General features: G+C 47.2%; 104 protein-coding genes, 1 tRNA gene, 6 rRNA genes and 2 riboswitches (1 of these 113 running past the window's edge). Of the genes, 95 read left to right on the plus strand and 16 right to left on the minus strand.

Annotated features, from left to right (window positions below):
* The 6 genes from dnaA to gyrB all read left to right on the plus strand — a co-directional run bounded on the left by dnaA (position 1) and on the right by gyrB (position 6,431).
* Entirely contained in the window at positions 1 to 1,347 is a 1,347-nt protein-coding gene (dnaA, locus tag MKY92_RS00005; protein ID WP_036611990.1) for a chromosomal replication initiator protein DnaA, read from the plus strand.
* 220 nt (positions 1,348 to 1,567) lie between these two features.
* Positions 1,568 to 2,710, plus strand: coding sequence for a DNA polymerase III subunit beta (dnaN, locus tag MKY92_RS00010; RefSeq protein ID WP_017691408.1), 1,143 nt, complete (start codon positions 1,568 to 1,570; stop codon positions 2,708 to 2,710).
* A gap of 16 nt (positions 2,711 to 2,726) precedes the next feature.
* Entirely contained in the window at positions 2,727 to 2,942 is a 216-nt protein-coding gene (gene yaaA / locus MKY92_RS00015; protein WP_036611994.1) for a S4 domain-containing protein YaaA, read from the plus strand.
* 57 nt (positions 2,943 to 2,999) lie between these two features.
* The gene (recF, locus tag MKY92_RS00020; protein WP_017691406.1) at positions 3,000 to 4,112 is read left to right on the plus strand and encodes a DNA replication/repair protein RecF; all 1,113 of its coding nucleotides are present in this window, start codon (positions 3,000 to 3,002) and stop codon (positions 4,110 to 4,112) included.
* 14 nt (positions 4,113 to 4,126) lie between these two features.
* Positions 4,127 to 4,375, plus strand: a complete 249-nt coding sequence (locus MKY92_RS00025) for an extracellular matrix/biofilm biosynthesis regulator RemA family protein (protein WP_017691405.1) — start codon at positions 4,127 to 4,129, stop codon at positions 4,373 to 4,375.
* A gap of 145 nt (positions 4,376 to 4,520) precedes the next feature.
* Complete coding sequence (gene gyrB / locus MKY92_RS00030) at positions 4,521 to 6,431, plus strand: DNA topoisomerase (ATP-hydrolyzing) subunit B (protein ID WP_036611997.1); 1,911 nt, start codon at positions 4,521 to 4,523, stop codon at positions 6,429 to 6,431.
* A 94-nt stretch (positions 6,432 to 6,525) separates the two neighbouring features.
* Here gyrB and MKY92_RS00035 read toward each other — a convergent pair whose 3' ends face one another.
* Positions 6,526 to 7,473, minus strand: a complete 948-nt coding sequence (locus MKY92_RS00035; protein WP_339298708.1) for a YheC/YheD family protein — start codon at positions 7,471 to 7,473, stop codon at positions 6,526 to 6,528.
* A 426-nt stretch (positions 7,474 to 7,899) separates the two neighbouring features.
* On the opposite strand from MKY92_RS00035, the gene gyrA reads away from it, so the two are divergent.
* The 7 genes from gyrA to MKY92_RS00070 all read left to right on the plus strand — a co-directional run bounded on the left by gyrA (position 7,900) and on the right by MKY92_RS00070 (position 19,313).
* Complete coding sequence (gene gyrA / locus MKY92_RS00040) at positions 7,900 to 10,464, plus strand: DNA gyrase subunit A (protein WP_036671890.1); 2,565 nt, start codon at positions 7,900 to 7,902, stop codon at positions 10,462 to 10,464.
* 220 nt (positions 10,465 to 10,684) lie between these two features.
* On the plus strand, positions 10,685 to 11,803 hold the full coding sequence (locus tag MKY92_RS00045; RefSeq protein ID WP_339298709.1) for an HD-GYP domain-containing protein: 1,119 nt from the start codon (positions 10,685 to 10,687) through the stop codon (positions 11,801 to 11,803).
* A gap of 465 nt (positions 11,804 to 12,268) precedes the next feature.
* Positions 12,269 to 13,821: ribosomal RNA gene (locus tag MKY92_RS00050) — 16S ribosomal RNA — on the plus strand.
* A gap of 310 nt (positions 13,822 to 14,131) precedes the next feature.
* Positions 14,132 to 17,059: ribosomal RNA gene (locus tag MKY92_RS00055) — 23S ribosomal RNA — on the plus strand.
* 73 nt (positions 17,060 to 17,132) lie between these two features.
* Positions 17,133 to 17,249 (plus strand): 5S ribosomal RNA (gene rrf, locus MKY92_RS00060).
* The 16S, 23S and 5S rRNA genes sit together here, the layout of an rRNA operon.
* Before the next feature lie 212 nt (positions 17,250 to 17,461).
* Entirely contained in the window at positions 17,462 to 17,902 is a 441-nt protein-coding gene (locus tag MKY92_RS00065) for a hypothetical protein (RefSeq protein WP_339298710.1), read from the plus strand.
* A 290-nt stretch (positions 17,903 to 18,192) separates the two neighbouring features.
* Positions 18,193 to 19,313 (plus strand): IS3 family transposase gene (locus tag MKY92_RS00070; RefSeq protein WP_339298711.1). Its coding sequence is split into 2 segments (ribosomal slippage): positions 18,193 to 18,442 and positions 18,442 to 19,313, totalling 1,122 coding nucleotides; the frame shifts between segments, so codons are not numbered across the junction.
* Between the two features lie 466 nt (positions 19,314 to 19,779).
* Here the strand turns inward: MKY92_RS00070 and MKY92_RS00075 are convergent.
* Positions 19,780 to 20,304 carry a hypothetical protein gene (locus MKY92_RS00075; RefSeq protein ID WP_076216777.1) on the minus strand — a complete coding sequence of 175 codons (525 nt, stop codon included), beginning with the start codon at positions 20,302 to 20,304 and terminating at the stop codon, positions 19,780 to 19,782.
* A gap of 494 nt (positions 20,305 to 20,798) precedes the next feature.
* On the opposite strand from MKY92_RS00075, the gene MKY92_RS00080 reads away from it, so the two are divergent.
* The 12 genes from MKY92_RS00080 (at position 20,799) to rsmI (ending at position 30,417) form a co-directional block, all read left to right on the plus strand.
* A complete protein-coding gene (locus MKY92_RS00080; protein ID WP_017691396.1) occupies positions 20,799 to 20,984 on the plus strand; it encodes a sigma factor G inhibitor Gin in 186 nt (61 codons plus the stop codon).
* Positions 20,985 to 21,241: 257 nt separating this feature from the next.
* A complete protein-coding gene (locus tag MKY92_RS00085) occupies positions 21,242 to 23,068 on the plus strand; it encodes an aminotransferase class I/II-fold pyridoxal phosphate-dependent enzyme (protein ID WP_339298712.1) in 1,827 nt (608 codons plus the stop codon).
* A 209-nt stretch (positions 23,069 to 23,277) separates the two neighbouring features.
* The gene (locus MKY92_RS00090; RefSeq protein WP_339298713.1) at positions 23,278 to 23,655 is read left to right on the plus strand and encodes a CidA/LrgA family protein; all 378 of its coding nucleotides are present in this window, start codon (positions 23,278 to 23,280) and stop codon (positions 23,653 to 23,655) included.
* On the plus strand, positions 23,625 to 24,317 hold the full coding sequence (locus MKY92_RS00095) for an LrgB family protein (protein ID WP_339298714.1): 693 nt from the start codon (positions 23,625 to 23,627) through the stop codon (positions 24,315 to 24,317). Before MKY92_RS00090 ends, MKY92_RS00095 begins: the two co-directional genes overlap by 31 nt.
* A 217-nt stretch (positions 24,318 to 24,534) precedes the next feature.
* On the plus strand, positions 24,535 to 25,182 hold the full coding sequence (gene tmk, locus MKY92_RS00100; RefSeq protein WP_221825861.1) for a dTMP kinase: 648 nt from the start codon (positions 24,535 to 24,537) through the stop codon (positions 25,180 to 25,182).
* A gap of 61 nt (positions 25,183 to 25,243) precedes the next feature.
* Positions 25,244 to 25,573: a cyclic-di-AMP receptor gene (locus MKY92_RS00105; protein ID WP_017691391.1), complete on the plus strand. Its 330-nt coding sequence runs from the start codon at positions 25,244 to 25,246 to the stop codon at positions 25,571 to 25,573.
* Between the two features lie 342 nt (positions 25,574 to 25,915).
* Complete coding sequence (locus MKY92_RS00110) at positions 25,916 to 26,359, plus strand: YaaR family protein (RefSeq protein WP_076216772.1); 444 nt, start codon at positions 25,916 to 25,918, stop codon at positions 26,357 to 26,359.
* A gap of 9 nt (positions 26,360 to 26,368) precedes the next feature.
* Positions 26,369 to 27,340, plus strand: a complete 972-nt coding sequence (gene holB, locus MKY92_RS00115; protein ID WP_076216771.1) for a DNA polymerase III subunit delta' — start codon at positions 26,369 to 26,371, stop codon at positions 27,338 to 27,340.
* A 117-nt stretch (positions 27,341 to 27,457) separates the two neighbouring features.
* On the plus strand, positions 27,458 to 28,258 hold the full coding sequence (locus tag MKY92_RS00120) for a stage 0 sporulation family protein (protein ID WP_053778939.1): 801 nt from the start codon (positions 27,458 to 27,460) through the stop codon (positions 28,256 to 28,258).
* 28 nt (positions 28,259 to 28,286) lie between these two features.
* Entirely contained in the window at positions 28,287 to 28,655 is a 369-nt protein-coding gene (yabA, locus tag MKY92_RS00125; RefSeq protein ID WP_017691386.1) for a DNA replication initiation control protein YabA, read from the plus strand.
* Positions 28,656 to 28,749: 94 nt separating this feature from the next.
* A complete protein-coding gene (locus MKY92_RS00130) occupies positions 28,750 to 29,529 on the plus strand; it encodes a tRNA1(Val) (adenine(37)-N6)-methyltransferase (RefSeq protein WP_339298715.1) in 780 nt (259 codons plus the stop codon).
* On the plus strand, positions 29,530 to 30,417 hold the full coding sequence (rsmI, locus tag MKY92_RS00135; protein WP_339298716.1) for a 16S rRNA (cytidine(1402)-2'-O)-methyltransferase: 888 nt from the start codon (positions 29,530 to 29,532) through the stop codon (positions 30,415 to 30,417). It begins immediately after the preceding gene.
* Between the two features lie 279 nt (positions 30,418 to 30,696).
* Here rsmI and MKY92_RS00140 read toward each other — a convergent pair whose 3' ends face one another.
* Positions 30,697 to 30,951, minus strand: coding sequence for an AbrB/MazE/SpoVT family DNA-binding domain-containing protein (locus MKY92_RS00140; protein WP_017691383.1), 255 nt, complete (start codon positions 30,949 to 30,951; stop codon positions 30,697 to 30,699).
* Between the two features lie 317 nt (positions 30,952 to 31,268).
* On the opposite strand from MKY92_RS00140, the gene MKY92_RS00145 reads away from it, so the two are divergent.
* The 14 genes from MKY92_RS00145 (at position 31,269) to MKY92_RS00210 (ending at position 44,225) form a co-directional block, all read left to right on the plus strand.
* Positions 31,269 to 32,546 (plus strand): HD domain-containing protein, encoded by a 1,278-nt coding sequence (locus MKY92_RS00145; RefSeq protein WP_339298717.1) that lies wholly within the window; start codon positions 31,269 to 31,271, stop codon positions 32,544 to 32,546.
* Positions 32,547 to 32,878: 332 nt separating this feature from the next.
* A complete protein-coding gene (locus tag MKY92_RS00150; RefSeq protein WP_339301629.1) occupies positions 32,879 to 33,649 on the plus strand; it encodes a TatD family hydrolase in 771 nt (256 codons plus the stop codon).
* A gap of 241 nt (positions 33,650 to 33,890) precedes the next feature.
* Positions 33,891 to 34,144: riboswitch (cyclic di-AMP (ydaO/yuaA leader) on the plus strand.
* A 272-nt stretch (positions 34,145 to 34,416) separates the two neighbouring features.
* The gene (locus tag MKY92_RS00155; RefSeq protein ID WP_339298718.1) at positions 34,417 to 35,601 is read left to right on the plus strand and encodes a ubiquitin-like domain-containing protein; all 1,185 of its coding nucleotides are present in this window, start codon (positions 34,417 to 34,419) and stop codon (positions 35,599 to 35,601) included.
* Between the two features lie 155 nt (positions 35,602 to 35,756).
* Complete coding sequence (gene rnmV / locus MKY92_RS00160) at positions 35,757 to 36,302, plus strand: ribonuclease M5 (protein WP_339298719.1); 546 nt, start codon at positions 35,757 to 35,759, stop codon at positions 36,300 to 36,302.
* 4 nt (positions 36,303 to 36,306) lie between these two features.
* Positions 36,307 to 37,209 carry a 16S rRNA (adenine(1518)-N(6)/adenine(1519)-N(6))-dimethyltransferase RsmA gene (rsmA, locus tag MKY92_RS00165; RefSeq protein WP_272907837.1) on the plus strand — a complete coding sequence of 301 codons (903 nt, stop codon included), beginning with the start codon at positions 36,307 to 36,309 and terminating at the stop codon, positions 37,207 to 37,209.
* A gap of 59 nt (positions 37,210 to 37,268) precedes the next feature.
* On the plus strand, positions 37,269 to 38,165 hold the full coding sequence (gene yabG / locus MKY92_RS00170) for a sporulation peptidase YabG (protein WP_017691377.1): 897 nt from the start codon (positions 37,269 to 37,271) through the stop codon (positions 38,163 to 38,165).
* 153 nt (positions 38,166 to 38,318) lie between these two features.
* Entirely contained in the window at positions 38,319 to 38,594 is a 276-nt protein-coding gene (locus MKY92_RS00175) for a Veg family protein (protein ID WP_017691376.1), read from the plus strand.
* Positions 38,595 to 38,843: 249 nt separating this feature from the next.
* Positions 38,844 to 39,020, plus strand: a complete 177-nt coding sequence (locus tag MKY92_RS00180; RefSeq protein WP_017691375.1) for a small, acid-soluble spore protein, alpha/beta type — start codon at positions 38,844 to 38,846, stop codon at positions 39,018 to 39,020.
* 150 nt (positions 39,021 to 39,170) lie between these two features.
* Complete coding sequence (ispE, locus tag MKY92_RS00185) at positions 39,171 to 40,025, plus strand: 4-(cytidine 5'-diphospho)-2-C-methyl-D-erythritol kinase (RefSeq protein WP_339298720.1); 855 nt, start codon at positions 39,171 to 39,173, stop codon at positions 40,023 to 40,025.
* Positions 40,026 to 40,122: 97 nt separating this feature from the next.
* On the plus strand, positions 40,123 to 40,950 hold the full coding sequence (gene purR, locus MKY92_RS00190; protein WP_076216765.1) for a pur operon repressor: 828 nt from the start codon (positions 40,123 to 40,125) through the stop codon (positions 40,948 to 40,950).
* Positions 40,951 to 41,138: 188 nt separating this feature from the next.
* Positions 41,139 to 41,423, plus strand: a complete 285-nt coding sequence (gene spoVG / locus MKY92_RS00195) for a septation regulator SpoVG (RefSeq protein WP_017691372.1) — start codon at positions 41,139 to 41,141, stop codon at positions 41,421 to 41,423.
* A gap of 83 nt (positions 41,424 to 41,506) precedes the next feature.
* Positions 41,507 to 41,701 carry a hypothetical protein gene (locus MKY92_RS00200; RefSeq protein WP_124118801.1) on the plus strand — a complete coding sequence of 65 codons (195 nt, stop codon included), beginning with the start codon at positions 41,507 to 41,509 and terminating at the stop codon, positions 41,699 to 41,701.
* Between the two features lie 68 nt (positions 41,702 to 41,769).
* Entirely contained in the window at positions 41,770 to 43,170 is a 1,401-nt protein-coding gene (gene glmU / locus MKY92_RS00205) for a bifunctional UDP-N-acetylglucosamine diphosphorylase/glucosamine-1-phosphate N-acetyltransferase GlmU (RefSeq protein ID WP_036606127.1), read from the plus strand.
* Between the two features lie 101 nt (positions 43,171 to 43,271).
* Positions 43,272 to 44,225, plus strand: a complete 954-nt coding sequence (locus MKY92_RS00210; RefSeq protein WP_017691370.1) for a ribose-phosphate diphosphokinase — start codon at positions 43,272 to 43,274, stop codon at positions 44,223 to 44,225.
* A 288-nt stretch (positions 44,226 to 44,513) separates the two neighbouring features.
* Here MKY92_RS00210 and MKY92_RS00215 read toward each other — a convergent pair whose 3' ends face one another.
* Positions 44,514 to 44,714, minus strand: coding sequence for a hypothetical protein (locus tag MKY92_RS00215; protein ID WP_076216763.1), 201 nt, complete (start codon positions 44,712 to 44,714; stop codon positions 44,514 to 44,516).
* Positions 44,715 to 44,853: 139 nt separating this feature from the next.
* Between MKY92_RS00215 and pth the strand changes: the two genes are divergently transcribed.
* Both pth and MKY92_RS00225 read left to right on the plus strand, forming a co-directional pair.
* A complete protein-coding gene (gene pth, locus MKY92_RS00220; RefSeq protein ID WP_036606126.1) occupies positions 44,854 to 45,414 on the plus strand; it encodes an aminoacyl-tRNA hydrolase in 561 nt (186 codons plus the stop codon).
* Between the two features lie 99 nt (positions 45,415 to 45,513).
* Entirely contained in the window at positions 45,514 to 45,744 is a 231-nt protein-coding gene (locus MKY92_RS00225; RefSeq protein ID WP_210110415.1) for an anti-sigma-F factor Fin family protein, read from the plus strand.
* Here MKY92_RS00225 and MKY92_RS00230 read toward each other — a convergent pair.
* On the minus strand, positions 45,738 to 45,992 hold the full coding sequence (locus tag MKY92_RS00230; RefSeq protein WP_339298721.1) for a hypothetical protein: 255 nt from the start codon (positions 45,990 to 45,992) through the stop codon (positions 45,738 to 45,740). The genes MKY92_RS00225 and MKY92_RS00230 overlap by 7 nt on opposite strands.
* A gap of 25 nt (positions 45,993 to 46,017) precedes the next feature.
* On the opposite strand from MKY92_RS00230, the gene mfd reads away from it, so the two are divergent.
* The 35 genes from mfd (at position 46,018) to MKY92_RS00405 (ending at position 85,178) form a co-directional block, all read left to right on the plus strand.
* Positions 46,018 to 49,545, plus strand: a complete 3,528-nt coding sequence (gene mfd / locus MKY92_RS00235) for a transcription-repair coupling factor (RefSeq protein ID WP_339298722.1) — start codon at positions 46,018 to 46,020, stop codon at positions 49,543 to 49,545.
* Positions 49,529 to 50,689 carry a peptidylprolyl isomerase gene (locus MKY92_RS00240; protein ID WP_221825827.1) on the plus strand — a complete coding sequence of 387 codons (1,161 nt, stop codon included), beginning with the start codon at positions 49,529 to 49,531 and terminating at the stop codon, positions 50,687 to 50,689. Before mfd ends, MKY92_RS00240 begins: the two co-directional genes overlap by 17 nt.
* A gap of 331 nt (positions 50,690 to 51,020) precedes the next feature.
* Positions 51,021 to 51,563 carry a stage V sporulation protein T gene (spoVT, locus tag MKY92_RS00245; RefSeq protein WP_036606123.1) on the plus strand — a complete coding sequence of 181 codons (543 nt, stop codon included), beginning with the start codon at positions 51,021 to 51,023 and terminating at the stop codon, positions 51,561 to 51,563.
* 167 nt (positions 51,564 to 51,730) lie between these two features.
* The gene (locus MKY92_RS00250) at positions 51,731 to 53,479 is read left to right on the plus strand and encodes a polysaccharide biosynthesis protein (protein ID WP_339298723.1); all 1,749 of its coding nucleotides are present in this window, start codon (positions 51,731 to 51,733) and stop codon (positions 53,477 to 53,479) included.
* 149 nt (positions 53,480 to 53,628) lie between these two features.
* The gene (gene mazG, locus MKY92_RS00255) at positions 53,629 to 55,122 is read left to right on the plus strand and encodes a nucleoside triphosphate pyrophosphohydrolase (protein WP_339298724.1); all 1,494 of its coding nucleotides are present in this window, start codon (positions 53,629 to 53,631) and stop codon (positions 55,120 to 55,122) included.
* 308 nt (positions 55,123 to 55,430) lie between these two features.
* Positions 55,431 to 55,703, plus strand: a complete 273-nt coding sequence (locus MKY92_RS00260) for an HU family DNA-binding protein (RefSeq protein WP_017691362.1) — start codon at positions 55,431 to 55,433, stop codon at positions 55,701 to 55,703.
* Complete coding sequence (locus MKY92_RS00265; RefSeq protein WP_017691361.1) at positions 55,703 to 55,981, plus strand: RNA-binding S4 domain-containing protein; 279 nt, start codon at positions 55,703 to 55,705, stop codon at positions 55,979 to 55,981. The genes MKY92_RS00260 and MKY92_RS00265 overlap by 1 nt, the downstream gene beginning before the upstream one ends.
* A gap of 173 nt (positions 55,982 to 56,154) precedes the next feature.
* Entirely contained in the window at positions 56,155 to 56,439 is a 285-nt protein-coding gene (gene yabP, locus MKY92_RS00270; protein ID WP_076216757.1) for a sporulation protein YabP, read from the plus strand.
* The gene (gene yabQ / locus MKY92_RS00275; RefSeq protein WP_237178573.1) at positions 56,436 to 57,005 is read left to right on the plus strand and encodes a spore cortex biosynthesis protein YabQ; all 570 of its coding nucleotides are present in this window, start codon (positions 56,436 to 56,438) and stop codon (positions 57,003 to 57,005) included. Before yabP ends, yabQ begins: the two co-directional genes overlap by 4 nt.
* 11 nt (positions 57,006 to 57,016) lie before the next feature.
* On the plus strand, positions 57,017 to 57,352 hold the full coding sequence (locus tag MKY92_RS00280) for a septum formation initiator family protein (protein WP_339298725.1): 336 nt from the start codon (positions 57,017 to 57,019) through the stop codon (positions 57,350 to 57,352).
* Between the two features lie 198 nt (positions 57,353 to 57,550).
* Positions 57,551 to 58,081: a S1 domain-containing RNA-binding protein gene (locus MKY92_RS00285; RefSeq protein WP_017691357.1), complete on the plus strand. Its 531-nt coding sequence runs from the start codon at positions 57,551 to 57,553 to the stop codon at positions 58,079 to 58,081.
* Positions 58,082 to 58,554: 473 nt separating this feature from the next.
* On the plus strand, positions 58,555 to 61,062 hold the full coding sequence (spoIIE, locus tag MKY92_RS00290) for a stage II sporulation protein E (RefSeq protein WP_339298726.1): 2,508 nt from the start codon (positions 58,555 to 58,557) through the stop codon (positions 61,060 to 61,062).
* 85 nt (positions 61,063 to 61,147) lie between these two features.
* The gene (locus tag MKY92_RS00295; RefSeq protein WP_076216755.1) at positions 61,148 to 61,900 is read left to right on the plus strand and encodes a VWA domain-containing protein; all 753 of its coding nucleotides are present in this window, start codon (positions 61,148 to 61,150) and stop codon (positions 61,898 to 61,900) included.
* Positions 61,884 to 62,831 carry a serine/threonine protein kinase gene (locus tag MKY92_RS00300; RefSeq protein ID WP_211085371.1) on the plus strand — a complete coding sequence of 316 codons (948 nt, stop codon included), beginning with the start codon at positions 61,884 to 61,886 and terminating at the stop codon, positions 62,829 to 62,831. Before MKY92_RS00295 ends, MKY92_RS00300 begins: the two co-directional genes overlap by 17 nt.
* 44 nt (positions 62,832 to 62,875) lie before the next feature.
* Positions 62,876 to 64,315, plus strand: a complete 1,440-nt coding sequence (gene tilS / locus MKY92_RS00305; protein ID WP_339298727.1) for a tRNA lysidine(34) synthetase TilS — start codon at positions 62,876 to 62,878, stop codon at positions 64,313 to 64,315.
* A gap of 52 nt (positions 64,316 to 64,367) precedes the next feature.
* A complete protein-coding gene (hpt, locus tag MKY92_RS00310) occupies positions 64,368 to 64,907 on the plus strand; it encodes a hypoxanthine phosphoribosyltransferase (protein ID WP_017691352.1) in 540 nt (179 codons plus the stop codon).
* A 100-nt stretch (positions 64,908 to 65,007) separates the two neighbouring features.
* Positions 65,008 to 67,053 (plus strand): ATP-dependent zinc metalloprotease FtsH, encoded by a 2,046-nt coding sequence (gene ftsH / locus MKY92_RS00315; protein ID WP_036606115.1) that lies wholly within the window; start codon positions 65,008 to 65,010, stop codon positions 67,051 to 67,053.
* 300 nt (positions 67,054 to 67,353) lie between these two features.
* Entirely contained in the window at positions 67,354 to 68,292 is a 939-nt protein-coding gene (gene nadA / locus MKY92_RS00320) for a quinolinate synthase NadA (RefSeq protein ID WP_036606114.1), read from the plus strand.
* A 35-nt stretch (positions 68,293 to 68,327) separates the two neighbouring features.
* Positions 68,328 to 69,962: an L-aspartate oxidase gene (gene nadB / locus MKY92_RS00325; RefSeq protein WP_339298728.1), complete on the plus strand. Its 1,635-nt coding sequence runs from the start codon at positions 68,328 to 68,330 to the stop codon at positions 69,960 to 69,962.
* Positions 69,959 to 70,825 (plus strand): carboxylating nicotinate-nucleotide diphosphorylase, encoded by an 867-nt coding sequence (nadC, locus tag MKY92_RS00330; protein ID WP_339298729.1) that lies wholly within the window; start codon positions 69,959 to 69,961, stop codon positions 70,823 to 70,825. Before nadB ends, nadC begins: the two co-directional genes overlap by 4 nt.
* Before the next feature lie 6 nt (positions 70,826 to 70,831).
* A complete protein-coding gene (locus tag MKY92_RS00335; RefSeq protein ID WP_339298730.1) occupies positions 70,832 to 71,602 on the plus strand; it encodes a type III pantothenate kinase in 771 nt (256 codons plus the stop codon).
* 72 nt (positions 71,603 to 71,674) lie between these two features.
* Positions 71,675 to 72,595 (plus strand): Hsp33 family molecular chaperone HslO, encoded by a 921-nt coding sequence (gene hslO, locus MKY92_RS00340; protein WP_047844508.1) that lies wholly within the window; start codon positions 71,675 to 71,677, stop codon positions 72,593 to 72,595.
* Positions 72,596 to 72,618: 23 nt separating this feature from the next.
* Complete coding sequence (locus MKY92_RS00345; RefSeq protein ID WP_339298731.1) at positions 72,619 to 73,569, plus strand: peptidyl-prolyl cis-trans isomerase; 951 nt, start codon at positions 72,619 to 72,621, stop codon at positions 73,567 to 73,569.
* Positions 73,570 to 73,912: 343 nt separating this feature from the next.
* Positions 73,913 to 74,851: a cysteine synthase A gene (cysK, locus tag MKY92_RS00350; protein ID WP_339298732.1), complete on the plus strand. Its 939-nt coding sequence runs from the start codon at positions 73,913 to 73,915 to the stop codon at positions 74,849 to 74,851.
* Positions 74,852 to 74,991: 140 nt separating this feature from the next.
* Positions 74,992 to 76,605, plus strand: coding sequence for an anthranilate synthase component I family protein (locus tag MKY92_RS00355; protein WP_339298733.1), 1,614 nt, complete (start codon positions 74,992 to 74,994; stop codon positions 76,603 to 76,605).
* Positions 76,606 to 76,655: 50 nt separating this feature from the next.
* Positions 76,656 to 77,231, plus strand: a complete 576-nt coding sequence (pabA, locus tag MKY92_RS00360) for an aminodeoxychorismate/anthranilate synthase component II (protein ID WP_339298734.1) — start codon at positions 76,656 to 76,658, stop codon at positions 77,229 to 77,231.
* A gap of 1 nt (position 77,232) precedes the next feature.
* On the plus strand, positions 77,233 to 78,117 hold the full coding sequence (locus MKY92_RS00365) for an aminotransferase class IV (RefSeq protein ID WP_339298735.1): 885 nt from the start codon (positions 77,233 to 77,235) through the stop codon (positions 78,115 to 78,117).
* Positions 78,114 to 78,977 carry a dihydropteroate synthase gene (folP, locus tag MKY92_RS00370; protein ID WP_339298736.1) on the plus strand — a complete coding sequence of 288 codons (864 nt, stop codon included), beginning with the start codon at positions 78,114 to 78,116 and terminating at the stop codon, positions 78,975 to 78,977. Before MKY92_RS00365 ends, folP begins: the two co-directional genes overlap by 4 nt.
* Positions 78,978 to 79,094: 117 nt before the next feature.
* Positions 79,095 to 79,457, plus strand: a complete 363-nt coding sequence (gene folB, locus MKY92_RS00375) for a dihydroneopterin aldolase (RefSeq protein ID WP_062838071.1) — start codon at positions 79,095 to 79,097, stop codon at positions 79,455 to 79,457.
* Positions 79,458 to 79,466: 9 nt separating this feature from the next.
* Complete coding sequence (gene folK / locus MKY92_RS00380) at positions 79,467 to 80,015, plus strand: 2-amino-4-hydroxy-6-hydroxymethyldihydropteridine diphosphokinase (RefSeq protein WP_339298737.1); 549 nt, start codon at positions 79,467 to 79,469, stop codon at positions 80,013 to 80,015.
* Entirely contained in the window at positions 79,967 to 80,170 is a 204-nt protein-coding gene (locus MKY92_RS00385) for a helix-turn-helix transcriptional regulator (RefSeq protein WP_047844502.1), read from the plus strand. Before folK ends, MKY92_RS00385 begins: the two co-directional genes overlap by 49 nt.
* A 96-nt stretch (positions 80,171 to 80,266) precedes the next feature.
* Positions 80,267 to 81,286 (plus strand): tRNA dihydrouridine synthase DusB, encoded by a 1,020-nt coding sequence (gene dusB / locus MKY92_RS00390; RefSeq protein WP_339298738.1) that lies wholly within the window; start codon positions 80,267 to 80,269, stop codon positions 81,284 to 81,286.
* A 246-nt stretch (positions 81,287 to 81,532) separates the two neighbouring features.
* Positions 81,533 to 82,012: a transcription elongation factor GreA gene (gene greA / locus MKY92_RS00395; RefSeq protein ID WP_076216743.1), complete on the plus strand. Its 480-nt coding sequence runs from the start codon at positions 81,533 to 81,535 to the stop codon at positions 82,010 to 82,012.
* Between the two features lie 116 nt (positions 82,013 to 82,128).
* Positions 82,129 to 83,640: a lysine--tRNA ligase gene (gene lysS / locus MKY92_RS00400; protein WP_339298739.1), complete on the plus strand. Its 1,512-nt coding sequence runs from the start codon at positions 82,129 to 82,131 to the stop codon at positions 83,638 to 83,640.
* Between the two features lie 200 nt (positions 83,641 to 83,840).
* Entirely contained in the window at positions 83,841 to 85,178 is a 1,338-nt protein-coding gene (locus MKY92_RS00405; protein ID WP_339298740.1) for a TrkH family potassium uptake protein, read from the plus strand.
* An 86-nt stretch (positions 85,179 to 85,264) separates the two neighbouring features.
* Here MKY92_RS00405 and MKY92_RS00410 read toward each other — a convergent pair whose 3' ends face one another.
* Complete coding sequence (locus tag MKY92_RS00410; protein WP_339298741.1) at positions 85,265 to 85,855, minus strand: TetR/AcrR family transcriptional regulator; 591 nt, start codon at positions 85,853 to 85,855, stop codon at positions 85,265 to 85,267.
* Positions 85,856 to 85,941: 86 nt separating this feature from the next.
* Between MKY92_RS00410 and MKY92_RS00415 the strand changes: the two genes are divergently transcribed.
* The 13 genes from MKY92_RS00415 (at position 85,942) to MKY92_RS00475 (ending at position 100,364) form a co-directional block, all read left to right on the plus strand.
* Positions 85,942 to 86,493 (plus strand): hypothetical protein, encoded by a 552-nt coding sequence (locus MKY92_RS00415; RefSeq protein ID WP_339298742.1) that lies wholly within the window; start codon positions 85,942 to 85,944, stop codon positions 86,491 to 86,493.
* A gap of 441 nt (positions 86,494 to 86,934) precedes the next feature.
* A 16S ribosomal RNA gene (locus MKY92_RS00420) occupies positions 86,935 to 88,487 on the plus strand.
* Between the two features lie 309 nt (positions 88,488 to 88,796).
* Positions 88,797 to 91,724 (plus strand): 23S ribosomal RNA (locus tag MKY92_RS00425).
* A 75-nt stretch (positions 91,725 to 91,799) separates the two neighbouring features.
* Positions 91,800 to 91,916, plus strand: a 5S ribosomal RNA gene (gene rrf / locus MKY92_RS00430).
* 367 nt (positions 91,917 to 92,283) lie between these two features.
* A complete protein-coding gene (gene guaB / locus MKY92_RS00435) occupies positions 92,284 to 93,741 on the plus strand; it encodes an IMP dehydrogenase (RefSeq protein WP_237178627.1) in 1,458 nt (485 codons plus the stop codon).
* 417 nt (positions 93,742 to 94,158) lie between these two features.
* Positions 94,159 to 95,547, plus strand: coding sequence for a D-alanyl-D-alanine carboxypeptidase family protein (locus tag MKY92_RS00440; RefSeq protein ID WP_339298743.1), 1,389 nt, complete (start codon positions 94,159 to 94,161; stop codon positions 95,545 to 95,547).
* A 145-nt stretch (positions 95,548 to 95,692) separates the two neighbouring features.
* Entirely contained in the window at positions 95,693 to 96,283 is a 591-nt protein-coding gene (pdxT, locus tag MKY92_RS00445) for a pyridoxal 5'-phosphate synthase glutaminase subunit PdxT (RefSeq protein WP_036671585.1), read from the plus strand.
* 273 nt (positions 96,284 to 96,556) lie between these two features.
* Positions 96,557 to 97,840: a serine--tRNA ligase gene (serS, locus tag MKY92_RS00450; RefSeq protein ID WP_339298744.1), complete on the plus strand. Its 1,284-nt coding sequence runs from the start codon at positions 96,557 to 96,559 to the stop codon at positions 97,838 to 97,840.
* A gap of 194 nt (positions 97,841 to 98,034) precedes the next feature.
* Positions 98,035 to 98,123, plus strand: a tRNA-Ser gene (locus MKY92_RS00455).
* A 192-nt stretch (positions 98,124 to 98,315) separates the two neighbouring features.
* Complete coding sequence (locus MKY92_RS00460; RefSeq protein ID WP_339298745.1) at positions 98,316 to 98,654, plus strand: hypothetical protein; 339 nt, start codon at positions 98,316 to 98,318, stop codon at positions 98,652 to 98,654.
* Positions 98,655 to 98,683: 29 nt separating this feature from the next.
* Positions 98,684 to 98,860, plus strand: coding sequence for a hypothetical protein (locus MKY92_RS00465; protein WP_017691325.1), 177 nt, complete (start codon positions 98,684 to 98,686; stop codon positions 98,858 to 98,860).
* A 21-nt stretch (positions 98,861 to 98,881) separates the two neighbouring features.
* The gene (locus tag MKY92_RS00470) at positions 98,882 to 99,034 is read left to right on the plus strand and encodes a small acid-soluble spore protein P (RefSeq protein WP_036607296.1); all 153 of its coding nucleotides are present in this window, start codon (positions 98,882 to 98,884) and stop codon (positions 99,032 to 99,034) included.
* Between the two features lie 235 nt (positions 99,035 to 99,269).
* Positions 99,270 to 100,364, plus strand: a complete 1,095-nt coding sequence (locus MKY92_RS00475) for a hypothetical protein (RefSeq protein ID WP_339298746.1) — start codon at positions 99,270 to 99,272, stop codon at positions 100,362 to 100,364.
* 260 nt (positions 100,365 to 100,624) lie between these two features.
* Here MKY92_RS00475 and MKY92_RS00480 read toward each other — a convergent pair whose 3' ends face one another.
* Complete coding sequence (locus MKY92_RS00480) at positions 100,625 to 101,194, minus strand: GNAT family protein (protein WP_339298747.1); 570 nt, start codon at positions 101,192 to 101,194, stop codon at positions 100,625 to 100,627.
* A 49-nt stretch (positions 101,195 to 101,243) separates the two neighbouring features.
* Positions 101,244 to 101,744, minus strand: coding sequence for a tRNA adenosine(34) deaminase TadA (gene tadA, locus MKY92_RS00485; RefSeq protein ID WP_339298748.1), 501 nt, complete (start codon positions 101,742 to 101,744; stop codon positions 101,244 to 101,246).
* Between the two features lie 332 nt (positions 101,745 to 102,076).
* Between tadA and MKY92_RS00490 the strand changes: the two genes are divergently transcribed.
* A complete protein-coding gene (locus MKY92_RS00490; protein WP_339298749.1) occupies positions 102,077 to 104,416 on the plus strand; it encodes an ATP-binding protein in 2,340 nt (779 codons plus the stop codon).
* A gap of 18 nt (positions 104,417 to 104,434) precedes the next feature.
* The gene (locus MKY92_RS00495) at positions 104,435 to 105,136 is read left to right on the plus strand and encodes a pseudouridine synthase (protein WP_124118853.1); all 702 of its coding nucleotides are present in this window, start codon (positions 104,435 to 104,437) and stop codon (positions 105,134 to 105,136) included.
* A gap of 214 nt (positions 105,137 to 105,350) precedes the next feature.
* Here the strand turns inward: MKY92_RS00495 and motB are convergent, their stop codons facing one another.
* Both motB and motA read right to left on the minus strand, forming a co-directional pair.
* The gene (gene motB, locus MKY92_RS00500; RefSeq protein ID WP_062838139.1) at positions 105,351 to 106,169 is read right to left on the minus strand and encodes a flagellar motor protein MotB; all 819 of its coding nucleotides are present in this window, start codon (positions 106,167 to 106,169) and stop codon (positions 105,351 to 105,353) included.
* Positions 106,156 to 106,956: a flagellar motor stator protein MotA gene (gene motA / locus MKY92_RS00505; RefSeq protein ID WP_211085594.1), complete on the minus strand. Its 801-nt coding sequence runs from the start codon at positions 106,954 to 106,956 to the stop codon at positions 106,156 to 106,158. The genes motB and motA overlap by 14 nt, the downstream gene beginning before the upstream one ends.
* A gap of 233 nt (positions 106,957 to 107,189) precedes the next feature.
* Between motA and MKY92_RS00510 the strand changes: the two genes are divergently transcribed.
* The 3 genes from MKY92_RS00510 (at position 107,190) to rbsK (ending at position 109,057) form a co-directional block, all read left to right on the plus strand.
* Complete coding sequence (locus MKY92_RS00510; RefSeq protein WP_076216998.1) at positions 107,190 to 107,483, plus strand: hypothetical protein; 294 nt, start codon at positions 107,190 to 107,192, stop codon at positions 107,481 to 107,483.
* A 249-nt stretch (positions 107,484 to 107,732) separates the two neighbouring features.
* Positions 107,733 to 108,029: a 4a-hydroxytetrahydrobiopterin dehydratase gene (locus MKY92_RS00515; protein ID WP_062838136.1), complete on the plus strand. Its 297-nt coding sequence runs from the start codon at positions 107,733 to 107,735 to the stop codon at positions 108,027 to 108,029.
* A gap of 44 nt (positions 108,030 to 108,073) precedes the next feature.
* Positions 108,074 to 109,057, plus strand: a complete 984-nt coding sequence (gene rbsK / locus MKY92_RS00520) for a ribokinase (RefSeq protein ID WP_339301631.1) — start codon at positions 108,074 to 108,076, stop codon at positions 109,055 to 109,057.
* A gap of 77 nt (positions 109,058 to 109,134) precedes the next feature.
* Here the strand turns inward: rbsK and MKY92_RS00525 are convergent, their stop codons facing one another.
* The 5 genes from MKY92_RS00525 to MKY92_RS00545 all read right to left on the minus strand — a co-directional run bounded on the left by MKY92_RS00525 (position 109,135) and on the right by MKY92_RS00545 (position 114,201).
* A complete protein-coding gene (locus MKY92_RS00525) occupies positions 109,135 to 109,491 on the minus strand; it encodes a cytochrome c (RefSeq protein ID WP_036607288.1) in 357 nt (118 codons plus the stop codon).
* A gap of 150 nt (positions 109,492 to 109,641) precedes the next feature.
* Positions 109,642 to 110,136, minus strand: a complete 495-nt coding sequence (locus MKY92_RS00530) for a GNAT family protein (protein WP_339298750.1) — start codon at positions 110,134 to 110,136, stop codon at positions 109,642 to 109,644.
* A 354-nt stretch (positions 110,137 to 110,490) separates the two neighbouring features.
* A complete protein-coding gene (locus MKY92_RS00535; protein ID WP_223199955.1) occupies positions 110,491 to 110,925 on the minus strand; it encodes a C40 family peptidase in 435 nt (144 codons plus the stop codon).
* Positions 110,926 to 110,964: 39 nt separating this feature from the next.
* A riboswitch (cyclic di-AMP (ydaO/yuaA leader) is annotated at positions 110,965 to 111,102 on the minus strand.
* A gap of 245 nt (positions 111,103 to 111,347) precedes the next feature.
* Entirely contained in the window at positions 111,348 to 112,199 is an 852-nt protein-coding gene (locus MKY92_RS00540) for a hypothetical protein (RefSeq protein WP_221824812.1), read from the minus strand.
* A gap of 10 nt (positions 112,200 to 112,209) precedes the next feature.
* Entirely contained in the window at positions 112,210 to 114,201 is a 1,992-nt protein-coding gene (locus MKY92_RS00545; protein ID WP_339298751.1) for a M1 family metallopeptidase, read from the minus strand.
* Between the two features lie 101 nt (positions 114,202 to 114,302).
* Between MKY92_RS00545 and MKY92_RS00550 the strand changes: the two genes are divergently transcribed.
* A complete protein-coding gene (locus tag MKY92_RS00550; RefSeq protein ID WP_221824814.1) occupies positions 114,303 to 114,806 on the plus strand; it encodes a YwhD family protein in 504 nt (167 codons plus the stop codon).
* A 202-nt stretch (positions 114,807 to 115,008) separates the two neighbouring features.
* On the opposite strand, the gene MKY92_RS00555 is transcribed toward MKY92_RS00550, so the two are convergent.
* On the minus strand, positions 115,009 to 115,343 hold the 3' end of the coding sequence (locus MKY92_RS00555; protein WP_339298752.1) for a PBP1A family penicillin-binding protein. 1,744 nt of this gene lie beyond the right edge of the window; 335 of the gene's 2,079 nt are visible here — the last part of the coding sequence; the start codon falls outside the window, past its right edge — the gene reads right to left on this strand; the stop codon is at positions 115,009 to 115,011.

Below are 115,343 nucleotides of genomic sequence, written 5' to 3' on the forward strand. Positions count from 1 at the left end.
GTGGACAGCCATACTTCTGATTTATGGCAGCAAATTTTATCAATCATACAAAATAAACTCAGCAAACCCAGCTTTGACACCTGGTTCAAAGCCACCAAAGCCACCAAGCTGAATGATCGTTCAATCGTCATTTCCGCTCCAACCACGTTTGCCGTCGAATGGCTGGAGAGCCGTTACACCAAATTGGTTGGCTCGACGGTATACGAGCTGCTTGGCAAGCAAGTCGATGTGAAATTTGTCATCGAAGAGAACAAGCCTGCTGAACCGGACCCGCAACTGCCGGCGCCAACGCCTACAGTTGTACAGGAAGAAGCCGTACTCAGCATGCTGAATCCGAAATATACGTTCGATACATTTGTCATCGGGCCGGGCAACCGTTTTGCCCATGCCGCATCGCTGGCGGTCGCTGAAGCGCCCGCCAAAGCTTACAATCCTCTCTTTCTGTATGGAGGAGTAGGTCTCGGTAAAACTCACTTGATGCATGCGATCGGACATTATGTTCTGGAGCATGATCCGGGCAGCAAAGTCGTTTATTTGTCGTCTGAGAAATTCACGAACGAATTCATTAACTCAATCCGTGACAACCGCGGGGAGAGCTTCCGTAACAAATACCGGAGCGTCGACATTTTGCTCATTGATGATATTCAGTTCTTGGCGGGAAAAGAATCAACACAAGAGGAATTTTTCCATACGTTTAATGCGCTGCATGAGGAACGGAAGCAGATTATCATCTCCAGCGACAGACCACCGAAGGAAATTCCGACACTGGAAGAACGGCTTCGTTCTCGCTTTGAGTGGGGGTTAATTACGGATATCCAGCCTCCAGATTTGGAGACGAGGATTGCAATTTTGCGTAAAAAGGCACGTGCGGAAAACTTGGATATTCCGAATGAAGCGATGATGTACATTGCCAACCAGATTGACACCAACATCCGTGAACTGGAAGGCGCCCTGATTCGGGTCGTTGCTTATTCTTCACTGACTAACCAAGATGTAACCACTCATCTGGCAGCTGAAGCACTGAAGGATATTATTCCGTCCAGTCGTCCCAAAATGATCACTATTCATGACATCCAACAAAAGGTCGGCGAGTATTATAGCCTTAAGCTTGAAGATTTCAAAGCACGGAAACGGACCAAGGCAGTTGCTTTTCCAAGACAGATTGCCATGTATCTCTCTCGTGAACTGACAGACTTTTCTCTGCCCAAAATTGGGGAAGCATTCGGAGGACGAGATCACACCACTGTCATACATGCTCACGAAAAGATCTCCCAAGCGATTAAAAACGATCAGGATCTCTATAAAGTTATCAACAACTTAACCGAAAAAATTAAGAATCCAACCTGAACAAGTCCCAAGCCTATGCACAACGTATACACATGTGGATAGGCTTGGGTGTACGGGTTTATACCCACTTATCCACATATTCAGTGCCCCTATTACTATTATTACTAAAAAGATCTTAAAGATATCATCTCCAAAATAGCCATTTCGGAGCTTAGCCTTCGGCCTTTGAAAAACACCTTTAAACACCCCAACACCCAAAAAATCAGCTAGGAGTGAAACCATGAAAATCAGCATAATGAAAAACTACTTAAACGATTCCATACAGCAAGTATCCAAAGCGATCTCAAGCCGTACAACGATTCCGATTCTGAGCGGTATCAAATTCGACGTGAATCATCAAGGTGTAACGTTGACAGCAAGTGACACCGATATATCCATTCAATCCTTCATCCCGCTTGAAGATGGAGATAAAAGCGTAGTTCAGGTAGATCAACCCGGCAGTGTGGTTTTGCCAGCCAAGTTTTTTGTGGAGATCATCAAGAAGCTGCCATCACAGGAAGTACACATGGAAGTCAAAGAGAACTTCAACACCTTTATCTCCGCAGGTGCTACCGAAATTCAACTGGTAGGTCTGGATCCGGAAGAATTCCCGGTACTGCCAAGCATCGAAGAAAACCAAACGGTCTCCATTCCAGGAGATTTGCTGAAAAATATGATCAAACAAACGGTCTTCTCCATTTCCACACATGAGACTACTCCAATCCTGACAGGTGTACTCTGGAGTTTGGGTGACAACGAATTGAAATTTGTGGCAACAGACCGTCACCGTCTTGCTACTCGATCAGCAATGCTGGATAATGCAGAAGGTATCCGCTTCAACAACGTGGTCATTTCCGGTAAAACGCTGAACGAGCTCAGCAAAATTGTTCCGGATCAAAATACCCTTGTGGATATCGTTGTTGCAGATAACCAGGTCCTGTTCAAAATCGACCGTGTATTGTTCTACTCCCGTATTTTGGACGGGACATATCCGGATACTTCTAGAATTATTCCAACGTCATACAAAACAGAACTTGTTTTAGATACAAAAAAATTAAGTGAATCCATTGACCGGGCTTATTTGCTGTCGCGTGAAGAGAAAACAAACATCGTGCGTATGCAAACGATGGATTCGGGATCCGTTGAAATTTCTTCAAGCTCTTCCGAGCTAGGTAAAGTAAGAGAAGAAATCGAACCTGCCGAGTTTACAGGAGATCCGTTAAAAATCTCGTTCAACTCCAAATACATGCTGGATGTGCTGAAAGTTGTTGAAAGTGAGCAGCTGATGATCGCTTTTACAGGAGTCATGAGTCCAATTATCTTGAAACCGCTGGATGACAGTCACAGCCTTTACGTGATATTGCCATATCGGACGACCAACTAACGAAAGGAAGATCACAGTGAACCAAGTTACGATTCGTACGGAATATATTAAGCTTGATCAATTTCTGAAACTGGCTGATTGCATCCCAACTGGAGGTATGGCCAAAGCTCTTCTTCAGGAAGGACTTGTACGTGTGAATAAAGAGCCTGAGGAACGACGGGGACGTAAGTTATACCCTGGGGATATCGTTGAAGTGGACGGAGAAGGCACATTCGAAGTTGCTGCAGAATAAGAAGACCAGTTCGATCCTGCTGCCTCCTGACGGACGGGATAAAAGGGAGGTTACCGCGTGTTTGTGAACAGCATTGATCTGCAGAATTTCCGCAATTATGAACATCTGAGACTGGATTCCTTTGGTCCCGTAAACTTGTTGATCGGGCAAAATGCCCAAGGCAAGACCAATCTTGCAGAGGCGATTTTTGTACTTGCACTCACCAAGAGCCACCGTACATCCCGTGACAAGGAGTTAATCCGTTTCGGTGAGGAACGTGCCAGACTTGCAGCAGAGGTCGACAAAAAGTACGGATCGGTCAAGCTTGAACTATCTTTGTCGCAACAAGGCAAAAAAGCAAAGATTAACGGCCTGGAGCAGCGCAAGTTAAGTGATTTTGTCGGAGCGCTCAATGTTGTGATGTTTGCACCGGAGGATCTGGAGATTGTAAAAGGCACACCGGGGGTCCGCCGCCGGTTTCTTGACATGGAGATTGGACAGGTTGCACCAGGTTACCTGTATCACCTGCAGCAATACCAAAAAGTGCTCGTACAACGAAACAATTTGCTTAAGCAGTTATGGGGAAAAGGGGCATCGGCCCAGACCATGCTTGAGGTGTGGAACGAACAACTGGTCGAGCATGGTGTTAAAATCGTCAAAAAAAGGAAACAATTCATAAAGAAACTGCAAAAGTGGGCAGAAACGATTCATCAGGGGATCACCGGAGGCGGAGAAGTCTTGCGGCTGGCCTACCTTCCTTCCTTCAGCGAAGCCGCTGAGGAAGATGAAGCTGTCTTAATGGACCAATTTATGATAAAATTATCACAAATGAAAGAGCAGGAGATTCGCCGAGGCACAACCCTTAGTGGGCCGCATCGGGATGACCTGTCCTTTTTCATTAACGATCGGGAAGTACAAACATATGGCTCGCAGGGGCAGCAGCGCACAACGGCGTTGTCCCTTAAACTTGCGGAAATTGAACTGATTCATGAAGAAATCGGAGAATATCCAGTTCTGTTGCTGGATGATGTTCTGTCCGAGCTGGACCCTTTTCGCCAGACGCAGCTGATCGAAACGTTCCAGAGCAAGGTGCAAACCTTTATTACGGCTACGGGGATCGAGAGTCTGAACGTTGACAAGCTCAAAGATGCCAGTATTTATCACGTTCATGCCGGACAGGTTGAACGCTAAGGAGTGAGGGGCTTATGTACATTCATCTGGGCGGTGAGAAGATCATCCGTTCTTCCGAATTGGTCGCTATTTTTGATATATCGATTGAAAAATCCTCAAAGATCTCCAAGCAGTATGTCACGCATGCCGAGCAGGAAAAAACAGTGGAACACATCGGCGAAGAGGAAGCCAAGTCCATTGTGGTGACCAAAAACATTGTGTACTACTCGCCTATTTCCTCAGCCACGCTGAAGAAGCGGGCTCACATTTTTCCGGATCTCTAGCGTTGTGTGGCATAAAAGAAGTCTCTTTTGCTGCTTGTCTTTAAATTTGAATAGCTGGCTGAAATGAAGGACGTTGCCTATTTCAGCAAACATTATTAGTTAACGCATATTTACGATATTGAATCTATAGAAGTAGGTGAAAGGCATGTCTATGAATCAACCGTCATATGATGCGAATGAAATTCAGGTCCTTGAAGGATTGGAAGCCGTACGGAAGCGTCCGGGCATGTATATCGGTTCCACCAGTTCCAAGGGCCTGCATCATCTGGTCTGGGAAGTAGTGGACAACAGTATTGACGAAGCGCTTGCAGGTTACTGCGACCACATTGAGGTCAGTATCCATGAAGACAATAGCGTGACTGTAGTCGATAACGGACGGGGTATTCCTGTCGGCGAACATACCAAAATGAAACGTCCTGCACTTGAGGTAGTTATGACTGTCCTCCATGCAGGGGGAAAATTTGGCGGCGGCGGATATAAAGTATCCGGTGGTTTGCATGGTGTTGGTGTGTCCGTTGTGAATGCACTCTCTGAAAAAGTGGTTGTAACGGTTAAACGTGAGGGACATATCTATCAACAGGAATATCGCCGTGGAGCTCCACAGTACGACCTGAAAGTGATCGGTACAACCGACGAAACAGGAACAACGGTTAGATTCCATCCGGACCCTGAAATTTTCACGGAAACAAGAGTGTTCGAATATGACATCTTGCTTGCCCGGATTCGTGAGCTGGCATTCCTGAACAAGGGCATCGGTCTTACATTGACGGATGAGCGTACCGGTGCAACCAACTCGTTCATGTACGAAGGCGGCATTATCGAATACGTCTCCTACCTGAACCAGAAGCGCGAAGTCCTGCATGAGAATCCAATTTACGTCGAAGGTTCCAGAGATAACATTCAGGTGGAAGTTGCCCTGCAATACAATGACAACTACACCGAGAATATCTATTCCTTCGCGAACAATATCAACACGCATGAGGGTGGAACGCACGAATCAGGTTTCAAGAGTGCCCTTACACGGATCATCAATGACTATGCTCGTAAGGCGGGTGTAATCAAGGACAGCACGGGGAACCTTTCCGGAGATGACGTGCGTGAAGGTTTGACGGCCATTATTTCGGTCAAGATTCCGGAACCGCAATTTGAAGGACAGACAAAGACCAAGCTGGGAAACAGCGAAGTGCGTGGGATTGTCGAATCCTTGTTTGCCGAGAAGCTGCAGGAATTTCTGGAAGAGAATCCTTCCGTATCCCGTCGCATTTTGGAAAAAGGGCTGCAAGCAGCACGTGCGCGTGAAGCTGCCCGCAAGGCCCGTGAACTGACACGTCGTAAAGGTGCACTCGAAGTAAGCTCACTTCCAGGTAAACTGGCAGACTGTTCATCCAAGGATGCTTCAATCAGCGAATTGTACATCGTCGAAGGTGACTCTGCAGGCGGATCAGCGAAACAAGGCCGGGATCGTCATTTCCAAGCGATTTTGCCGTTGCGTGGTAAGATTTTGAACGTGGAAAAAGCTCGTCTTGACCGGATCTTGGGTAATGCCGAGATTAGAGCAATTATTACGGCGATGGGTACAGGTATTGGTGATGACTTCGATATCGCCAAAGCCCGTTATCACAAAATCATTTTGATGACCGATGCCGATGTCGATGGTGCTCATATCCGAACACTGTTGCTGACATTCCTGTATCGGTACATGCGTAAAATCATTGAGGCAGGTTATGTATATATTGCACAACCGCCATTGTTCAAGATTGAGCGTAACAAAGTGATTCGTTATGCCGGTTCCGAGAGAGAGCGCGATGAAATTATTGCAACGCTCGGCGAAAATGCGAAATTCAACGTTCAGCGTTACAAAGGTCTTGGTGAGATGAATGCCGGACAATTGTGGGAAACGACCATGGATCCGGAGAGCCGGACCATGATGCAAGTATCGATCAATGATGCCATACTTGCTGATACCATGTTTGACACCCTGATGGGGGATAACGTTGAACCGCGTCGTGACTTTATCCAGGAAAATGCAAAATACGTGAAAAACCTCGACATTTAACATATTCGAAGAGGCGCCTGAGAGGGCGCCTTTTTTTATATTAGGGAAGGTAAAGAACAGGGAAGGCGTATACTTAGATCTCCGTAACCCTTTGTTATCTGCGTACACGTTTTTTGGCAGATGAAGCCTGTGCTTTAGGGGATGTACGGGAGCTCTTACCCTTTTTGGAGGGCAAACGACCGTATGCAATCGCATAACGTTTGATCTTCCGGTAAGCCCCCTTGTCCGGTAATAAGCCAAAGGCATAAATGCCTGGCAGTGTGTTGACTTCAAGAATCCAGGGACGCCCTGCTTCGTCTAGCGCAATATCAATACCGATCTCTTTGAGCCTTGGAAATGATGTTTGCAACTGCACAGCGGTATGAATACCTAAGTGGTACAGCTCAGTACGAAGTTTTTTGAAGCCATCCTGGTGAAGATGGGGGAGTGCGAGTTCTTCAAACGTGGCCAATCGTCCGCCACCATGAATGTTGGTGATGATTTTGCCCGGGGCAGCAACACGTCCCAGAATACCTGTTGTTTCCCAGTTGTGTTGCAGATTTTTCTGAGTTAACACACGCAAGTCAAAAGGTAAATCTCCATGCTTCATCAGCGAGATTCCCTGTTGAATGATATAATCACGTTCCTGAATGCGATCATTCAGTGCTCGTTCGAGTTCGTCCAGGGAATGAAATGATCTCTCCTCTGTACCGTATTGGAGATGATATGTTGTTGTGAGATAGGTAGCTCTGGAGATAACAGCACTTGCTTCGGGTTCATCAGGCAGGCTCCGATCATTGGTTTCTTCCGGAACCTCTGCATCTGTGGTGGAATCCTCTGAATGAACAACAGGTTCGTATAGACGGGTTGTTTTCACCCGCATGACCCCATTACCGTAAGTACCACGGTCCGGTTTGATATAGTTGGACTCAAATAACTCAGTCATTCGTTCCAGAGTTTGACGGCTATATTTTCGGGTCACTGGGATATATTCATTCACAATGCGACTGCGTTGTAACACAGCTGTTTTGGCCCATTTGCTGGAGACGCGTTGGATACCCAAGATTCATCAGTCCTTTCATGTTTTGTTCAGTTCTAAAGAGGGACAGACACGGAGAAATCAAAGGACAAGAGACGATTTCAGTGGTATAATAGAGAAATATGGCGTTTTGTGCGATGAGCTGCACAATTTGCAGTTTGATCGCAGGACGGGAATGGCTTTAGCCTCGGTAGGCACAGTACATATGCCGTTTTTCTAGCATTGTATGTGCAATTGGGGAGGAAGGCAGGGCGTATCCCCAGACACGCAGAAGTTCCCGGAAGAAAGGCTATTGCCCAGCGGACGTTTAATTGTGTAACTTTTGTGAAAGTAATATAATAAAGAGTAGCGTTCTTGCGCGGTTTTAGCCTTGTTAGGCTTTTCACATATAATCAATTTTTTTGCATGACGGAATGGAACGTTTGTTGAAGGACAAGAAGGAGGTCCAGCATGGCGGAAGAAATGAACTCTCAGATTACAGATCGGGATATAGGCGTCGAGATGCGTGAATCGTTTATGGATTATGCGATGAGTATCATCGTTAGCCGTGCCTTACCTGACGTGCGTGATGGATTGAAGCCGGTTCACCGGCGTATTCTGTACGCGATGTCAGAGCTCGGCATGACACCCGATAAACCACATAAAAAATCAGCCAGAATCGTCGGCGAAGTTATCGGTAAGTATCACCCACACGGTGACTCTGCTGTTTACGAGACAATGGTACGGATGGCACAGGATTTCTCCCTGCGTTATATGCATGTAGATGGACATGGTAACTTTGGATCGGTCGATGGTGATATGGCCGCAGCCATGCGTTACACCGAAGCACGTTTGTCCAAGATTGCTATGGAAATGCTCAGAGACATCAACAAGGATACAATTGATTTCCAGCCGAACTATGACGGTGAAGAACATGAGCCAATCGTTCTGCCTGCTCGTTTTCCTAACTTGCTTGTCAACGGGGTCGGCGGGATCGCGGTAGGTATGGCCACTAATATTCCTCCTCATAATCTGGGCGAGGTCATTGATGGTGTACAGGCCATGATTCAAAATCCGGACATTACATCCATGGAACTCATGGATTACATTCAAGGACCAGACTTCCCTACGTCCGGCTACATTTTGGGCCGCTCAGGCATTCGCCAGGCGTATCAGACCGGGCGTGGTTCAGTAACGATGCGGGCCAAAACCAACATCGAAGAGAACAACAACAAGGCGCGAATTATCGTTACGGAGCTACCTTATCAGGTAAACAAGGCGAGACTCGTTGAGAAAATCGCCGAATTGGTACGTGATAAGAAGATTGATGGCATTACTGACCTTCGTGATGAGTCTGACCGTAATGGTATGCGGGTTGTAATTGAGCTTCGCAGAGACGTGAATCCAGGGGTTGTCCTGAACAACCTGTACAAACATACATCGATGCAATCCACTTTCGGGATTAACATGCTTGCGATTGTTAATAAAGAACCTAAAATTCTGAACTTGCGCGAAGTGTTGTATCACTACCTGCAGCATCAGATTGAGGTTATTCGCAGACGTACGCAGTTTGAACTGAAAAAGGCTGAAGCTCGTGCACACATTCTAGAAGGTTTGCGTATTGCGCTGGATCATATCGACGAGATTATTACGTTGATTCGTTCATCCAGTAATGCGGATGCAGCCAGAGAAGGTTTGATTGAGCGCTTCTCACTCAGTCATGATCAGGCTCAAGCTATTCTCGATATGCGTTTGCAACGCCTCACAGGTCTGGAACGCGAACGTATTGAAAATGAATATAACGAACTGATGGTCAAAATCAGAGAGTATCGCGAAATTCTGGCCAATGAGCATCTGGTGCTTGAGATTATCAGTACGGAGTTGCAAGAGATCCGCGACCGCTTCAGCGATGATCGTCGTACGGAAATCACTGTAGGTGAAGAGAGTATTCTGGATGAGGACCTGATTCCACGTGAAGAGGTTATCATTACGATTACTCATACAGGCTACGTGAAACGTCTGCCGGTATCCACATACCGCAGCCAAAAACGTGGTGGACGTGGGGTCGTGGGAATGGATACGAAAGATACCGACTTTGTCGAGCATCTGTTTGTGACCAACTCTCACAACTACCTCATGTTCTTCACTGACAAAGGTAAAGTGTATCGTCTCAAAGCTTACGAGATTCCAGAGCTTGGACGTACCGCACGGGGAACGCCGATTATCAACCTGATCCAGATCGAGCAGGGCGAATCGGTCAATGCCGTAATTCCGGTTCAGGAATTCGAAAGTGACAGATACTTATTCTTTGCTACCCGCCAAGGGGTTGTGAAGAAGACGCCACTTGAGGATTACACCAATATTCGCAAAGGCGGCTTGATCGGTATTTCCTTACGTGATGATGACGTTCTGATCGATGTTAAGCTGACCGATGGATTGCAAGAGATCATCATGGGTACAGCTCACGGAATGTCTATTCGATTCTCGGAAGGTAATGTACGTTCCATGGGACGTAGCGCAACCGGGGTCAAAGGGATTACATTGGATGAACAGGATGCTGTTATTGGCATGGATGTAGTTGATAAAGAGCTTGATGTTCTGATCGTTACAGCCAAAGGTTACGGTAAACGTACACCTGTCAGTGATTATCGGATGCAGACTCGTGGCGGTAAAGGGATCAAGACTATTAATGTCACAGAGAAGAACGGCTCAGTAGTCAGCCTCAAAATGGTTAAAACAGAAGAGGATCTGATGATTATCACGTCTAGCGGTACGTTGATCCGGATGAGCATGGAAGGCATATCCACTATGGGTCGATACACGCAGGGTGTGAAGCTGATTCATATTCGTGACGAGGATTCAGTAGCTACAGTCAGCCGAATTGACAAAAATGAAGAGGAACCAGACGATGAGTCGCTTGAAGGCTTGGAAGGCGAGGAGTCCCAAGCTCCGGTAGTAAGCTTGGAAGAAGGCACCGTTTCTGACGCTGAGGTTAATGAAGTTGAGGGCGACGACGATTCCGGTTCGGAAGCATAAAATAGAATTTTATAAAGACTGATCTCTTTGAGATTGGAAGAAGATTGCGAGGGCTCCCACGGGGAGCCCTTTTGTTTGTATAAAGGAATCTTCTTTTATTCTTCCGAATCTGGGATGTACAGCCTGATTCCTGAGTAATATAATGGGAAATATCATGAAAAACCGGGACTATGGTCTTGTTTGTATTAACATAGAAGAACGATGAGTGAGGGGAATACACATGGGATTAATCACCCTGTCAGAAGTCAAACCAGGACTCAAACTTGGGAGTGATGTGCAAACACTTCGCGGCAACGTTCTGCTTCAGAAGGGAAAAGTCATTTTACCCAAGGATATGGAAGTGCTCAAAGCTTTTATGATTCAACAGGTAGATATTGAACAAGAAAGAACGGTGTCGAGTAGTACAGGAACCAAAGGTGCATCTGTGTCCGCAGGAAGTTCTGCCAATGACAACAATGGTGAACGGGCAGGGAAGACAGGGAACGTCACCACAGCTCCTGTAGTAACGTCTTTGCAGGATGAGTATGAGAAGATGGTCGGACTAACCAAAAATTCTTTCCTGTCCTCTCTGGCGGCTGAATTACCGGTCTATGAGTTACGTACACAGTTGGAGTCTGTGTTTGCACATCTCAAACAATATAATGTGCTTACCTTCAGTCCACGAGTAATGCAAGAACATGATTATGTATATCACCATGCCGTACTGAGTGCGATTACATCCTATCAACTGGCTCAATGGATCGATCTCCCCTCCAAGGATTGGATGCAAGTGGCTTTTGCAGGTTTGTTCCATGATATTGGTAACAACAAGGTAGATCCGCAGATTCTCCATAAACCATCCACGTTGACGGCTGCAGAGCAGGAAGAGATTCGTCAGCATACGAAATATGGTTATCAGATCCTTAAACAGGCAAGGGCCATTAATGAGGGAGCCAGACTTGCAGCTTTGCAGCATCATGAAAAAGTGGATGGATCAGGCTACCCGTTGCAGCTTAGTGGGACGCAGATTCATATTTATGCGAAGATTGTAGCTATCGCTGATATTTTCCACGCCATGACGCTGGAGAAGATCTACCGCAAGGCACAATCACCATACCTAGTCCTAGAACAGATCCAAAGTGAGGCATTTGGGAAATTGGACCCTGCAATCGTAAGTGTATTTGTTCAACGGTCGACCCAGATCCATAATGGCATCCGAGTAAAACTCAGCAATAACCAAATTGGAGAGATCGTATTCTCTGATCGAGATCATCCTACACGGCCTATGGTGTCAGTAGAAGGAACCATCATTAATCTGATGCAGCAACGGCAGCTTCACATCCAAGAGGTTATCGGATAACAATAGATATTAAAGTAACTTGATGAGAGAGCCTTTCTTTTATAGAGAGGCCTTTTACGTGAGATAAATGTGGAAATGTAGAAAAACCAGAAAGATTATAGAGTTATATATAATTACTCAAAAAAAGACTTGCATTCAATATCTGTACATGGTATATTCTAATTCCGGCCAAGAAAACACGGTTTACACGGTGCGGCAAGCAAATGAAATAAGCTTCGAAAGAAACTTAAAAAAGAGCTTGCTAAGTTGGTTCGGAAGTGTTATGATATAAAAGTTGCTGAGGAGAACAACGCTTGGTAACAAAACAAGTTTGATCTTTGAAAACTGAACAACGAGTGAGTAAACATTCTGCTTGCAGAATGAACGCGAAAGTTTGAAACAAGCCTTGGCTTGAATCGACTGGAGCACAAATGAGATTTTTAATCTCGTCAGATTCAAAATGAGCTTATCGCTCTTTTCAATACTTTATTGGAGAGTTTGATCCTGGCTCAGGACGAACGCTGGCGGCATGCCTAATACATGCAAGTCGAGCGGACTTGAAGAGAAGCTTGCTTCTCTGATGGTTAGCGGCGGACGGGTGAGTAACACGTAGGCAACCTGCCCTCAAGTTTGGGACAACTACCGGAAACGGTAGCTAATACCGAATAATTGTTTTCTTCGCCTGAAGGAAACTGGAAAGACGGAGCAATCTGTCACTTGGGGATGGGCCTGCGGCGCATTAGCTAGTTGGTGGGGTAACGGCTCACCAAGGCGACGATGCGTAGCCGACCTGAGAGGGTGATCGGCCACACTGGGACTGAGACACGGCCCAGACTCCTACGGGAGGCAGCAGTAGGGAATCTTCCGCAATGGGCGAAAGCCTGACGGAGCAATGCCGCGTGAGTGATGAAGGTTTTCGGATCGTAAAGCTCTGTTGCCAGGGAAGAACGCTTGGGAGAGTAACTGCTCTCAAGGTGACGGTACCTGAGAAGAAAGCCCCGGCTAACTACGTGCCAGCAGCCGCGGTAATACGTAGGGGGCAAGCGTTGTCCGGAATTATTGGGCGTAAAGCGCGCGCAGGCGGTCATTTAAGTCTGGTGTTTAATCCCGGGGCTCAACCCCGGATCGCACTGGAAACTGGGTGACTTGAGTGCAGAAGAGGAGAGTGGAATTCCACGTGTAGCGGTGAAATGCGTAGATATGTGGAGGAACACCAGTGGCGAAGGCGACTCTCTGGGCTGTAACTGACGCTGAGGCGCGAAAGCGTGGGGAGCAAACAGGATTAGATACCCTGGTAGTCCACGCCGTAAACGATGAGTGCTAGGTGTTAGGGGTTTCGATACCCTTGGTGCCGAAGTTAACACATTAAGCACTCCGCCTGGGGAGTACGGTCGCAAGACTGAAACTCAAAGGAATTGACGGGGACCCGCACAAGCAGTGGAGTATGTGGTTTAATTCGAAGCAACGCGAAGAACCTTACCAGGTCTTGACATCCCTCTGACCGGTACAGAGATGTACCTTTCCTTCGGGACAGAGGAGACAGGTGGTGCATGGTTGTCGTCAGCTCGTGTCGTGAGATGTTGGGTTAAGTCCCGCAACGAGCGCAACCCTTATATTTAGTTGCCAGCACTTCGGGTGGGCACTCTAGATAGACTGCCGGTGACAAACCGGAGGAAGGTGGGGATGACGTCAAATCATCATGCCCCTTATGACCTGGGCTACACACGTACTACAATGGCCGGTACAACGGGCTGCGAAATCGCGAGATGGAGCCAATCCCAACAAAGCCGGTCTCAGTTCGGATTGCAGGCTGCAACTCGCCTGCATGAAGTCGGAATTGCTAGTAATCGCGGATCAGCATGCCGCGGTGAATACGTTCCCGGGTCTTGTACACACCGCCCGTCACACCACGAGAGTTTATAACACCCGAAGTCGGTGGGGTAACCGCAAGGAGCCAGCCGCCGAAGGTGGGATAGATGATTGGGGTGAAGTCGTAACAAGGTAGCCGTATCGGAAGGTGCGGCTGGATCACCTCCTTTCTATGGAGAATCGTTTCCTGCAACGGAAACATTCAAATATGCAGCTTAGCTGCAAAACACTCACTCGTTGCTCAGTTTTGAGAGCTCAAACTCTCAAACAGCTTGCTTTTGCATGGAGCTTGTTCTTTGAAAACTAGATATCGAAACGAAACAAACGCGAATTAGAACATTCCTTTTTAGCTGAACTTGTGCAAACAAGTCAAGTGTATAAAGGTAGTTAAATTGCTTTTGTGATGGTATCGGGTGAGAGCGACTTTTGGCTTTGCGCAAGCAAAACAAGGGAAGCGAGCGACCGAAACCGGAACAAAATGGTTAAGCTACTAAGAGCACACGGAGGATGCCTAGGCGCTAGGAGCCGATGAAGGACGTGGCGAACAACGAAACTGCCTCGGGGAGCTGTAAGCAAGCTTTGATCCGGGGGTGTCCGAATGGGGAAACCCAGCTGGGGTAATTTCCAGTTACTCATAACTGAATACATAGGTTATGTAGAGGCATACCAGGGGAACTGAAACATCTAAGTACCCTGAGGAAGAGAAAACAATAGTGATTCCGTCAGTAGCGGCGAGCGAACGCGGAGAAGCCCAAACCAGAGAGCTTGCTCTTTGGGGTTGTGGGACGTCTCACATGGAGTTACAAAGGAACCGGTTAAGCGAAGAGGTCTGGAAAGGCCCGCCAAAGAAGGTAAAAGCCCTGTAGTTGAAAGTCTGTTCCCTCCGAGACGGATCCCGAGTAGTGCGGGGCACGTGAAACCCCGTATGAATCCGGCAGGACCATCTGCCAAGGCTAAATACTTCCTAGCGACCGATAGTGAAGCAGTACCGTGAGGGAAAGGTGAAAAGCACCCCGGAAGGGGAGTGAAATAGAACCTGAAACCGTGTGCTTACAAAAAGTCAGAGCCCGTTTTAGGGGTGATGGCGTGCCTTTTGTAGAATGAACCGGCGAGTTACGTTCCCGTGCAAGGTTAAGGTGAAGAGCCGGAGCCGCAGCGAAAGCGAGTCTGAATAGGGCGACATAGTACGTGGACGTAGACCCGAAACCGGGTGATCTACCCCTGTCCAGGGTGAAGGTGCGGTAACACGCACTGGAGGCCCGAACCCACGCATGTTGAAAAATGCGGGGATGAGGTGGGGGTAGCGGAGAAATTCCAATCGAACTCGGAGATAGCTGGTTCTCCCCGAAATAGCTTTAGGGCTAGCCTCGGAAAACAGAGTCGTGGAGGTAGAGCACTGATTGGGTGCGGGGCCCGCAAGGGTTACCAAGCTCAGTCAAACTCCGAATGCCATAGACTTACTTCCGGGAGTCAGACAGTGAGTGCTAAGATCCATTGTCAAAAGGGAAACAGCCCAGACCATCAGCTAAGGTCCCCAAGTGTGTGTTAAGTGGGAAAGGATGTGGAGTTGCACAGACAACCAGGATGTTGGCTTAGAAGCAGCCACCATTGAAAGAGTGCGTAATAGCTCACTGGTCGAGTGACTCTGCGCCGAAAATGTAACGGGGCTAAACACACCACCGAAGCTATGGCTTGATGCTTTGCATCAGGGGTAGGGGAGCGTTGTATAAGGGTTGAAGGTGTACCGTAAGGAGCGCTGGACATTATACAAGTGAGAATGCCGGTATGAGTAACGAAAAGATCAGTGAGAATCTGATCCGCCGAAAGCCTAAGGGTTCCTGAGGAAGGCTCGTCCGCTCAGGGTAAGTCGGGACCTAAGGCGAGGCCGAAAGGCGTAGTCGAAGGACAACAGGTCGAAATTCCTGTACCACCGTAAGCCGTTATGAGCAATGGGGGGACGCAGTAGGGTAGTGACGCGGACTGATGGATGTCCGTCTAAGCAGTGAGGCTGATGTGTAGGCAAATCCGCACATTGTAAGGCTGAGCTGTGATGGGGAGCGAAAATTATAGTAGCGAAGGTCATGATCTCACACTGCCAAGAAAAGCCTCTAGCCAGGTGATGGTGCCCGTACCGCAAACCGACACAGGTAGGCGAGAAGAGTATTCTAAGGCGCGCGGAAGAACTCTCGTTAAGGAACTCGGCAAAATGACCCCGTAACTTCGGGAGAAGGGGTGCCCCGGTAGTGTGAATAGCACGAGGGGGCCGCAGTGAAAAGGCCCAAGCGACTGTTTAGCAAAAACACAGGTCTGTGCGAAGCCGTAAGGCGAAGTATACGGGCTGACGCCTGCCCGGTGCTGGAAGGTTAAGGGGAGTGGTTAGGGAGTAATCCCGAAGCTGTGAACCGAAGCCCCAGTAAACGGCGGCCGTAACTATAACGGTCCTAAGGTAGCGAAATTCCTTGTCAGGTAAATTCTGACCCGCACGAATGGCGTAACGACTTGGGCGCTGTCTCAACGAGAGATCCGGTGAAATTTTAATACCTGTGAAGATGCAGGTTACCCGCGACAAGACGGAAAGACCCCATGGAGCTTTACTGCAGCTTGATATTGAATTTGGGTACGATCTGTACAGGATAGGTGGGAGCCTTTGAAGCATGAGCGCCAGCTTGTGTGGAGGCAACGTTGGGATACCACCCTGATCGTATCTAGGTTCTAACCTGGTACCGTAATCCGGTGCGGGGACAGTGTCAGGTGGGCAGTTTGACTGGGGCGGTCGCCTCCTAAAGAGTAACGGAGGCGCCCAAAGGTTCCCTCAGAATGGTTGGAAATCATTCGAAGAGTGCAAAGGCATAAGGGAGCTTGACTGCGAGACCTACAAGTCGAGCAGGGACGAAAGTCGGGCTTAGTGATCCGGTGGTACCGCATGGAAGGGCCATCGCTCAACGGATAAAAGCTACCCTGGGGATAACAGGCTTATCTCCCCCAAGAGTCCACATCGACGGGGAGGTTTGGCACCTCGATGTCGGCTCATCGCATCCTGGGGCTGAAGTAGGTCCCAAGGGTTGGGCTGTTCGCCCATTAAAGCGGTACGCGAGCTGGGTTCAGAACGTCGTGAGACAGTTCGGTCCCTATCTGTCGTGGGCGTAGGAAATTTGAGAGGAGCTGTCCTTAGTACGAGAGGACCGGGATGGACGTACCGCTGGTGTACCAGTTGTTCCGCCAGGAGCACCGCTGGGTAGCTATGTACGGACGGGATAAACGCTGAAAGCATCTAAGCGTGAAGCCCCCCTCAAGATGAGATTTCCCAGTATGTAAGACCCCTTGAAGACGACGAGGTAGATAGGCTGGGGGTGGAAGTGCAGCAATGCATGGAGCTGACCAGTACTAATCGGTCGAGGGCTTATCCAATAGCAAGTGATAATTCGCATGTTTCGTTTCGAATCTAGTTTTCAGAGAATAACTCTGAAATGTAAGCTACGCGTTTGGTGGCGATGGCGGAGGGGTTCCACACGTACCCATCCCGAACACGACCGTTAAGCCCTCTAGCGCCGATGGTACTTGGACCGCAGGGTCCTGGGAGAGTAGGACGCCGCCAAGCAAAGAACCACTGCCGATGTTATTCGGTGGTGGTTTTTATTTGTTTACAAGGATTAAATATGATAAGTGGAAGCTCTGACATGATCGATACGGGAAGGTAACATTTTTGTTACGGATAACAGCGGCAAAACCAGTATAATAGGACTATGTTAAATATGCTAAAAGTACCTGACCACAGAGCTGGAATGTGCAGCTGTGAAAAGGAGGGTGTGTGTGTTAAGTTGGCGGAGACTTGGACTACAATCATTTCTGTTGCTTTGTTTGACCGTTGTTCTGGCTGGATGCGGTGAAGCTACAGGATCTGTATGGACTTCATATGAAGGTGCGGTGAACGAGAAGAGTTTTCCGGTGCCTAAAGTAGCGAATAAATCTGACCAGTCTGAAAATAATTCGGATATGGATTATGTTCGATATACGCTGTCTGGTATTAGTGAGAGTACTAGCTTGCCTGAAGTATATCTAGACGAGATTAAAAGCTGGGGTTGGACAGAGAGGCAAGCCAAGGGTACATCCAATGAATCCAGTACCTTGCGTGTATTTGCAAAGGAAGGACATACTGTGCATTTAGCAGTACATGATGGTTCCTTTACACTAATGGTTCCTAGAAATGATGCTACTCAAGCGACAGTTAAATCATTGGCTGAAGACGATTGAGCTGCTATGTGTAAGGTTGGATATGAAAATTAACGCTGTGATGTTCCTTATAATATAGTAAAGCTCCCGTGTACTTGATCGGGGGCTTTTTGTTATTTGGCGAAGTAGGCTTTAGTAATGATGGGAGAACCTATGACGTATGGTGGATCAGAGGTCATAAAGGTACAGAAGGGATGGAGTAGTTTCTTTTGTACATGTATAGGTGGTATGTGGATCGGCTACACTTAGTTGGACAGAAAAAATAAGGGCTTGTAGAATAAAACTATCATGTTAAGGAGCGGATCTCTACAATGCCTAAACAACAACGACGCACATTCACAACCGAGTTCAAAAAACAAATGGTGCAACTCTTTGAAAACGGCAAATCCAGAGCTGCAATTGTGGAGGAATACGACCTCACTGCTTCGGCTCTAGACCGCTGGATCAAGCAATCGCAGGCAACGGGCTCTTTCAAAGAGAAAGACAACCGTTCACCTGAAGAAAACGAATTAATGGCTATGCGTAAAGAGCTAGAGCGTCTACGGATGGAGAACGACATTTTAAAGCAAGCCGCGCTGATCATGGGACGAAAGTAGCTATCATCCAGAATAACCGTGATAAATACTCAGTATCAGCAATGTGTAACGTCCTCGAAATCGCCAAAAGCACCTTCTATCATGAAGCGAAGGAAAAGCCAAATGAAGATGAGCTCACGGAAGCTATTGTGGAGATATTCCACAAAAATCGAAAAGTCTATGGTACACGAAAGATAAAAGCCAAGCTTCAGGAACGAGGACTCATCGTATCTAGACGTCGCATTGGTCGAATCATGCAAGAGCAGAGTCTCGTCTCCACGTACACCGTTGCGCAATTTAAGCCTCATAAAACGGCCTATAATGAGGAGGAAACAGTGAATGAACTGGGTCGGGAGTTTAATCAGACGGAAGCAAAGCGCTTCGTGGTCAGCGATCTCACGTATGTGAAGGTCGGTCATCGGTGGCATTACATTTGTGTGCTCATGGACCTGTTCAATCGAGAAATTATTGGCCACAGTGCAGGTCCACATAAGGACGCTGCTCTGGTTTCGCGTGCCTTTGCAACGGTAGAAGGCGACTTGAGCCAAATCCAGTGGTTTCATACGGATCGTGGGAGTGAGTTTAAGAACCACGCGATGGACCAGCTTCTAGGCACGTTTGGTATTGGTCGATCACTCAGCAAGAAAGGATGTCCCTACGATAACGCTGTGGCCGAAGCCACCTACAAGGTCATGAAAACGGAGTTTATTTACCAAATGGAATTCCGAAACCTCCGTCATTTGGAATTGGAATTATACGACTACGTTAACTGGTTTAACAGGCACAGAGTTCATGGATCACTGGGGTATTTGACGCCTGTTCAGTATCGCCAAGAAGCCCTTAAAAAAGTTGTCTGATTTAATGTTGACAATCCAATGTGTGCTTTAAGCATAGGGGAGGGGATAGATCTCTAAAAATAGAGGTGGAGAGAGATATAAGTTGTATAAAGGAAATGAAGTAATGAACGCTGATGGAAAGCAGCTAGAATGCATATAGAGCTTAGAGTGAGCAATAGATCGCTCAAAGGTGCAAGATCTACGAGATATCTGGGGCATGAGGTTATGGAGCAGCGGGAGGAAAAGAGGAGAAGAACGGAGCTTCGATGGGGATAACTCATTTTACTATACCCATACTGTGGATAAGGGATAAGAAGGGGACGACAAATAAAGGTTATCCACAGTGGATAACCTTTATTTGAGCATATGAGGCTGAGTCAACTGAAAGATACACGATCATGATTTTGCACCAGATTATTCGAAGGACTCAGCGATTATGTATTGCAGGTTAATGAAGTACATTTAGTATTGCATAAAAGAGGGAGTGTTATTGCAGATAGTATGAGACATCTTGTTCATTCAATTTGATGAGTCCATCTTTACGCTCGCGGGAGAGTACCATTACAACATACAAGCGAGGACCCAGCAACCACAAATGCCAGAAGATCAGCGAGAGGGTGAAGGACAATGGGGACCATATCAAACATACTGTAATGATACATAGTCCAATCCAGCTCATATTAAGGTGTACCCGGACAAACATACGGAAGCTGAAATGCTGATCAGGGATATAACCTAACCAGGGCATACGCAGATTCCAGCGCCAGCGTTTGGCGTAAGAGGTACGAACCAGCAGTAATATCGTTCTGGCGATGACATAATGAATCCAGATGGTGATTGGACCTGCCAGTACAAAAAAGAAGAGGCCAGTCCAGGAGAAGGCGAGTAGATTGAATAAGAGCATGATGACCGGCAGACACAGATAGCTGTAAATGACACTGCGGGCGATAGCCTTTTTTTTCAGAAGCCGGTATTGATAAAATGTTGCTTTATTCTCCGGTTCGGCGATCATACGATTATATATCCTCCTTCGGATTCACGTTTGTGTGGGTATTCGTTTTTTTACACGAGTAAAAGGAAATGAATCATGCATGTATGTATATATGAACCTTGTATCTCACGCCATGACGATTGTACAAGATATTGAGATTCGACGGAACTTATCTCAGTATACTCCCGAATACACGGACTGTCAGGCATTGATATCGTTATCATGTATTATATATCGGCTGGGATTCCAAGTTTTTTTAAGGAAATTGAATATAAGTTTGAGTCAGGTCAAGGGATACGTGATGTAGAGGTAAATGGCGATGGCTTGTAGGATAACTGTATATACATAAGCAGGTGATGTTCTTGTAGGGAGAATGAACGTATTTTTCGGTACAGACACCCAAGAGGGGGTGGGCGAATATATATATTTTATAGAAAGAAAGCACTATGAAAATGTTTAAAATAATAGAAACTGTGCAATACTGATAGTAAACGTAAAACAAGGTGGGATGGTTCATGGAAGAACATGCCGAACACACATGTATTATCTGCGAGCAAAGAAAAAGAGAAGGCATTTTTATTGTATCTGAATTCATATGTGACACTTGTGAAGCAGAAATGGTTCATACCGACGCGCAGGATGCCAAGTACAATTATTTTATTCATCAAATGAAGCAAATTTGGGTACAAAAAAACGCATAATGAATGTTGCTAATAGAAGTAGAAGCGAAACATCACATTGTAACGATGCTGATGTGTATAGAGGCCCAATGGGCCTTTTTCTGTTTGTAAGAGGAGAGATTGTCTTGTTTGCCATCTTGGGAAGGCGTATGCTGATATAATGGTATAGATCATTTGTAGTAGAGCGTGTGGAGATGGGGAAGAAGGGCGTTCCTTGGATTAGAAAGCATTTTGGAGCGCATAGGGTGCACATTATATATGTACAGGATGGTTATTTCATGGATCATAAAAATAAATCAAGTAGAGCCCCTTTATATGAAGCGTTGCTTGCGTATCGTGATTCGAAGCAGCGTTCTTTTCATGTGCCTGGGCATAAGAATGGACAAGCTTACCGACATTTGCTGGAACAAGCAGAAGCAGGGCAATTTCCCTCTAAATATATCGTCAATGAGGAACATCAACACAACGGAGAGATTCAGAGCGATGCAGGGGGGAACGTTAACCGAAGGATAGAGCAATTCAGCTCGATGGATGAACATGGGACTGATTTGGAGAGCGGGAAACGTTTTGATGGCGAAGGGAATCTGTCGGAAATAGGATTGGTGCCGGATCGTTCATTTCTGGAGATGATGGAGATGGATGTTACGGAGATTACGGGCACCGACGATTTGCATCATCCTGAAGGTGTGATCCAGGAAGCACAGGAGCTTGCGGCAGATTGTTTTGGTGCGGAGGAGAGTTTCTTCCTTGTGGGAGGTAGTACTGCAGGTAATCTCTCTTTATTGCTAACTGTGTGTGATGAGCCGAATAGTATTGTACTGGTGCAACGGAATGTGCACAAATCCGTTATTCACGGGTTAATGCTGGCAGGCGCAAGAGCTGTATTTCTGGAGCCGTGGGTCGATCCTGTGTCTGGACTTGCAGTCATGCCGTCGGTGGAGACGGTGCAGGCTGCTGTCCAGGCCTATCCTGAGGCAAAGGGCGTGTTAGTCACGTTGCCCAATTATTACGGCATGGGCGCAGATCTGACGCCCATAGCCGAGGTGTGCCACGCTGCTGGCATGCCTTTGCTCGTGGATGAAGCGCATGGCGCGCATTATGGGCAGCATCCGGAGCTGCCTGTCTCTGCACTGTCGTGCGGAGCAGACGGTGTCGTGCAGTCGACACATAAGATGCTGACGGCTTTCACCATGGGTGCCATGCTGCACATTCAGGGACCGCGGTTAAACCGGTCCCTGTTAAGGCAGCGCCTGGCCATGGTGCAAAGCTCAAGCCCATCATACCCGGTGATGGCTTCGCTTGATCTTGCGCGCCGCCTGCTGCATGTGCAGGGCACGAACACATTCACGGCGGGGCTCGCCGCCGTGAATGCCTTTAAGCGCGGCCTCGCGGAGCTGCCGCGCTTTCAGTTGCTGCAGCCTGCACAGCCGCTGCAGCCAGAACCGCCAGCCGGAACAGCGAAGCCGGCTGGCCTATCCGTGTCCGCTGCGCAGCAGACACGGGAGGGCCTAACCGCGGCGGCGATGCCATCTGCCGCGGGGTATACCGCTCAGGACCCATTCAAGGCCGTCATCTATGACGGCACAGGGGTGCTGAGCGGTTATGGGCTACAGCAGCAGCTGGAAGCATGCGGCTGTGTGCCCGAGATGAGCGACGAACGGTACGTCGTCTTGCTCTTCAGCCCGGGTTCAACGGTGCAAGATGCTCAGCACCTGTTGCAGGCTTTACACCATATCAGCTCTGCCAATGGGCATGAGCAGGTTCAATCAAGTACAGAGCCATCTCATCAGCTTGCGAAAGGTTCGGCGTATTATATTTCCACGTGGAACAATTTACAAGAAAAGACTCGTTACTCGGAACCAATCTCCTTTACACTGCAACCGATTGTGGAGACAGATATGATCAATGTCCCGATAGAAGAAAGCGCGGGTTGTCGATCAGCCGAGATGGTTATTCCATACCCTCCAGGGATTCCGCTTGTATATCCGGGTGAGCGTATTAGTACATCGATGGTGGCTCGTATACAACTCCTGCGGGATGAGGGTGCAAAGTTTCATGGGGTATCAGATGCATCTCTACAGTCATTGAAGGTTATGAAGGAATGAAGGGAACACATGAGGATCTGAATTGCATTCACCAATAGGTAGGCAATATGATCAATACGGATAGCGATACCGGACCCTACACATGTGAGGGTCTCTTGGTCATTAATCTAGTTGCTAGGTCAACTTATAGAGATAGACATAAGAAAGAAGGGAACACTTTGGGTATTCCGCTAAAAAAATATACAGGAATAGTCCTGCAAGTTTTGTTGATGTACGGTTTTTATTGGATTGGAAACTTGATTCAAGCTGTATTACATCTGCCGTTAACAGGCAGTATTGTGGGCATGCTGGTATTGTTTATCACCATTCAACTGGGATGGATCAAAATGAGCTGGGGAGAAGAAGGGTCGACGTGGCTTCAATCTCATCTGCAATTGTTGTTCATCCCACCAACTGTGGGCATTATTAACCATTTTGATTTTTTTCGAGCTAACACATTATTACTGGTCCTGGGGTTGATCGTTAGCACATTAATCACATGTCTGATATCTGCCAAATTAAGTGAGTGGCTTATGACATGGAGATCGTCTCATTCAGGCAAAAAGGAGGCGATTACTTGTCAACATTCATCCTCGGAATTGGAATGATCGCGCTAACCATCGCTGTATATATTCCAGCCACTCGTCTATATAAAAGGTTAAAATGGCCGATACTGATGCCTGTACTCACAACGACTGCCATACTGATCCTGATCTTGGTGATCTCCAATATAAAGCTGGATACATACATGTTGGGAGGCAAATGGATACAGGAGCTCTTGGGCCCAGCAGTTGTATCTCTCGCTTTTCCCTTGTCCAGACATCTGAATGTGCTGAAGCAAAATATCATTCCAATTGTGGGTGGAACAATCGGAGGCAGTATTACAGGTGTCTCCACAGGTGCTTTAATCGCCATTCTGCTTGGCTATCCGCAAGAGATGGTCATCGCTTTATTGCCAAAATCAGTGACAACTCCTGTGGCTATTCAACTCGCTAATCATGTTGGGGGGAATGCCTCATTCACATCGCTGTTTGTGATGATTGCAGGATTCTCAGGGATATTATTAGGGCCGATGCTCTTGAAATGGGCCAAGGTCCGCAGTAAACATGCCTATGGAATTGGATTGGGTTCAGCATCTCATGCCCTCGGTATGGCAAGGTCTTTTGAATATGGAGAGAATGCGGTAGCCCTCAGTTCAGTTTCCATGATTGTCAGTGCCATTGCCGGATCAATTATGCTTCCATTATGGGTATGGATCATCTACGGTTGAACGCTTTACTTTGTTGTTCATGTTGGAGTAACTGCTGACCTATAGTATTATAGAAAGAAACAAGCTTGTATGATCTTGGTGTTATTAATACGTACCGATATAGTTGTAGCTATACACCTCTGGGCGGGGGATATCATATCTTGTAGCAAGAGGGTCTAAGCATATTCCATTACAGCAGCAATAGATGCAATTATCGACATAGAAAGCAGGGAAGCATATGCAGGGCAGAGGTAAATTCATTACGCTGGAAGGGGGAGAGGGTTCCGGTAAAACAACGATGATCGGTAGAATAGGTTCTTATTTTGAAGAACGGGGTATACCTTACGTAGTTACGCGAGAGCCTGGCGGAATTGAGATTGCGGAGAAAATACGTTCAATTATACTGGACCCTCTTCATACGGCAATGGATGCTCGAACCGAAGCGCTATTGTATGCAGCTGCACGTAGCCAGCATCTGGCGGAGAAAGTAGAGCCTGCGCTGAGAGCTGGAAAAGCAGTCATCTGTGACCGATTTGTCGATAGCAGTCTGGTCTATCAAGGCTACGCCCGTGGACTCGGGATAGAGAATGTATGGGCCATTAATCGTTTTGCAATTGGTGATCTCATGCCGGATGTGACCTTATATTTGGACATTGAGCCTGAAGTGGGGCTTGGCCGGATTGATGCTCATGATGGCCGGGAAGTGAACCGTCTGGATCTGGAAAATCTGGAGTTTCATCGTAAAGTCCGAGAGGGTTACTTCCTATTAAAAGAGCAGTTCCCGGAACGGATCAGGGTTATCGATGCTTCCATGAAGCAGGAGGATGTCTTGGCAGCAATGATTTTGTCGCTGGAAACAGGGATTTTGAAGGATTTTGACGAGTAATTGTCTAATATGTAGACAGGGCATTTGATAAAGGTGCTTATTCTAAAGGAGGTTATGCAGGATGAAACTGATTGTTGCGATTATACAGGATAAAGACAGCAACCGATTATCCAGCGCATTGGTCAAAGCAAACTTTCGGGCAACGAAGCTTGCCAGTACGGGTGGATTTTTGAAGGCAGGCAACACGACGTTTATGATCGGTGTTGATGATGGTCAAGTCGAATCCGTAATGAACGTCATTCGCAGCAGCTGTAAGGTTCGTGAACAGCTCGTGACTCCGGTCACACCGATGAGTGGAACAACCGACTCTTACCTGCCGCTACCTGTTGAAGTTCAAGTAGGTGGAGCTACTGTATTTGTTCTCCCAGTAGACCGCTTCGAACATTTCTAATTAAACCTATTGCATGGATCCCATGAGGGTCCTTCATGATCGATAGCATGTAGGAAACGATGGATGCAAGAAGAGTTAACAGAGTTCGTGCGTGCCACTTACGGAACGCCTTTCTTGATGAGAAGAATCAGCATACTCTTTCCGGATGAGCATTACCCAGCTGGGGAATGGTTCATTTCGGGAAGGGTTGAATACAAAGAACAAGTCCTTGATGGTGATGTGTATCTACCATTATATATAGAGTGTGATCAGCATATATAAAAGCCTCATTCTCACGCACAGGCGCAACGCGCACTGTGCTGATGGGCGATTGGCTAACTATGATAGAAAGCGGGCGTATCCATGAAAATCAATCCTGGATTCAGACCGATTCAGAGCGGGATCAGTACTACTGATTCAGGTTCCAAACCGGTTCAATCCAAAAATTTCTCTGATATGATGAATCACCAGGGGGAACGGGCCTCACAAGCTGAACTGAATCGCCGGTTTAGTGAAATCCAGCTTCAGGGCGATCGCTTGGCACGTTCCATGACGATTCGTGAACTGAAGGCGTATAAGCAACTTGTTAAAAGGTTCCTGGAAGAGACCGTTCGTCGCGGTGTATCCATGAAAGAGACAAGGGGTTGGGATCGTCGTGGCAGAGGCAAGCGGTATAAGCTGATTGATGAAATTGACTCCGCTCTGTTATCCATGGCTGATGAATTGCTGGATACAGAAGAAGGAAAAATCTCTCTATTACAACAAGTAGGCGAAATTCGGGGGATGCTTATTAATTTAAGCTTCTGAGGAGGAAGTATGTCCTTTCAACAGATTATGGGTCAACAAGCGGCCAAGCAAATGTTACAAAGCAGTTTAAGACGTCATGCAATAAGCCATGCGTATTTGTTTAGCGGTCCAGCTGGTAGCGGGCAACGGAAGACGGCAATTACCTTTGCCAAGGCAATATTCTGTACAGAGCTTGAAGATGACGCTTGTGGGCAGTGTCTTGAATGTCGTAAGGTGGATCATGGTAACCATCCGGATCTAACCATGCTTGCGCCAGATGGAAACAACATTAAAATAGATCAAATCCGGGATCTGCAGCGTATCTTTTCATACCGATCAGAGGCAGGTCATCCCAAAGTATATATTATAGAACAAGCCGAGAAAATGACGGTGCAGGCAGCAAACAGTTTGCTCAAATTTCTGGAGGAACCGCAGGTACCAGCAGTCGGCATCCTGATTACAGATAATGGACAGGCCATGTTGCCAACGATCCGCTCACGCTCCCAATTGGTGCCGTTCAGCGCACTGAATCCGGAAGAGATGCTGCAATCTCTGATCGAGGAAGGGCACCCTGCCAATCTGGCTCGCTCTGCCGTCCATTTAGCGTCAGGATTGGAAGCATGTAGAGAAATTCTCCAGCAGAATTGGTTTGCAGAAATTAGAAACGTAATGTTACAATTAGGGAAGGAGTCCCTGGGTAGAGGAAGTACATCATTGATCTCTGCACAGCAGAAGCTTTTTAAAACCGGACTCTCTGAACATCTGGACATGTTGCTTAGTTTGTTCCATCTATGGTTTAGGGACATGCTGTATGTTCAGTACGATAGGCATGAACATATCGTTTTTATAGATCAGTTAGACATGTTATCTCAGTTGGCACATACCCGCAGCACAGAGCAGTGGGTCTCCTATATGGATATGGCCGCAGCATGCAGAAAAAAATTGCGTTTCAACGTCAATGGCCAGCTTTGTCTGGAGCAATTTTTGATCGGTTTGGCATAAGACTGGGAGAGGGTAAAGTTAGCTCCAATCATATGCAAACGGTTATAACTTCGGCCGGTTCCCTAAGAAGACGGGGCTTCAGACGAAGTGGGGTTGGCTTACAAGGGGGTTAATTTTTTGTACAGTGTAGTGGGTGTCCGTTTCAAAAAAGCGGGCAAAATTTATTACTTCGATCCCCTGGACCTTCCCATTGAGAAAGAAAACTGCGTTATCGTGGAGACAGCGCGGGGGGTTGAGTACGGTAAGGTTGTCGTAGGTAAGAAGGAAGTGGGCGAGTCCGATGTAGTGTTGCCGCTGAAGAAAGTCATCCGCGTTGCGGGCGAGACAGATGCTCGTGTGGTTGATGAGAACAAGCGTGCAGCCAAAGAAGCATTCGGTACTTGTTTAAATAAAATCAAAGACCATGGCCTCAAAATGAAGCTGGTCGATGTGGAATTTACGTTTGATCGCAATAAAATTATATTTTATTTTACAGCTGAAGGAAGAGTTGATTTCCGGGAGCTGGTCAAGGATCTGGCAAGCATATTCCGGACACGAATCGAGCTGAGACAGATTGGTGTACGTGATGAAGCGAAGATGCTTGGCGGAATCGGACCTTGCGGCCGTGTGTTGTGTTGTTCTTCCTGGCTGGGAGACTTTGAGCCGGTATCAATCAAGATGGCTAAAGATCAGAGCCTGTCACTGAATCCGACGAAAATTTCAGGGTTGTGCGGAAGACTCATGTGCTGTCTGAAATTTGAGCATGATAACTATGAAAGTGTGAGAGAAGAACTGCCAGCTGTAGGCAAATTGGTCGTCACCTCATTGGGTGAAGGAAAAGTTGTCGGAATTAATGCCGGTAGCCGCACAGTCCATGTTCAACTGTTCGACATCAGTAAAGTCAAAGAACTTCCGCTGGATGACGTCGTTATCAAGTAAACCATAAAGGTTGCTTCGGGGTGGAAACTTGGAAAAGAAAAATCTGTTTACGCACATTCATGAAATGGAAACCCAACTGGGTCAGTTGCACGGTGATTTAGGAGAGTTAAAAATGATTGTGAAGGAGCTGCTTGAGGATAATCAGCGGCTTACCATCGAGAATGAGCAGTTACGCAAACTGCTCAAACGTGAGGCTCCGGCAGATCTGCCGATCTCCTCAGCACTCGCTCCTGTAGCAAGGCCAGCAGGTCCGGCTACAGGCGAGGATGTTGTGGGGGAAGGGTATGATAATCTGGCTCGGTTGTATCACGAAGGCTTCCATATCTGCAACGTCTATTATGGACATTTGCGGACGGAAGGCGATTGTCTGTTCTGCCTGTCTTTTTTGAATAAATGAAGTGACCGTAGGGATCCCCTACGGTTTTTTTTCAAGGTTATAAACCTAAACTAAACGAACATGAGATATAGAGTACGGAGGATGAGCGTAACATATGAAAGCAAATGAAGTTGTGTTAGATGAGTCAGAGCGGATTGATGATCTGCTCTCTCATGATCTGAGAATCATTCAAAGTGATGAAGTGTTTAGTTTTTCGATGGATGCCGTATTATTAGCCCGGTTTGCTTCCGTACCTAAACGGGGGCGTGTACTTGATTTGTGTACGGGTAACGGGGTGGTTCCCATTCTGCTTACAACGCGTACGCAGGCTAGTCTGGAAGGGATCGAGATTCAGCCACGTTTGGCTGATATGGCGCGTCGAAGTGTGCAATTGAATGAACTGGACGAGTCGATTATGATTCGTGAAGGTGATTTGCGAGAATTGGTGAAAGAAACAGGACATGCTGTATACGATGCAATAACAGTTAATCCTCCATACATGCCTTTGAATGGCAGTGATCTTAAAATGAACACACATCAGGCCATGGCACGTCATGAGATCGGATGTACGCTGGAAGAAGTGATTCAGGCTTGCAGTCGACTTGTTCGTAATGGCGGCAAAGTATCGATGGTTCATCGTCCACAGCGCCTTGCAGAGATTATCTCGCTCATGCGTGAATATAAACTGGAACCAAAACGGATTCGGATGGTACATCCCCGTGCTCATCTGGAAGCCAACATGGTATTAATTGAAGGAATGAAAGATGGTAAACCCGAAGTGAGGATGCTTCCTCCACTCATTGTCTACAATGAAGAGGGGACATACTGCGAAGAGATTATGGATATTTACTATGGTCAGCAACATGCTGAGCGTACTACGAAAGGAGGTCTTTAGATGACTTTGCATATTCAGAAAAGCTATGCGGAGCAGCCTGAAGGGTCAGGCAAGCTATATCTGGTTGGAACACCCATTGGTAATCTGGAGGATATGACCTTCCGGGCGATCAAGACATTGCAGAGTTGCGACATCATTGCAGCAGAAGATACACGCCAGACCCGAAAGCTGCTTACACATTTTGAAATTACACCTTCGATGCTGTTTAGTTATCATGAGCATAATAAGGGGGCGAGTGGACCTGAACTGATACGCTATATAATAGAAGGAAAAAATTTGGCACTCGTCAGCGATGCCGGTTTGCCAGCCATTTCGGACCCTGGTTCTGACCTTGTACAGCTTGCACTGGAGGCCGGAATAACGGTCATTCCCATCCCTGGACCCAACGCTGCGTTGTCTGCTCTGATCGTGTCCGGATTACCGACGGAGCGTTTTACATTCGGCGGTTTTTTGCCGCGGGAGAAAAAGGACATGCGAAAAGTGCTGGAGGCTTTTGACGAATCCAACGGGACTTTGTTATTTTATGAATCGCCTCACCGTATTCGGAAAACATTAGTCCACCTCGAAGAGATTTTGGGTGATCGTTCGATTGTCCTGGCTCGTGAACTAACCAAGCGTCATGAGGAATTCGCAAGGGGCACCGTGAATGAATGTATAGACTGGCTTGAAGAACATCCGCCTCTTGGCGAGTACTGTTTGCTGGTAGAAGGCATTAAGGAAGAGGAGCGTAAGGCTGAGCGCGAAGCATGGTGGCAGCTCATGTCACTCGCGGATCATGTCAGCCATTATGAGGGTGAAGGACATAACCGCAAAGATGCAATGAAAAAAACGGCTACGGATCGCGGTCTGACGAAGCGTGATGTATATAATGCATTAATTGAGCAGTAATCTAACCAAATATCTTCTGTTGTGGGAACATAACCTGAAAAGAAGCTTATAACCAACCTTAGTGGGATATTAAAATGAGCAGAGTGGCTCAAAAAAATTACAAACAAATTTCGATCGTTCTCTTCCGGTTCACGTTTGACAGAATTATTTTGGGTAATGGAACCCATAACAAGGCAAAAAAATACCTTCCGCGGTGGGGTTCACACCGGGAAGGTCATTAAGGAATATTAAAAAGGTTAGAAATAACAATTTAGATAAGTCCAGTATACCTGTAATTTTTTATTTTGCTACAGGTGCAGGGATTTCGGAAATACATTCGTTACAAACAATTTTACCTTTGAAGTAAGTAACGTTCTCTGCATTACCACAGAAGATACAAGCAGGCTCGTATTTTTTCAACATGATGCGCTCGCCGTCAACGTAGATTTCCAGAGCATCTTTTTCACCAATACCGAGCGTACGGCGCAATTCAATTGGAATAACTACCCGTCCCAGTTCGTCCACTTTTCTTACAATACCTGTTGATTTCATCATTATAATCAGTGCTCCTCTCAGCTAACTATCATTGTCATTATTCGACATTATTTTATGTTTTATGATACTCATCATACCAACGATTCCCAAATCAGTCAACCTTAAAATTAGCTTAAAATTAAGGCTGTTTTTCACAAGGTTACGGATGGTAAGGGATTGGAAGCTGTTTTTCGCATTTAAACCTCAATGTCAGCTTTGTCGATTTGGAAAACGACAAAACTACTCCATTCGACAAAGTTCGTCATGTCGTGTCGAATCCTAGGTGAATCGTAGAGCTCAAAGCGTTAATATAAAAGAAATTAAAGGAGTGAGTCGACATGGAACAACGTTTAACGGAAGAGAAAGTATTCAAAGATCCGGTACATAATTATATCCACGTGCAAGATCCGGTTATATGGCAGTTAATTAACACCCCGGAATTTCAGCGTTTACGCCGGATTCGTCAGCTAGGTACTTCTTACCTTACCTTTCACGGAGCAGAGCATAGTCGGTTCTCACATTCGCTAGGTGTTTATGAGATCACACGCAAGATCATCTCTCAATTTGAAAGAAGTCATTATTCGGATTGGCCGAAGGAAGAAAAAATTGTAGCTCTGTGTGCAGCTCTACTTCATGATCTCGGGCATGGGCCATTCTCTCACTCCATCGAGGAAGCTTTTGACATGAATCACGAAGATTGGACTTGTCGCATTATTACAGGTGATACCGAAGTAGGGGCGATCTTAAGACGGTATGCTCCTGATTTTCCTGAGAAAGTAGCGTCTGTCATTCAAAAAACGTATGAAAAGCCGATTGTTGTGAACTTGGTGACCAGTCCGCTTGATGCAGACCGAATGGATTATTTGCTCAGGGATGCTTATTTTACAGGTGTAAATTACGGCACGATTGACCTTGATCGTATCCTTCGGATGCTGCGTCCTTATCATGGGCGGATTGTAGTCAAGGAGTCAGGCATGCATGCTGTGGAGGATTACCTAATGTCTCGGTATCAGATGTATTGGCAGATTTACTTCCATCCGGTAACTCGTAGTTCTGAAATTATATTGCGGCAAATATTCAAGCGAGCGAAAACACTCATACAACATGATTTTCAATTCCGCTTCATGATTGATCCACTCCCTCAACTATTTGAAGGGGAATTATCCGTAGATGAATATTTGCAGTTGGATGAAGCATTAATTCAGACGGCATTTACGCAGTGGCGCAAGGAGGACGATACTGTTCTGAGTGAGTTATGCGAACGTTTTATGGATCGCAAGTTATATAAGTATGTAGAGCTTGAACAGGTCGACTTGACAATGATGGAAGAGATTCGGGAAGCTTTTGTACAGGCTGGCCTCGATCCCGAATATGATCTTGAAATTGATTTTCCTTCGGATAATCCGTATGATGTGTTTCGTCCGGATGAATCCACAGATAAGCAGATTCTTCTTCTGGATCGACAGGACAATTTACGTGAGTTGTCAGAAGTATCTGACATTGTCCGTTCCATCAGTGGGCTTCACCGAGGGAAACATCATTTGTATTACCCGCAAAACAAGGTGGATGCGATTATTCACGAATTACCGTCACATATACGCCCCTATTTCTTGTAATCGTGTGGGTATAATCCGATGAAGAATTTTGATATCAAAACACTTTCCAAAAGAGCTATTTTTCATGATACAGTAATCTGCTTTAATGGGGAGTATATGTAGATCGACATAATTTTGTAAATGCAAGCAGGCAGAATGATTGCAATTAGCAATATATAGATCAGAATATCTGTATATCTTCTATATATTGTAGTTGTGAAGAAACAAACGTGATGATGTAATACACAGATTACCCAAAATGTTTTATGTACGAGTCATTAAATTATTGGAATTTACAAATTGAATTTTCAAAAGAAGATAGTCGTTATTTCGACATGAAGGGAGATACAGACATGATGCTGTTCGACACACATACACATCTGGATGCACCACAATTCGACGAGGACCGCGAGGAAATGATTCAGCGTGCTGTGGATGCAGGAGTTGGTCGCATGATCAACATTGGCTTTAACCGGGAGACGATTCCAACCACAATGAAACTCGCTGAAACATATGATTTTATATATGCAGCTGTAGGGTGGCATCCCGTAGATGCGATCACAATGCAGGAGGGCGATTTGGAGTGGATTGCATCTTTATGCAAGCATGAAAAAGTGGTTGCGATCGGTGAGATTGGGTTGGATTATCACTGGGACACTTCACCAAAGGAAATACAGCATCGCGTATTACGACAACAAATTGCTTTGGCGCGTGAAGTGAAGATGCCGATTGTCATCCATAATCGGGATGCGCATGAAGATATCATAAGAATTTTGCGTGAAGAGAAAGCGGGTGAGGTTGGTGGTGTGATGCACTCCTTCTCAGGCAGCTGGGAAACAGCGAAAAGTTGTCTCGATATGGGCTTCCATCTCTCCTTCGGAGGACCAATCACATTCAAAAATGCAAAGCAGCCCAAAGAGGTGCTGGAGAAGGTTCCTATGGACCGGTTTTTCATTGAAACAGATGCTCCATATTTGACACCTCATCCATATCGTGGGAAGCGAAATGAGACAGCGCATGTACGTCTCGTTGCAGAGGCAGCTGCGGAAATTAAAGGCATTTCGGTGGAGGAAATTGCTGCAATAACAACCAAAAATGCCATGGAACGATTTGGAATTCGTTAAAAAAACGAGTAAATGAGGTGAAAAAGGCAGGTAAGCGGAGTTAATTTGCCCTTTGATCCAAATAAATCAAGAATATTACAATATTTTAACCAAATATTCAGAAAAACGTACTTGATCAACGCTTTACAACATGCATCAAAACAGGATATCATCTTTTCAGTGAATTGTTGTGCGGAAAATTGGACAGATGTTCGGGGGATGAACAAAGGGACACTTTCCGATGAAACAACATTACTTTCATGAATCAGTCTCGCTGAGTCTCCGTTAACGGAGAGCGGGGGAACCAATAGGGCTTAAACATCGGTGTATTTGGCCGATGCGCAACGTTCGCTGACCCAAAAGCAGCGAAGGGAACTGCGAAGCCGTATTTGATTTCTTCTTTGGGTCTCGGGGTGAATTCAAGGGCGTCCGCCATGAGCGGGTGACCCAAGATAGGGCGGCTCTCTTTCGCCCGAACCCGACAGCTAACCTCGCAAGCGGAAAAAGAGAGGCAACCTCGTGCATGAATTTCCGATATTCAAATCATTCGGAAGCCACGAAAGAGTTCCTCTTACACTCTTTCTTTGGCTTTTTTGTTTTTGAATAAAAGAAATATTGTCATCATACGGTAGGTATTCAGGAGGATGACATCATGTTGCGAAGATTGATTCATGGTGCAGAACCGGATTATGTTGGTCCAATCTGTGTTCTGTAGAAAATTTGGTATAGTCACGTCAAAGACATCATGCATTACTTTAGACGGCGAGGCTATGAAGGAGGACGGAGAAGTGGGCACATTCCAACCAGAAGAGACCCATGAGTCACGATCATCCAGTAAGTCTTTCGCGTTGCGGTGGAAGCATGAGAACATGCGTCAAATGGCATTGATCGCGATTTTCTCAATTGCGCTTACAATCATGATCTTGTTAGTCGTTTACGGTCAGGCCGGGAAACAAATTTCGCTGGTTATTGATGGCAAAGCTCAGGTGGTAGAGACTCGTACAGGAATGCTTCAGGAAATGCTGGAGGAGCAGTCGATCACAGTCAGCCCTCACGATAAGGTATCCATGTCCATGAATGGGGCGATTACAGATGGAGACCGAATCGTTATTGAGCGGGCCGTTCCAGTTAACATTACGGCAGACGGAGACACCAAGACTCTGTATACAACCGATTCATCGGTAGAAGATGCAATTCAAAAATCAGGTATTCAAGTTGAAAGTAATGATAAAGTGTATCCGGCGCTTGGAACTGCGATCAAAGCAGAGATGAAGATCCGTGTAGTGCGCGTAACAAAGCGTACAGTGGATGTAGAGCAACCGATCGCTTACAAAGTTATTAAAACGGCTGACCCTAGCTTGTACAAAGGGGATAACCGTGTCGTTGTAAACGGCAAAGAAGGCACACTTGTACAGCACATCGAAAAGGTATTTCAGGATGGAGAATTGGTCTCCAAAAAAATGGTCGGCAAATCTGTCGCGAATAATCGTGTAGATAAAGTGATTGCTGTCGGCACCAAAGCAAAACCGGTCGTGAAAGAACCAGAGATTCAGACCGTATCGGCTCAAACTTCAACAACCAAAAAGGCTACAACAACGAACTCGAAGAAAACATCTGCCTTGGGCAGCAAAGTAATTACCGTATCCGGGACTTCTTTTAAATACTCCAAAGTACTTAAAAATGTATCCATGACTGCCTACTCTTCCGAAGAGCCTGGCATTGGAACTAAAACAGCTTCCGGTACTCGTGTAACGGAAGGACGCACCATTGCGGTTGATCCCAAAGTCATTCCAATTGGCTGGTGGGTATATATCGAAGGTCTGGGATTCCGTCGTGCGGAAGATACAGGCGGTGCCATTAAAGGCAACAAAATTGATGTGTATTATGACAGTGTGAAGCATGCCCTGAATTTTGGACGTAAGAAAGGCAAGACGGTCTACGTGATCGGTCCGGTGAAGCCGGAAGCGAACTAAAATCGTTTTACTTTGAAATGGGAATGCTATAAAATAGTTGCATGAATGATTCATGCGGAATATGCGGCGGAGGAGTCTGAATTCAGTCTCCCCCGCCGTTTGGCAGAGAAGAGGATATTCCTCTTCTTTTTGCGTTAGAAAGGAAGAAATGGAACATGATAAAAGAAGTCATTGTGGTGGAAGGCCGTGACGATACGGTAGCTATCCGTCGGGCCGTTGAAGCCGATACAATAGAAACAGGTGGATCAGCAATCAACCAACGCATTCTGAAGCGGATTGCGCTTGCTCAGGAGAGACGGGGAGTCATTGTACTGACAGATCCGGATCATGCTGGCGAACGCATTCGTAAAATTATTGCGAATAAGGTGCCTGGCTGCAAACATGCCTTCATTCCGGAAGCCGATGCAACGCGTAAAGGGGACATTGGGGTGGAGAATGCCTCACCTGAGGCGATCCGTCATGCTCTGGCGCGCGTACATACTTCATACGAAGGTGCTCCGAGCCTGATCGATTGGGAGGACCTGATCGCGGCAGGACTTATCGTGCATCCGCAGGCTGCTGCACGTCGCATGGAGATGGGCAATCTGCTGGGCATCGGTTATTGTAACGGTAAGCAGTTCCACAAACGTCTCAGTGTATTTCAGATTACACGGGAAGAGTTCTCTACAGCATTAGCGCAAATTGAAGGTGAAGGATTGTGAGCATATGAAGGACATGGAAGAGACGATAGAAATTGCAACGCCCAAGCGAACCAAAGAGATTATTCAAAGACACGGATTCTCATTTAAGAAAAGTCTGGGTCAGAACTTTTTGATTGATCAAAATATACTGAACAAAATTGTTAATGCAGCCGATTTGGACGAGTCCAAGGGCGCGTTAGAGATCGGACCGGGTATTGGAGCCCTTACGGAGCGACTGGCTCGGGTAGCCGGTCCTGTCACAGCCGTAGAGATTGATCAGCGCTTGATCCCAATCCTGGGAGAAGTGATGCAGCCTTATTCGAATGTACGTGTTCATCATGGGGATGTGTTGAAGCTTGATCTGGCTGAATTGTTTAATACGGATTTTGCATCCGTGGACAAAGTCAGTGTCGTGGCTAACCTGCCTTATTATGTAACGACTCCAATCATGATGAAACTGTTGGAAGAGAAGCTGCCGGTAGACAGCATTGTTGTCATGATCCAAAAAGAAGTGGCTGAACGCATGGCTGCTGCACCAGGATCAAAAGACTACGGCAGTCTGAGCATCGCAGTTCAGTACTACAGTATGCCGGAGCTTGTGTGTATTGTGCCTCCTACAGTCTTCATTCCGCAACCTAATGTGGAATCGGCTGTCATTAAGCTGAAAGTGCGCGAGCAACCACCAGTGGAGATTCCGGATGAAGCACACTACTTCGAAGTGGTACAGGCTTCTTTTGCCCAGCGGAGAAAAACAATCTCAAACAACTTGAAGGCACGTTTCTTCACAAAGGAGAACCGGGAACAGGCAGACATTCTGCTGGAGCAGGCAGGTATTCAACCGTCCCGACGCGGAGAGACGTTGAGTCTGCAAGAGTATGCCACACTCAGCACCGTAATGTGGGAAGCAGGGGTACGTGCAGCGCTGTAAAATTTGAATGAACCAAACCGGGTCTTTGCCCATACGATGGGGTAGAGGTGATTACGTTGATGAATATCGGAGACTTGGTCGTTCGGAAGTCATACGGCGGCGATGTGACTTTTCGGGTGGAAGGCCTCCAGTTGGATGCTGCGGTCATTAAAGGGACTGAGTTCCGGCTGATTGCCGATTCCCCGGTGGACGATTTGATACAGGTTCCTTACGAACCACAAAGCGCCAAGACTAGACAGGCGCATATTAAAGCACATCAGACCCTGTCCCGTCTGCAGCAGAATCGTATGGAACAGGCTGAGCGGAATCGGGAAGGTCTGGTACAGGATTGGTCTGCTCAGCAGGAACCGGCTTATTTTGAAATGCCTGGAAAGGTGCTTCATCTGGATGGAGATCCGAACTATTTGAAAAAAAGTATGGATCTCTATGAGCAACTTCGCGTGCCCGCAGAGGGACAATATGTCCATGAATCGGCAATGGCAGATACCCTATACCGTTTATTACCCAAAGTACGTCCGGATATCGTAGTCATTACGGGTCATGATGGGGTCCTAAAGACACGTCAGCCCTATGACTTATATAGTCTTGGTAGCTACAAGAACTCGCAAAATTTTGTGTCGGCCATTCAGGTGGCCAGACAATATGAACGCCATCTGGACGCACTCACTATTGTGGCAGGGGCCTGTCAGTCCCATTTTGAGGCACTGTTGCGCGCTGGAGCGAACTTTGCCAGTTCCCCAGGCAGAATTCTCATTCATGCACTTGATCCGGTCTATGTGGCAGCCAAGGCCTCCTTTACCTCTGTGCGGGATACGGTCAACATGAGTGATGTTCTGCACAATACCATCAGTGGCAGCCAGGGTGTGGGTGGTGTCGAGACACGGGGGAGTTATCGAGTAGGTCTGCCTGGACTGAATGATTTATCTACGTTAAAAGTGAACCCCTCGGCAGTCTGATGTAGGCCATTTAAAGTCCCAATTTGGGGCTTTTTTTGTTTGAAAAAAAATTCATTGACAACAACTTTTTGATGCTGATATAATAATTAGTTTTGATTTGACAATGACTGTAAAAACCGGTATAATGGACAAGAAAAGAGGTGGTCGTCGACAATGGCTAAAAACACGCTGTTGGATATCAAACGCAATCTCGATGCACATATTGGTCAGAAAATTATGTTGCGGGCTAATGGTGGCCGCCGTAAGACCATTGAGCGTACGGGTGTATTGGAAGAAACGTACCCTTCTGTTTTTATTGTTAAGCTTGATGAGGAGCAAGAAACCTTCAAGCGAGTTTCTTATAGTTATGCGGATATACTTACGGAGTCGGTGGAAGTCATGGTTTATGACCCGGGCAGCCAGACGCATAGCTCCTATATGGAGACGTAAGTATCGATTTACAGGCGATTCGCCCCACAAGGCGGATCGCTTTTTTGTTTTTTTAAAATCAATTCGCCCTCTAACGTAACCCATACATACTCAGGAATGAGCAAGGAACGGTCGCGGCATACTATATAGACAGGTAAAGAGTCAGTTTCTGAAGCAATGCAGGAAACTGAATTTGGCCTGATGACAAGATGTCCAAAACGTGAACGAACTCATCACATTATGAATGATACTTTGGAGGAGGATGGTTTCATGAGTCGCAGAAGAAGAAGTGTCATGTCAGAGGATCTGAAGAATGAGCTTGCGAAAGACCTAGGCTTCTACGATACGGTCCAACAGGAAGGCTGGGGTGGAATCAAAGCCAAGGATGCAGGAAACATGGTGAAAAGAGCCATTCAACTCGCTGAGCAGGCTGCCCGCAAATCTTAATCAGGTTCAAGCTGACAGAAAAGCGGGGGAAATCCATCAGGAACTACCCCGCTTTTTCCCCTTAGATGCGGAATAGAAATGACTTGACAGCCCCATTTTGATATAATATGTTAAGTTGTCTTAGGGAAAAGGTGAGGACGGGTGAACGCCTTGAAAATTTACGAAAAAGCGCCTGCTAAAATTAATTTGATGCTGGACGTTTTACATAAAAGAAGCGATGGTTTCCATGAAGTTGAAATGATCATGACCATGGTCGATCTGGCTGATCGGCTGGAAATGTCGGAGCTGCCGCGAGATACTATTTTCATCTCCAGTCAGGCGGGGTATATCCCGCTCGACGAGAAGAATCTGGCTTTCCAGGCAGCCAGACTCATTAAGGAGCGCTATAACGTGCGTACGGGCGTCCATATTCATCTGGATAAAAAGATTCCAGTTGCAGCCGGACTTGCCGGGGGCAGCAGTGATGCAGCAGCTGCGCTGCGTGGATTGAACCGTCTGTGGCGGTTGAATATACCGGATCACGAACTGCAGGAGCTTGGAGCTGAACTCGGGTCGGATGTTCCATTTTGTATCACAGGAGGGACTGCACTGGCTACAGGCCGTGGTGAGAAGTTAACTCCCATTCCTAATCCGCCGCAATGCTGGGTAATTTTGGCCAAACCTCCGATCAATGTGTCTACAGCCGACGTGTATGGACGGTTCCGCAGTGACAAGATTGTACGTCATCCGAGTGCGGCTAAAATGGAGCAGGCTATACGCAACCAATCATTTACGGATGTCTGTAACCAGATGGGCAATGTACTTGAAGATGTAACGTTGAAGCTGTATCCGGAAGTTCAGCATCTGAAGGATGCCATGATTCGATTGGGTGCAGACGGCGTGTTAATGTCCGGTAGCGGTCCAACGGTATTTGGGCTGGTCTCCAAAGAATCCAAGGTTGCCCGGATATACAATGGTCTGCGTGGGTTCTGTAAAGAAGTGTACGCTGTGCGTATGTTGACGTAAAATTCGCTTTTATAATGTACAAACACGTATAAAGGTGGTATATTCTTAAATAATTATTCGGATTTAGATGTTTCCGTGATCGTGAGGATGGATCTCTGTGAAGAAGTTAAAACGAAGCGCAAGGCTGGTTGAAATGACGCAATACTTATTGTCCAGACCGCATACGGTTATTCCGTTGACCACATTTGCCGAACGTTATGGAGCCGCGAAATCTTCGATTAGTGAAGATTTGGCGATTATCAAGGAAGTGTTCGAAGAAGGTGGGTCAGGAGAACTGAATACACTGGCTGGAGCAGCTGGGGGAGTTAGATGGATTCCGAAGGTGTCCCGAGAGCTGGCACTGGCTTTTGCAGAGCGACTCTCGACCCAGCTCGCGCAGCCTGATCGGATCTTGCCTGGAGAATACCTGTACATGTCTGACCTGCTCGGACAGCCCGCATTGATGAATGAAGCCGGCAAGATCTTTGCAACGGCCTTTGGCAACATGAATATTGATGTGGTTATGACGGTAGAAACCAAAGGAATTCCACTGGCTTATGCGACCGGAGCCCAGCTCAACCTGCCTGTCGTGCTCGTTCGCAGGGACCATCAGGCTACAGAAGGATCGGCCGTAAGTATCAATTATGTATCTGGGTCCCATAAAAGTCTGCATACCATGTCCCTCTCTCGTAGGGCGATGCGTGAGCATTCCAGAGTACTTATTGTGGATGACTTCATGAAGGCCGGGGGTACGGTGCAAGGAATGATCGATCTTTTGGCCGAGTTTAATGCTACAGTTGCCGGGGTAGGGGTACTGGTGGAATCTGGTTCTGTAGATTCAGAAGAACGTCTGCTAACAGATTACGTATCTCTGGCGAAACTGACAGCGGTTGATGCCAAGAGCAGACAGATTTCCGTCAAGCCGGGCAACTATTTTGACCTGTAGAAAGATGACGAATGTTATGTCGTTAAAAGGTCTTTTCCATCGACCTGGCACTAACGTTGTCGAATTGTGTATTAAATAAAAAAATTCCTGAAATTAGGAAATTTTTGTGGTTATAAAAAGAAGGAGTTCGTATATGCTGTGTGGAATTATACACCAAGTTCTGATGGAAAAAGGTGGTGAACACACACATGCAAATTACGGATGTCAGACTCCGCCGTGTTAACTCGGAGGGGAGAATGAAGGCTATCGCATCCATTACCATCGATAACGAATTCGTCGTTCATGACATTCGTGTCATTGATGGTAACAACGGAATGTTTGTTGCTATGCCGAGCAAACGTACTCCTGATGGAGAGTTCCGTGATATCGCCCACCCGATCTCTTCCGGTACGCGTGAGAAGATTCAGGCAGCAGTTTTGACTGAATACGATCGTGCAGCAACTGAGGAAGAAGTCATTGAAGAAGGTGCCTGAGAACATTATTGGGGTTCGAAGGAAAAGAGAGCCATGTCTTATGGCTCTCTTTTCTTTTTGACCGGAATAAGATATATTCAGTATTGAGTTTATTAGCAGAGAACAAAAAGCGCATCGTGCGCTTGGTGGCAGGGCGGCATCTTAGGAATCATTGGGATTCGGTTAAGCTCGCAGGTACACGGCGTATACATATAGGTCACGATTCGTTGGTGTCCGCGTTGTTACGTGTGATTACAGAGACAGCAGGCGATGAACAGGACCGGCTTGAAGCCGGCTGAACGATACTCATTGGATATGGATCAGCAATGCATTTCAATGGGATTTTCAGAACAGGAGGTCGTTAATTTTGAAACGAATGGCAATCGTTCTTGCCGCAGGGCAAGGGAAACGAATGAAATCAAAATTGTACAAAGTACTGCATCCCGTATGCGGTAAACCTATGGTTGGACATGTGCTGGATGCAGCACTCAGCGCAGGCGTTGAACGCAGTGTAGTTGTAGTCGGTCATGGTGCCGAAGCGGTGCAGTCATTTTTGGGTTCCAGAGCAGAGTATGCACTCCAGGCAGAACAACTGGGTACAGGTCATGCAGTGAAGCAGGTTAAATCTTTGCTTGGCGGCGAAACAGGCTCTACAATTGTGGTCTGTGGAGATACACCTCTTGTGACCAGTGAGACGTTGGAAGGTCTGATGAAGCTCCATGAGAGTAGCGGAGCAGCAGCGACAGTTCTTACGGCTCAGTTGGACAATCCCAAAGGTTACGGCCGCGTTATTCGCGGAGAAGATGGATCTGTACAACGGATTGTGGAACAGAAGGATTGCACGGAGCAGGAAGATGCTGTGAATGAGATTAACACGGGCACATACTGTTTCGATAATGCAAAATTGTTCGCTGCCCTGGAGAAAGTGACGAACCAGAACGCTCAGGGAGAGTATTATCTCACAGACGTAGTTGGCATTTTCCGCAATGATGGAGAAGTAGTTGAAGCTTACATGTCGGATGACATCGCAGAATCCATCGGGGTTAATGACCGACTCGCACTTTCGCAAGCCGAAGCCTTCATGCGTGAACGTCTTGCCGTACGTCATATGTTGAACGGTGTTACGATCATTGATCCGTCATCGACATATATCGGAGCGGATGTTACGATTGGATCAGATACAGTTTTGTATCCGGGGACGATTCTCAAAGGCACAACTTCCATTGGTGAAGCATGTCATATTGGTCCTCAGGCAGATGTGGAAGACAGCGTTATTCAGGACGGAGTTACGATTAAACATTCGGTAGTATCCAATGCCGAGGTTGGTTCTGATGCAACGGTTGGTCCATTTGCTAATTTGCGTCCAGGGACTAAACTGGGTCGCAACGTAAAAATTGGTGACTTTGTTGAAGTGAAAAATGCTACAATTGATGAAGGTTCCAAAGTATCTCATCTCAGCTACATTGGAGATGCCAAAGTAGGGAAAAACGTAAATGTTGGATGCGGGGCAATAACTGTCAATTATGATGGTTATAATAAAGCTGTGACAACGATTGAAGATGATGCTTTTGTAGGCAGCAACGTCAATCTGATTGCACCGATTACGGTAGGAAAAGGCGCTTATGTGGTTGCTGGTTCCACCGTTACCCATTCCGTTCCCGAGAATGATCTGGCCATTGCTCGTCCACGTCAGGAGAATAAACCTGGTTATGCGGAGAAGATTCGCGGACGTGCCAAAGCCAAGAAACAAAATGCCAAACCCCAATAAGGGGTTTTGATAACAAGATTGCCTCCCGAAGATCGGGGAGGTGCCGACATGTCGCAGACGCTTATTGATTCCAATGAACCAGCACGGAGGGTTTTTATTTTATGACTTATTTTGATTCGAAATTAAAAATATTTACTTGCAATTCTAACCCCAAGCTTGCCCATCAAATTGCTGATTATATCGGGATCCCTATGGGTGAATCTCACACAACCAGCTTTAGTGATGGCGAGATTCAAGTGAAACTCTCCGAGAGTGTTCGGGGTTGTCACGTTTATATCGTGCAGTCCACTTGCTTGCCGGTTAATGATAACCTGATGGAAATGCTCGTTATGATTGATGCACTCAAACGGGCATCTGCAAAGACGATTAACGTCGTTATTCCTTACTATGGCTATGCAAGACAGGATCGCAAGGCACGTTCGCGTGACCCGATTACAGCGAAGCTGGTTGCCAACCTGATTGAAAAAGCGGGTGCAACCCGTGTCATCGCGATGGACTTGCATGCAATGCAGATCCAGGGATTCTTCGACATTCCGGTTGACCATTTGCTTGGCGTGCCAATTCTGGCTCAATATTTCCGGTCGAAACAGATCGAAAATCCGGTTGTTGTGTCGCCTGACCACGGTGGCGTAGTGCGCGCACGTAAACTGGCTGATTTCCTGAATGCGCCCCTGGCGATTATCGATAAACGTCGTCCTGAGCCAAATGTGAGCGAAGTGATGAACATTATCGGTAACATCGAGGGTAAAACAGCCATCCTGATCGATGACATTATTGACACGGCGGGAACGATTGTACTGGGAGCGAATGCTCTGATGGAAGGCGGCGTAAAAGAAGTATACGCGTGCTGTACTCACCCGGTATTGTCGGGACCTGCGATGGAACGTTTGGAGAATGCACCATTGAAGGAAGTCATCGTAACGGATACCATTCCAATCACGCATGCTAATCCGACAAGCAAACTCAAAGTGTTGTCTGTAGCGCCTTTGCTCGGAGAAGCGATTATCCGGGTTCATGAGGAATTGTCAATCAGCAAGCTGTTTGAAATTGAATAAGGATGTCTGCATAAAGTAGTAGAGGGGTTACGTTTTCCGGCTCAATGGAAAATGTAACCCCTGTCGGCGTGCCGTTTTATTAAAAGTGAAACAAATGCTGGTCAGTCCATATAAGTTGAACTACTAATTTACACGATAACGGAGAGGGCAGAAAAGATCTGAAGAAGTGAAGTTAAAAGCTTTCTGAAAGAAAGCTGCTTCGGAAGCATATGCTTCCGAAGCAGCGATCGGAAGATGTTTCTGCACGCGCAGTAATCCAGTGTAAACTGGTTCGTTCATCTTATATGGTTAATACCCTGGGCGGGAGATAAATCGGAAACGACGCCGATGAAAAAGCGTGTTGGCAATTTCGACGAATTGATTATCGAATCGTGTAATTAGACCAATCTCAATATGGGTGTCGCGGTCGTATACCTGTACAGGTACGTGATATTCGAGATGATAGATAAAATCGCTATGTTGAGTCAGTTGTCCATTGTCTTCGCGCAAAACCCGCTCACCTTCCTGGGTCGATAAAATATTAACTGTGAACACTACAGTAAATCGATCTTTACTTTCCTGATATTATATGAAATATAACATTCGAAGTCTATGCCTCACCTCAGGCTATTCCAAAGGAGGGAACAAGATGAAGTGGATTGTCGGACTTGGAAATCCAGGCTCGAACTATGCCAAAACTCGTCATAATATCGGTTTTATGGCACTGGATCGGTTGGCTGATCGTCATAATATCTCCATTACGCAGAATAAATGTAAGGCGCTGATTGGAGAAGGCAATATTGGCGGTGTGAAAACCGTACTGATCAAACCAATGACCTATATGAACTTGTCTGGTGAATCGGTTCGAGCCTATATGGATTTTTATAAAGTTAGTCTTGAAGATCTGATTGTTGTGTACGACGACATGGATACAGAGATTGGCAAAGTCAGATTGCGTTACCAAGGTAGTGCAGGCGGACATAATGGAATCAAGTCCATTATTCAGCATACCGGTACACAGCAGTTTAACCGGGTACGCATGGGAATATCCCGGCCCGAACCAGGACATGCCATTGTTGATTATGTACTGTCAACATTCATGAAGAAAGAAAAAGAAGCCCTGGATCAGACCATTGAGCAAACGTGTGATGCCTTGGAGCATAGCTTGACTCATACGTTCGAACAAACAATGGCGAAGTTTAACGGTTAATTTTGTAAGACATACTTGGTAAAATGATCATAAAAGACGGGTTCGATTCAGCCATACTGGGCATACTGGATGTATAAACCATGTTCAGGAGGCATAAACATGTCAGTGAATTACGTATGTAGGCATTGCCGCACCTTTATTGGACGAATCGATTCTGCCCAGATAACAGAAGTAGAGCTCGGCTTTCATTTCTTGACCCCCGACGAGCGGAGGGATATAATAGCGTATAATTCCGGTGGTGACATTACCGTTCGGATTACATGTGATTACTGTAAGGAAGCCCTGGAGCACAATCCGGAGCTTAGCCTGCTCGCGAGTCCGCTTCAGTAGACATCGTTTGTAACAGGATCGAATGACAGTTGAGGGTGGTTGCGTAATAACGCTCCACCTTTTATAGCCTTGGCAGCCTGCTGAGGCTTCTTTTCAGTTGGCATGAAAGCCATCGCTATCTCGAAATCAGGCTCAGCCGCATCAACAGATGTGGCAATGTTGCGAGTAATCCGATATGATGAAACAGGACAAAAAGGAATTTGTATCCATTTTAATAGTGATGCTACGCGTATGCGTGAGATAATCAAGTAAGTTATAAGAGAGGTGCCCCTTTTGTTACAAGCACTTATACAGGCTTTTTCCAAAGATCCGGACTTCGGGTCCATTACAGCCGGAATCAAGTCCGGCATGAAGGAACAATTGGTTTCGGGTCTATCCGGCTCGGCGCGTCAGATTATGCTGGCTGCTCTGCATCAGGAAATGAACCGACCATTGCTCGTAGTAACACATAATATGTTTTCAGCTCAAAAAATTGCAGAAGATTTACAGGAAGCGCTTTCACCTGATCAGGTGTTGATCTATCCTGCCAACGAACTTGTCGCTGCTGAAGCTGCTGTTTCCAGCCCGGAAACATTGGGTCAGCGCATTGATGTGTTGGTCCGCTGCGCCCAGGGATTCAGGGGCGTTGTTGTTATTCCTTTTTCCGGGGTAAGACGTTATGTTCCGCTTCCGGAAGTGATGGCCAATGCTCGAATTTTGATTAAACAAGGCAACACACTTCAACTGGACTCCTTCCTGCTGGAGATGGTAGAGCTCGGATATGAGCGTGTGGAACGCGTGGAATCTCGTGGTGAGATGAGTGTACGTGGAGGTATCATCGACTTCTATCCGGTTACTTCATCGATCGCATATCGGGTGGAGTTATTTGATGATGAGATCGACTCCATTCGGACATTTGATCCAGCAGATCAACGTTCGATTGAACGGATTGAAGAAATTACAGTTCTGCCATGCAAGGAATTAATTGCAGATCGTGAACGTATGGAAAAGGCTGCCGATGCGGCTGCTCTTTTGCTGGAGCAACAGCTGGAGAAAATGACGGACCGGCAGGCGAAGCTACGTCTTCGTGAAGAAATTCACCGGGAGATCGAGCTTTTGCGGGAACACGTGTATTTCTCCGAAATGTATAAATATATTTCTCCGCTCTATCCGGAGAATAAAACGATCTACGACTATATGCCGGAAGATACCCTGCTGGTTCTTGATGAGCCTGCCAGACTATCGGAGACATCGAAACAACTGGACCGTGATGAATCGGAGTGGAACCTGCATTTGATGCAAAACGGAAAAACACTTCCGGATCTTCCATTATCCGCTGACGGTGATGAACTCTTGTATGAGCGTCCATTCCAGACGCTGTTTATGTCGATCTTTTTGCGCCAAGTTCCACACACCCAACCACAGAACATTCTGAACTTCATCAGTCGTGGCATGCAGGATTTCCATGGACAGATGAACGTACTTAAGGCAGAGATGGAGCGCTGGCAGAAGGCTGGAGTCCAAGTGCTCATGCTGGCGAACGGTGATGAACGACTCGAGCGGATGCGCCGGGTACTAATGGACTATGATATTCCAGAGCCAGAGATGATGATCGGTAATTTGCAAACGGGATTTGAAATGCCGTCCATTCATTTGGCTGTTGTGACCGAGGGCGAGATGTTCTCGCAAAAACAGCGTAAAGTACGCAAACCGATTCGGAATGTAGATAATGCTGAACGGATCAAATCCTATAGCGAGCTAAAAGTTGGCGATTATGTCGTTCATCAGAACCACGGAATTGGTAAGTACCTGGGGATCGGTACCCTCGAGGTTGGTGGTATTCATAAGGACTACATGCATATTCTCTATGCGGGTGGAGACAAACTGTCTGTACCTATTGAGCAGATCGATCTGATTCAGAAATATGTTGGTTCCGAAGAGAAAGAACCGAAAATATACAAGCTGGGCGGCAATGAATGGACACGGGTTAAAAATAAAGTCCGCACATCCGTACAGGATATTGCTGATGATCTGATTAAGCTGTATGCAGAGCGTCAGACCTCCAAAGGATTTGGATTCGACAAGGATTCCGCGGAGCAGCAGGAGTTTGAGGACATGTTCCCTTATGATGAGACGCGTGATCAGGTGCGTGCGATTGAAGAAATCAAGAAGGACATGGAACAAAACCGTCCAATGGATCGTTTATTGTGTGGGGATGTTGGTTACGGCAAAACCGAGGTCGCTATTCGAGCTGCATTTAAAGCAGCGATTGAAGGTAAACAAGTGGCTGTACTTGTTCCAACAACCATTTTGGCACAGCAGCATTTTGAGACATTCCGTGAGCGCTTCTCCGGTTATCCGTTCAACATTCATGTGCTTAGCCGGTTCCGCTCCCGTAAAGAGCAGAATGAAACAGCCAAAGGCATCAAGGCAGGTACAGTGGATATTGTCATCGGGACGCATCGATTGCTGTCGCAGGATCTGGTGTTCAAGGATCTGGGACTACTCATTGTTGATGAGGAACAGCGCTTCGGAGTAACTCATAAGGAAAAACTGAAGAAGCTGAAAACCAATGTGGACGTGCTGACGCTGACGGCAACGCCGATTCCGCGTACACTTCATATGTCCATGCTGGGTGTGCGTGATCTGTCCGTTATCGAGACTCCGCCAGAGAATCGGTTCCCGGTACAGACCTATGTGGTTGAACACAGCCAGGCGCTTGTCCGCGAAGCGATTGAGCGTGAACTTGCCCGTGGAGGGCAAGTGTATTACCTCTACAACCGTGTTCAGGGAATCCAGGAGATGGCTGCTGAAATTTCTGAACTTGTGCCTGAGGCCAAAGTTGGTGTGGGACATGGTCAGATGTCGGAAACAGAGCTGGAGAAAACGATTCTCGACTTCCTGGATGGTGAATATGACGTGCTTGTGAGCACAAGTATCATCGAGACCGGGGTAGATATTCCAAACGTAAATACACTGATCGTACATGATGCGGATAAAATGGGACTCTCCCAGCTGTATCAGCTGCGCGGACGTGTGGGTCGTTCCAATCGTATTGCGTATGCCTATTTTACGTACCAACGGGATAAAGTTCTTACTGAAGTTGCTGAGAAACGTCTGCAATCAATCAAAGAATTCACCGAACTGGGTTCAGGATTCAAAATCGCCATGCGTGACTTGTCGATTCGTGGTGCGGGAAATCTGCTAGGAGCGGAGCAGCATGGTTTCATCGCTTCCGTCGGGTTTGATCTGTATTCCCAGATGCTCGCAGAGGAGATCAACAAACGCAAAGTTACGATGCTTGGCGAAGAGCCGGTACCTTCAGACCAGTGGAACACAACGCTGGATCTCAGTATCGATGCCTACTTGCCGTCCGATTATATCTACGACAGTATTCAGAAGATTGAGATCTACAAAAAAGTGGCGGTCATTGCATCCTTCGACGATGCGATGGAGTTGGAAGACGAATTGGTTGACCGATTCGGTGATCTTCCGGAGGCCGTTATCAACCTGCTGGCTGTTGCACGGATGAAAGTATACGGCAAGATCTACGGTATTGAGTCGATTTCCCAACGTGGTGAGGACATTACCGTGAAGTTCTATGAAGGGCGTGAACATGCCTTTGAACTCTCGAAAATCGCGCACATTGGAAATCAGTTCGAAAGACGTGTACAATTTGAACAAGGACCCCATATGCTGATTCACGCTAAAGGCAAGGGGCTTGGGGATAAGCAACTGATGGAGCTGGTAGAGAAAATTCTGGAGTCCATGAAAACTGCTTTTAAATCAAAGGGGGAACTAAAGGATGTTACCAAAGTATAAAAAAGTAGGAAAAGTACTGTCTGTGAGTATGGTCGCAGTACTATCCTTATCACTGCTTGCTGCATGTGGCAAGAAGGAAGAAGCAAAAGCACCTGAATCGACGGATACAAGTGCTGTAGTCGCTACGTATGATGGTGGTACCATTACAGCCAATGAATTCGACATGGAGCAACGTGTCATGAAATTCCTCTATCCGGAGTATGCACAAATGATGGATATGGACGATTTCAAAGAGTATCTGGTGAAACAGGAAGTTGCTTATGAATATCTGAGTGGCAAAGCAAGTGAAGAAGCCAAAACAGCAGGTACCAAAACAGCAACCGAGCAATTTGATAAAATGAAAGCTTCTGTTCAGGCAGATCAATGGACTGAGATGCTGAAAGCTCAGAACCTGACTGACCAGAACATTAAAGATTATATGACTCGCATCATGACGGTAATCAAAGACAAAGAAACAGGCGTTACGGAAGATGCCATCAAGGCTGAGTTTGAGAAAAACAAAGATCAGTTCACTACGGCTTCCGTCCGTCACGTGCTGATTAACTTCACAGATCCAAAAACACAAAAAGAGCGTAAAAAAGAAGATGCACTTAAAATTGCAAAAGAAGTAAAAACCAAGTTGGATGGCGGAGCTGATTTTGCTGAAATTGCAAAAAAATATTCCGAAGATCCAGGTTCTGCTGAAAAGGGTGGACTGTATGAAAATACACCTGTAGGCAGCTGGGTAGAGGCATTTAAGGAAGCTGCAAAAACATTGCCACTGAACAAAATCAGTGATCCAGTAGAGACCGAGTACGGTTACCACGTCATGAAAGTGGAAGCTCGTACAGAAGCTGACTTTGCCAAATTGACGGCTGAACAAAAAGAAAGTCTGAAGAGCCAATTGGCTGCAGCCGAAATCGATACGTTCATGCAAAATGAATTGGACAAAATCGTAAAAGAAGTTAAACTGCCAAAAACAGAAAAAGCTGAAGAAGGTAAGACTGAAGGCACAACTGAAGGCACTACGGGTACAGGAACTGAAGGAGAGAAAACAACCGAACCAAAAACGGATGACTCCACAGGTACGGATACCAAGACTGACCAAGGTACGACTGGAACAGACAAAGATGCAACTACAGATGAAGGTACAAGCAGCAAGTAAGCTGGTAAAATTGCTGTGTTAGCATACGTTCAGGGGTTAAATTTGCCCGAATGAATGCCTTGTATGACGTAAATATGGACAACCATACAGAGAAGCAAGGGGAGGACTTAGGACCTCCTTCTTGCTTCTTCTTTTATATATTCAAGTCGTATGGGTACATGGTTGCCTTCTTCGAAAGTTACACAACTATATTCTCCGAAGCATGTATAAGGAAATGGGAACAGATGAATACTATGGTCAAGATATCACACTAAACGTTCTGGGACTTTCCTCTACCCATTAAGGAACAGTAGTTGAAAAATCTTCTCGAGAAAGTGGGGCAACATGTGAAATGAAAGCTACTGGTATTGTCCGCCGTATAGATGACCTTGGTCGTGTGGTCATTCCAAAAGAAATCCGCCGTACGTTACGTATTCGTGAAGGTGATCCACTGGAAATTTTCGTGGATCGTGATGGAGAAGTTATCCTTAAAAAATATTCGCCAATTGGCGAACTTGGTGATTTTGCCAAAGAATATGCAGAATCCCTGTATGAAAGTACAGGACATGTAACAATGATTTCTGACCGGGATACTATTATCACGGTGGCAGGCGGCTCCAAGAAAGAATATTTGGACAAGCAGGTGGGTCAACTGTTGGAAGGTTGTATGGAAAATAGAAAGACCATTTTGGAAACAAACAATGGTTCTTATGAGCTTAGCAAAGATCATGACGAGACGTTATCCTCTTTTGTTATTGCGCCGATTATTTCAGGTGGTGACCCCATCGGAACGGTTATTCTGTTCAATAAGGACGAATCAGTTAAGATGTCTCAAATGGAAGTGAAGATGTCTGAGACGGCTGCTGGTTTCCTTGGCAAGCAAATGGAACAATAGACCGCAGACCAACTCCTGGTGCCCTGTCTTGGGCATACGGGAGTTTTTGCATTTTAAAGGGTCAAAGAAGTAGATCCGGATGATTGTGATGGGGAAGGGTTAGTCTGTGTGCCTCCAGGCAGGTATAATAGCAAGGTATGCTTAAAAGGATTACGCAGGAGGGACTTATGAAACAGCCGTCTACAGGCTCAAGGCTGCTACAGGGTGCATTTATACTTGGGTTTGCTGCCATTATCTCTAAAATTATTGGTGCTTTTCAGAAGATTCCGCTGCAGAATCTGGGGGGAGACGGTGTATTTGGCATCTACAATACGGTATATCCGTTATATATGCTCATTATCACGCTTGCTGCTGCAGGACTGCCGCTGGCCGTATCCAAATTCGTAGCAGAACAGAACGCACTCGGAAGACCAGACGAGAGCAGAAGAATTATTCGATTATCTTCCCTTCTGCTCGGGGGAATTGGAATTATAATGGCGCTCTTGATGTATGCAGGTGCGCCATTGATCGCTGACATGATTGGCAACCGTCATGTGGTTCCATCGATTCGTGCAGCTTCATGGGCTTTGTTGTTCGTACCGGTGATGACAGGGCTGCGTGGATATTTTCAGGGATTACAGCAGATGGTGCCAACAGCGGTATCACAAGTGGTGGAGCAGACGATACGTGTTACCGTCATGATTGTTCTGCTTCTGTGGCTGATGAGACGGGACGCTTCGCTTGAGACTATTGCTGCTGGTGCCATGATGGGCTCCGTTGCTGGTGGAATGGTTGGGCTGTTAACCATGTTAGGGTACATGGTCCATCATCGGCGGAAAGGCAGGGAAGCAGTCAACGGGCAATTGAATTCGGAATGGAGCAGTAACAGTGGAGAGGTTGGATCAGATCGTCATGAGCGTCAGGAGAATACACCGGTTACGCCGCTGAAGAAAACGGTGAGTGCTATTAACCCGGCTCTGGCAGAAAGATCACGATCCAATGGTGAGTGGATCAAGACGCTACTCATGTATGCCATTCCCGTCTGTCTCGGGTCACTGGCCGTCCCACTGATGAATCTGGTGGATACCTTCACCGTGCCCCGATTGCTACGGGGAGAAGGACTGGATGAGCTTCAGTCGATGGTATCCTTCGGTATCTATAACCGTGGATTGCCGCTGGTTCAACTGGTGACGATGCTGGCCACGTCACTGTCTGTGCTGTTTATTCCGGCAATGGCGGAAGCCCGGTTAAAGGGCGGGCCAGAAGCCGTCCGGCAGCAAGCAGGCCTTGCGCTGCGCTGGTTCTGGTTGATCGGCCTGGCAGCATCCGCGGGTCTCGCGGTGCTGGCGGAGCCGATTAACCGCATGCTGTACGGAGATGCCGCAGGCACCGAAGCACTGCGGTATATGGCGCTGACGGCTGCGGGCAGCACCGTCAGCATTATTGCGGCGGCGCTGCTACAAGGCCTCGGCGCCGTACGCGCACCCGCGTTCAGCATGCTGGCCGCCGCAGGCGTCAAGGCGCTGCTGAACGTTATGCTTGTGCCGGCGCTGGGCATCAGCGGCGCGGCTCTGGCAGGCGCAGTCGCCTACATGCTGGCGGCTGGCCTGAATGTGGCGCTGCTGGCGCGACTTGTCGCCCTGCGCCCTGCCCCTGGCGCCGTCCTGGCGAAGCCGGCGCTGGTGATCGCCGCCATGAGTCTGGCGGCGGTAGGCATGGCCTGGGCCGCCGAAGCGGTACTCGGCGGCATGGGTATCGCGGCCGACCGCAGGCTGGCCGCGATGGGCGTGAGCCTGCTGGGCATTGCCGCAGGCTCGGCCGTGTTCTTGCTGGCGGCGGCCCGGACAGGGCTATTGACCGCCGAGGAGCTGGCGGCTGTGCCCAAGTTGGGGCCTCGCCTTGCCAAGCTGCTGCGCAGACTGCGTGTGCTGCGCTAGCTCCATGCTCACGTTGCTTCTGCACCCAGCACAGCTAATATGCAATTATAGGATATCGAATGATTCTGGTATAATACGTGTAATTAGTCCTGTTCAGGCATGATGAATCAGTGAGCCTAGACAGGATAGTCCGGATGGAGGTTTACGTAATGAGTGCAGCTTTAACCGTAGTGGGTCTTGGATCTGGAGATGCAGACCAACTGACCGTAGGTATTATCAAAAAAATGAAACATGCAGCTACACTGTATGTACGTACCCTGGATCATCCCGTATTGAATGATCTGCAACAAGAGGGGCTGGAGATGACATCATTTGATGCTATCTATGAGGCGAAGTCCTCCTTCCCCGAAGTATATGATGAGATCGCGAATCAACTGATAGAAGCCGCTCACAAGGGTGAGGCTGGAACGGAGATTGTGTATGCTGTACCTGGTCATCCGATGGTAGCAGAGGCAAGTGTACGTCTGCTCAAAGAACGTTGTCCGCAGATGGGTATCTCATTGCGTGTCATGGGCGGGGAGAGCTTCCTAGATGAAGCTTTTATACGACTTGGATTCGATCCAATCGAAGGTTTTCAACTTCTGGATGCCAGCAGCCTGAACACAGAACTGGTACAACCACAGTTACATACGTTGATCGGACAAGTCTACGATGTGTTCACTGCTTCCGATGTGAAGCTATGCCTGATGGAGGTTTACCCGGATGATTATCCGGTATTTGTGGGTCACGCGTTGGGTGTACAGGGCCAGGAGGTCATTCACAAGATTCCATTGCACGAACTGGACCGGATCGAAGGATACGGCAATCTGTCACTGATCTATGTCCCGAAGAACACCGATGATGCCCTGCGTCGCAGATCCTTTGCGCGTTTGCATGAGATCGTGAACATTCTTCGCAGTCCGGGCGGCTGTCCATGGGATCAGGAGCAGACGCATCAATCCATTCGCAAAAACCTGATTGAAGAGACCTATGAAGTCATTGAGACAATCGATGAGGATGACCCCGACCATATGAAAGAAGAGCTGGGTGATCTGCTGCTGCAGATTTTATTGCATTCCCAGATGGAAGAAGAAGTCGGCACATTTAATGTGTATGATGTCATCGAAGGTTTGAATGATAAGCTGATCTTCCGTCATCCACACGTTTTTGGCGATCATCAGGCAGAAGATGCGAATGAAGCCCTTCAGAACTGGGAACAGATGAAGGCAGAGGAGAAGAAGCGCAAAGGCCAGGATCAGCAGAAGGTTTCCGTGCTGGATGGTATACCGCGTGACTTGCCTGCATTGATGAAGGGATACAAGTTACAGAAGAAAGCAGCCAAAGTAGGCTTTGACTGGGATGATGTTGAAGGTGTGTTTGCCAAGATCGAGGAAGAACTGGCGGAGTTAAAAGAAGCGGTGCAACAAGGCCAGTCTGCAGAAGAACGGAAGCTTGAACTGGGTGATTTATTATTCGCAGCCGCAAACGTTGCGAGATTCATCGATACGGACCCGGAAGAGGCGCTTGCTGCGACCAACCGCAAGTTCGTCGGGCGGTTTCAGTACATCGAGGAGCGTTTACGTGAACAGGGAAGAACACCAGCAGATAGCAATGTAGAAGAGATGGAGCAATTCTGGCAGGATGCGAAGAAGGCAGGATTATAACGGGTTCAATTTTCTGGGAAATACCGATAAACCTTATTCCATCATGTTATGCAGTGTGTTATGATAATACGAACATGTGTTCATCTATGTAAACTGAGGTTGGTGTTTAGCGACAGATGGTTTCGGGTACTGGTCTTAGACTGTCCCCTGCGGACCATCGACAAAAAGCTAAAAAAAGTCGCGGACTAAGGCAGGATTTCAGATACCAAGCCAGAATACATGTGTAGTGACCTAACGCGAATCAGCGGCAATCAATGTATTGTCAGGAATCGCAGATACTTTTTTTTCAATTTGGGAGGCTTTTAAAAATGAACAAAACAGATCTGATTAACAACATTTCAACCAAAAGTGGTTTGACTAAAAAAGACGTTGAGTCCGTATTAAACGGCTTTTTGGGAGAAATTACAGATGCACTTGCCAGCGGAGACAAAGTACAATTGATCGGCTTTGGCACTTTTGAGACCCGCAAACGTTCCGGTCGTACCGGACGTAACCCACAAACAGGGAATGAAATTGTGATTCCTGAGTCCACTGTTCCTGCATTCAAAGCAGGCAACAAACTTAAAGAAGCCGTAAAATAATGCGTCTTGATAAATTCCTGAAGGTCTCCCGGCTAATCAAACGCCGCACTGTGGCCAAGGACGTCTCTGAACAGGGACGTGTTCTGGTGAACGGACGTGAAGCGAAGCCTAGCGCCGCTGTTAAAGTAGGCGATGAGCTGACGGTTCAGTTCGGTCAGAAACTGGTCACCGTGAGGGTGGAACGAATTGCCGAGAGTACCAAGAAGGATGAGGCGAGCAGCCTCTACACCTTGGTGAAGGAAGAGCCGATCGCCAAGGATAACGGAATGAACTGGTAACAGTACATCTGGTATTAAATATTCATTCAATGCAAGTTGAATCGAAACGTCCTCCTGTAACAGGGAAGGGCGTTTTTGTTTTTTACTGAATGCCGGGTTATTTGTTCAACAACGCTGGTTCTATTCCAACCTCCACACCCATAAGCTAGGTGTAAGAAGGAGGGGTACATGCCATGGTTGAGCACGGTAAGGCCAAACAGCATCATCTGAGCATGCAGAATCGGAAACTGCTGGATCTGACGGGTGTCTCCAACGTGGAGAGCTTCGACAGTGAGGAATTTTTGCTGCAGACTGAACTTGGGCATCTGACCATCCGGGGGCACAATTTACATATCAAAAACCTGAGCCTGGAGGAAGGTTTGTTATCCATTGAAGGCACAGTCAGTTCGCTCCAATATCTGGACCCCGGTTCCCAGCCCAAAAATGGTAAGGGCCTGTTTGGCAAGATGTTCCGATGAGTCCGGATACTCAATGGATCACATTGATGTGGATGCTTACCTCGGGGGTCGTGATGGGAATGGCCTACGACAGTTACCGGGTACTGTCCGGACAGCTGCGGTTTCCGAGATGGAGTATTCACACGCTCGATCTGTTGTACTGGGTTGCTTCCGCGCTGTTCGTTTTTCGGATGCTATACGCCGGAAACCACGGACAGTTGCGGTTTTATGTCTTTTTGGGGCTGATTATAGGGGTTTGCTTCTATTTTTGGCTTTTAAGTGTTACAACCCAGCGTTTTGTGGTAATGTTAATTAAACTCGCAAGAACGCTGATTCATTGGTGTGGACATATCCTTAACATCCTGATCGTTATGCCGGCTAAAGGAATTTATAAGTTAATTCGCGTATTATTCGGTTTTGTAATTGCGATACTATTATTCCTGGGCAGGCTGGTGCTGCAGTGTTTGGTACCTTTCGGCAAGTTGTTCCGCTGGATGTTTAGGCCGCTCCTGAAACATTGGGTAACGCCACGCTTCATGATCCGTGTGGGTACAAGAATTGCAGCGATATGGAAACGCTGGTTTTAAGGAGGTCCGTAATGGGTAAAACACCTGTGGGCAGATCAAAGGCTCCAACTAACCAAGGAAAATCTGCCGGTGCAAAAAGGCGCCTCATGCTTTGGATGACGTTTATGATTGTATTTGTAATATGGGCAGGATATATATTCCTTGTGCAGACTGCACAAATTTCGGACAAGAGTTCTCATCTGGCCACTCAGCAAGCTTCAAAGGAAGATACGTTGAAGAAGCTGGAACAGTTGAAGTACGAAGTCAGCCGGTTGAATGACCCTGAATACATAGGACAGCTGGCACGGAAAAAAGGATATTATCTTCCTGAGGAAACGCCGATCCAGGTTGAAGAGTCAGGGAACTGATGGAATTCGGTCCATTACCGAGCTAGGTTTGTTATCCGTGTGTCTGAAGCCGTTAAACCGGAAAAAATAGGCTCTCTGATGGGGTAGTGTTCAGTTGACCTTGGTTTACGGCATAAGGTATAATTACATTAGCGCAGCATTGATTTTGGCATTCAAAAAATCGGGTTGTATATTTTTAAGGGAGGATCATTTTATTCTATGGCAATTGAAGTGGGCACCAAGTTAGAGGGCAAGGTGACAGGAATCACGCATTTTGGAGCATTTGTGGATCTGTCAGGAGGTGTCACGGGTCTCGTTCACATCTCGGAAATCGCCGACAATTACGTCAAAGATGTCAACGACCACCTGAAGCTGAATGACCTCGTTACAGTGAAGGTTATCAACGTTGACAAGGATGGCAAGATCGGACTTTCCATTAAGCAAGCTGTTGACAAACCGGTTGAGCAACAAACCCAATCTAGACCCCCGAGAGCTCCTAGACCGGAACGCAGTGGAGGAGATCGCGAACGATTCAGCGGCGGAGGCCCAAGTGGTGGCCAAGGTCGTGGTGGTGGCGGCGGTGGATTTAACCGTGGTGACCGCGGAGGCCGTTCTTTCAAGCCCGCAGCAGGCAAACCTTCATTTGAGGATAAAATGTCACGCTTCCTGAAAGATAGTGAAGAGCGGATCTCTTCGCTTAAGAAGAACACAGAAGGCAAACGCGGAGGCCGTGGGGCCAAGCGTGTGTAATCTGTCACAACCTGATCTAAACATATAAGTAAAACCGTTAGCCCATGGGCTAGCGGTTTTTTTGCGTTTCTATCACAGATAAGGAGTTGAATAGCTTTTTTTGTAAGGTGAAGCTCCATATCCCCAGTTTTTCTGCACGGCAAAATGGAACCATAAGAACATTTGTCGTCTACCATTTTTTACCGACAGGTTTCCGTGGCATTCCACAGTTATCCTGCTCAAATGATGGCGAGACCAAACCATCGCCGGTTCAAAATCAGACATTCCGATTGTCGGAATCAAATAGGAGAATGAATGAAACCACAATAAGGCCGGGGGTTTCGCTCCACCGCGCCAGGCTCGTTTCTTTTGTCGTAAACTTTTTGGACCCTGCCCACCTATTCTGACAAACTACGTCTTCTAATCTATCTATAATCAGAACCATCGAGAACGAAACACGAAAATTCAAATTAATCGAATGGGGTGCCTTGAGGATGATGGAAAAGTGGAATGTCATTCAATTTCCGGGAATGAAAGCAGGTAAAGGAGGTACGGAAGCTCGGGAGGAGCTGTCGATACGTCTGAAACATTGGCTTGGCTCCCGCAAGGCTGTCCAGATGGTTGCTTCCCGCAAATGGGTACTGCTGCTCACATTCATGGGATTTCTGCTCGGAAAGGCGATGATCCTGAATGAGTTATCTCCCTTTGCCATTGCTTATTTCGCCGTAATTGCTTTCATGCGTAGGGATTACATCATTCCGGTAGGCGCCGCTCTACTCGCAGGTAGTCTCTTTGCACCGTTTCCAGTACCACTCATTGTTGCATCGGAGATCGCCATCTTTTATTTGTTCTTCCGTGGTCTGGAGTCATATGATCGTGCTGAATTATCTTATGCACCAACGATGGTATTTACGACTACATTTATGGTCAAATTATTCGCGGTTGTGATCGGGCCATCCTTCAGCTGGTACGCGATGCTGATGCTCACGATGGATTCCGTATTAAGTTTCGTGCTCACCCTTGTTTTTATACAAGCCATACCGATCTTCACCTATCGCAAAAAAAAGTTCAGCCTAAAGAACGAGGAGATCCTTTGCCTGATCATATTGCTCGCTTCCGTTATGACGGGAGCCGTAGGGTGGACCATTCAGTCCTTATCCGTCGAGCATATGCTCTCCCGTTATCTCATATTAATCTTTGCTCTGGTGGGCGGAGCCCCCCTCGGAGCCTCGGTTGGGGTTATTACCGGCTTGATTCTGAGTCTGGCTGACATGTCAGCGGTGTATCAGATGAGCCTGCTTGCTTTTGCCGGTATGCTGGCGGGTATGCTTCGAGAGGGCAAACGTGCGGCGGTTGCACTGGGCATGCTGCTGGGTTCGTCTATTCTATCCATATATCTGGGCGGACCGGGTGATGTTATGAACTCGTTATGGGAGACGTGTGCAGCTATCGTACTATTCATGTTGACACCTAAAAGTTTGATGACGGCGATATCCAAATATGTACCGGGTACGCAGGATCATACGAAATCCCAGCATGAGTATGCCAAACGGATACGGGATATCACGGCAGAGCGGGTAACTCGGTTCTCGCAGGTATTCCGTCAATTGTCACGTAGCTTTGATCAGATGTCCGGTGCAGGGGAGCAGGTACAGAAAGAAGGTGGAATGGACCATTTCATGAATGCGGTTGCCGAGGGCACATGTGCAAGCTGCTTCAAGCGTACACAATGCTGGGATGCGAAGTTTATTCAAACCTACAAATATATGACGGACGTGATGAGTACGATTGAAGGAAACCCGGAGATCTCAGGCAAGCAGATTCCAGTGGACTGGAACAGGGTGTGTGCGAAACCGGAAGAGGTCCTTGAAGTCATGCGTGCCCAGTATGGACTGCATCAACATAACATGCAATGGAAGCGCCAAATTATCGATAGCCGGCAGCTGGTTGCAGAGCAATTGTCCGGTGTATCTCAGGTCATGGAGGACCTGGCCAAAGAAATTCAGCGGGAAAGTGATGAGATGGTACAGCAGGAGGAGCAGATTCGGGACGCACTGGAGTCATTGGGCTTGTCCATTCACTCCATTGAGATCATCAATCTGGAAGCGGGCAATGTAGAGATTGAGATTGTACATGCATATACACGTGGATTCGATGAGTGCCGGAAAATGATTGCTCCGCTGATCTCGGATGTACTGGACGAGCATATTGCCGTCTTGCATGAGACCATGACCGATCCTCGTCAGGGACTGGCAACCGTCACGTTTGGTTCGGCTAAAACGTTCGAGGTGACTACGGGTGTTGCTGCTGCCGCAAAAGGGGGAGATGTGATGTCAGGCGACAGCTTCAGTACGGTTGAGTTAGGTAATGGTACATTTGCAGTGGCGCTCAGTGATGGAATGGGCAATGGAGAACGAGCACGCATGGAGAGCAGCGCGGCGCTGAACATACTGGAACAGTTGCTACAGTCCGGCATGGACGAGAAACTGGCGATCAAATCCGTGAACTCCGTTCTGATGTTGCGCTCCCCTGAAGAGATGTATGCCACAGTGGATATGGCGCTGATTGATGAATATACGGCAGAGACCACGTTTATGAAAATCGGCTCAACGCCAAGTTTTATCAAACGAGGACAGGAGGTTATTCAGGTTTCAGCCAGTAATTTGCCAATCGGTATTATTAAGGATATTGAAGTGGATCTGGTGACGGTACAGCTTCAGCCGGGGGATATCCTCATTATGATGACGGATGGCATCTATGATGCACCGGGGTATGCTGTGAACAAAGAGTTATGGATGAAACGGCTCATTCAAGAGATTGATACAGAGGATCCACAAGATTTGGCCGATTGCCTGCTTGAAAGTGTCATAAGATATCAGCAGCATGAGATATTAGATGATATGACCGTTGTTGTTGGAAAAGTAGAGCATTTCCGCCCAGAATGGGCCACACTGCGTGTGCCTGGCATCAACCGGATGGAGCGTCCACGGACCGTTAGCTAATTGCATATTCTTCTGTTTGAAGTCTCTTCATTCTGGCAATGCTAGTCATAGAGTTGGAGAGTAACGAATAACGGAGGGATATCGGATGAAGCAAATCTTATTGATCACCGACGGTTGTTCCAATGTGGGACCAAGTCCGGTGCTGGCAGCGGCCGAAGCACAGGAAGAGGGGATTACGGTTAATGTGGTTGGCGTGATTGATTATGGAACCATTGGTGAGCTGGGTAGTCGGGAGATCGAGGATATTGCCAGAGCCGGAGGTGGAATCAGCCAAATTGTAGGTACACGTCAGCTTGCCCATACGATGCAGATGATGACAAGGAAAACGGTGGTTCAGACCATTCAGCAGGCGGTTAATAGAGAGTTAACACAAATTTTGGGAGAGAAGGAGCCCAAAACGGTAACGGATCTGGAGCCTTCACAACGCGCCCGAGTCGTGGAAGTGATGGATGATATGGCTGAAACTACAGCGTTACAGGTGATATTGCTGATTGACGTCAGTGCCAGCATGAAACCCAAATTGGCTGCGGTAGAAGAAGGCATTCGTGATTTAATGTTAAGTTTGCAGGCGCGTATAGGTCAGAGCAAACTTTCCGTATTTCATTTTCCGGGACGACACAGTGGAGAAGATGCGGTAATGGATATTGACTGGACAACGGATCCAGGCCGTGTTCGGTCCTTGTTTGGAAGGTTGCAGATGAAGGGTGCAACGCCGACAGGTCCTGCAATTCAGAAGGTGATTGATTTTTACCGTTATGGTACACTGGAGAAACAGCAGGAAATAGAAGGGAACTATCGCATTGAAAGAGAAGGGATGCTCGGTGACAACGTTGTCTGACGCCTCTTTCCCGCCAGGAACAGTGGTTACAGGGAAATGGAATCGCAGTCGTTACACGATTCGAAAGCTACTGGGCAAAGGAGCTAATGGCATCGTTTTTCTTGTCCAACGGGGTGAAAATGGCAAACACTACGCGCTAAAAATGGGATTTGATCCGGTCGATCTGCAATCGGAAGTCAATGTGCTCAAATCTTTTCAACTACAGCGTAATCATGAGGCCCTTCGGCAGAGCGGCATTCCTTCCTATCTTAAAGATGTGGATGATTATGCCGTTCGTGGCCGGGATATTCCCTTTTATGTGATGCGTTACGTTAGAGGTGAGGCACTTCATCACTTTATTCGGCGTCAGGGGACAGACTGGACACTTCTTGTGGGACTTAGACTCTTGCAGAAGCTGGCACAATTGCATCAGGCGGGATGGGTGTTTGGTGATCTCAAACCTCAGAATGTGTTGGTATCCGACTATGGGCAGGTGGAATTGATCGACTACGGCGGAGTGACGTCGATTGGTCGAAGCGTCAAACAGTTCACCGAATGGTATGATCGGGGCTTCTGGAATGCAGGCAGCCGTACGGCAGATGGTACCTATGATGTATTTGCATTTGCATTATTGTTGATTCATGTTCTTGAAGCAGACGCACTCAAGGCACTGGCAGCCGAAGGATTACCGCAACTGCGAAGTGTGAATCAGCTTGTAGCGCTGGTGGAGCGCAGTGAGCGACTGGGTCCTTTTCGCAATTGGACGATTCAGGCATTACGAGGTCAGTTTCGTGATGCAGGTCATGCGGCACAAGGGTGGAAGGAAATGATGGCACGCCCCACGCCTCTCCGTCGTCGTTCCAAAAGTACAACACCGCGCTGGCTTAAGAACGCATTCGCTGTATCTGTGATATTACTTATTGGAGTGCTCATCTATGCACTACTTTTCTGATCTGTGAGAGTGCATATACATAACGCAAGGAATGAGGAACAGGTATGGAGGCCTTACGCTGGAACATGCTGGTGAAGAACGTGCTGGATGCAGCAGAAGAGCATCAGTTATGGGTTCCCGGGGATCGGATTGTCGTCGCAGTATCGGGCGGGCCGGACTCGGTAGCTTTTTTGCATATCATGCACGAGATCAGCATGCGGCATGTCCCGCTTGAATTAATCTGTGCCCATGTTCATCATGGTTTCCGGACCGAATCTGATGACGAAGCGGAGAAAATGATGGAACTGGCACAGCAACTTGGTATTACATTTGAATGGACCAAGGCCGATGTACCTTCATATATGGAGCTGACGGGTCAAGGACCACAGGAAGCGGCACGCAACAAGCGATATGCCTTTCTGCACGAAGTGGCTTCCAAATATAATGCGGCAAGCATCGCTTTGGCACATCATGCGGATGATCAGGCGGAGACGGTCATGCTTCATTTGCTTCGTGGAACCGGCTTGTCGGGACTCTCAGGAATGAAGTTTAAAAGACGAGAAAAAAATGTGGAACTTATTCGTCCATGCCTTCGTATAAACAAGACAGACCTTGTAGAAGCTTGTAATACCCAAGGTTTTATGTATTTCAATGATGAGAGCAACGCCTTGCGTAAATATCGGCGTAATGCCATTCGCTTGGATGTGCTTCCTTTTTTGGGGCAGTATAATGGACAACTCACGCCGTCATTGAATCGGCTTGCCGAAATTGTGGGTGATGAAGACGATTTCATGGAGCAGAGTGCATATGACACATACAGGTGTCTAGTGCAGGTGAACGGCGGAAGGCAAACCTTTGAGGTGCCTTCCTTCTTGAAGTTACATGTCGCTTTACAACGAAGGTTGATTAAACTAATATTGAATTATCTGCCTTTGGACAGTGATTTTGTCGACTTTACCCGTATAGAAACCATTCGGCACAAGGTCATGGAGACCCATGTGACGACCTGGAGCCTGGATATAGGACAGACACTCGCCTGCACTCGGGAGTATAATCTGATTTCTTTTGGCATACGGACGGACGTACAGGATCAATCTTACGAGTATCGTCTTGCGCAATGGAGTGGAACTTATGAGCTTTCACTCACCCCAATTAACCGGTATATTCGGTTGATGACGGTGAGTCCCGAGGACTATCATGTACCGGAATCGGCGGATCAAGCCGCGTTTGATGCGGATCAACTGCTTATGCCGCTGGTTGTGCGTTCACGGTTACCTGGAGATACCATGAAAGTGATGGGATTAAACGGAAGCAAAAAGGTGAAAAATATTTTCATCGATGAGAAAATCCCCCCATCTGTCCGTCCACGTATTCCTGTGGTATGTGATGGAGCAGGTCATATCATCTGGTTACCGGGTGTTCGACGGTCCAATGTGGCTCCTGTCAGGGAGGGCACTTCCGCAATCCTGTACATGACTGTAGGCGATTCAGCGATTCAGGGGTAGTGGTTATGGTTCAGGTAAGGCTTTCATAGTATAACTTAGGAGGTTCGCACAGTTGCAGAACGACATTCAGGAAGTATTGATCAGTGAAGAAGAAATTCAGAGTAAAGTCAAGGAATTAGGCGCAACACTAAGTGCCGAATATGCAAATCGCAATCCTTTGGTCATTTGTGTGCTCAAGGGTGCGTTTATATTTATGGCTGATTTGGTTAAAAACATAACGGTGCCTGTTGAAATGGATTTTATGGCGGTATCCAGTTACGGCGCTTCCACCAAGTCATCAGGTGTTGTCAAAATCATTAAGGATCTGGATGTATCCGTTGAAGGACGGGAAGTTCTGATTGTCGAAGATATTATCGACAGTGGACTTACACTCAGCTATCTGATTGAACTGCTAGAAAACCGCGGTGCCGAGTCGGTGCGTGTGGTTACGCTGTTCGACAAGCCTTCAGGCCGTAAAGTTGAGTTGGAAGCTCATTACACAGGCTTTGACATTCCTGATGCGTTCATCGTTGGTTACGGTTTGGATTTTGCGGAGAAGTACCGGAACCTACCCTATATCGGGATTTTGAAGCCGGAAGTCTATAGTAGCTAATATCCTGCCCGACCCAAGCCTTGAGCTGTTCTTGGCTTCTGTTGAGAAGCCATGTCGGGCTATGTTAAAATAATTAAAGTGTCTCGAGAGGAGGTAGGGGATGAATCGGTTCATCCGGAATTCTGGTTTTTATTTGATTCTTTTTTTAGTTGTGGTGGGGATAGTCCAGTTCGTCAGCAATGGCGGCGAAGCCACCGATAATCCTAGATATGATCAGTTGCGTGCAGCGATCAAAGCCAACAATGTCTCTGAATTGACGGTTCAATTCAACGGTCAAACGTATCTCGTGACCGGTCAATACAAGAAGGCACCTGATGGCGCCAAATCAGAAAATTTCTCAACGTATATTCCTCCTACGGATGAGGCAATTAGTGAGCTTGTAGCTGCAAGTGAAACTAACAATTTCCAATATCATCAGGAGCCAATGAAAGGTGACAGCATCTGGTTGACGTTGCTGACTTCCTTTATTCCTTTGATCATTATGTTCCTGCTGTTCTTCTTCCTGTTTAATCAGGCTCAAGGCGGCGGCGGTAAAGTAATGAACTTTGGTAAAAGCCGTGCTCGTCTCTACAACGAAGAGAAGAAGCGGGTTACATTTGAAGATGTTGCGGGTGCTGACGAAGAGAAACAGGAACTTGTTGAGGTTGTAGACTTCCTCAAGGACCCTCGGAAATTCGCAGCAGTAGGTGCTCGGATTCCTAAGGGCGTATTGCTCGTAGGGCCTCCAGGTACTGGTAAAACGTTGCTCGCTCGTGCCGTAGCCGGTGAAGCGGGTGTACCATTCTTCACTATTTCAGGTTCCGACTTCGTGGAAATGTTTGTCGGTGTCGGTGCATCACGTGTACGTGATTTGTTTGAAAATGCGAAGAAAAATGCCCCATGTATCATCTTTATCGATGAGATTGATGCTGTAGGACGTCAGCGTGGTGCTGGTCTCGGTGGTGGTCACGATGAACGTGAACAGACACTCAACCAGTTGCTCGTTGAGATGGACGGATTCGGAGTTAACGAAGGTATTATCATCATAGCCGCAACAAACCGTGCAGATATTTTGGACCCTGCCTTGCTGCGTCCAGGACGTTTTGACCGTCAAATTACGGTTGACCGCCCTGATGTAAGAGGTCGTGAAGCTGTCCTGAAAGTACATTCCCGTAATAAACCGCTGACCAAAGATGTGAAGATGGATATTATCGCGAAGCGTACAACAGGTTTCTCTGGTGCGGATTTGGAGAATCTCTTGAACGAAGCGGCATTGCTTGCAGCGCGTCGTAACCGTAAAGATATTTCCATGAAGGAAGTTGACGAAGCGATTGACCGTGTCATCGTTGGTACGGAGAAGAAAAGCCGTGTCATCAGTGATCGCGAGAAACGAATCGTTGCTTATCACGAAGCAGGTCATACCATTGTAGGATACTTCCTCGAACATGCTGATATGGTACATAAAGTGACCATTATTCCGCGCGGACGTGCGGGTGGATATGTAATCATGTTGCCAAAAGAAGACCGTATGCTGGTTACCAAGCAGGAACTGCTGGATAAAGTAACCGGACTTCTCGGGGGTCGTGTAGCTGAAGAATTGTTCATCGGAGAAATTGGTACTGGTGCATACAGTGACTTCCAGCAAGCGACAGGTATTGTTCGCAGCATGGTTATGGAATACGGTATGAGTGAGAAATTGGGACCTATGCAATTCGGAAGTTCACAAGGACAGGTATTCCTTGGTCGGGATATCGGTCATGAACAGAATTACTCGGATTCCATTGCTTACGAGATTGATCAGGAAATGCAACGCTTTATCAATGACTGTTATGAGAAGTGTAAGGACTTGCTTGTTAAACATTCAAAAGAGATGCACCTGATCGCTCAAACTTTGCTTGAGGTTGAGACATTGGAAATGGATCAGATCAAGCAATTGATCGAAACAGGTTCTTTGACTCCAAAAGCAGAGAATGACAATGATGGTGAAGGCACACCAACTGAAGGCGGAGAACCAATCATCGACACTATCGGTGATGTGCGTGTTCGTATTCAAGGTAAAGATGAAACGCCTGAACCGCCAGCCGGAGATATTCCAAACGAAGCTCCGAATCTGGAAAAGGGTAATAACAATAACCCGGATGATGGCGGAACGAAGCCAACGTCTTAATGCACAATACATCTGGCTATGATAGCAGGTGAAATCAAGAGAGCCCTAGAGGCTCTCTTTTTTTTATCCATTATTTTAAAAGAGGATAGATAAAGATAAACGGGAGTTAGATGGCGAACCAGTTAGCAAACAGGTGGTTACAGCGCTGTTCCGGGCCTTTTTCATTTATTGACAGAGTCGTGAACGTTGTGTAAATTAGTTGTTAAACCGCTTGTGATTCGTTTCTCAAGCGAAGATAACGACTTAGGTTAGCCCACGAAACAGCGCATGACGCTGTCCCGATAAAGGAGAGGATCACAGGTGGAAGCTCTGGCTTTAGAGCGCAAGGCTGAGATGAACCGCGAGCTGCGTGAGCGGCTTATGGTGTTGAAGAAGGAACGTAATGCCATTATTCTTGCCCATTATTATCAACGTGACGAAGTACAGGAGGTTGCCGACTTCCGTGGAGATTCGTTTCTGTTAGCCCAGAAGGCAGCACAAACAGATGCGGATGTGATTGTTTTCTGTGGTGTTCATTTTATGGGTGAAAGCGCTAAAATTCTTGCGCCAAATAAAACAGTTATTATCCCGGACGAGCGTGCGGGCTGCCCAATGGCAGATATGGTGAATGTGGATGGACTACGCAAATTGAAAGCACAACATCCTAATGCCAAGGTGGTTACGTATATCAATTCCTCGGCAGAGATCAAGGCAGAAACTGACATCTGTTGTACATCGGCGAACGCAGTCCGGGTTATTCAATCGGTGGATTCCGACGAGATTATCTGGGTACCGGATAAAAACCTGGGACATTATGTGCAGCAGCATACAGACAAGAAAATGATTATCTGGGAAGGTTACTGCAACACTCACGATATGCTTACAGTCAAAGATGTGGTGGAGATGAGAGCCAAGCATCCAAATGCAGAGTTTGTTGTCCATCCAGAGTGTCGCCCTGAGGTTGTGGAAATGGGTGATTTTGTAGGCAGCACAACAGCTATTCTGGAGTATTGCAAAAATTCATCAGCGAAGGAATTTATCGTAGGTACCGAAGATGGTACAGGATATCAGCTTCGTCTGGATAGTCCGGATAAACAGTTCCACTTTGCTACCAAGTTCCTCGTATGTCCCAACATGAAGGTAAACAACTTGAAGAAACTGGTGAAATGCCTGGAAACGATGAAGCCACAAATCTACGTTCCACCGGCCGTTGCCGACAAAGCCAGAGAATCACTAGAGCGCATGTTGTTGGTAAAGTAGGATGCGCTACTCTTGCTCCAAGACAGGTGAATAACATGATACCGCAATATTTAGTTGATTTTGATCTGTCTGCGCTACCCACGGTAGAGACGGATGTACTGGTTATAGGCTCAGGGATTGCTGGTTTGTTTACTGCCATTAAGGCAAGTGAACAACAACGTGTATTAATGATCACTAAGAAGTCATTACTTGAAAGTAACACCAGATATGCGCAGGGAGGCATCGCTGCGGTTATTGCTGAGGATGATTCACCTGCTTACCACTTGCAAGACACACTTGTAGCAGGAGCGGGCTTATGCCGCTCCGAAGCGGTAGAGGTATTGGTGAATGAGGGTCCGGACGGAGTGAAGGAACTGATTCGTTTGGGTACTTTATTTGATCTGGAGAACGGCGAGTTGGCGTTGACGCAGGAAGGTGCGCATAGCCACCGCCGTATTTTGCATGCCAACGGAGATGCAACGGGATATGAGATTGTACGTGCGCTTGCTGTTGAAGTGAATGAGCATCCCGGGATTGAAGTATGGGATGAGCATTTTGTTGTTGACCTGATTACAGATCGAGGGGAATGCATTGGCGCTCTGGTTCAGAAGGATGACGGATCGCAAGTGTTTGTGAAGGCACAGGCAACCGTTCTTTGCTCTGGTGGGGCAGGACAACTGTACCGATACACGACGAATCCGGATGTAGCTACTGCCGATGGTGTAGCCATGGCTTATCGGGCTGGGGCTATTGTTCGTGACATGGAATTTATCCAATTCCACCCCACCTCTCTTTGTTACCCTGGGGCCCCGCGCTTCCTTGTGTCAGAAGCCGTACGTGGCGAAGGAGCATATTTGCGCAATGTGAAGGGTGAGCGCTTCATGGATCGTTATCATGTCCAGCTTGAACTGGCCCCACGCGATATCGTGGCACGAGCGATTGTTAGTGAGATGGAGTCCACCAACAGTACCTTTGTGTACTTGGACATTACACATGAACAGCCAGAGATGATCAAGCATCGGTTCCCTACCATATATGAGACTTGTATGCGTTATGGATTAGACATGACAACGGACTGGATTCCGGTTGCACCTGCTGCCCATTACATGATGGGTGGAGTGAAAACGGATTTAAGTGGAGAGAGCAGCATCTCCCGATTATTTGCTTGTGGCGAGGTGTCTTCTACAGGAGTGCATGGAGCCAACCGTCTGGCAAGCAACTCCTTGTCAGAAGCGATTGTATTTGGGCGGAGAATTGTTGATCGTATTCAATCTCTACCTGCGCTTGGTTTATTACAAGCAAGAGGGGCTGCGCCTTCATCTGTGGACATGAATAACATGAATAGCAAGATCATGAAAGAGCAAAAACCTATATCTGAAAGACGTTTACGACTACAGAAAATGATGGTTCGTCAGGTAGGCTTGCGCCGGAATGGTGAGGACCTGCAGAAGGCCATGGACAAGCTGCAACAGGAATTGCAATTTTTTGATCAGACACTCACTCATAAGGAAGAGTTGGAGTATGCCAACCTTCTGACCTGTGCCTGGTTAGTTACCAGCGGGGCATTACACCGCGAGGAGAGTCGGGGGGCTCACTATCGTGAGGATTTCCCGGCGCGTGATGATATCGTGTGGCAGAAGCATAGTCTGCAGCAGCGAGAACAAGCGATTGTGGAGGAATTGATGTCATGATACTGAATGGATATAATGAAGGGCTTATCGAATCAATCAAAAACTGGCTTCGTGAAGATGTTGGTGCAGGTGACGTCACAACAAATGTGACGATCCCGGCAGGCAACCAATCCAAGGCCATTATACACGCCAAAGACAATGGTATTATTGCAGGCATGATCGTAGCTGAACTTGTATTTCAAGTCGTTGATCCTGATCTTGTATTTACACCGAAGGTAACAGACGGCGACAAGGTTGCCCATGGCACGATTTTGGCCGAGGTAGAGGGAAGTACACATTCACTGCTTACGGGGGAACGACTGGCACTTAACTTGCTGCAACGTATGTCCGGAATAGCTACGCGTACGCGTGCCTACGTGGATGTGCTGGATGGTCTTGAGACCAGGCTCGTGGATACACGTAAGACAACGCCGGGCCACCGATTACTTGAGAAATATGCGGTGCGCGTGGGTGGCGGAGCGAATCATCGATTTGGACTGTACGATGCCGTTATGATTAAGGATAACCACATCAAGGGTGCAGGCGGAATCACCGAGGCGGTACAGCGTGCGCGAACCGTTATCCCACATACGATGACGATTGAAGTAGAGACTGAAAATCTGGAGCAGGTGAGAGAAGCCTTGCAAGCCGGGGCAGATATCATTATGCTGGATAACATGCATCCAGAGCGGATGCGTGAAGCAGTTGAACTTATTCGTGAACAGGCTCCTCATGTGAAGGTTGAAGCATCCGGTAACGTGTCTCTTCAGACCATTCGTGGTATTGCAGAGAGTGGTGTGGATGTAATTTCGGTTGGCAGGTTAACCTATTCCTTTGAGAGCCTGGATATTAGTCTGGATTTAAATGAAAAGAAAGAGGGGTGAACCTCTTTGATTCTAGTTGTAGACGTGGGGAACAGCAATATGGTGCTCGGCGTATATCAAGGCCGGGAATTGCTGCACCACTTTCGTCTGAGTACATCACGTCAGTCAACAGTGGATGAATACGGCGTATTGATTTATAATTTATTTCATATGTCCGGCATCAGGGCAAGTGACATCGAAGGTGTCATCATCTCATCTGTGGTTCCGCCACTGGTGAATGTAATCGAAGCGATGTGTGAGAAGTATGTAGGCAAAAAAGCTTTGCTCGTTGGGCCTGGTATCAAAACTGGCTTGAACCTGCGATACGAGAACCCTCGTGAAGTGGGTGCAGATCGTATTGTTAATGCAGTGGCAGCCGTTGAGAAGTATGGCGGCCCTCTCGTCGTGGTCGATTTCGGTACTGCAACGACTTTTGACTGTATTGACGAGAAAGGTCACTACCTGGGGGGAGCTATTGTACCTGGCATTCAGATTGCCACTGAAGCGCTCTATGAGCGGGCATCCAAGTTGCCTCGTATAGAGCTGGAGAAACCTAAAAAGGTCATTGGCCGTAATACTATTCATGCCATGCAAGCGGGTATTATATTTGGCTATGCAGGCCAGGTAGATGGTATTGTAGAACGTATTCGCGAGGAGATGGGAGCGCAGCCCCGAGTTATCGCGACGGGTGGTCTCGCTACACTTATCGCAGAAGAAACCCGTAGTATAGAGGAAGTTGATCCGCTGCTTACGCTTGAAGGGCTGCGTATTATATATGAGCGGAACCGAGAAAGGTGAGCATAGTGACGGCATACAGCGGGCTGAGATTACAGCTTAAATGTTGTGCCGTTTTTCTGTGTTAATACTATTATGGCGATACGCCAAAGGAGGCTGAATGACTTGGAAAACAACAACAAGCATGACCGGTTAATTCGTGGTACAGCAATGAATGGAAAGGTAAGAGCCTTTGCTATCCAGACTACGGAACTGGTTGAGGAACTACGCAGAAGACACGATACGTTTCCCACGGCTACAGCTGCCATGGGGCGTACGGTTACAACAGCAGCCATTATGGGTGCAATGCTCAAAGGTGAAGAGAAGTTAACGGTACAAGTCAACGGTGATGGTCCCATTGGACAGATTGTAGCTGACGCCAATGCGAAAGGCGAAGTACGAGGATATGTTTCTAATCCGCATGTACATTTGCCAAGTAATAGTGTGGGAAAACTGGACGTTGCAGGCGCAGTTGGAACGGAAGGTTTCATCAACATAACGAAGGATTTGGGACTGAAAGAGCCATATCGTGGCAGTGTGCCTATTATTTCAGGAGAACTGGGCGAAGATTTCACGTACTACTTCGCGCAATCGGAGCAAACACCTTCTGCTGTAGGCGTTGGTGTGCTCGTTGATACGGATAATTCCGTTATTGTCTCAGGTGGATTCATTATGCAGCTGTTGCCGGGATTGACAGATCCAGAGATCACGGCGATCGAAAATGCCATTAGTACGTTGCCGCCAGTGACGACGTTGTTGGAGCAGGGACTTGAATTGGAAGAGTTGCTTCGCCGATTGTTGCCAGATGTACAAGTGATGGAAGGATTGGATATACATTTTAGCTGTGAGTGTTCACGTGAGCGAGTAGAGAAGACGCTGATCAGCTTGGGCCAAACGGAGATGGAGCAATTAATTGAAGAAGAGGGCCAGGCTGAAGTGGTCTGCCAATTCTGTAATGAAGCCTATGACTTTAACAAAGAACAACTTGAGACCATCCTAGAGCAAGCCAAGAACTGATCTATGCGGGGACGGGATGCGGAATGACAAGACAGGAAAAAGGGTTGTGGACGGCTGTAATTGTCTTGACGCTAGGTATGCTGGTCATGGGTACGGTGATGGCTATGCATGGTCTCAGACAGGGCAGAGACGAGGCAGATGCATCCCATGATGCCAACACGGAAGAAGGAAGCACCGTAGCGACGATCAACGGAGAAGTTATCACAGATAAAGAGTGGACCGATGCGCTGAAACGACGTTACGGCAGTGAGTTATTACTCCAGATGTTAAACCGTAAAGCAGTATATGCCGAAGCAATTGAACGCAAGCTGATTGTCACTCCCCAAGAGATTGCAAGAGAACTTGCCGCCGCGATGGATGGGTACGATTCAGAGAAATCATATTTTGACGAAATGAAGTCTCAATTGGGCCTGTCAAAACAGGAACTTGAATTGGAGGCCGGCTACAGGCTGCTGCTTGAGAAAATCGCAACGATTGGCATACAGATCAAGGATGCAGATATTGAACATTACTGGACTGAACACCGTGAGGATTACGTTTCCCCCGAGAAATATGACTTGTCCATCATCGTAGTGAAGGAAGAAGAGGAAGCCGATTCCTTACTGGATGCGTTGGAGAAGGGGGAGAACTTTGAAGAAGCTGCTCGCAAGCAATCGACAGACAGCTTCTCTCGTGATGCTGGTGGGAGGCTGGGATGGATTGAGCGGAATGATCCATTCCAGTCAGAAGAAATCCTTCAACTTGCTGCCGGACTGGATATAGGCGATATTGCCGGACCGGTTCGAGTGGAAGAAGGTTATGTTATTATCAGACTTAATGATAAAGAAGAACGCCAGGTGCAATCGGCCGAAGAGGTCCGTGAGGAGATTCGAATGCAACTGGCTCTGAGTCAGGCTGATCCGTTGCCGCAGGTAGAGCAAATGCTGCGTAACAAGTATGAAGCCGTCATCCTGTCCGAGATTCCTGCCTCCTGAATGCAATGGAAAAGATTGTCTCGTACTGCTGCATCTTGATAAAAATACTCTGTCTGCGGTCTTAGGGCCAAAGGTAGAGTATTTTTTTGAGTACTCATATTGACAATAAGGGTTAACGTTGATAAGATGAAAATAATAAATACCTACTCGTTTACTCGGATATAAAGGATTTACTTATGAACAAAGAAACTTTCGGAAACCTCCGCCTGTCTAGAAATCTTAGCAGTAAGGGATAGGATCAACAGGATTTCCGCAGTTCTTCTATAACAGCTAGAGGCTACCGGCCGCACAGTATAGGTTAACAGGACTCAAGTTTTATTCATCCACTAAGGAGGGCATTCATATGGCTAAAGTAGTTAATAACGTAACAGAACTCATCGGAGGTACTCCGCTTGTTCGTCTGAATCGTATCGTACCTGAAGGCAGTGCTGAAATATTCGTGAAGCTGGAGTACCAGAATCCAGGTTCAAGCGTGAAAGACCGTATCGCAATTAGCATTGTGGAAGAAGCGGAAAAAGAAGGCAAGCTGAAACCGGGTGATACCATTATTGAAGCAACAAGTGGTAACACGGGAATTGGACTCGCGATGGTGGCTGCAGCCAAAGGCTACAAGTCCGTTATTGTAATGCCTGAGACGATGAGCTTGGAGCGTCGTAACTTGCTTCGTGCGTATGGTGCTGAGCTTGTGCTTACACCTGGAGCTGAAGGTATGAATGGTGCTGTTAAAAAAGCTGAAGAACTGCTGAAAGAAAATCCTTCCTATTTCATGGCTGAGCAATTTAAAAATAAAGCCAACGTGAAGATCCACCGTGAAACGACTGGCCCTGAGATTGTTGAAGCAATTCAATCTGTAGGTGGTACGTTGGATGCTTTCGTTGCGGGAATTGGTACAGGCGGAACAATTACAGGTACAGGCGAAGTGCTGAAAGAAGCTTTTGCTGGTATTAAAATTATTGCGGTTGAGCCAGCAGCTTCGCCAATTCTGGCGGGCGGCAAACCAGGTCCACATAAGATCCAGGGGATTGGTGCCAACTTTATCCCTGAGATTCTGGATCAGGAAATCTATGATGAGATCATTCACATTGAGAATGATGATGCATTCGAGACGGCTCGTCAGGTAGCGAAGGAAGAGGGCATTCTGTCTGGGATTTCTTCCGGTGCGGCGATCCGTGCAGGTCTTCAGGTTGCGAAACAGTTGGGTGAAGGCAAGCGCGTTGTCGTAATCGTGCCAAGTAACGGCGAACGTTACCTCAGCACACCTCTTTACAACTTCGAAGGCTAAGTCTACAAATGACAAAACCAATCCTCCTTGCCCGTATGACGGGTATGGAGGATTTTTGGCGTAATGCTTTTAAAAGGCGTGACGCTTTAGTATACTATCAGACAATAGAACTAGCGACAGATGGAGGGCGGCACACCGCAATGACACACCTGATGACAACATACGCCGACTGGATGGAGTGGGCTGAACAAGGCTGGACCATGATGCCCTATATCACCAAGTCGGATGAGGGGCCGTATCATGGCGGTTTACCGTTATCGTGGGAGGCGGCCTGGGAGCAGGCGTCACCATACGCAATTGTGCTGGAGAATGGCAAAGGCGGGAGATATACATTTCTGGGGTTAGACCCCGTATCCGTTATTTCCGGTAAAGGTCAAGAAGCGGTTATTCATGATGTGACGCAAGGAACGACCTCGACGGACAGCGGCAAGCCGCTTGATGTATTGAAGAGATGGACTGCCCCATATAGCGCACCCAAGGTTAATGGGGCTCCAGACTTTGGGGGTGGATATGCAGGTTATCTCAGCTACGATGTAGCAAGATCATTGGAGAAGCTTCCCGTCTTGGCTGAAGATAACCCGGCTCTGCCGGATTATTGGTGGATGCGCTTTGAAGAAATATGGGCGTATGACCATGAGCAGCAGGCGCTTTTCTGCATGGTTCATCTGGCTATAGAGCCTAACCGGAACGAAACGGATATCCGTAGTCTATATTCAGCGGCAGAAGCACGAGCGACAGCGATGCAGCAACGTTGGCTTCACATTATGGGATTTGCACAGGCCGAGGAACAGCAGCAGGCAATGGAACGTCGCAACAAGCGGGTCAATCGTACCCCGCAGCCTGAAGATTCGGAAAGGGAATCGGAAGGATGGGAGACCTCCTTTCCCCAGGAGGACTTTGAACAGGCTGTACGCACGGTGCAGGAATATATCAGGCAGGGTGACGTGTTCCAGGTGAATCTGTCCTTGAGACAGGAGAAGCGGCTTCATTCGAGCGCTGAGCATATTTATGAATGGCTGCGCCTTGTGAATCCATCGCCGTATATGGGTATGCTGCGTAGTCCAGACTTCCAACTGGTAAGCGGATCTCCCGAGCTTCTGGTCAAAGTGGAGAATGGCAAAGTCAGTGCACGTCCCATTGCAGGGACCCGAAGAAGGGGCCGGGATGAAGTAGAAGATAATGCTATGGCGGATGAACTGCTCAGCAGTGAGAAGGAACGGGCTGAGCATATTATGCTCGTTGATCTGGAACGTAATGATATCGGACGGATTGCAGCCTACGGTTCGGTTCATGTGCCTGAATTGATGACCATCGAGAAGTATTCCCATGTCATGCATCTCGTTTCCCAGGTGGAAGGCAGGCTGGCAGAAGGGTTATCCGTATTTGATGTGATCGCTGCGACATTCCCGGGTGGAACGATTACAGGAGCCCCGAAAGTCCGCACCATGGAGATTATCGAGGAACTTGAGCCTGTGCGGCGTGGGCCTTATACGGGTTCCATCGGGTGGATGGATTACAGTGGAAATATGGAATTGAACATCGTCATTCGTACGCTTGCCATCAAGGGTGGTATTGGTTATGTACAGGCCGGTGCAGGAATTGTCATTGATTCCGATCCATATCGGGAATACAAGGAATGCCGCAACAAGGCAAGAGCCATGATGAGAGCTGTGAATTACAGCGAAGAGGCAGAAGCAAGCAGAGCTATTGAACAAGAACAAGCGGGGCGAACAGAAGCTGTTAAACTAAAATAAAACGAAGCAACCGTCACTTGTATTGACGGAAGATGAGGAGGAGCAGGCATATGATACTGGTTATCGATAATTACGATTCCTTCACGTACAACCTGGTTCAATATCTGGGTGAACTGGGTGAGACGGTGGAAGTTCGCCGCAACGACGAGATTGATCTGGCAGGCATAGAGGTACTGGCACCTGATCACATTCTGATCTCTCCGGGCCCATGTACACCGAATGAAGCAGGCATCAGCCTGGCAGTTATTGATCATTTCAAGGGAAGCATTCCGATCTTTGGTGTTTGTCTGGGGCATCAGTCCATTGGACAAGCATTTGGTGGCAATGTCATTCGTGCGGAGCGCATGATGCACGGCAAAACATCCGAGATGCACCACAATGGGACATCGGTATTTGCCGGATTGCCATCTCCATTCACAGCTACCCGTTACCACTCCCTGATTGTCGAGCGCAGCAGCTTGCCTGACTGCCTGGAGATTACAGCGGAGACAGCTGAAGGTGAGATTATGGGTCTGCGCCACAAAGAATATGCGATTGAAGGGGTTCAATTCCACCCAGAATCCATTATTACAGACCATGGTCATCAGATGCTGCGTAACTTTTTGTCCCAACAAGTGAAGGTATAACATGCAATATGCCGCGATAAACGGAGAGTTGGTCAATATGGCGGCGGCCGTGGTTCCTGTAACGGATCACGGCTTTTTGTACGGACTGGGAATTTTTGAGACGTTCCGGACGTATCAAGGTGTCCCATATCTTTTGGAACGGCATCTGGAGCGTATGGCCTCTGGTTGTAAGGAACTTGGCATTCCATTTACAACGACCGCGGCAGAGGTGACAGATTGGATTCAACGTTTGATGGATGCGAACGGACTTCGGGATGCGTATGTACGTTATACGGTATCAGCCGGTGAAGCACCGCTAGGCCTACCTTCTGGTGATTATTCGAAGCCAAATCATATCGTACTGGCAAAAGCATTACCTGAACCATCTCCTTCTTTATATGAGTGCGGCAAAATGCTCCAACGGCTGTCTACACCTCGCAACACGCCCGAAGGAGAAGTGCGGTTCAAGTCACTGCATTACATGAACAGCATTCTGGCAAAACGGGAGCTTAATGGGTACGGGAAGCATGTGCAGGGTGCGGAAGGGTTACAATTAACCCGGGATGGTCATATAGCGGAAGGGATCGTCAGCAATGTGTTTTGGGTACGGGAAAGTGTACTCTACACGCCAGCACTCTCAACCGGCATTCTGCCGGGCATCACGAGAGCTGTGGCACTTGAGATCGCCACGCAACAAGGAATTCCCTGCATAGAAACGTTAGCTGCCTGGGAGGATCTCCTGCAAGCAGATGAAATATTTCTAACAGGCTCGGTGGCCGAACTGGTTCCGGTGACGATTCTGCGGGATCAGGACGGAGCCGAAACGATAATTAGCAACGGACATATTGGCTCGGTTACAGCAGTCCTTCTGGGTATGTACCGGCAGAAAGCGGGGTATACTTCATGACACTTACACCTGTCATCTATGAACGGAACTATACATGGGGGCCAGCTGAGTTGAAGCTGGGTACAAGAACACAGATTATGGGCATTCTTAACGTCACGCCTGACTCGTTCTCGGATGGTGGACGTTATAACAATGTGGAGCGGGCGGTTGCCCATGCCAAGCAGATGATGGAAGACGGTGCTGACCTGATTGATATCGGTGGGGAATCTACCCGACCCGGATCAGAGGTAGTCAACGCCGATGAAGAGCTCAGCCGGATCATTCCGGTTATTGAAGCATTGCATCAGCAAGCCCCGCATATTCCGATATCGGTAGACACGTATAAAGCCGAGGTTGCACGTCAGGCTATTCTAGCCGGTGCCCATATTATTAATGATGTGTGGGGTGCCAAGGCAGATCCAGATATGGCCCGCACGGCTGCAGAACTGGGGTGTCCCATCATTCTGATGCATAATCGGCAGAAGCGAAACTATACCGATTATCTGAGTGATGTCGTCAGTGATTTGCAGGAAAGCATACAGATTGCATTAACAGCCGGCGTGAAAGCAGAGCAAATTATCCTGGACCCGGGCATTGGTTTTGTGAAGGATCTCGGAGAAAATCTGAAGCTCATGTCATCGCTCGGTTTGCTCAATGAAATGGGGTATCCCGTTCTGCTAGCCACCTCACGCAAAAGATTCATCCAGAACACCCTGAATGTCGGTGCGGATGATGCGCTGGAAGGAACGGCTGCGACCGTTGCATTTGGCATTGCCCAAGGATGCCAGATGGTTCGAGTTCATGATGTGAAGCCGATTCGGCGGACGGCAGACATGTGTGATGCCATGTTATATGCTTCTCCGGGTCTACGGAGGAAATAATGCTGGCGGGTCCCGAGTGACCCGTCCAGTGGAAGCGTAGCGTTTTTCAAAGGTAAAGCAAAAGCATATCTTCAAATAGATTAAAATTTCAATATATATAGAGGGTAGGCGGATCGTATGGATAGAATGGTATTGCATCGTATGGAGTATTACGGATATCATGGCGTTTTTGCAGAAGAACGGAAGCTGGGGCAGCGGTACTATATTGATCTGGAGATTGATATGGACCTGAGCGAGGCTGGACGTAACGATGATCTGACCAAAACGATTAATTATGCGGAGATCCATGAGCTGGTAAAACAGATTGTTGAGAATAAATCATTCCAGTTAATTGAAGCTTTGGGCGAACATATTGCATCTTCTTTACTGGACACTTATACTATTATCAATGCATTGACAGTCAAGGTGACGAAGCCACATCCGCCATTCGATATTCATTTTGAGGGCGTAACGGTAGAGCTTCGCCGCACAAGAAAGTGAGAACCGATCATGATTGCACATTCGACCTCTGAATTCTCAGAGGCTTATATTGCTTTAGGGGCCAATTTGGGTGACCGGGAACAGACGCTGTTTGAAGCATTGTCTTTGCTGGATGAACACCCTCATATATCCGTTCTGCGTTGTTCTGCACTATATGAGACGGAGCCTGTAGGATATGTAGATCAGCCTGCGTTTCTGAATATGGCAGTCGCCGTACAGGTGATGCTGACACCAGAGCAATTGCTCACGGAATTACTGGATATCGAGAACCGGCTTGGACGTGTTCGTGATATTCGCTGGGGACCGCGCACCGTTGATCTGGATCTGCTCTGGATGCAAGGTGAGACGCGAGATACCGAATTACTTCAATTGCCTCATCCTCGTATGGGAGAACGGGCTTTTGTACTGGTGCCACTGTCGGATATCGTACCGGAGGGCGAGATTTCAGGTTTGTATACCTTTGTACACGCATCGTTGTCTGTACTGGATGGAAAGGATGGAATACAGCTTTGGAAAACATGCAATTGGCCAATCGAATTCGGGCATTCCGGAAGCTGAAAGGTTTAACACAACATGAACTTGCGGCCGAGACCGGCATCTCGCTGGCCATTCTGGGAACCATTGAACGGGGAAACCGTAAGGTATCACAGCAAGAGCTTGATCGAATTGCTGGTGTGCTGGCAATCAGTATCGAGGAGTTGCGGGGTAACTAGGACCGTTTCGGTTTCGCCATGTTACAACAACCAAGACACTGATCGAACTTTATATCGTGATATATACAGAATTAAAAAAGGAGTGGAACGACTACCGTGCTTAACATTGGTGGCATTGAAATGAAAAACCAGGTCGTACTTGCGCCGATGGCTGGCGTATGTAATCCGGCTTTTCGTTTGATCGCAAAAGAATTCGGAACAGGCCTCGTATGCGCGGAGATGGTGAGTGGCAAAGCCATTGTCCATGGCAACCAGCGTACACGTGAGATGTTGTTTGTAGATGAGCGTGAGAAACCGCTGAGCCTTCAGATTTTTGGGGGAGATCGTGATTCCCTCGTAGAAGCAGCCAAAATCGTGGACCAAGAAACCAATGCAGACATCATCGACATTAACATGGGATGCCCTGTGCCAAAGGTAACGAAATGTGATGCAGGTGCACGTTGGTTACTTGATCCGAAAAAAATCTATGAGATGGTATCGGCTGTCGTGGACGCAGTTGAGAAGCCGGTGACGGTCAAGATGCGCATCGGATGGGATAACGAGCATATCTTCGCGGTGGAGAATGCGCTCGCGGTTGAACGTGCTGGTGGACAGGCGGTAAGTGTACATGGACGTACGCGTGAGCAACTCTATACAGGCACAGCGGACTGGTCACACATCAAAGATGTAAAAGAGGCTGTCTCTATTCCGGTGATCGGCAATGGTGATGTCCATACACCAGAGGATGCACGCCGTATGCTGGATGAAACGGGTTGTGACGGAGTTATGATCGGCCGTGCCGCTCTGGGTAACCCCTGGATGCTGTATCGTACCATTCAATACTTAAGCACGGGTGAATTGCTTCCTGACCCGAATGGTGAAGAGAAGATCCGTGTTGCCATCCTGCATATGGATCGCCTGATCGCATTGAAGAATGAGACGGTTGCTGTACGCGAGATGCGCAAACACTTGGCTTGGTATTTGAAAGGCTTGAAAGGATCTGCTCGCATCAAGGACGTTATTATGGAAGGTACCAAGCGTGATGAGATGGTACAGATTCTGGAGAACTTTGTGAGTCAGCTGAAAAGCGAAGGCAATTTGGAGTCAGAACTGGTAATTGCCGGAAGTGCATCGTAATTAAGACTGTAAAACGTTTACAGCTATAGAGGACGTAACATTGACTTTTCGAGATCGTTCCCCTATACTTTCACAGTATAAATTCGCCATGTGCGTTAATTAAAGGCTAGTCATCAGGAGGAATATTCTATTTCTCTGGAGAACTTCATATAGTTTTGAAGATGTATGCGGGCGGAGCTATGTAAGTAGCACTGATTCCGTTGCCGTACAATCCAAATTATTCCCATGACAGGAGAATCGGTTGAGATGAGCGACAAGGAAGTTATCCTTACACCAGAGGGACTTAAGAAGCTGGAAGAAGAACTGGAAACATTGAAATCAGTGAAGCGCCGCGAAGTGGCTGAACGGATTAAGGTAGCCATCGGGTATGGAGATATCAGTGAGAACTCTGAATACGAAGATGCCAAGAACGAACAGGCTTTCATTGAAGGTCGTATTATTACTTTGGAGAAAATGCTTCGGAACGCACGCATTATTAACAGTGATGAGATTGACACCGATGTCGTTAGTGTAGGTGCAACAGTTACTGTGGAAGATTTGGAATTTGGTGATATCACAGAATATACAATTGTAGGTTCTGCTGAATCTAACCCGCTTCAGAACAAGATCTCAAACGAAAGCCCTGTGGGTAAAGCGATCCTGGGCAAGAAAAATGGTACAGTGGTTGATGTAAGTGTGCCTGCTGGCGTAATTCAATATAAAATTGTAGATATTAAAAAGCTATAGTAACGAAGCAGTTGGGCACGGTAAACAAAAGCTTCCCTAGGGAAGCTTTTTCAACATTTGAGGAAGAGTGTCCTCACGGGATGCCTGCAATGTAAATAAGGAGATGAATACAGATCATGACGGATGAAGTCTTGAATCAGGAAACCGAACTTAGCGAGCTTTTACAAATTCGCCGTGACAAATTGGACGAGCTCCGCAAATTGGGAATCGACCCTTTTGGCCAAAAATACGTACGTACCGAAGAAGCCGGCTCCATTCTGAAGAAGTATGAAGAACTGACCAAGGAAGAGCTGGAAGAGAAGCACATCGAGGTCAGTATTGCCGGACGGATTATGGCGAAGCGGGGAATGGGTAAAGCAAGCTTCGCACATATTCAGGACCTGAGCGGCAGAATCCAGATCTATGTTCGTCAGGATAGCGTGCCTGAAGACAAGTATGCGGCATTTAGCCTGCTGGACCTTGGCGATATCGTTGGGGTAACGGGTGTGATCTTTAAGACCAAAACAGGTGAAACTTCTGTCAAAGTTAAAGATCTTGAAGTGCTGTCCAAATCGCTCTATCCGCTTCCGGATAAATTCCATGGTCTCACCGACGTAGAGCTGCGTTACCGCCAGCGTTATGTTGACCTGATTATGAGCCCGGACGTACAACAGACCTTTATCGCACGTTCCAAAATCATTCAATCGATGCGGCGTTATCTGGATTCCCTTGGATATCTGGAAGTGGAAACACCTACGCTGCATACCATCGCAGGAGGAGCGGCAGCACGTCCGTTCATCACACATCACAACGCGCTGGATATGGAACTGTACATGCGGATTGCAATTGAACTTCACCTGAAACGTCTGATTGTTGGCGGACTGGAGAAGGTATATGAGATCGGTCGTGTATATCGGAATGAAGGTATGTCCACACGTCACAATCCGGAGTTCACAATGATTGAATTGTATGAGGCATATGCCGACTACAAGGATATTATGCAATTGACGGAGAATTTGGTTGCTCATATTGCACAGGAAGTACTGGGTACGCAAGTGATCCAGTATGGAGATTATGAAGTGGATCTTACGCCGCAGTGGCGCCGTGTTACGATGGTGGATGCAGTTAAGGAAGTTGTGGGTGTAGACTTCTCCGTACACATGACGGATGAAGAAGCACATAACTTGGCGAAGGAACATAAGGTTCCGGTTGAGAAACATATGACATTTGGTCATATCCTGAACGCGTTCTTTGAAGAGTTTGTAGAAGAAACGTTGATTCAACCGACGTTCATCATGGGACATCCTCTTGAAATCTCACCACTGGCGAAGAAAAATGATGTAGATCCACGCTTCACGGATCGCTTCGAATTGTTCATCGTTGGACGCGAGCATGCCAATGCCTTCACAGAGCTGAATGATCCAATCGATCAGCGTCAGCGCTTTGAAGCACAGATGCTGGAGAAAGAACATGGGAACGACGAAGCTCATGAGATGGATGACGACTTCATCCGTGCGCTCGAATATGGTATGCCACCAACAGGCGGATTGGGAATCGGAGTTGATCGTCTGATCATGCTGCTTACTAACTCCCCGTCGATTCGTGACGTACTGCTCTTCCCACACATGCGTCCTCGTATGCAAGATTAAATAAGGAACGTAGGATACGTTCATAATAGAAGAGGAACCTGCCGTTCAGTATCATGCTGGGGCAAGTTCCTCTTTAGGTTTACATAGACGCTAAAAATAAAGTTTGTCAGAAGGCCCTTGCTCACAGCACACCATTAGGGTAACACCGCGTCTTGAATTTGTTTTAACCTGTTCGTATTTTGTTAAAAGAGGTGCCCTTCATGAAGTTCAGGCTTCACTTTGCCAAATTCTTATCTCCTCCGTTAATTCTGGTCGGTGGTTTTCTGCTTATCATTGCGATTGGAACGGTGCTTCTCATGTTGCCAATCTCCAACCAAAGCGGTATGCATTTGGCGTTTATTGATGCGCTCTTTACATCAACCTCTGCCGCTTGTGTGACTGGACTTGTCGTTGTGGATGTAGGGACGACCTTTAATTTGTTTGGTCAGATCGTCATTATGGTATTGATGCAGCTTGGTGGACTCGGGTTCATGACCATGGCAACCCTTTTTGCGCTTGTATTGGGCAAGCGAATCTCACTCAAGGACAGGCTATTACTCAAAGAAGCCATTAATGCAGACAGTATGGAAGGGATAGTACGCATTATCCGCAAGGTGTTGATTTTCTCCTTTACCATTGAAGGGGTGGCTGCCGTCATACTGGCGCTGCGCTGGGCAACGGAGATGTCATTTGGTCAGGCTATATACTATGGAATATTCCATTCCGTTTCCCTGTTTAATAATGGCGGATTTGATCTGTTCGGTAACAGCTTCCAATACTACACCGGAGACTGGGTATTCAATGTGACCGCTTCTGTGCTCGTTATCTCTGGTGGACTTGGATTTGTAGTATTGAATGACCTGTTTGAGTATCGCAAACGCCGTCGTCTATCTCTTCAGTCTAAACTGGTGCTGTCTGTATCCGGAGCGCTGATTGGTATAGGAGCGATTGTGTTGTTTGTTTTCGAATTCACCAATGGACATACACTGGCTTCACTCACCTGGAGCGAGAAGATCTATGCGTCCTTCTTCCAGTCTGTCTCTACACGTTCGTCGGGAACAAGTACAATCGATATCACGGAGATGAGGCAGGCTACCCAATTTTTCTTCATTCTGCTGATGTTCATCGGCGCTTCCCCGGGATCGACCGGGGGTGGGATCAAGACGACTACATTCCTGATCATGATTGGTGCAGTGTATGCCATGATTCGGGGAAATAAGGATATTGTGTTTTTCCGCCAGCGTGTTCCGAAAGAACTGCTAATGAGGGCGCTGACCATTATTATGGTTTCTCTGATCATATTCATGATCGTGGTGATGCTTCTGCTTACGACAGAGGATGCGCCATTCCTTTCACTGATGTTTGAAGCTGCATCAGCAATCGGTACCGTGGGTCTTTCTGTAGGAGTGACTGATGAGTTGACCAATTGGGGCAAAATCATTATTACCTTTACCATGTTTGTAGGTCGGATTGGGCCACTAACCATCGCGTATGCCCTTCGTCCGCGCAAAGAGAAGAAACTGTATCGTCATCCGGAAGGCCGGATCATTATCGGATAAAAAGAAAAACCGCCAGACATTCAGAACTAACTCCTGTTATCGTAACGGGCCTTAGTCACAACGAATGTGCTGCGGTTTTTTTTGGTTTAACGACACAAGGAAGCAAGATGTAAGGTGAGAACATCGTCCATGAGCCTGCCATTCATCTGATCTGGTCTAAGCACGGTATGGATACCCAAGCCATCCACCAGTGCATACAATCTCTCGATCTCCAGTTCTTTGTCCAGATCAGGTTTGGAGAGATCGAGTTTAATCAAGTAGGTGATAACAGAACCTACAGCTTTTCTAAGTTCATCATATACGGTATTAGCAAGTCCCTTGAGTGCAGGATCGGTTTTCGATCTGGCTGTAAAAGCGTACCACACCTCCATTTCGGCCAGTTTTTCTTCCGTGTTTGGTAAGAACTCGAGCAATAAGCATTTCATATTGTCCATGGGAGAGCCAGTGAAGGACATTTGTTGGACTCGATGAGACACCCGTTCAGATACCAAATCCATAGCATATAGTAGTAATTCCGATTGAGTAGAAAAGTAGTGACGCATCGAACCGACCGAAAATCCAGCTTCTTCAGCGATATTCCGAACAGAGGCTTGTTCCATGCCATCTCTCCGTATAATACGCCATGCTGCCTCGGCTACGAGCATACGCTGTTTATCGTGATCAACAATTTTAGGCATAGGCATATTATATCACTGTTGATTATTATAGTACACACGTGCTAAATTATATTTAATACATTTGTATCAAAAAAGGAGAGGCTGAAATGATTGGTTATTTCATTATAGGTTGTGAGATTGCCTTTTGGGTGTTTGTGTTCACGGGTCTGAGTGTGAGGTATCTCCTTGGCATGAAGCGGTTAGGTATCGGTTTGTTAATGGCGACGCCGGTTATTGATCTGTTATTGCTGGTAGCTACAGTTATGGATCTACAGCGAGGAGCTACAGCAAGTATGATTCATGGCATAGCTGCGGTGTATATAGGAGCAAGCATTGCTTATGGTCACCAGATGATCGCTTGGGCGGATCGATATTTCCTATATTGGTTCAAGGGTGGAGAGAATCCTCGTAGCAACAAGTTATATGGTAGAGAACATGCGAGTCGTGAGCGTAGTGGATGGTTTAGACATCTATTTGCTTGGGCTATAGGAAGTGCTTTTTTATTCACCATGATATGGTGGATCGGAGATGCTGAACGTACAGCCGCCTTCGATAATCTGATCAGAGTGTGGGGAATAATACTCGGAATCGATTTTCTGATAAGCTTTAGTTATAGTTTATGGCCAAGAAAGGTTCCTGCTAGGAATGTTAAACATTAAAAAGCTGGGTTAGCGTGCATGCGAACTGACTAAGTTGGGAGAATCCCGTATGTACGCCCCGTATTAAATCAAACCGATTGTTAATATTAGATTCAAAAAAAGACTTGCAATGCATATCTGTACATGGTATATTCTAAGTCCGGCCAAGAAAACACAGTTTACACGGTGCAGCAAGCGAATGAAATAAGCTTCGAAAGAAACTTAAAAAAAGATCTTGCAAAGTTGGTACGGATGTGATAAGATATAAAAGTTGCTGAGGAGAAAAACACTCGGTAACAAAATAAGTTTGATCTTTGAAAACTGAACAACGAGTGAGTAAACATTCTGCTTGCAGAATGAACGCGAAAGTTTGAAACAAGCCTTGGCTTGGATCAGCTGGAGCACAAATGAGATTTTTAATCTCGTCAGATTCAAAATGAGCTTATCGCTCTTTTCAATACTTTATTGGAGAGTTTGATCCTGGCTCAGGACGAACGCTGGCGGCATGCCTAATACATGCAAGTCGAGCGGAGTTGATAGGAAGCTTGCTTCCTTGATACTTAGCGGCGGACGGGTGAGTAACACGTAGGCAACCTGCCCTCAAGTTTGGGACAACTACCGGAAACGGTAGCTAATACCGAATAGTTGTTTTCTTCGCCTGAAGGAAACTGGAAAGACGGAGCAATCTGTCACTTGGGGATGGGCCTGCGGCGCATTAGCTAGTTGGTGGGGTAACGGCTCACCAAGGCGACGATGCGTAGCCGACCTGAGAGGGTGATCGGCCACACTGGGACTGAGACACGGCCCAGACTCCTACGGGAGGCAGCAGTAGGGAATCTTCCGCAATGGGCGAAAGCCTGACGGAGCAATGCCGCGTGAGTGATGAAGGTTTTCGGATCGTAAAGCTCTGTTGCCAGGGAAGAACGCTTGGGAGAGTAACTGCTCTCAAGGTGACGGTACCTGAGAAGAAAGCCCCGGCTAACTACGTGCCAGCAGCCGCGGTAATACGTAGGGGGCAAGCGTTGTCCGGAATTATTGGGCGTAAAGCGCGCGCAGGCGGTCATTTAAGTCTGGTGTTTAATCCCGGGGCTCAACCCCGGATCGCACTGGAAACTGGGTGACTTGAGTGCAGAAGAGGAGAGTGGAATTCCACGTGTAGCGGTGAAATGCGTAGATATGTGGAGGAACACCAGTGGCGAAGGCGACTCTCTGGGCTGTAACTGACGCTGAGGCGCGAAAGCGTGGGGAGCAAACAGGATTAGATACCCTGGTAGTCCACGCCGTAAACGATGAGTGCTAGGTGTTAGGGGTTTCGATACCCTTGGTGCCGAAGTTAACACATTAAGCACTCCGCCTGGGGAGTACGGTCGCAAGACTGAAACTCAAAGGAATTGACGGGGACCCGCACAAGCAGTGGAGTATGTGGTTTAATTCGAAGCAACGCGAAGAACCTTACCAGGTCTTGACATCCCTCTGACCGGTACAGAGATGTACCTTTCCTTCGGGACAGAGGAGACAGGTGGTGCATGGTTGTCGTCAGCTCGTGTCGTGAGATGTTGGGTTAAGTCCCGCAACGAGCGCAACCCTTATATTTAGTTGCCAGCACTTCGGGTGGGCACTCTAGATAGACTGCCGGTGACAAACCGGAGGAAGGTGGGGATGACGTCAAATCATCATGCCCCTTATGACCTGGGCTACACACGTACTACAATGGCCGGTACAACGGGCTGCGAAATCGCGAGATGGAGCCAATCCCAACAAAGCCGGTCTCAGTTCGGATTGCAGGCTGCAACTCGCCTGCATGAAGTCGGAATTGCTAGTAATCGCGGATCAGCATGCCGCGGTGAATACGTTCCCGGGTCTTGTACACACCGCCCGTCACACCACGAGAGTTTATAACACCCGAAGTCGGTGGGGTAACCGCAAGGAGCCAGCCGCCGAAGGTGGGATAGATGATTGGGGTGAAGTCGTAACAAGGTAGCCGTATCGGAAGGTGCGGCTGGATCACCTCCTTTCTATGGAGAATCGTTTCCTGCAACGGAAACATTCAAATATGCAGCTTAGCTGCAAAACACTCACTCGTTGCTCAGTTTTGAGAGCTCAAACTCTCAAACAGCTTGCTTTTGCATGGAGCTTGTTCTTTGAAAACTAGATATCGAAACGAAACAAACGCGAATTAGAACATTCCTTTAAGCTAAACTTGTGCAAACAAGTCAAGTGTATAAAGGTAGTTAAATTGCTTTTGTGATGGTATCGGGTGAGAGCGACTTTTGGCTTTGCGCAAGCAAAACAAGGGAAGCGAACGACCGAAACCGGAACAAAATGGTTAAGCTACTAAGAGCACACGGAGGATGCCTAGGCGCTAGGAGCCGATGAAGGACGTGGCGAACAACGAAACTGCCTCGGGGAGCTGTAAGCAAGCTTTGATCCGGGGGTGTCCGAATGGGGAAACCCAGCTGGGGTAATTTCCAGTTACACCTAACTGAATACATAGGTTAGTGTGAGGCATACCAGGGGAACTGAAACATCTAAGTACCCTGAGGAAGAGAAAACAATAGTGATTCCGTCAGTAGCGGCGAGCGAACGCGGAGAAGCCCAAACCAGAGAGCTTGCTCTTTGGGGTTGTGGGACGTCTCACATGGAGTTACAAAGGAACCGGTTAAGCGAAGAGGTCTGGAAAGGCCCGCCAAAGAAGGTAAAAGCCCTGTAGTTGAAAGTCTGTTCCCTCCGAGACGGATCCCGAGTAGTGCGGGGCACGTGAAACCCCGTATGAATCCGGCAGGACCATCTGCCAAGGCTAAATACTTCCTAGCGACCGATAGTGAAGCAGTACCGTGAGGGAAAGGTGAAAAGCACCCCGGAAGGGGAGTGAAATAGAACCTGAAACCGTGTGCTTACAAAAAGTCAGAGCCCGTTTTAGGGGTGATGGCGTGCCTTTTGTAGAATGAACCGGCGAGTTACGTTCCCGTGCAAGGTTAAGGTGAAGAGCCGGAGCCGCAGCGAAAGCGAGTCTGAATAGGGCGATATAGTACGTGGACGTAGACCCGAAACCGGGTGATCTACCCCTGTCCAGGGTGAAGGTGCGGTAACACGCACTGGAGGCCCGAACCCACGCATGTTGAAAAATGCGGGGATGAGGTGGGGGTAGCGGAGAAATTCCAATCGAACTCGGAGATAGCTGGTTCTCCCCGAAATAGCTTTAGGGCTAGCCTCGGAAAACAGAGTCGTGGAGGTAGAGCACTGATTGGGTGCGGGGCCCGCAAGGGTTACCAAGCTCAGTCAAACTCCGAATGCCATAGACTTACTTCCGGGAGTCAGACAGTGAGTGCTAAGATCCATTGTCAAAAGGGAAACAGCCCAGACCATCAGCTAAGGTCCCCAAGTGTGTGTTAAGTGGGAAAGGATGTGGAGTTGCACAGACAACCAGGATGTTGGCTTAGAAGCAGCCACCATTGAAAGAGTGCGTAATAGCTCACTGGTCGAGTGACTCTGCGCCGAAAATGTAACGGGGCTAAACACACCACCGAAGCTATGGCTTGATGCTTTGCATCAGGGGTAGGGGAGCGTTGTATAAGGGTTGAAGGTGTACCGTAAGGAGCGCTGGACATTATACAAGTGAGAATGCCGGTATGAGTAACGAAAAGATCAGTGAGAATCTGATCCGCCGAAAGCCTAAGGGTTCCTGAGGAAGGCTCGTCCGCTCAGGGTAAGTCGGGACCTAAGGCGAGGCCGAAAGGCGTAGTCGAAGGACAACAGGTCGAAATTCCTGTACCACCGTAAGCCGTTATGAGCAATGGGGGGACGCAGTAGGGTAGTGACGCGGACTGATGGATGTCCGTCTAAGCAGTAAGGCTGATGTGTAGGCAAATCCGCACATTGTAAGGCTGAGCTGTGATGGGGAGCGAAAATTATAGTAGCGAAGGTCATGATCTCACACTGCCAAGAAAAGCCTCTAGCCAGGTGATGGTGCCCGTACCGCAAACCGACACAGGTAGGCGAGAAGAGTATTCTAAGGCGCGCGGAAGAACTCTCGTTAAGGAACTCGGCAAAATGACCCCGTAACTTCGGGAGAAGGGGTGCCCCGGTAGTGTGAATAGCACGAGGGGGCCGCAGTGAAAAGGCCCAAGCGACTGTTTAGCAAAAACACAGGTCTGTGCGAAGCCGTAAGGCGAAGTATACGGGCTGACGCCTGCCCGGTGCTGGAAGGTTAAGGGGAGTGGTTAGGGAGTAATCCCGAAGCTGTGAACCGAAGCCCCAGTAAACGGCGGCCGTAACTATAACGGTCCTAAGGTAGCGAAATTCCTTGTCAGGTAAATTCTGACCCGCACGAATGGCGTAACGACTTGGGCGCTGTCTCAACGAGAGATCCGGTGAAATTTTAATACCTGTGAAGATGCAGGTTACCCGCGACAAGACGGAAAGACCCCATGGAGCTTTACTGCAGCTTGATATTGAATTTGGGTACGATCTGTACAGGATAGGTGGGAGCCTTTGAAGCATGAGCGCCAGCTTGTGTGGAGGCAACGTTGGGATACCACCCTGATCGTATCTAGGTTCTAACCTGGTACCGTAATCCGGTGCGGGGACAGTGTCAGGTGGGCAGTTTGACTGGGGCGGTCGCCTCCTAAAGAGTAACGGAGGCGCCCAAAGGTTCCCTCAGAATGGTTGGAAATCATTCGAAGAGTGCAAAGGCATAAGGGAGCTTGACTGCGAGACCTACAAGTCGAGCAGGGACGAAAGTCGGGCTTAGTGATCCGGTGGTACCGCATGGAAGGGCCATCGCTCAACGGATAAAAGCTACCCTGGGGATAACAGGCTTATCTCCCCCAAGAGTCCACATCGACGGGGAGGTTTGGCACCTCGATGTCGGCTCATCGCATCCTGGGGCTGAAGTAGGTCCCAAGGGTTGGGCTGTTCGCCCATTAAAGCGGTACGCGAGCTGGGTTCAGAACGTCGTGAGACAGTTCGGTCCCTATCTGTCGTGGGCGTAGGAAATTTGAGAGGAGCTGTCCTTAGTACGAGAGGACCGGGATGGACGTACCGCTGGTGTACCAGTTGTTCCGCCAGGAGCACCGCTGGGTAGCTATGTACGGACGGGATAAACGCTGAAAGCATCTAAGCGTGAAGCCCCCCTCAAGATGAGATTTCCCAGTATGTAAGACCCCTTGAAGACGACGAGGTAGATAGGCTGGGGGTGGAAGTGCAGCAATGCATGGAGCTGACCAGTACTAATCGGTCGAGGGCTTATCCAATAGCAAGTGATAATTCGCATGTTTCGTTTCGAATCTAGTTTTCAGAGAACAACACTCTGAAATGTAAGCTACGCGTTTGGTGGCGATGGCGGAGGGGTTCCACACGTACCCATCCCGAACACGACCGTTAAGCCCTCTAGCGCCGATGGTACTTGGACCGCAGGGTCCTGGGAGAGTAGGACGCCGCCAAGCAAAGAACCACTGCCGATGTTATTCGGTGGTGGTTTTTATTATATAGTTATATTATGCAGTATGGTATTAAAATACAGATTGAATTTGGTGATTTATCAGCACAATAGTATGTATAAAAGTAACGTTATTCGATACGAATTGACGTTTTTTTGCGTAATAACTAGACTTGTCCGCTCTGGAAAAACAGTTGTGTTCATCAGGCAATACACCTGATATAACCAAGTACTTTTCCTTGACAGTCTAAATATCGCTTTGCTAAGATGGCAATAATAAATTTTTCAGAAAACGTATTTTCGGCGTAAAATACAGCCTGGAATCTTCGGGTTTTGGACCGTAAAGCTGAGCAAACATAAGGAGGAACACTTGCGTGTGGGAAGATAAATTTGGTAAGGAAGGCCTCACCTTTGATGATGTATTGCTAGTGCCACGGAAATCCGAGACACTGCCTAAAGAAGTAGATGTATCTATTCGTTTGAGTGATACTGTAAAGCTAAATATTCCTTTGATCAGTGCGGGCATGGATACGGTAACTGAAGCGACATTGGCTATTGCCATTGCACGTGAAGGCGGTATCGGTATTATCCATAAAAATATGTCGGTTGAACAACAGGCAGAAGAAGTAGACCGTGTTAAACGTTCGGAGAGTGGTGTTATTACGAATCCATTCTCACTGACTGCAGATCATCTGGTATCTGATGCGGAAGCAGTAATGGCGAAATATCGGATCTCCGGTGTACCTATTATTGAAGGAGATCAGAAGCTGGTTGGTATTTTGACCAACCGCGATTTGCGTTTTATCCATGATTACGGCATCAAAATAAGCGAAGTCATGACTCGTGAGAATCTGGTTACAGCTCCTGTAGGTACTACACTGCAAGAAGCTGAAGGTATCCTTCAGAAGCACAAGATTGAAAAACTTCCATTAGTTGATGAGACGAACACATTGAAAGGTCTTATCACCATTAAAGATATTGAAAAAGCCATTCAATTCCCTCATGCAGCCAAAGATGCTCAAGGCCGTTTGTTGGTTGGTGCAGCGATTGGTATCTCCAAAGATACATTCGAACGTGCAGATGCTTTGGTACAAGCTGGTGTCGATCTGATTACGGTAGACTCGGCTCACGGACACCACATCAATATCATTGAAGCTGTACGTCAGCTTCGTGAACGTTTCCCTACCCTGACCATCGTTGCAGGTAACGTCGCTACTGGCGCAGCCACTCGTGACCTGATCGAAGCAGGAGCCTCAGTAGTCAAAGTGGGTATTGGTCCAGGTTCGATATGTACAACACGTGTAATCGCTGGTATTGGTGTACCTCAAGTAACTGCAGTCTACGACTGTGCAACAGTGGCACGCGAATATGGAGTTCCGATTATCGCGGATGGCGGAATTAAATATTCTGGTGAGATTACGAAGGCACTGGCTGCAGGCGCACACGCGGTGATGTTGGGAAGTTTGTTTGCCGGCACAGCGGAAAGCCCGGGGGAAACTGAAATCTTCCAAGGGCGTAGCTACAAAGTATATCGCGGTATGGGTTCAATGGCTGCAATGAAACAAGGTAGTAAAGATCGTTACTTCCAAGATGATGACAAGAAACTGGTTCCGGAAGGAATCGAAGGTCGTGTCGCTTACAAAGGGCCATTGTCTGATACGATTCACCAACTGATTGGTGGTCTGCGTTCGGGTATGGGATACTGTGGTACAAGTAACTTGGAGCAACTTCGTAACGATACAGGCTTTATCCGAATTACAGGTGCGGGACTGCGCGAAAGTCATCCCCATGATGTACAGATTACCAAAGAAGCACCTAACTACTCGTTGTAATCGGAAGAGAGTTAATCATTTCCAGGACAGGCTCGGTGATTTTCACCGGGTCTGTCTTTTTTTGCAGATACCCCTGTGATAGAATAGAACAAGCGGTGACGATCCAAGCTTGGATTAAGGCGTTGCGGCGGCTATTTGACGTGAATCTATGAATATGGTTTTGAAAAGCAAATGCAGTGCCAGAAAAGGCTGCCAGTTAAACAGAAGCGCGGACGTCCTTTTACATAAGCATTTGCAAAATGCGGACTAAGTGACAATCGATAACGAACTTTAGGAGCAATAATATTGCTCGTTCGATACAGCGCATATAGCACACATCTCATACATCAAACACGCAGGTTAGGGAACAAGAAAATCGCAGCATAAGCTGCACTGAAGCAATTAACAATGCTTTGGATCGAAGGGAGTATTCATCAATTGAAAGCCAAACACATGAATAAAAAGAAACGCCAAATGCTCAAAAAAAGCGTAGCCTCGGTAATGCTAATTAACATGCTTTGCATGTCTGCAGTAATGCCGGTCATGGCTGCTGCGGATAACTCAGGTCAGGTTCTGACTGCTGCGGCAACAACAACGAAGACGGAGAAAGCCATACAGGTGCCTGGGGTAGACTCACTTGGGCTTGAGGTTAGATCAGCGGTGCTTATGGAAGCCTCAACGGGACAGATTCTACTAAATGTCGATGCGGATAAAGCGATGCCACCTGCAAGTATGACCAAAATGATGACAGAATACATTGTCGCAGAGCAGGTCAAACAAGGGAAATTTGGCTGGGACGATATTGTACCTGTTAAAAAGAATGCTGCACAAAGTGTCGGATCACGTATCTTCCTGGCGGAAGGTGACCAGCACACAGTTAAGGATCTCTATATTGCTATGGCTGTTGGCTCTGCCAATGATGCTACGGTTGCTTTGGCCGAGTATGTTGCCGGTTCGGAAGAAGCTTTCGTGAAAATGATGAATGATGAAGCGAAGCGTATGGGCATGAAGGATACGTTCTTCATCAACTCTTCCGGTCTCGATCGAGCAGATATGCCTGCCGACTTCCGTCCAGCTGAAGACAAGGAAACAGTGATGTCCGCACTGGATGCTGCGATTCTGTGCAGATATATCATCATGGATCACCCGGACTACAAAGATTTTACAACCATTCAATCCTATAAGTTCCGTCCAAATGATAAAGCTCCAATTATCAATTACAACTGGATGCTGGAAGCGAATAAAAATATAACCAATTTCAAAAGCTATGCCTATGAAGGTCTGGATGGAATGAAAACAGGCCATACCACAAACGCAGGTAATAACTTTACAGGTACAGCAGAACGTAACGGTATGCGTCTAATTAGTGTTGTTATGGGCACAGATTCGGAATCCGCACGTTTCAGAGAAACTAAAAAGGTATTGGACTATGGATTTAACAACTTTGAAGTGAAGCAGGCTGTCGCAGGCAAGACCAAAGTGACGGGCTGGGAAGCGGTACCTTTGAAAAAAGGGAAAGAAACAACGGTTCCTGTTGTAACAGATAATGCGGTAAGTTTCGTTGTTCCCAAAGGTACTCAGAACCTGGATGTGACCTTCAAAGCTAACGTAACTGAGGCTGACAAGCTGGTAGCACCAATCAAGGCAGGTACAAAGGTTGGTACAGTAACGTACACGTATAAAGCAGAAGGAATTGAGCCTCAGGAAAAAACAGTGAACTTGATCACTGCTGAAGAGGCTGAAAAAGGCGGATGGTTCCGTTTGTTCTTCCGTGCTGTGAAAGATTTCTTCGTGGATCTCTTTGACGGAATCAAAAATCTCTTTTAGTCTATATTTCCGACTGGATGGATTGTATATTTACAATTTTTCCGGTAAAATATCAAGTTAGAATTCACGTATGATGAAGTAAAAAAGTACAATGTTCGTTTACCATATGCAAGATCGTGGCTGGTAAGAGAAGGGGAATGAGCGTATGAAGATCGGCGTTTTAGCACTTCAAGGAGCTGTAACAGAGCATATTCGAAGTATTGAACGTGCTGGAGCAGAAGGTATAGCTATCAAACAGGTTCAGCAATTGGAGGACTTGGACGGTCTTATCCTTCCTGGCGGGGAAAGCACGACGATCGGTAAACTGATGCGCAAGTATGGGTTTATGGATGCCATTCGCGCGTTTGCTGCTGAGGGCAAACCGGTATTTGGTACCTGTGCTGGCTTGATCGTTATGGCTAAACACATTGCAGGGCAAGAAGAAGCTCATTTGGAGCTAATGGATATGACTGTATCCCGAAATGCATTTGGACGGCAGAGAGAAAGTTTTGAGACGGATTTGCCAGTCAAAGGCATTGAGGAAACGGTAAGAGCTGTGTTTATACGGGCACCCTTGATCGAGAGTGTCGGAGACCAGGTCGAAGTTCTCTCCACATACAAGGATGAGATTGTTACTGCTCGTCAGGGGCATTTGCTGGCTTGCTCCTACCATCCGGAATTGACGGATGACTATCGTCTGCATACTTATTTTGTAGACATGGCCAGATCCTACAAACATACGGTAGACTCTAAATAATGCATGATGTACAATCTATGATCTCCCGGTCATCGGATCACTTCCCCAGAAGCCTTGTAAGGCCGCTGGATGGCGGTTGCATCTGAACGGATGCCTGATGTTGCCTGTATCTGCTTCAAAGCGGGAATCGCAGCGGAGGGTGACACCGGGGATATAGGTTGTTTTTTGGGTTACAGGTTCCGATAAGTATATAGTAAGGTATATACAGTAGATTTTTAATAATGGATTTAACATAAGGCTTCACGTTGTGAGGTTATTTAGGAGGGGTATATCGTGCTTGATGTGAAAATATTGCGGAATGAGTATGCACGTGTAGAAGAAGCATTGACTAAACGTGGCAAATCGCTGGATCTTATCGCTGGATTTACCGAGATGGATGCCAAGCGTCGGGAATTGCTTCAAGAGAGTGAAACGCTGAAGAGTCGTCGGAATACAGTCTCGGCGGAAGTTGCTAGACTGAAGAAGAATCGTGAGAATGCTGATGATCTGATTGTGGAGATGCGCGAAGTCTCTGATCGAATCAAAGCTATGGACGAAGAAGTTCGGGAACTGGAAGTGAAGATCAATGATCTCACAATGGCGATTCCGAACATTCCTAACGAAAGTGTACCTACTGGGGCTTCTGAAGACGACAATGTTGAGATTCGTCGTTGGGAAGAGCCGAAGTCATTTACTTTTGCACCGAAAGCACACTGGGAAATTGCGCAGGATCTCGATATTCTTGATTTTGAGGCTGCTGCCAAAGTAACAGGTTCCCGTTTTACCTTTTATAAAGGTCTGGGTGCGCGTCTGGAACGTGCATTGATTAACTTCATGATGGATCTGCACAGTGATCAACATGGATATGAAGAGATTCTGCCTCCATACATCGTTAATCGGGACAGCTTGTTTGGAACAGGTCAACTGCCTAAGTTTGAAGAAGATCTGTTCAAGTTAAAAGATACTGAATATTATCTGATCCCTACTGCTGAAGTTCCGGTAACGAACTACCATCGCGAAGAGATTCTGAATGTAGATCAATTGCCTAAGCACTTTGTGGCATACAGTTCTTGTTTCCGCTCTGAAGCCGGTTCCGCTGGACGGGATACACGTGGATTGATTCGTCAGCATCAATTCAACAAAGTAGAGCTGCTCAAGCTCTCTACTCCGGAGACTTCGTATGAAGAGCTGGAGCAAATGACTCAAAATGCGGAGCGTGTGCTTCAATTGTTGGGCTTGCCGTATCGCGTTCTGACATTGTGCACGGCAGATATGGGCTTCACTTCAGCTAAAACGTATGATATTGAGGTATGGTTGCCTGAGAGCAATACCTATCGTGAGATTTCTTCGTGCTCCAACTGTGAGGACTTCCAGGCACGTCGTGCCAATATCCGTTTCCGCAGAGAGCCAAAAGCCAAACCGGAATTTGTTCATACATTGAACGGGTCAGGATTGGCCGTTGGACGGACGGTAGCCGCTATCCTGGAGAACTATCAACAGGAAGATGGTACAGTTGTTATTCCTGAAGCATTGCGTCCTTATATGGGCGGCACTAGTGTGATTGCACATCGCTCTTAAGAGTTAGTTAACCATCCTCATCAAAAGGAATACAAATTCAATCCGTCATTTCTGAATGGCGGATTGGAGTGTTTTGTATAACGGAGGCAGTTGTCTGATACAGGATCATCATTTTTAATATAAAAAAGGTTGCATTATAATGTCGAGATGTGGTATGATACTTTTCGTGGCAAGTTTATAAAAGTTAATTCCCTGGAGAGGTACCGAAGCGGTCATAACGGGGCGGTCTTGAAAACCGTTAGGGGGCAACTCCACGTGGGTTCGAATCCCACCCTCTCCGCCATACTACACTTATAACAAGGACTCGAGCGATCTCGCTCGGGTCCTTTTTTGCGTTGTGAGTTTGTTAAACGTAGTGAGTATACAGGTTGGTGACTGATGTATACGTTGCACAGTAAAACGTTATATTTGGAATGAGGTTAATATGTATAAAAACATCCTCATCGCCGCACTTTATAGGAGTGGAGGTGGTAAGATGAACCGCGAGTTAAACATCGATCAGACAGAGCTTGTAGGGGCTTGGCAAGAACGTTTGCCTCAAGTCCTGAATGTTGGAGACCAGGCTCAGGTAATGGCCGATGATGCCGATCAGCAGGCGATTCGGATACACATTGCTACAGCAGGGCACGAGATGTACTCTTTTGATTTCAAATGTGCATATGTCGATTCCCGTGAAGTCAGCGTACAGCTGATTGATGTGGAACGGGATGGACGAACGACGGATGAGCGTACAGAACCGATTCAGGAACTGGCTCACGATTATACACGGCACATTCATGAATGCGCCCAGTCGTTACAATCCCAGACGAGATAATAGCCTGAAATCTGAAGGAGTGAACTCAATTGACTAAAGCCAAAGCGGGAGTAGACAAAAACCTGCAAAATGTAGTCGATGATCTGGAGCAGCCTGCCGTAAACAGTCATCATGCCCAGCAAATTCAGCAAGATATCAATGATCGCCGTCATCAGGATGCACTGAATCATGACAAAACGGAAGATAGGGACCCATCCCATTCCTAACAATGATGAGGGGGCAATAATATGAGCAAACCAAAGACAATTCCCGTACCGGAAGCGCAAGCATCCGAACAGCATCGTCATTCATCCAAACGCTCTTCCATGCAGGAACCATTATCCGGTTCCAAAAAAGTAAAAAATCAAAATCATGTGGATCATTTGAATCCCCAAGGTTAATAGAAGAAACAGATTCACGCAAAAGTCCCTTGTTACCAAACAGGGGGCTTTTGCGTATTCATACATATATAAAGACAAGGACATGCTTATTCCCAAAGCTGACATAGGTCTTTGTAGCCATTTTAAAGAGGAAAGATCACATTTTTCCCAAATTAGGTTTCGGTATCTGGCGATATGGTATATCATTGATATTGAATTACTTTTTTTTGGGGTTATCACGAGAGGAGAGAAACAAATGACTAAACGTATGGGGGCGCTTCTTCTTACGTTGCTGTTGACCGTATCTATGGCATTGACAGCATGTAGCAGCAAGCAGGAACCAAAAGAGGCATTGAAGACGGCTGCGGCCAATGCTTCCAAACTGACTTCGTATGAAATGAGTTCCAACTTCACTATTAATGAATTGAGCTATAAACCTGGGGATGCTTCACAAACGGATCCGACCATGACTCAGTTTATGAGCATGCTGAAGGATGCTCAGTTGAATGTAACAGGTGTATACCAAAGTGAGCCAATGCAGACAGAGATGACTCTTGGCATCGAGCTTAAAGGCGACATGGGTATGACCTTTAACATTCCAATGGTGATGACGGCAGAGAAACTGTATGTGAAAGTGCCGAATATTCCATTCTTCCCGATTCCGGAGAATGTTGTTAACAAGTTCCTGGAGCTGGATCTGAAAGAACTGGCTGAGCAAGAGGGTACAGAATGGAACCCAGATGCTATGGACGCAGCCAAAACGCAAAAGCTGAGCAACGAAGTCATGGATGCAGTGCTGAGCGAGTACGATCAAGCTAAATTCTTCAAAAATCTAGACACCAAAGATGCACAACTTCCTGAAGGTGTAGATGCGAAGCAGGTTGTACAATTCTCGGTGAATAATGACAATGTTAAAGAAGCAGTTACTGTACTGGTAACAAAAGCTATGCCTAAAGTATTGGATATTCTGTCCAAAGAGGAATATCGTGAAATGCTGCAAATGGATCAGGCTGATATCGACAAAGCTAAAGAAGATTTGAAAATCACTGAAGCAGATCAGGCTGAAATGGCTAAAGACTTGGATAAATTGAAAGATGTTCTGACAATCAACCAATTCAACATCGATTTCGCATTGGACAAAAACGACTTCCCTGTATATCAAAAGATGGTCGCTGATCTACTGATCAAGCCAGAAGGTACAAAAGACGAAGTGAAATTGGCATTTACCGGTTCCAATACGTACACCAAAATTAACGAAAAAGCAGCATTCAAAATCAACATCCCTACTGGCGATGACGTAATTACTATGCAAGAGTTCGAAGAACTGATGAACGCTTCATACGGATACTAATCTCGCTGAGTTCAAACCGTCTGTGATTCAAGTGAAGGATGCCTTCCTTCCGCTTGGATACAGGCGGTTTTTTTGTTACACAGCGTAAGAGGGGATATCCACAAAATAATTGATCTTTGATGTTGAATCGTGGCTGGTGATTTATACAAATAAAACCGCACTCTCTCCTACATAACTAGGTTAGTGCGGTTTTGAATATTATATTTGTATATTGTTGAATTGGAAATACAGACAGCTTTGTGTGGGAACTTCAAAATTAATTAATTCGCAAGTTCGTCCAAGTCTTCAGCAAGTACAGCATAGATCTGATGATCCTGATATTTGCCGTTGATCTTGAGGTATTTGCGAGCAGTACCTTCAAACTGGAATCCATTCTTCTCCAGTACGCGCTGTGAACCTTTGTTGGAGGGTAATACCGCAGCCTGAACCCGATTTAACTTCAGCGCACGGAAACCATAAGCTACGGCCAGTTTAACCGCTGCTGTCATTCGTCCGCCGCCCTGATAATCCGGATGTATAAAGTAACCCATATCAGCATAATTGGCAACGCCCAGTACGACATTGTTGATACTTACTTGTCCAATCAGCAGACTGTCTTTAATGGTATAGATTCCAAATTGATATCCTGTACCTTCTTCTGCTGCCTTGACCCGATCCTCAATCCGCCGAGTCTGAGCATCCAGTGTATAGAATTCATCGTCTCGCACGGGTTCTACAGCCTGGTATGGGACGCGTGTGACCTTAATCAGGTCCAGATAGGACTGTGTATCCTGGGGTGTGAGCAACCGAAGGCTTATGCCGTGGGCTGTATCATAGAGTGTTAGTGCCATTACAGCACACTTCCTTTCTAATTGGAATGTTGATATTCAATGATTAGTGTTATTTTTTACGCAGACGTCTGAAAAATTGAGTTAGCATCGTGGAGCATTCAGGCTGGAGGATATCCGGGATCACCTCGGTGCGATGGTTAAAACGAGGCTCCTGTAGCAGGTTCATCAGTGTACCTGCACAGCCTGCCTTGGGATCAGCCGTACCATAGATTACGCGGGGGACCCTGGATTGCACAATTGCACCTGCACACATCGGACAAGGTTCCAGTGTGACGTACAGAGAACAATCCAACAAACGCCAAGCTCCAATGGTCTCGCTGGCCTGACGAATAGCCACCATCTCTGCATGGGCAGTGGAATCCAGTGTAGTTTCACGCAGATTGTATCCCCGACCGATAACTTGGTTATTTTGTACGATTACAGCTCCAATCGGCACTTCCCCAAGAGCCTCAGCTTTGTAGGCCTCGGCAATGGCCTCCCGCATCCAGTGCTCATGTTGAGCCTCCTCAGATAAATTCCCAAGATCGGGCTGGAGAGAATGGTCAGTCATTACTATATAACTCCTTCCAAAATCGTTTATTCAGCGAACAAGTATTCGGGTTGTTAACATGTTGTGTATAGAATTGTGGATAACCGTGCAGTTGCTCACATAGTTATAAACAAACTATCCACAAGCCTGTGGGTATGTGGATAAATATAGTGATTCATTTCATTGTAGAGTTCGAAAATGCAAAAAACAACGAATTTCGAGCTTTTCAATCATTCGGTAACTTTTGGGCACAGGTCAATTATCCTTTTCAAAAAGACATACAAGCGTTATGATGGAGATAGGTTTTGCCATATATCGCCAGAGGGTACAAGCCGAGAGGTGAACAAAAAAACTTGTCTATTAAAACGAAATTATCCATGATTATGTCGTGCTCAGTGCTCGTTATTTTAGTGTTGAATATCGCACTGAGTTATTATACTACAGAAGAGAATCTGAGGCAGGACAGTGAAAACAAGATGGTGCTCACTGCAAAGCAGATTGCAATTGCTGTCGAACAGAATCAATACAGTTCGGATTATGTAAAACGGCAGATTGGAAACAATCTGTGGCTTGCTGCTGTCATGGCAGCGGAAGAATTGGACCCGGATATTAATAATATCACAAATGAAGAACTTGTACGCTTGAGCCAAAAGGTCGGCGTCTCACATATATCGTTAATGGAGCAGACGGATGATGACATCGTTGTTAGCCGCTCTTCGGATCCGAGAGAAATCGGGCTGTCCACCAAATCCATGACCTATTGGTATCAGGCCTTTAAGCAGTTGTTTGAAAAACAGCAGGTGACGATTCCCCAAGGGCAGAAGTTGGAGCATTTCTGGTCAGATGGATTCGAATATTCAACCTCCAGTCCTTCGGATATTGATATCTGGGGTTACTACCATGATGGAAAGAGAAACTACATAATCAATCCTTTCTATAATAATACGGAAGTTGATGACTATGTGAAAATCTCTAGTCCGGATGAGATTTTAAATAAAATTCGTGAGGTCAATCCCTCCATTCTGGAGATTACAGGCATCAATCCGTTGACTTTTGGCAGCCCGAACATGGGCGATGACGGAAGAGATTCGAACTTTAGCAAGTTGAATAACAGACCGATTCGTTTTGGTACATACCAGTATGGTTCTACGGATGAGGATCATCGTGCTGTGGTGCGCGCCATTCGAACAGGGCAAAATGTATCTTTTGTCAGTGAAACGCACGAACAGAAGGTATTGAAGAGTTTTATTCCCATATTCACACCCAATCAGTCTTCCTATGTGATCAGTATTGTCATGGACTATAAGCAAATATCCTCCATGGTATCTGAGCAGTTGGTGAGCCATGCCTCCATATCGTTGGTTCTTCTGGAGATCGTGATCTTTGGCAGCTATCTGCTCGCAGGGTATATTACGCGTCCGATCCAATCCATACTGGGCAAAGTGAATGATGTAGCGGAAGGTCACTTTGATTTCCGTCTGAAAGTAAGGAGGAAGGATGAGCTGGGCCAACTGGCCAATCGTATTAATGCCATGATTCGTAATTTGGGCCATTATACGAGCCGTCTGAAACAGATGTATGAAGAGAATCGGGCGGTGAAAGAACATCTGGAGTCCATTATCAATCAGACAGCGGATGCCATTCACATTACGGATCTTGAAGGAAAAGTGCTTCGGGTTAACCGGGCATTTGAACAATTATATGGCTTTCGAAGTCGTGAGGTGGAAGGTCGTAATCTGAAGATCATCCCGCCAGAGGCAGAAGAAGAAATGAAACGTCAGCATGCCCAACTCGTTGAAGGGATGTCCATTACGTCCAACGAAACCACCTGGATGAAGAAAGACGGGACCCGAGTAGAGGTCAGTGTTAGTACGGCTCCGGTACGAGACGAGGCTGGAGAGATTACCGCGCTCATTAGTGTCTCCAGGGACATTACAAGTCGTAATCGGATGGAAGAACTGCTCAGACGTTCTGAGAAGCTAACAACCGTGGGCCAGCTTGCAGCAGGTGTGGCACATGAGATTCGTAATCCACTGACCACGCTGCGCGGATTCCTACAGTTACAGCAAGAGAGCAACAAGCTGAATCATCGTCATCTGGATCTGATGTTATCGGAGCTGGATCGAATCAACCTTATTGTCGGTGAATTTCTGATTTTGGCGAAACCGCAGGCGGTTCATTTTCAGAATCGGGATATTCGTTTTATTCTTGGCGATGTCATCTCGTTACTGGATAGTCAGGCGCATCTGCATGGTGTAGAATTTGTACTGCGTGCCTCATCCGATTCAGCTATGGTACACTGTGAAGAGAACCAGTTGAAGCAGGTATTCATCAATTTGCTGAAAAATGGTATGGAGGCCATGCCAAATGGAGGAAGCATCCATATCAAGCTCAAGCATGACGAGCAGTCGAAACGCGTCAGAATTGAGATCAGGGATGAAGGCATTGGTATCCCGGAAGAGATGATGCCCAAGCTTGGGGAGCCTTTCTTTACGAATAAAGAGTCTGGGACAGGGCTTGGCCTGATGGTCAGTCAGCGCATTATTCAATCACATAAGGGCATGATGGATATTAAAAGCATCTTGAACAAGGGAACAACGGTTATCATTGAACTGCCTGCATCCGAGCAACAACCGGAAGTTATTGAGGTAGATCAGGTAACGGATGAACCATTTACAGATGAAGAGAAATAGATGAGGTGAGATTACCTTTTGCGTATTAATAAATTTATTAGTGAAACAGGTTACTGCTCCCGGCGCGAAGCAGATAAGTTGGTGGATAGTGGTCAGGTAACCATTAATGGGGTTAAGGCTGAACTGGGCAGTCAGGCAGAAGAAGGCGACGATGTACGAATCAACGGCAAGCCAATCAAGGAAAAGAGAAAACACGTATATATCGCGCTGAATAAACCGATCGGGATCACAAGCACAACCGAGCAGCATATTCAGGGCAATATCGTTGATTTTGTCGGACACGATGAACGTATCTTTCCAATTGGGCGCCTGGATAAGGACTCAGAAGGTTTGATCCTGATGACCAATGATGGTGATATCGTTAACCGGATTCTTAGATCAGAAGGACGCCATGAGAAAGAGTATATCGTTACTGTTGATCGATCTGTAACCCCGAGTTTCCTTAGAGGTATGAGCACTGGGGTGAAAATCCTGGGTGAAATGACCCTGCCTTGTACAGTGACCCGGATGACGGATCGAGTATTCCGTATCATCCTTACTGAAGGAAAGAACCGTCAGATTCGGCGGATGTGTAGTGCCTTTGGCTACGAGGTTCGTAAGTTGAAGCGTATTCGGATCATGAACATTCACCTTGGAGAAATGGCGACAGGTTCTTGGAGAGAGCTTACCGCTGCTGAAAAAGCAGAGCTGGGCGGTCTGTTGGACTATTCACTGGAATAGATGATTTGACTTTGACTATTTAACCGACTAAAGCTCTGCTTTCCGAAAAGGAGCGCAGGGCTTTTTGGTATAGGGTCGATGATGACAGGTGAATCTTCGCAAATAGTGTGAAAAAGTGTAGAGATAAACCAAAGCATAAGCATTATATAAACCAAAAAGGCCGTTCTCCTTGTACCTGGAGAACGGTCTTTGGTTAATGAATCGCTGCAGGCCTCTAGTTTCCTTCGCCAACGGCTTTTACATTTGTATTGTTACTTTGATACTTCCGAATGATAGATACCTCTACACGGCGATTCTGTGCCCGTCCGGTATTGGTGTCATTGCTGGCAATCGGGTGATACTCTCCATAACCACTTGGTGTGAATTTGGAAGGGTCCAATTGCGAGTTCAGCAACAGGATTTTCAGGAAGTTGAGCGCACGATCTGCGCTTAGATCCCAGTTATCCTTATATTGGTTGTTCGAAATGGGAATATTATCGGTATGACCGGATACAACCACTTCATATTCAGGGAACTCCTGCAGCATACTTGAGATTGCTTTGGCCAGGGATCGTGATTCAGGCTTCACATCTGCTCGGCCTGAGGAGAACAGGGCGTTATCACTGATGGTGATCTTCAATTCAGACTGATTCAGCTTGGTGTTCAGCTGGTCCGAGAGCCCGTTCTTCGAGATATATTTGTCGAGTCGCTCTTTGAGTTTCTCCAGGTCTTCTTGTTCTTTCTTAGCCATCTGTGCATCTGTAATCTGAGCTGGTGTTTTCTTGGTGATTTCTGTAGGTTCCTGTTTGTTCTTACCCAAATCAGCACCTGGCGTATCCGGATTCATGGACGAATGGTCCAGAATTCCGGAACCTCCATTTAATGCACTGTTTAGTGCGGAAGCCATCTGCTCAAACTTAGCTGCATCGATTGAACTCATGCCGAACAATACAATAAACAGAGCGAGCAACAAGGTCATCAAGTCGGAATAGGGGAGCAACCAGCTCTCGTCTATATGCTCTTCATGTGGTTCGTGCTTCTTAGCCTTTTTCACCTGATGATCCCTCCTTCTCTTCCAGTTGTTTACGTTCGGAAGGTGTCAGGAATACGGATAACTTTTGGTTGATGGCGATGGTGGAGACACCGGATTGTATGGATAACAGTCCTTCAACCATCATCAGCTTGATCTCCATTTCTTGCTTGGACATCCGTTTCAGCTTGTTAGACATCGGGTGCCATAACACGTAACCACTAAATATACCAAGGAGTGTTGCAATAAATGCTGCCGCAATCGCATGGGAGAGTTTCTCCATGTCACTGAGATCGGCAAGTGCTGCGATGAGACCTACAACGGCCCCGAGAACCCCGAGCGTTGGTGCGTACATCCCCGCCTGAGCGAAGATCAAGGCACTGCCACGGTGGCGCTCCTCTGTAGCATGAATATCTTCCATGAGCACATCACTTACAAATTCCTGATCGTTGCCGTCTATAATCATACGCATACCGCCACGAAGGAACTGATCGTCAATCTCTTCTACTTTTGATTCCAGTGCAAGCAAACCTTCACGACGGGTAGTGGAAGCCCAATCCATAAATGTGCCGATCAGGGATACGCGATCAATAAGTACTTGATTTTTGAAAACAATCCCGAAAAGCTTAGGGATTTTTTTAACTTCAGACATCGGAAATGCGATAAAGATGGTTCCTGCCGTACCAACAAAGATAATAATGTAGGCTGCGGGATTGTTAACCAGGTTGATTAAGGGCGCACCCTTCAAGAACATACCAAATACAAGGGAGACCAGCCCCAAAATTAGTCCAATAATCGTTGAAATGTTCATCATACACCTCATCCATGAGATAAAATTGAATCCTTTCAAGCGGCTGTGTTCGGGCTTCCGGACGAATTTTTGGCCGCAATCCGTTCAATGTTAGGCATTCCTTACGGTTGCTAAAACAGTTAAAACGGTCATATATGTATTTATCGACCAGAAGGCCTTTTTTTTTAAGGGCTATTTTCAGGTATAATAAGAACAAATCCGCTCCTTAGGGGCCGAATAGGAGTGAAAAGCCAATGGGCGTAAAGCATGGACGGGATTATGAAGGAATTTTGACAGATCTGACAACGGCAATCGGGCGCATACCGGATCGGTATGTATTCTTTGAAATGGACTCGGAAGAATGGGAGAGATTGGCTGCATCTGACCAACTTGAAGTGGATGAGGCGTTAGCGGAGGATTTGTTCTATGCGCTGGGCGAGGAGTCTGTTATTCCGGTTGGAAGTGGCGTGGTCATCCATGATAAGGAGCAGCACCGCATTCATATTTTGATCGGGGAAGAAGAGTTGACGTTTGTACCTTTAATTTAGTATGTTTATATGCATTTTCAGGGGTATAAATGGAACTGGAATTTCCCTCAAAGCCTTATGGTTATTGGTTCTATGCCATGTAGGCGATTGGATTTTGAAGCTAGTCCGTGGTAAGATGTTAGTCGTGAAATGGCCAACCGCATGGCGGTGAGCCTGGCCTTTGAGGTTGCTGTTGATCGCACCGAAGGTGTCGGTGGTTATACGGACACACGTCTGTAATGTACCATCCTATGGGGAGGAAGATAACGCATGGTTTTTTCGCAAGAGGAAGTCGAAGCTCATCTGGGAAGGCTGGAAGGCTGGGAACTGGAAGAGGGACGGTGGATTGTACGTAAATTCGTGTTCTCCAACTACATGAAAGGGATTGCATTTGTGGATGAGGTCGCTGCGATCTCGGAAGCATTCAATCATCATCCTTTTATTACGATTGACTATACAACGGTTACGCTGCGTCTGACGTCATGGGATGCGGGTGGTATCACATCTGTAGATATCAAGGAAGCAGGACAATATAACGAAGCTTATGACAAAATGAGGTCGGAATAACGTGGTCAGTTATTATCGCGCGGCCAGAAGTGAGTGAACCATACATGTCAGACTATAATCAGAAACAACCTCTCATTGCTGTCGTAGGCAGTCTCAATATGGATCTCGTGGTGAAGACAGACATGATTCCGGAAGAGGGAGAGACGGTGAGCGGTGAGGAACTGCATTATCTCGCTGGTGGCAAAGGGGCCAACCAGGCTGTTGCCGCTGCGCGTCTGGGTGGACAGACTAAGATGATTGGTGCGGTGGGATCGGACGGTTTTGGCGAACGTCTGCTGCACAGTCTGACGGAAAGTGGTGCAGATGCCTCGCAGGTTCGCATATTGGAAGACACGGTTACAGGGACGGCGTCCATTTGGCTCTCTAGGGGAGACAACCGGATTATTGTTATTCCTGGTGCGAATGGGCAAGTGGTGCCTGAGATGCTGGAAGAGGCGGATACGGTAAAAAGCCTGACTGCAGCCGCAGCGGTGCTGCTACAGCTGGAGATCCCGCTGCCAGCGGTTACCCGCGCCGCCCAACTGGCGGCTGAAGGCAGCGCACTGGTGGTGCTCAACCCGGCTCCCGCGGTGCCGGGTCTGCCGCAGGAGCTCCTGCGGTGCGTCGACGTTGTCACGCCGAACCGCAGTGAGCTTACCGCGCTTACCAGCCGGGATCATCTCCGGCCGGAAGACCTGGATGCGGCGGTCGCAGAGCTCGCCGCATCCCTCGGGGCCGCTGTCGTCACGACGCTCGGCCCCGAGGGGGCTGTGTACGCGGCGGCGCCTGGTGGCCGCGTACAAGCAGGGCGTGCCGGCGCGTGCCGTGCGCCCGGCTACGCCGTAAGCGCCGTCGATACGACCGGCGCTGGCGATTGCTTCAACGGCGCGCTGGCGGTAGCCCTCGCGCGCGGTGAGACTTTGGACGCGGCCGTAGGCTTCGCCATGGGTGCGGCCGCGTTATCCGTGACGAAGCTCGGCGCACAGTCCGGGATGCCGTCCGCACGTGAAGTCGAGGCCTTTCTGGCCGAGCACGCGGCAGATGCCTAATAATTGGTATAACAAAGAGGCTCTTATTCTCCCAAAAGGGGATTAAGGGCCTCTTCATTATGTAGTGCGTGCAGAGATTATTTCTTCTCTGACAGCCACATGGCGATATTTGCAATCTCTTCGTCCTGCAGTTTGCCCTTGAAGGAAGGCATGCCACCTTTACCTTTGACAATCGTAGAATAGATCTTCTCCAGATCATCCTGGCTGCCGATGTTGGCCAGAGCAGGTCCTACGCCACCTTGAAGCTGATCCCCGTGACAGGAGATACAATTGGCTTTGACCAGTGCTTCAGCTTGTCCGGCATCCAATGTTACTTCCGGCATGGTTGGCTTGGCTTCTTCAGCCACTTCTTCTTTCCCTGGAAGCGTAAACATTAAAACAATAGCTAAAGCGCATGCTGCAAAAAATACTCCGCTCATGATCCATTTGTGCATCCCTTATGTCCCCTCCAGAATGAAAGATCATCTAACCTGAAACTATCCATATCATTATAACGGAACCTGTACCGACATCATAGCATTTTGTGGGAATTTTTTGAACTAATCACATAACAAGGGGCAAATTTGGTTGTTTTGCAATGGATTCTAACCGCGAGGCCCTTCATAAACCATACAGTGAAAGGGCTTCAAGCCGCTTGGGGTCTGTCGTTCGTATGTATCCTGGGTGACAAATCCACTCTTCAGATAGACTTGAATGGCACGAGCATTCCAAGTGAGTACTTCCAGATCAATCTCATTCGTGGGATTTCGGCGAATAGCTTCCTGTACAATGGCAGTGACAAAAGCTGCCCCTTGACCCTGACCACACAGCTCTGGATGCATGCCAAGGCCAATCCGGGTTACCCCTTGAAGTGGGAAGTATTGGGCAAACCCACATATACGATCGTTCTGATCCAGGACGATCGCGTATTGCTCCTGCCGCAGCTGTGCATCTCCAAATTCCACTTCCAGAGCTTTCATCTGCTCCCAGGGGAGCCAGCTGTAGATATTGTAAGGCGGGTCATACTGCCAACTGCAGATAAGCTCCGCATGTTCTTCTCGCATGGGTACAACGTGAAACGTCACAGGGGTTTCCTTCATACACCTGCATGCTCCTTTCCTTGAAACAGAACTCTTTGTCCACTCTACAAAAGAGATGTTCATTTAGCAAGTCTTCCTTCCCGAGAAAAAAAATGAAACAAAAGTTCCGGTAATTTCGTTTATATTATAACGGGATGGGTAAAAACATCATAAGGGCACGGACGAACGAACGCAAAATGAACTTGTTGATGTCGCAGGATATGCCCCGAGTATAACTTGCAACATGAATAAGGATTGAAGCACAAAAAACCGCCGGATACATTCCTGCGGAGAATGTACCGGGCGGTTCTGTTATGCTTCTTGCTTCGTTCCAGTATGGTTAATGGTTACAGCATCATGTTGCTCAGCTTGTCCCTAGTCAAGGGCCAGTGATTCATATGCGTCCGTGCTCATAATCCGTTTCGCGCCAACATAACGATTGGCCCAATAGTTTTCACTCAATGCACTGATCGTAACGCCTTTGGAAGAAGAGGAGTGTGCGAACTTTCCATCCCCTACAAAGATTCCTACATGAGATACGCCTTTACCTGTTGTATTAAAGAACACCAGATCGCCAGCTCTCATTTCCATGCGGGATACGGAATCGCCCATGTCGAATTGGGAACTGGATTGGCGTGCCAAATCAATACCCAACTTGTCGAATACATACCGGGTAAATCCGGAGCAGTCAAAGCCGTTAAGCGTTGTTCCCCCACTTTTGTATGTAGTTCCCATTGCTGAATCAATTACTGTGTCCATCTTTGAATCTGCGAATGCGCTACCTGCACCAAGCGATAAAGCGAATGTGATGCTAAGTACAGCTGCGGTTAATTTCTTCTTGAACAAGAGATATTCCCCTTCCAATGCCTGCGAGGTTAGCTTAAGGATTCGGTTGAAGGTCCCCTATGATCCCTCTGTAGCAAGATCAATTCACCCATAACTGGTTCCCCCGCTTCCCAGGTGCCAGGAATTTGGCTATGCTAGTTATGCACCTGCGAAATCAAGAAATGACGATTTAATTTTAAGTAGTTACAAATATGAATGTAAAGATTACAAAGTTGTTACTAAAAACTCACTGCGATTATTGTAACAGAGGAGTACGGCTTTGGCAACGTTTAGCAAAAAAATTAGCAAAAAAAACCTCGACCTTTGACGGGGAAAGGTTGAGGTTTGCCTATTTATAAGTACATATTAGGCCATGAGTTTAACATGTGATGGTAACAATTTTTAAACTATCTGCTCTCACCTTTGGATATTTTGGACTGCCATAATCGGAAATGGCTGCATATTTTCCACAGACTCAATAGACATCTGGCAAGTGGATACGTCTGTTGTAGTATAAGTCCGGTAAGTCCCGTTAATAACCATGAGGCTGAAGTGAAGGCCCCAAAGACGAGCAGGTGTACTCCGCCCAGCAGGAGTGCAATGCCGATTACAGCGATGAGATGACGCATTGCAATCCAGAGTGCTTTGAGGGTACCGTGAGCCCCGCCTTCTCCTTCTGGTGCCGACACACCGAACTGCATGTAGAGTATGACATGGTGGATGATCCAACCATATACAATCCAAGCAGCAACATAAGGTATACCAGGCAAAAGTAATTGAAGGGAATGAAATCCGTCCATGAGAATGGAGTAGAGCTTCGGTATGAGCCAGTAGGCGGGCAGAAGGATCAATAATGTACGTATGGTGTGGAGCAGCAGCATCGGTTTCCACAGATTTTTGATTCCGCGGATAAAGGGGATGCGCTCTTCTGTAGAATTAAAGTGCTGAAGTGAGTAGAGCAGTCCTGCCTGAATGAGGGGGCTGATCAACATGCGAACCAGCAGCATGCCCCCGAGAATCCATAGATAACGATGAACCTCCGGATGGGTAGACAGGTTAAGTTGACTTTCCATTTTGAACAAAAGTGTACTCAACTCCCCGGCATCAGCATCCGGATAACGCAGGAGTAGTGGGATGACCGCCGATTGTACCATTCGATAGAAGAAATATCCCCAAATGAGTTGATAGAGAAATAAGATTGCGGCAATGAACATATGCTGACGGACGAGAAACCAGCCTTCACGTATTTTCGCTTTCACCGTTTCCACCTCACCATGACAGACCTCCGAATATGGCTTCTATTAGTTTGGTTACACTCATGCTCCAGCGGGACTTCGCCCGCTCATCCAGTCCGGATTTCAGGAAATTGTTCATATGGCGGTTCTCCAGCACGATCGAGTACAGGGGATCGGTCATGGCCCAGGATACGGGGGATGTGTGAGTTAATTTATAGGTGATGCGATCTTCTTTGCCATTCCATTGTTTGGTGAGGGTATGCCCGTCTTTAAAAGCAATGCGAACAGGAACGGCGTTGTAATCACTCCCTTTTTTTGCGATCGTCACGGATGACTCGTACAATGTTTGACCGTCTTTCTGTACGGGCGTAACACGAATCTTCTCTACAGCAAAGTCAGCCATCCCGTTACCATAAACGTATTGATCAAAATAATCAGACCAGGAAGTACGGGTCACTTGTTCCACAACGTTCTGAAAGTCAGCCGAAGTGGGATGTTTGAAGCGGTACTTCTTCACATAGGTAGAGAGAATGCGTTCCATCTTTTTTGCACCGACTTGATGTTCAATACCAAGCAATACAAGCTTGCCACGTGTATAGACATTGGCTGCATACTCATTCTGTGAATCAAACTTCCAGGATTCTTGTGTTAAGGATGAAGGAGACGTAATCAGTCCCGATTGTACCGGCAGATTCGGAATCAATCCGTATTCCTGCTCCATCAGTTTGTCTTCTGCATAAGAGGTGAACCCCTCATCCAGCCACGCTTCCTCGAATTCGTTGCTGGCAACCATGCCGTAGAAGTACTGGTGTCCGATCTCGTGGACTACGGTACGTTCCAGGTCATAACCTGGCGTAGTATCATCGGCTCCAAAGGCTGTAACTAGCGTAGGATATTCCATGCCTCCGGCACCGTTCCCCGTTTTGGGTGGAACAACGATGGATAAGGTTGCGTAAGGATATGGGCCAAACCATTTGCTATAATTGGCTAGAGCGGCCTTCGCGGCGTAGAAGTAACGTTCTTTCAGATCCTGATGAGCTGGGTCCAGATATAACTTGATTCGTACACCAGGCACATTGGGTGCAGAGAAGGGCTCCTCGGCGTACACAAAATCGGGTGAGGCTGCCCAGGCGAAGTCATGCACATCATCGGCATAGAATTGATAGACCTTTTCTCCATTCTTCACCACGGCTTGCTGCGTTGGAAATCCGGTAGCAGCCACTTTGTATGTTTCAGGCACCCGAATACGCACACTATATATACCGAAGTCGGCGTAAAACTCTGAATTGCCATGGTATTGGTGCAGATTCCATCCTTCCGTTGTTCGTCCACGCCTGCCTACAGGTTCATAGGCACTTAATTTGGGAAACCATTGACCTGCCATGACAAAATGATCAGCAGTTCCCATCCGGGCAAAAATCTTTGGCAGATTCACTTCAAATCGGGTGTGGAGTGTGATGCTTTCCCCGCCTTTGACGGGTTTGGGCAGGCGTACTTTAATGAGGGTGGTGTCCTTGATATTTCCGTCATCTGGTTGCACATACTGCATCCGGTGCAGGAGAGAGAGCCCGTCCTCCGTTTTCATTTCGGTAATGTTCATGGAGCCGTAACCATTGGTAGGCATGACATCACCCCGAAGCTTTCCGCCGGATTCCTTCATAAAGGTGGTGTCAGCAGAAGAGAAGGCGTTGGGATACATATGAAAGTAAAGCTCGTTGACGGTTTTTTTGCCTGGATGAGTCCAGGTGATCGTCTGAGTCCCTTCCAATACGTTTCCTTCGGCCAGTTTCACATCCATGTGATATTCCACAACACGGTTGCTGTACACTTCGGCTGTAGGGGTCTGTACACTTTCTGGAGGTGCTGGAGTTGGAGCTATTGCCTTGGGCTTGCCCGATTCGGGGGCGAGTACTGGCAATTCGGAATGAGTTGAGCGATTATAACCCAGAGTGATCCATATCCCTCCGGCAAGTACACACAGGGCCAGGGATGCAGTGAGCCAGCTCTTGGCGCGTCGTGGAATCATCGTTAAATACCTCCCGTTGACAAGCATCTACAGCATGTATATGTTTGCAATGGGCCAATTATTAGTTAAAATATTTGTATCAACCCTTGGAGGCTATAAACATGGACCAAAACGAGCAAAACGGCAAAAAACAGATTGCCTTGAATATCGTTAGTGCAAAAAGCAAGCATAAAGGCTTCGGTGCAGGCTCCATTGAACTGAATAACCTTTCCCCGGTCATTATTGATAATGGCGAAGCCAAAATCGATATTGGTGCGATGCATGCGAAGAGTAAAGTGGAACGCAATATCAAGTTCTCTACCAATCGTGAAGATGTGCCCAACGGACGCCAGGTATGGCTGGTGTGGGTAGCTGTCGATCGCACGGAGGAAGGCCAACTGTATGGTGGAGCAACGGCATGTGAGATGTGGATTGATACGGAAGCAAGACGCGGATGGAAACTGTTGGCGGAACATGTGAATCGCATGGATTATGCCTTAAAGCGTCGCTTCATGCTGGATGAGCTTGGACCTGAAGCTCGAGCTGCACTTAAGACACTGTTGATCTCACACAACGAAGAATGGTGGAATGCTTCTCCAGATGTATTGAAGGAAGCACTCGCCTAAGGCAGATCATTTTCAACAAAGTATAAAAGCAAAAAAAAGCAAAGGGCCCCTTGACCGGAAAGTTCGGTTGGGGGTCTTTTGCTTGTACATTAATCGTATACGTCGATCTGAATAATTATGAGTTTTCATCCGAAGTGAATTTCCAAATACCCAATATAATCAGGGGTTATAGGTGACGCAACTAAGTCATCGCGCATTTGCGTCATTCTACCCACCAACGTTTGAAATCTCCCCACCAGGAATGTTTCTCTTCCTGTATGCCTTGTTGATTCTGTACCTGACGGGTCTTCTCATCTTCTCCAGAATCCGAATCATCCGTCGTACCATGACAAACCTCTTTTGGTTCAGTGCCATCAATAAAGACTTCCAATCGTTTCTCTTCACAGCCGTTGCCTGCCAGTTTGCCGGATTCAGGGTCGATATAGACACTTACAACATGATCAGGCACGGTGAAGATTTTGGGTGGTACGCTCGCAAGTGCCTGCTCTGTGAACTGGGCAAAGATCGGCGCTGCCCGGCGTCCATCCGAAGTTGAGA

Source organism: Paenibacillus sp. FSL R5-0623, from assembly GCF_037974265.1.
Taxonomy (GTDB): domain Bacteria; phylum Bacillota; class Bacilli; order Paenibacillales; family Paenibacillaceae; genus Paenibacillus.

Coding starts and splice junctions, on each gene's coding strand:
- MKY92_RS00175 (WP_017691376.1), top strand. CDS start 38,319: ATGGCTAAAAACACGCTGTTGGATATCAAACGCAATCTCGATGCACAT.
- MKY92_RS00510 (WP_076216998.1), top strand. CDS start 107,190: ATGGGCGTAAAGCATGGACGGGATTATGAAGGAATTTTGACAGATCTG.
- lysS (WP_339298739.1), top strand. CDS start 82,129: ATGACGGATGAAGTCTTGAATCAGGAAACCGAACTTAGCGAGCTTTTA.
- MKY92_RS00475 (WP_339298746.1), top strand. CDS start 99,270: ATGACTAAACGTATGGGGGCGCTTCTTCTTACGTTGCTGTTGACCGTA.
- MKY92_RS00515 (WP_062838136.1), top strand. CDS start 107,733: ATGGTTTTTTCGCAAGAGGAAGTCGAAGCTCATCTGGGAAGGCTGGAA.
- MKY92_RS00480 (WP_339298747.1), bottom strand. CDS start 101,194: ATGGCACTAACACTCTATGATACAGCCCACGGCATAAGCCTTCGGTTG.
- MKY92_RS00140 (WP_017691383.1), bottom strand. CDS start 30,951: ATGATGAAATCAACAGGTATTGTAAGAAAAGTGGACGAACTGGGACGG.
- MKY92_RS00285 (WP_017691357.1), top strand. CDS start 57,551: ATGGCAATTGAAGTGGGCACCAAGTTAGAGGGCAAGGTGACAGGAATC.
- MKY92_RS00180 (WP_017691375.1), top strand. CDS start 38,844: ATGAGTCGCAGAAGAAGAAGTGTCATGTCAGAGGATCTGAAGAATGAG.
- greA (WP_076216743.1), top strand. CDS start 81,533: ATGAGCGACAAGGAAGTTATCCTTACACCAGAGGGACTTAAGAAGCTG.
- MKY92_RS00225 (WP_210110415.1), top strand. CDS start 45,514: ATGTCAGTGAATTACGTATGTAGGCATTGCCGCACCTTTATTGGACGA.
- cysK (WP_339298732.1), top strand. CDS start 73,913: ATGGCTAAAGTAGTTAATAACGTAACAGAACTCATCGGAGGTACTCCG.
- rbsK (WP_339301631.1), top strand. CDS start 108,074: ATGTCAGACTATAATCAGAAACAACCTCTCATTGCTGTCGTAGGCAGT.
- MKY92_RS00460 (WP_339298745.1), top strand. CDS start 98,316: ATGAACCGCGAGTTAAACATCGATCAGACAGAGCTTGTAGGGGCTTGG.
- MKY92_RS00085 (WP_339298712.1), top strand. CDS start 21,242: ATGGATCATAAAAATAAATCAAGTAGAGCCCCTTTATATGAAGCGTTG.
- tadA (WP_339298748.1), bottom strand. CDS start 101,744: ATGACTGACCATTCTCTCCAGCCCGATCTTGGGAATTTATCTGAGGAG.
- MKY92_RS00530 (WP_339298750.1), bottom strand. CDS start 110,136: ATGAAGGAAACCCCTGTGACGTTTCACGTTGTACCCATGCGAGAAGAA.
- mazG (WP_339298724.1), top strand. CDS start 53,629: ATGAGTGCAGCTTTAACCGTAGTGGGTCTTGGATCTGGAGATGCAGAC.
- yabP (WP_076216757.1), top strand. CDS start 56,155: ATGGTTGAGCACGGTAAGGCCAAACAGCATCATCTGAGCATGCAGAAT.
- MKY92_RS00025 (WP_017691405.1), top strand. CDS start 4,127: ATGTACATTCATCTGGGCGGTGAGAAGATCATCCGTTCTTCCGAATTG.
- rsmI (WP_339298716.1), top strand. CDS start 29,530: ATGACTTTGCATATTCAGAAAAGCTATGCGGAGCAGCCTGAAGGGTCA.
- MKY92_RS00265 (WP_017691361.1), top strand. CDS start 55,703: ATGCGTCTTGATAAATTCCTGAAGGTCTCCCGGCTAATCAAACGCCGC.
- MKY92_RS00145 (WP_339298717.1), top strand. CDS start 31,269: ATGGAACAACGTTTAACGGAAGAGAAAGTATTCAAAGATCCGGTACAT.
- gyrB (WP_036611997.1), top strand. CDS start 4,521: ATGTCTATGAATCAACCGTCATATGATGCGAATGAAATTCAGGTCCTT.
- MKY92_RS00365 (WP_339298735.1), top strand. CDS start 77,233: ATGCAATATGCCGCGATAAACGGAGAGTTGGTCAATATGGCGGCGGCC.
- MKY92_RS00470 (WP_036607296.1), top strand. CDS start 98,882: ATGAGCAAACCAAAGACAATTCCCGTACCGGAAGCGCAAGCATCCGAA.
- hslO (WP_047844508.1), top strand. CDS start 71,675: ATGGCGATACGCCAAAGGAGGCTGAATGACTTGGAAAACAACAACAAG.
- MKY92_RS00295 (WP_076216755.1), top strand. CDS start 61,148: ATGAAGCAAATCTTATTGATCACCGACGGTTGTTCCAATGTGGGACCA.
- folP (WP_339298736.1), top strand. CDS start 78,114: ATGACACTTACACCTGTCATCTATGAACGGAACTATACATGGGGGCCA.
- MKY92_RS00355 (WP_339298733.1), top strand. CDS start 74,992: ATGACACACCTGATGACAACATACGCCGACTGGATGGAGTGGGCTGAA.
- pabA (WP_339298734.1), top strand. CDS start 76,656: ATGATACTGGTTATCGATAATTACGATTCCTTCACGTACAACCTGGTT.
- tmk (WP_221825861.1), top strand. CDS start 24,535: ATGCAGGGCAGAGGTAAATTCATTACGCTGGAAGGGGGAGAGGGTTCC.
- MKY92_RS00130 (WP_339298715.1), top strand. CDS start 28,750: ATGAAAGCAAATGAAGTTGTGTTAGATGAGTCAGAGCGGATTGATGAT.
- spoIIE (WP_339298726.1), top strand. CDS start 58,555: ATGATGGAAAAGTGGAATGTCATTCAATTTCCGGGAATGAAAGCAGGT.
- MKY92_RS00410 (WP_339298741.1), bottom strand. CDS start 85,855: ATGCCTAAAATTGTTGATCACGATAAACAGCGTATGCTCGTAGCCGAG.
- MKY92_RS00075 (WP_076216777.1), bottom strand. CDS start 20,304: ATGATCGCCGAACCGGAGAATAAAGCAACATTTTATCAATACCGGCTT.
- yabG (WP_017691377.1), top strand. CDS start 37,269: ATGAATATCGGAGACTTGGTCGTTCGGAAGTCATACGGCGGCGATGTG.
- MKY92_RS00525 (WP_036607288.1), bottom strand. CDS start 109,491: ATGCACAAATGGATCATGAGCGGAGTATTTTTTGCAGCATGCGCTTTA.
- MKY92_RS00405 (WP_339298740.1), top strand. CDS start 83,841: ATGAAGTTCAGGCTTCACTTTGCCAAATTCTTATCTCCTCCGTTAATT.
- dnaN (WP_017691408.1), top strand. CDS start 1,568: ATGAAAATCAGCATAATGAAAAACTACTTAAACGATTCCATACAGCAA.
- yabQ (WP_237178573.1), top strand. CDS start 56,436: ATGAGTCCGGATACTCAATGGATCACATTGATGTGGATGCTTACCTCG.
- MKY92_RS00080 (WP_017691396.1), top strand. CDS start 20,799: ATGGAAGAACATGCCGAACACACATGTATTATCTGCGAGCAAAGAAAA.
- MKY92_RS00345 (WP_339298731.1), top strand. CDS start 72,619: ATGACAAGACAGGAAAAAGGGTTGTGGACGGCTGTAATTGTCTTGACG.
- MKY92_RS00240 (WP_221825827.1), top strand. CDS start 49,529: ATGTTACCAAAGTATAAAAAAGTAGGAAAAGTACTGTCTGTGAGTATG.
- holB (WP_076216771.1), top strand. CDS start 26,369: ATGTCCTTTCAACAGATTATGGGTCAACAAGCGGCCAAGCAAATGTTA.
- gyrA (WP_036671890.1), top strand. CDS start 7,900: ATGGCGGAAGAAATGAACTCTCAGATTACAGATCGGGATATAGGCGTC.
- ftsH (WP_036606115.1), top strand. CDS start 65,008: ATGAATCGGTTCATCCGGAATTCTGGTTTTTATTTGATTCTTTTTTTA.
- spoVG (WP_017691372.1), top strand. CDS start 41,139: ATGCAAATTACGGATGTCAGACTCCGCCGTGTTAACTCGGAGGGGAGA.
- tilS (WP_339298727.1), top strand. CDS start 62,876: ATGGAGGCCTTACGCTGGAACATGCTGGTGAAGAACGTGCTGGATGCA.
- MKY92_RS00110 (WP_076216772.1), top strand. CDS start 25,916: ATGAAAATCAATCCTGGATTCAGACCGATTCAGAGCGGGATCAGTACT.
- MKY92_RS00545 (WP_339298751.1), bottom strand. CDS start 114,201: ATGATTCCACGACGCGCCAAGAGCTGGCTCACTGCATCCCTGGCCCTG.
- MKY92_RS00550 (WP_221824814.1), top strand. CDS start 114,303: ATGGACCAAAACGAGCAAAACGGCAAAAAACAGATTGCCTTGAATATC.
- motA (WP_211085594.1), bottom strand. CDS start 106,956: ATGAACATTTCAACGATTATTGGACTAATTTTGGGGCTGGTCTCCCTT.
- pdxT (WP_036671585.1), top strand. CDS start 95,693: ATGAAGATCGGCGTTTTAGCACTTCAAGGAGCTGTAACAGAGCATATT.
- MKY92_RS00260 (WP_017691362.1), top strand. CDS start 55,431: ATGAACAAAACAGATCTGATTAACAACATTTCAACCAAAAGTGGTTTG.
- rnmV (WP_339298719.1), top strand. CDS start 35,757: ATGATAAAAGAAGTCATTGTGGTGGAAGGCCGTGACGATACGGTAGCT.
- MKY92_RS00210 (WP_017691370.1), top strand. CDS start 43,272: ATGACTTATTTTGATTCGAAATTAAAAATATTTACTTGCAATTCTAAC.
- MKY92_RS00415 (WP_339298742.1), top strand. CDS start 85,942: ATGATTGGTTATTTCATTATAGGTTGTGAGATTGCCTTTTGGGTGTTT.
- rsmA (WP_272907837.1), top strand. CDS start 36,307: ATGAAGGACATGGAAGAGACGATAGAAATTGCAACGCCCAAGCGAACC.
- nadC (WP_339298729.1), top strand. CDS start 69,959: ATGATACTGAATGGATATAATGAAGGGCTTATCGAATCAATCAAAAAC.
- folK (WP_339298737.1), top strand. CDS start 79,467: ATGATTGCACATTCGACCTCTGAATTCTCAGAGGCTTATATTGCTTTA.
- MKY92_RS00150 (WP_339301629.1), top strand. CDS start 32,879: ATGATGCTGTTCGACACACATACACATCTGGATGCACCACAATTCGAC.
- MKY92_RS00280 (WP_339298725.1), top strand. CDS start 57,017: ATGGGTAAAACACCTGTGGGCAGATCAAAGGCTCCAACTAACCAAGGA.
- MKY92_RS00250 (WP_339298723.1), top strand. CDS start 51,731: ATGAAACAGCCGTCTACAGGCTCAAGGCTGCTACAGGGTGCATTTATA.
- MKY92_RS00090 (WP_339298713.1), top strand. CDS start 23,278: ATGTACGGTTTTTATTGGATTGGAAACTTGATTCAAGCTGTATTACAT.
- folB (WP_062838071.1), top strand. CDS start 79,095: ATGGATAGAATGGTATTGCATCGTATGGAGTATTACGGATATCATGGC.
- nadB (WP_339298728.1), top strand. CDS start 68,328: ATGATACCGCAATATTTAGTTGATTTTGATCTGTCTGCGCTACCCACG.
- MKY92_RS00045 (WP_339298709.1), top strand. CDS start 10,685: ATGGGATTAATCACCCTGTCAGAAGTCAAACCAGGACTCAAACTTGGG.
- pth (WP_036606126.1), top strand. CDS start 44,854: ATGAAGTGGATTGTCGGACTTGGAAATCCAGGCTCGAACTATGCCAAA.
- MKY92_RS00105 (WP_017691391.1), top strand. CDS start 25,244: ATGAAACTGATTGTTGCGATTATACAGGATAAAGACAGCAACCGATTA.
- spoVT (WP_036606123.1), top strand. CDS start 51,021: ATGAAAGCTACTGGTATTGTCCGCCGTATAGATGACCTTGGTCGTGTG.